Here is a 112830-nt window from a genome sequence, read left to right on the forward strand (position 1 = left end):
CAGCTCGCAAGCGACCGCGCCTTCAAGCTTCGCCAGTTGCAAGAGGCCGCAGCCTGATCGCGCCCGCGCGCTTCGCTTCTCGCCCCACCCATTGGACATGCAATTCCAATTGCGATGCAACCTTTACCCATGCCGTGCATTGTCCCTATAGCGATCCAGATTCCATAAGAGAGGGACCAAAGTGGCTTTCAAACTCATCGATTTACCTTACGCAGACACCGCACTCGCACCCGCCGTTTCGGCCGAGACACTGTCGTTTCACCATGGCAAGCACCATCAGACCTACATCGACAAGATGAACGCTGCGATTGACGGCACTGATCACGCCAATGCCTCGCTTGAGGCGATTGTTGGGGCCGCCCGCGGCAGCAACCAAGGCCTGTTCAACAACGCCGCGCAAACCTGGAACCACGGGTTCTACTGGCACTCCATGGCGGCATCCGAAACCGCTCCATCGGATGAACTCAAGGCCAAGATCGACGCCGCATTCGGCTCTGTCGACGAGCTTAAGGAACAGCTGAAAGCACGCGGCGCGGGTCACTTCGCCAGCGGCTGGGTCTGGCTGGCAGAGAAGGACGGCGCGCTCACCATCGAGGAAACCCACGATGGCGACACACTGGCTGACCAAACCGGCGTGAACCCGCTGCTGGTCGTCGACGTGTGGGAGCATGCCTATTACCTCGACCACCAGAACAAGCGTCCCGCCTATCTCGACGCGGTTGTCGGCTCGAAGCTCAACTGGGCCTTCGCATCTGAGAACCTGGCGCGCGGCACAGCCTGGGTTTACCCGGCCTAAGCCGATCACGATCACAGCAATGTGAGCGAAACAGCCCCTGCTCCGCCCCGCGCGGAGTGGGGGCTTTTCTGGAACGCAGATACGCTTTTCAAAAGTGTGACTTTTCATCGTGACGCTGCCTGCTCGCGGTATTCGGCCAGCGAGACGGGACAGCGCGCAAGATGCGCCAGAACCGCAGAATTGTCCGGCTTTTGGCGCACACCTGCATATTTGCCGCCGCGCAAGATAACCCACCAAATCCCGCTTTCAATGCGCCATTCCAGCTCACGAAGTGTGACTTTTGGCAGCCTACCCAAAACTGCATCGGGCGCCTTACCAATATCGCGCGGCTGCCAGTCCTTCGCGAGCGCCGCATCCCACGCCGCGCAGAAACTCTCCGACCACAAATGCGCGCGCAGCCGGTAAGCACTTTCGCGCGCCATAGAGACCCTGCGCGCCGCCCCCGTCACTGAGCGTGTCTGCGCAAGCCAGCCGATAAACTCCGCCTGCCTCAGCGGCGTCCAACCATCCACACGCTGTTTAACCGGTACGGCATAGAAAGGCGGAATGCGCCTGGGCGGCTTGCGAGGCTTAGAAACGCGCGGCGGATAGAACTTCATGCATGCTGGGATAGGCGCGTGAGTGATGTGTAGGAAAGGCGCTCAGTTAAGGAAGCTTGCAGAAAACAATTCCTGATGTATGCCTAAAGTAATACATGGGGGAATACATGCATAACTTACCTTTTTTCGATGCTTTCGGTGAAAAATCACGCCTATTTCCAGTTTTGTCCGAAAAATCGAAAGAGGGGAGAACTCTGTCAGCCTTCTTGTCAGTTTTCGCACAGGTAAAGGAGCTCTCAAATGAAATTCTTGGAGCGGTTGGAAACCCTGTCGGCACAAGAGCAACAGTTTCGACCTTTACTGAAGTTTCGTTCCCAAAGTCTAAGCAGCCGAAAATTCGCCCAGATGGGCTAATCGTTTTACAAACAGGTAAACGAACTTGGAGCGCCCTTGTCGAAGCCAAAATTGGCAATGATGATCTTAAAGCAGATCAAATCGAGTCATATCTAAGTCTCGCGCGAGAGGTTGGAATTGACGCCGTAATTACACTCTCAAACCAGTTCACTACCACGCGCGACCAGAGCCCTGTTACAGTCAACGGCCATTTACTGAGGACTGTTAGTTTATACCACTATTCTTGGTTCTCAATCCTGACATATCTGAGCGTTCTTAGCGGGAATGATCGAGTTGAAGACCCCGATCATAACTTCTTGCTTGAAGAGTTAGAGCGATTCTTGATCCACCAAAGCGCTGGACTCAAGCGCTTCACCCAAATGACGCCGTCATGGACATCAGTGGTCGACAACGTTCGAAGTGGATTATCACTAAGTAAGTCTGGGGCTGACGAAAGAGCTGTAGTTGAAAGCTGGCAAGCAGAGATAAGAGACCTAGCCCTGTACCTCACACGGAAAACGGGTGAAACGGTTGCGGAGAAAGTCTCCAAAAAGGTAATGAATGATCCGACGGCGATCTTCGATAGACATCTCAAATCGCTGGTAGAGGAACGGCGACTGACTGTTGATTTTGCTATTCCGAATGCAGCAGCCCCATTGTCAATAGAGGTAGATCTGACGACCCGGACCATCCACTTCAGCGCTCAGCTTGCGGCTCCGAAGGATAAAAAACGACAAGCGTCGAGGCTAAACTGGCTTTTAGTGCAATTGCCTGACGACAAAGAACAGACAACCAAAGTCAGGACATTGTGGCCGGGCCGAGCCTCACCAATCGAGACAACAGTATTTGAGGCGAGAAGTGACGACATGCTTCATAGCCATCCCGACAGATCTCTCTTGCCTCACAAATTTGTCTTGATCGACCAAATGACTGACGGAAGGAAATTTGGTGGTCGGTCCACCTTCATCAATGAGTTAGAGTCGGGTGCTATTGGCTTTTATGAAAATGTATTGAGCCACCTCAAAGCATGGACGCCGCCTGCCCCAAAGATACGTAAGGCGATCGAAGAAGAACGTGATAACGAATTGCCTGAAGAGAATACCGATCAGAGCACTCATCACGAAGACACATCATCGAACCACTAACCCCCACATTTGGTCAATCGCCGTTCATACCGTATCCTAATAAAATAGGAGCTCAGCATGATCGAATGGTTTCGCCGGCGCTATCTGGATCTCTTGGGATCGATCTACATCTATAACGAGCATCGCGGGTACACCGCGCTCGACCGCGTGCTGGAGGCTGTCCGGGCGCGCTGCGGGCCGGACGATCCATTGATCGCCAAGATCGAGAAACACCGCGCGGATGAGCGCAAGCATTACCTCATGTTCAAGCGCTGGTTCGAACTCCAAGGCAAGCATCCGATCCACCTCGACCGGACCTTTGGTCATATTGATCGTTTTATCGAGATCATGTTCGGCACCTCGATTGATAAGCTCGACACTCAGGCCGTGATTGAACGTGATGAGCTGTTTGAGCGGCTGTGTCGGGTTATCTCGCTGACGGAGAAGCGCGGATACAAACAAATCGAAATCCTGCTGGCGAACCGCTTTGTGCAATCTGACCCAGCTCTAGTGAAGATTTTTAAGGTGATCGAACGGGACGAGCCAAGCCATTGGGCACCGTATGATGGGTGGTTGCGCGACAATGCCAAGCGCGAGCCGAAGTGGTGGGAGCGCACCGTTGACGGCTTCATTCATTCAGAGCTGCTGTTTCTGAAATTGCCAATCCTGTTTCTCAATCCGTTTGTGACGCGCAAAGATGTGTGGGCGGATCATGCCGAGCAAGACCCGGATCGCTATTCCGACCGGCTGCGCTCTGCGACCTAGCGGATTGCACTCATCATGAGCGCATCGGCAAAGCCCACAAGCGATATGGCTGAGGACCGAACACGCGGTAGCCTGATCACGCGCCTGCTTAAGGTCCGGGTCGGTTGGATGCTGGCGCGCAATACAGTGGTCAGCATCGGAGCGTTCCTGATCGGATTGGGTGTGCTTTGGCTGCTCGTTGAGCGTGCCGGGATGGGAGAGGTGATTGCCTCTGGCATCGGCTTCGCCATCGCCAACACTTTGCATTATATCTTGGGCCGGAGCTGGATTTTCCGCGGGTCGGACCGCGCAATGGCCAGCGGATACGCCCTGTTTCTGATCAACGGTGCGATTGGCCTGGCCGCCACCATGGCGTTGATGGCCGTTATGCTGGCGCTGACACCCATCGACTATATTGTCGCGCGCATTCTGGTATCCGTCATCGCAGGGTTATTGGTGTTCGTGCTCAACGCCGTGTGGAACTTCCGCCGGGTCTAGCATTGGCTGAAGCAGACGCGTTCAAGAGCGATTCTCTCTCAGCGTGCACGCTTGCGAGGTTAACCTTACTAAAGCCATTCCAATCGCAGATCCCACAACGGTTCGTCGCAACGGTTCGTCGCAGCAAGCGGTCAAACGACCCGTACAACTAACGAAACTGACCGATCTGTTCATCTGACAGAAAGGTTTGACTGACACTCAGACCCCACATGCCGCCCAAACACGGCATCCGAACGCACATGTTGTGCAAGAATTTTCGAGGGGGCTTCAGCGGCCAGACACGCCATCACAGGGGGCGGTCTAGCAAATGCCGAGACGACGAACGGTTGGCTGTTGTAGTTTTGAGGAGTAATTTAATGAGTGCCATTTCAAAGAAGCATACCGCTCTTTTCCTGTCGGCTGTGATCGCCCTGCCCATGGCAAGCGGCGCAATCGGCCAGGAGCCTATGCCTGTTCCTGCCCAGCAGGGCGAAGTGCTGACCACGGTCACTGGCTCACCGCCTGCGGATCTGTCCGGCATGGCTGAAGGTCCAGAAATTGATGGCTTTATTTCGGCCCGCCGCGATGGCGAGTTTCAAGTCACGGCGGTTGATGGTTCACGCACAGCGATCAAGCTGAGCGATGGCACCGAGATCCGCGCCAAAGGCGGCTTCCTCGGCCTAAACCGTGACAAGCTGGGTTCTGAGCAATTGCTAAACGGCCTGCCAGTATCGGTTAAGACGGTTGAATGGGCTGGCGGACTTGTCGCCACCCGGGTTAACCTGAAGAATAAGGACCTGCGCACCGCATCGATGATCCGCAACGGCACCGAACAGCAGTTCGGCGAGCAAGGCGCGGCGATTACGAAGAACGCCGCCGCAACTGAGGCGCTGCGCGGCCGCTTTGGTGACATCGATCAATACAACATCAAAGGCACCACCAATGTCTATTTCGACACTGGCCGGTACAACCTTTCCAGCCAGGCCCGTGCCGAGCTGTGCAGCGCGGCTGAGCAAGCCAATGCAACCGAGAACGCTCTGCTTCTGGTCGTCGGCTACACCGACTCCACGGGCAGCTATGAGATCAACCAAGAGCTGAGTGAAAAGCGCGCCAGCCGCGTTGTGAACTATCTGCAACAGCAATGCGGTTGGAAGCCCTATCGCATGCTGACCCCAACCGGAATGGCAGAAGCCGATCCTGCAGCTGACAACTCAACCCCTCAGGGTAAGGCGCAGAACCGCCGTGTTGCGGTGAACGTCTTGGTCAGCAAGAGCGTCGAAGGCCTCTAATCCAGGCCACACTCTCTCCGATTGAAAATGCGGGGCGGGCTTTGCGGCCTGCCCCGTTTTTTATGGGGTGTAGAAGGTGGGCGAGCCCGGTCCCACTGGCAGTCCGAACACGAAGGTCCAGAGGTAGAAAAATACCGACCAGAACGCGATGAAGAAGATCGAATAGGGCAGCATCATCGCGATCATCGTACCCACGCCCAGATCACTCTTATACCGCGTTGCCCAGGCCAGGATTAGCCCGAAATAGCTCATCATTGGAGTGATGATATTGGTGGTGCTGTCACCGATCCGATAGGCTGCCTGGATCGCCTCGGGCGAATAGCCGATTAGCATCAGCATCGGCACAAAAATCGGCGCGGTTACGGCCCATTGCGCAGAGGCAGAGCCGAGCGACAGATTGATCAGCGCGCACAGCAGGATGAACATGAAGAATATGCCTGGCCCGGTCATCCCGGTCTCAACCAGGAAATTCGCGCCCGTCACGGCTGTGATCGCGCCCAGATTGGTCCAACCAAAGAAGGCGACAAACTGCGCCGCGAAGAACACCAGCACGATGTACAGGCCGAGTGAGGCAAGCGCCGCGGCCATCGCGTCGATAATATCACGGTCGGTCTTCATCGTCCCAACCGCGCGGCCATAGGCATAGCCGAGAGCGACGAAGAAGATCAGTATCCACACGACGAAGCCATCGAAAAATGGGCTGTCGATCCGGTCACCATTGTCGGGATTGCGCAGCACACCCCAATCCGGCAGCAGCGTCAACGCCATCAGCCCAAGCACACCGAGCAGCGCCAGGCCAGCCCAGCGCAGGCCCTTGCGCTCATCATCGCTCACCTGTTCCATCATCCGATCATCCAGGATCGTCGGATCAGCTGCTGAGGAATCATATTTGCCGAGCTTTGGCTCCACGATGTAGATCGTGACCAGCGAACCGATCAGCGTGATGAGGAAGGTGGAGGCCATCATGAAGTACCAATTGGCCGTGGCGACCACAGTGTAATCAGGGGCAATCAGGCGGGCGGCCTCTTGCGTGATGCCGGCCAGTAGCGGATCGATCGTACCGATCAGCAGGTTCGCGCTATAGCCGCCAGACACCCCGGCAAAGGCGGCGGCCATGCCCGCCAGCGGATGGCGCCCCAGCGCGTAGAATATCGCGCCCGCGAGCGGGATCAGGACAACATAACCGACCTCGGATGCGGTATTGGAAATAATGCCTGCAAACACGATGGCGACCGTCACCAGCTTCGGCGGCGCGTTTAACACCATGCTGCGCACGGCGGCGGACAGCAGGCCCGATTTCTCCGCCACCCCGACGCCCAGCATCGCGACCAACACCACACCCAGCGGGGCAAAGCCGGTGAAATTGTCGACCAGGCCGGTAAAGATGCGGCGGATACCATCGCCGTCCATCAGGCTGACCGCGCGGATCATCCCGTCCTCGGCGACGCCCTTTGCGCCCAGCGGACGCGGGTCCTCCACCGCGACACCCATCCAGCCGAGCAGGCCGGACAGCAGCACAATCCCGATCGCCAGAACCGCAAACAAAGTGACCGGATGCGGCAGGAGATTGCCTAGCCATTCGACCCCATCAAGAAAACGGGTGAAGGCGTTGCGCTTACCTTGGCTGTATTCGTCGGTGGTCGCGGGAAGCTCGCTCATGGATTGCTCCGGTCAGTTGGGATTACCCGTGATAATCAGGCGAAGATGAACGCAAGATCGATAGGGGCTTGGGTGCACAAGGCAAGGGGGTGATGGAAGGTAATAGAGCTTTACTCGTCATTCCCGCGAAAGTGGGAACCAAAGTTTTTGGTCCGGCTTGATCAGTCCTTGATTGATTCTCGAAGAATGGCATTTGTACCTTGCTTCCAAACAGCGTTTCAAGAATTAGAAGCGAATGAAAAAAATCGAAGCAAAAGACTTTTCTTTGGACAGACTTGTTGATCTCTACAGGCTTATCAGAGGCCTTCCCCACCATAGGATTGCTCTCGCATGCGTTTTAGCTGGGATAATAGTAGTAATTGGGCCGGTATGGGAGCCATATGTACGTGCTATCGCATCAAGACATCTAGAGTTTGACGTCGACGCCCCTACCGATCCGCTCATCGGCTTAGCACTGGTTTCTGTCGGCGTAGCTTATCATCTTGCAATGTCTTACCTTGAAAGAGAAGTTAAATCCGGAGAGGCTCAGACCGAGGTTCAAAAGTCAGAACGAAACCGCCTGCACGATAAGTCCACCTTTGAAAAACTGTTCGAGAAATTCCCAGAAACTCGAATCTTAGACGTACTGCATTTCATAGATTGCAATCACGGTGTTTCAAGGAATCAGATTAGCGTCGTCGATGATTTCCACTTCAGCCTAGTCGAGACCAAAAATGATTTCTTAAATGCTAACGTTTCTCAAACTGTAGTTGAACTCAAGCAGGCGCTTAGAGACTTCCAATCGTTCTTTGGACAGAGATTCTTCATACATGGCCCCACTGGCGATGACCCATTTTTTGCGATGCAGCCCAACTGGAATATTGATCGTGGAGGCGATTACGATCCAGACACCTCGCGAAAGTACGCAGATCTTAGTGATGAATTGGGAGAAAAGATTGATGCTGCCAAAACTGCGTTGAGGGGCTTCATAATGACAGCAAAACGAGAATTGCTGTAACTACCGCTAGGCACTGGTTTGCCCACCACGCGAGGCCCCCCTCAACCCCCAGCATGGTAGAAATCATAGATCGTCTGCGCCACCGCATCGCTGACGCCGGGTGCGCGCTGGAGGTCTTGCAGCGAAGCCGCCCTCACCTTGCTGGCCGTGCCAAAATGTAGCAGCAGCGCGCGCTTTCGCGCTGGCCCAATGCCGGGGATTTCATCCAGCGGAGAGGCTGTGATCGCCTTTGACCGCTTCGCCCGATGCGCGCCGATGGCATAGCGGTGAACCTCGTCCCGTAGGTTTTGCAAATGATACAGCACCGGCGAATTGGTCGGCAGCATCTTCTCGCGCCCGTCGGGGAAGTGGAACACCTCGCGCCCTTCGCGGCCGTGATGCGGCCCCTTGGCAATCGCGATCACCGCCAGGTCTTCAATGCCAAGCTCGCCCAGCACCTCCTGCACACTCGACATCTGTCCCTTACCGCCATCAAGCAGGACGAGGTCAGGCCACACGCCTTCGCGCTCCCGATCCGGATCGTCCTTCATTGCGCGGGTGAAGCGTCGCTCCATCACCTCACGCATCATCGCATAGTCATCATTGGTCTGCGCAGACTTGATGTTAAACTTGCGATATTGCGACTTTTCAAAGCCTTCCGGCCCGGCAACCACCATTGCGCCGACAGCCTTCGCGCCTTGAATATGACTGTTGTCGTAAATTTCCACCCGCTTGGGCGGAGCGTCCAGTTCCAGGAATTCGGCCATTTCGCGATTGGTCTTGGCGCGCGTGCCGGTCTCCGCTAGCCGCCGCTCCAGCGCCTCCACTGCATTGCGGCTAGCCTGCTCCATCAGCTTGCGCCGGTCGCCGCGCTGCGGGACGGAGAGTGCAACCCTCTTGTCCGCCACTTCAGACAACGCCGCTTCGATCAGCTCGCTTTCCGGCAGCTCCCGGTCGACCAGGATCATCGGCGGCGGCGGCACTTCCTCATAGAATTGCAGGATGACGTTGGAGAGGATCTGGTCCTCCTCCACGCCCTTGGTATGGGTCGGGAAGAATGCGCGGTGCCCCCAATTCTGCCCGCCGCGAATGAAGAAGGCCTGGATGCCGACCTGCCCGCCCTTGGCATGCAGCGCGAAGACATCCGCATCGCCCACGCCGCTGGCGTTGATCGCCTGTGACCCTTGAATGAAGGTCGCCGCGCGCAATCGGTCGCGCAGGATCGCGGCAGTCTCAAAATCGAGCTCTTCGGCGGCCTTCGCCATTTGCTTTTCCAGGTCTTGCTGAACCTGCCCAGATTTACCCGCTAGGAAGTTCTTCGCCTGATCAACCAGTCTGTCATAATCCGGTTCGCTGATCCGCCCAACGCACGGCGCAGAGCACCGCTTGATCTGGTACAGCAAGCATGGCCGATCACGGTTCTTGAAAAAGCTGTCGGTGCAAGACCGCAGCAAGAACAGCTTTTGCAGCGCATTGAGCGTCGTGTTCACACTGCCCGCGCTGGCGAACGGCCCGTAATAATTGCCCTTCGCCTTGCGCGCGCCGCGATGCTTGTGAATGCGCGGAAACTCATGATCGCTGCGCAGCAGGATAAAGGGAAAGCTCTTATCATCGCGCAGCAGCACGTTGAACGGCGGGCGAAACCGTTTGATTAGCTGCGCCTCGAGCAGCAGCGCCTCAGCCTCTGAATTGGTGGTGATAATCTCCATCGCGCGGCACTGGCTGACCATGCGTTGCAGGCGGCCGGAGAGGCCGTTGACCTGAGTGTAGTTCGCCACCCGCGCCTTTAGGCTGCGCGCTTTGCCTACATACAGCACATCACCGCGCGTATCGAGCATACGGTATACGCCGGGCACCGGCTTCAGCGTCTTCACCGTCTCGCGGATCGCCGTGATGCCAGCCTCCAGATTCGGTTGCGCACTCGCAACCGTATAGGCCGCCCGTTCCTCGTTAAAGCGGTCCGCCCCATGGGGATTGTCAGAGGTGCCAGCAGGTGTCCGGGCCATGCCCATCAGATAGGGACCGTGCGCCGTGCTTGGCAATGTGTGATTGGCATTGCGTGCACACCCGCCTATCGATGCGGCCATGCAAAAATATGATGTGATCGTTCTGGGCGCGGGCGCCGCTGGGCTGATGTGCGCGGCAGAGGCTGGCAAGCGCGGCAAGCGTGTGGCTGTGCTGGAAAAGGCGAATGCGCCGGGCAAGAAGATCCTGATTAGCGGCGGCGGGCGCTGCAATTTTACCAATTCATGCACGACAGCGGCGAATTACCTCTCCGCCAATCCGCATTTCGCGAAATCCGCGCTCAGCCGCTACTCGCCGCAGGACTTCATCGATCTGGTGAACAGCTATGGCATTGCCTGGCACGAGAAGACGCTGGGGCAATTGTTCTGCGATGGCTCCGCCAAGCAGATCGTCGAAATGCTGCTCGATGAATGCGGCAAGGCAGCGGCGCACGGCGGACAGGTTGATGTCCTGTGCGATGCGCATGTTAGCGATGTGGTGGAAGATGGCGGCGAATTCGCAGTCAAGGCGAACGGTCAGGCGATGCGCGCAAAGTCGCTGGTTGTCGCGACCGGCGGGCCATCGATCCCGAAAATGGGGGCGACGGATTACGCTTATGAGCTGGCGCGACAATTTGGCTTAAAAGTGGTGGAGCCGCGCCCTGCCCTCGTCCCGCTGACACTCGGCGGCGAAGACGTGTTGTTCCGCGAATTGTCGGGTGTTTCAGCGCCAGTGACCGCGCGCACTGGCGTCAAGAAGTCGAAGGTTGAATTCGAAGAAGCCGCGCTGTTCACCCACCGCGGCCTGTCCGGCCCGGCGATCCTGCAAATCTCATCCTATTGGAAGCATGGCGAGGAAATCGGGATCGAATTCCTGCCAGAGATAGCGGAGAATTGGCTGGTCGATCTGAAGGCCAAGAACCCGCGCGCAACCATCCGTAGCGCCCTGCGCGAGCACTTACCCGCGCGTCTAGCCGATGCTTTGGCTGAGCGACTTAAGATTGAGCGCGAATTTGGCAATGTACCCGACAAGGCACTGCAAGAGGCTCAGCGCAAACTCGCCGATTGGCGCTTTACCCCCAATGGCACCGAAGGTTTCGCCAAGGCGGAGGTGACGATTGGCGGCGTCGCCACCGGTGATCTATCCTCCAAGACGCTGGAGGCAAAAAACGTGCCCGGATTGTATTTCATCGGCGAGGCGGTGGACGTCACCGGCTGGCTCGGTGGGTACAATTTCCAATGGGCCTGGGCCAGCGGGGTTGCTGCGGCAGAAGCAATCGCAGAGTTATAATATTACAAAACCACCTTACCTAGGGGCAAGACCTACCGCGCGCGTTAGCTTGTCTCACATCGGAAATGTCTATAGCGCTTGTTCCCAGAGCCTAAAAATGGGTCGAAGCCGCCCGGTTTTGGGTTGGCTGTCCTCAAGCAGCGAAGCGATGGGACAAATAGAAGCGGGAGAACACCTTGCGCCAATTGCAAGGCATGGATTCATCGTTCGTGGCGCTGGAATCGCCGAACTCACCGATGCACATCGGCAGCGTGTTGATCTACAATCCGGCAACCGCGCCGGGCGGGTTCGTCCGCTTTAAAGATATCCTTGGTTTCATCGAAGGCCGGATGCAGCTCTCCAAAACCATGCGCCAGCGGCTCGTGCGCGTGCCGTTTGACCTCGATTATCCTTACTGGATCGAGGATCCCGATTTCGATCTGGAATATCATGTGCGCCACGTCGCCCTGCCCAAGCCCGGCGATTGGCGCCAACTGTGCATTCAGGCGGCGCGGATTCACGCTCGTCCGCTCGACCTCAATCGCCCGTCATGGGAATTCACCGTGGTCGAGGGGCTAGATAATGTTCGCGGCTATCCGCCCGGCTGCTTCGCCTTTGTGACGAAGGTGCATCACGCCGCGATTGACGGGATGAGCGGAATCGATCTGATGGAGGCGCTCCATACGATGACGCCTGATGTCGAGCCGCTGAAAAAGCCCGATACGTGGAAACCGGAAAAGGTGCCAGGCCCGGCTGAGCTACTCGGCAAATCCTATATCAATGCGCTGCTCAACCCGCTGAAACAGGCGCAGGTCGCCGCGCAGTCGCTTCCCGGCGTGGCCAGCGCGATTAAGGGACTGATCGCCCGCGACTTCAAGCTCAGCACCGACATAGTGCCCCCGCGAACGCGCTTTAACCGCTCAATATCGCCACACCGCGTCGTTGAAGGTTGCGCATTCCCTCTCGACAAATTTAAGTCGATCCGCTCGCTGGTGCCCGATGCGAAAGTCAATGATGTGGCGATCGCGGTAATCGGCGGCGCGCTCCACAAATATCTCACATCCAAAGGCGACCTGCCCAAATCGACGATGACGGCGATGGCGCCGATCTCTGTCCGCTCCAAAGATGAAAAGGGCGACATGGGCAATCAGGTGGCAGCCATGGTTGCCCCGCTGGGCACGCACATCGCCGACCCGAAGGAACGGCTGGAATATGTCTATGGCCAGACCAGCAATTCCAAGGCCATGACGAACGCGCTGGGCGCGCGTACCATGACCGAGGTGAGCAAGGTCAATCCGGCGCTTTACATGGCGCTGGGCGCGCAATTGTTCAGCCGGGTCAGCATCGCGCATAAGCTCGCCATGCCGTTCAACACGGTGGTGACCAATGTGCCGGGGCCGCCGGTGCATATCTACTCATCAGGCGCGCGGATGGAGAGCATGGCGCTCTCCCTCATTTGCCTGACAGACGGATTGGGCCTGGCCCATGTCGTGCAAAGCTATGTCGATGAAGCCTATATCAGCTTCACCGCATGCCGCGACATCATGCCGGATCCAGAGTTTTACTCGCAGTGCCTGCAAGACAGCTATGACGAACTGCTGGCGGCGGCATCTGCGGCCAGCAAACCGGCACCAAAGAAGAAGGCGACGAAACGAGCGCCAGCAAAGAAGGCGCCTGCCAAAAAGACGGCGGCGAAACGAGCGCCAGCCAAGAAAACGGCAACAAAAACAAAACGCAAAACACCACAAAAACGGGTTGGGAAGAAAACATAATGGCGAGCATCGCACCAAATTCAGCCATGGAGGCTGATCGATTTCTTGAGGAAACGAAGGCGAAGCCCCCACACCGCTTCTGGACGCTGACCGAAGGCCGCGCCTTCTTTGAGCTTGGCGCGTTTTACGCCTCGCGTCCGATGCTGTCACAGTTACCCAAAGGCGATGGTCATGCTGTCATGGTCCTGCCCGGGTTCATGGCGACCAACAGCTCAACCGTACCGATGCGCCGCCTGCTGAGAGATTTGGGTTATGATGCGCATGGCTGGGATGCGGGCCGCAATGTCCGCGTCAATGAAGAGCTGCTGCAAGTAATCGAAGCGCAGTTGAGTGAGCTGTATGAAAACACCGGCCGCAAGGTTTCCCTGATCGGCTGGAGCCTTGGCGGTGTACTCGCGCGTGAGCTTGCGAAGCTGCATCCGAAAAAGGTGCGCCTGGTGATCAGCCTGGGCAGCCCGATCTCTGATGATCGAGGCCACACCAGCGCGGCGCGCCTGTTCAAGTTCTTCAACGGAGATGAGCCCGAGCAATTGCGGGACGGCCAGTTCCAGGGGTTGGACGTCGCCCCGCCTGTGCCGACGACTTCAATCCTGACCAAGACCGACGGTGTGGTCCACTGGCGCGGCTCTGTGCAGAAGAAGGGCGAATACCCGAGCGAAAATATCGAGGTCTACGCCAGCCATCTAGGGCTGGGCGTGAACCCATCGGTAATGATAGCCATAGCTGACCGGCTGGCTCAGAAGGAGGGCACTTGGAAGCCCTTCAAACCGAGCGCGATGCGTCGCTGGATGTTTCCCAAGCTCGACGTTTAGAACACTTTCCTAAGGTCGATCCCAAGGAACCTGCCTGTGGGGTCGATTAGCTGCGGCTGGAAATTAATCGGTGTATTGCCGTCGCCGTCGGTGACCCTGCGGCGCGCATCAAAGATATTGTCTGCGCGCAGGGCGATGCGGAAGCCTTTAAGAAAGCCCTTATCCTTGCCAAGCATCCGGCCAAGATCGCCGAACACCCGCAAATCGACGGTCGCAAGATCATCGAAGAACAGGTCTGGTGATCCGAGCAGAGCCGAGCCATCAATCCGCGCGCTGCCGGTGTAGCGGCCCGAAATGCGCATCCCCATACCATTGCGAAAAATGCCCGCCTCCAGCCGGGTCGCATTGCGCGCCTGGCCAAAGGAGCCGGTGGCATCGCCGTCTAGCAGATCAAGCGGTTCCAACCCCGGTGCGATCAGGATCTCATTCGCCAGCTCAAGCGTGTGAGTGAGGTTCACAAAATAGCGCCCGCGCCCATCACGGCCAAAGCCGCTGGCGAGCGGATTGCCGGGAGGTCGGCCACCCTGCCCCGCGCCTGCTTGTTCACCGCCGCCACCGCGCCCACGCATCATCGCCGGGTCCATGCTGCAAAAGCGCGTGCGGAACTGAGTAATCCGCTCTGGTGTGATCTCGCCATTTTCATCGCGAGCGCGGGACAGCATCCGGCCAAAACGCTCTGGATTGAAGCTGGGTAAAATGCCCGAAGTATCCTCGCCAGCCTCCACCGCCGCGACCAGGCGGGTCAGCACATCCAAGCCGTCATCGGCGCAGATCCGAGTTCGGAACGCCATGAATTGCTGGCGCTGCTCAGCAGTCGGTGGGCCGCCCGCGCGCGCGCCTCTGCGTCCTGCACCATCGGGCCTTCCGCCACCTGGAGGCACACCCGCTCCTGGAGGTCCGCCGCGACCGCCTCGACCAGCGCCCGGACGGGCACCGCCCCAACTGCCTCGAGTCGATAACGAGAATTGCAGCCGCTCTGCACGGGTCTCAGCAAAGGTTACCGCGCGGCGATCCAGCGCCACCAGAGTGCCGCCTGCATCGCGCGTGACGCGGTCAGCAAATGCGTTCTCAATCTCCTCGGTCAGCACCGGAAAATTGCTTGTCACATCATCGGAGCGATTGCGGATGTATTCCACGCCCAGCCGTGTGCCGCGCCAAAATGGCAGCGACCAATTGGCCGCAAAGCGCCAGTCGCGCTGCGTCTCAGCCAGCAGATCGGGATTGCCACCCGTGGTAACACTCGCCAGCACGGTCTCACCGTTCACAAAGTCGAATACGGGCGTGTTGAGCGTGATTATCTCAGGATTGCCCAGATTGCCCAGCGACGGGGCAACCTCGCGCTCAATATAGGTGGCTGTGAGGTCGAGCCTGCTGGTCGGTGCCCACGTGATGCCCGCGGTCCAATCGGTCAAAGTGCCGAAGTCTGACAGGTAATCCGCACCAATTTGAGCATTGAGGGTAAAGCTTCCGAGATCATCAGCGAAGCCTGTTCGGGTGCTGGTGAGCGGGATGACGAGATTGATTCCGCCCTCCAGATCACTACGCGTCAGGCGGCTATCCACTAGCGAACGAGTGTCACTGCTTTCAATGCGGTTCCAGCTGTATCCGGCGTCGAAGGTCGCGAGCAATTCGCCGCCGGGCAAATCGGCCAACGGACCGCGCGCGGTCACTTTCGATGTCGCGGCCCAATTGCGTGACCTGGCCGTTTCAAAGCCCGCCTCTGCCGAGGTCGGCAAGGCTCGATCGAGCGCCAGCGTACCTGCCAAAGCAGCGTCCTGAAGCGCCTGTGTGTCAAAGCGCTGGTCGATCTCCGTCTCGTTATCAGTGCGGCTGCCATCGAATGTCGCGGTCAGGCGGAATGCGCCGAGCGGGCGGGTCAAGGAGCCAGAGGCCGAATAGGTATCAGTCGAGTTTCGCTGTTCCAGCGGATCATCTTCACCAAAGGTTCGCAGCAAGCTGCCTCCGGCCCCATCATCCAGATCTACAATGTTGAGACCAAACAGGCTGCGGTTCTGATTGCGGGTGTAGTTGATATTGGCGCTGAGCGACGTGCCGCTCCCCACGATGGCTTTGGCCCAGCTGAGGCTGCCCTCCAGTTGCAGACTGTCTGCTATCAAAGAGCGAAATTCGGCCTGATCAGGATCGCTCGCCAGCTCTGAGATAGAGCCCGGCGTTTGGATAATATCGCGCTCACTTTCTGTAAGTAGCGACAGATCGCGCGCTTCAAAATTGGCATTGAACCGCCCGCCATCGGCAATCTTCAGATAGCCAAACTCTTGCTCCAGAGCGATATATCCGCCGCTAGAAGGCCCTTCAAATTCCAGCTCAATCTCGCGGCTAGAGTAGTTCTCTTTCAGGATCAGATTGATGACCCGGCGATCTGGAGAAAAGCCAAATCGCTGCGCCACTTCCTCTGGGAATACCTCGACCTTTTCCAGCGCCTCTGGCGGATAGGATCGCAACTCGCGGAAGCTGCCGATACGGATCCCATTCACCAGGATGATCGGACGCCCGCCCCCACCGCGCCCGCGCGCGGAACCAGTCTGATTGCTAACCTGCGTCACCAGATCGGCGATTGAGGTCACACCTTCGCTAGCGATGTCCTCCGTGTTCAGTTCCAACAGTGGGGCTTGTTCGACATCCAATTGACCGCGCAGCCTCCGCCCTTGGACCAGGATTTCACCACCAGCGGGCGTGCCACTGGTCGTGCCAAGCTCAATATCGGACTGTTCGCTCTCAGGAACATCACGCTGCTGTTGAGCCAATGCGGGAGAGGCCGCCAAACTGGCCAATCCGGCGAGGCTAGCCCCGGACGAAAGGAATTGGGAGAATTTCACAAGGACCTCTTCAGGCATAAGGCGCCATTGAACAAGCACCTGAATTGTATCGATTTGCATCACAATGTGTCGCGTAAAAGACGCACACAGCGCGCATCCTCTTGCCGCACCTAACGCACGAGACTTCCATTTTGTTCTCGGCGGGGTTAAAGCGCGCGCCTGAATGAGTGATTTTACTCAGAAAAGCTGTTTGCATAAGGATATACATGGCCAAAGAAGAACTCCTCGAAATGCGCGGGAAGGTCGTCGAACTGCTTCCCAATGCGATGTTCCGGGTCGAGCTTGAAAACGGTCACGAAGTGCTGGGCCACACCGCTGGCAAAATGCGCAAGAACCGTATCCGCGTGCTGGTGGGCGATGAAGTGTTGTGCGAGCTTACGCCGTATGACCTCACCAAGGCCCGCATCACCTATCGCTTTATGCCAGGACGCGGCGGCCCCGGCCAAGGCCCCGGCCCAGCATAACGCCTAGCGGGTCCCTCGCATGAGCGCGCCCAAACTCATTTTAGCTTCGGCCAGTCCGCGCAGGCGCGATCTGCTCGCGCGTCTCGGTATTGCGCCCGATGATGTGGCCCCGGCTGACATCGATGAAACACCGCATAAAGGCGAGCTTCCGCGCGACTATGCCGCGCGCATGGCCCTTGAAAAGGCACAGGCAGTCAGCGCCGATGGCGATGCTCACATTCTCGCTGGCGACACCGTGGTGGCCGTTGGTCGCCGCATCCTGCCCAAGACCGAAACCGAAGACGAAGCGCGTTCCTGCCTCAAGCTGATGAGCGGGCGGCGGCATGTCGTCCTTTCCGCGATTGCCCTGCGCTCGCCCGATGGCAACATCCGCACGCGGTTAAGCGAGAATGTTGTGCGTTTCAAAGTCCTGTCTGAAGAGGAAATCGCCAGCTATCTGGCCGGCGGCGAATGGCGCGGCAAAGCAGGCGGATACGCGATCCAAGGCGCAGCCGAGGGGCTGATCCAATGGATCAAGGGCAGCCATTCCAGCGTGATGGGCCTGCCGCTTTATGAGACACGGGCGCTGCTGAAATCGGCAGGGTTTGCCATTGGCTGAGTGGCTTGTCGAAGAAGGTATTGGCGAGACCCGCGCGCTCTTGGTCGAGAACGATCAAACTCTTGCGGCTAAGCTGTTTTGGCTGAGCAAAGACTGCGCACGCACGGTTTTGATGGCCAAAATTGTCTCTCGCAAGGCCGGATCCTCGCGCGCCTTGTGCGTCAGCCCGCGCGGGGTTGAAATCAACGCAGACGGCCTTCCGCGCGATGTAAGCGAGGGCAGCGAGGTCCGCTTGATCATAACCCGCGAGGCGATGGCGGAACGAGGCCGCCTGAAACGGGCTCAGGCGCGATATTTCGCCGATGACAATCCGCATATCCCGCCACCTTCCGTGTTTGCCACGGGCAAGCATGTGCGCTGTTTCCCCTCAGGCCTTTGGGACGAGGTCTGGGATACGGCCAGTTCTGGCCAAATCGATTTTGCGGGCGGCTCGCTGATCATCAGTGTTACGCCTGCTATGACCCTGATCGACATTGACGGTGAAGGCAGCCCTCTGGAGCTGTCATTGGCCGCTGTTCCTGCCATCGCGCAGGCGCTGCGCTGGTTCGATCTGGCAGGGAATATCGGGATCGATTTCCCGACCATTCAGGACAAAGCAGGCCGTAAGGCAGTGGATGCAGCCTTGGAAGAAGCACTCGACGATTGGCCCCATGAGCGTACGGCGATGAATGGCTTTGGCTTTGTGCAGATCGTTGCGCGGCTCGAAGGGCCATCGCTGCTCCACCGATTTTCGACCTCGCGGGTCGGGGCATGTGCTCGGATGGCCTTGCGCAAGGCGGAAAATGCTGAGGGATCGGGCGCTATATTGCTGCTTACCGTCCACCCGGCGCTCAAATCAAAGCTCAAGGAAGAATGGTTGGTGGAACTCGCAAGGCGCACAGGCAAGGAAGTGCGGATTGAGACCGGTCCCAAGCTTGCACTTGAAGCCCCGCACGCCCAAATTATAAGCGCTTAACACTGGCATCAATCGGCCACCGTGTGGCCGCAAGCCCGACCGGGCGTCCGCAGCAGTGCGGGCTTGCCCGCAAACTGCGAGGATATCGCACACCGGATGGTGTGCGGAAAACTAAATGACCAAAACCAAAGCTTGCCCCATTTGTAAGAATACCCGCGCTGAGGACTTCTCTCCGTTTTGCTCTCAGCGCTGCAAGGATCTCGACCTCGCTAAGTGGTTTGGCGATGGCTACGCCCTGCCCAGCCGCCCCGCGTCCCCAGAAGAGATTGCGCGCGAAGATTGGGAACAACACAGCTAAGCCCAAAAGAACCTGTGCCTGACGCTATTTCCCTCTTGCCAAACATCGCCGCCCGCGCCATAGGCCCGCTCTCATTTGCTCGCCGGGCAAAGCGTATTGAACGCAAACCCGCCGCCGCAGCGAATGCCCGGGTAGCTCAGGGGTAGAGCAGCGGATTGAAAATCCGCGTGTCGGTGGTTCAAATCCGCCCCCGGGCACCATTCGCTTAAGCAGCGGTTTATCCCCGCGAGCCAGGAGGCCCAGCATGACCCGTCGCCGCCAAATCTATGAAGGCAAGGCCAAGATCCTTTATGAGGGTCCAGAACCGGGCACAATTATCCAATATTTCAAGGATGATGCGACCGCATTCAATGCGGAGAAAAAGGGCAGCATCAACGGCAAAGGCGTGATCAACAATCGCATCAGCGAGCATGTTTTCACCCGCCTTGCCCATATCGGCATTCCAACGCATTTCATCCGCCGCCTGAACATGCGCGAGCAATTGGTGCGTCAGGTCGAAATCATCCCAATCGAAGTTGTGGTGCGCAATGTCGCCGCCGGTTCGATTTGCAAGCGTTTGGGCCTGGAAGAAGGCGAACCACTGCCGCACACCTTGATCGAGTATTATTACAAGGATGATGCGCTGGGCGATCCGCTGATCTCAGAGGAGCACATTGCGTGCTTCAACTGGGCCAGCATCGAAGAGATGCACGACATGTCGTCCATGGCGATCCGTGTGAATGATTTCCTATGCGGGATGTTCGCGGGGATCGACATTCGCCTGGTCGATTTCAAACTGGAATTTGGCCGCCTGTTCGATGGTGATTTCAGCCGCGTCATTCTGGCCGATGAAGTCAGCCCGGATGGCTGCCGCCTTTGGGACATGAAGACCGGTGAGAAGCTGGATAAGGACCGCTTCCGCCGCGATCTGGGCGGCGAAGAGGACGCTTACCGCGAGGTTGCCCGGCGTCTGGGTCTGTTGCAGGACGAAGACAATGGCCCTGGCGAAGTTCTGGACCTGTCGAGCCATCGCAACCGGCTGCGCGGCAAAACCTCACCAAAGAAGTAAGCGTTCGGCTTTCCGCGCGCCAATCCGGGCATGCGATTTCCTCGCGGTTTACGGGCAAGCCCGAACCGGTGCGGGCGGGCACTAGGCCTTTGCGGCGCCTGCGGCGCCGATTAAAATGCCACGTTCAGTTTCAATGCGCTAAGAAGCCATCATTAAATGATTACAGGGCACACCTTCAGCATATGAATCTCACCTCACGCGCGCTCATCGCAGGAGCGCTGCTTGCGCTTCCCAACCTTGTTCTGGTTCAAGCGCTTGCTGCGCAAGACACTGCATCGCAAGCAGAAATAACAGCTGACACAGCTGAGGCCCAAGACACTCATTGGGCGTTCGAAACCAGCGACGTTCCCGTCGACCCTGGATTTGTATTCGGCGTGCTGGACAACGGCATGCGCTATATCATCCGACAAAACTCCACGCCCGAAGGCACCGCTTTGGTGCGGATGCAGATCGGCTCTGGCTCGCTCGACGAGACTGACAGCGAGCGCGGCCTTGCGCACTTCATTGAGCATATGGCCTTCAACGGATCTACCAATATTCCCGAAGGCGAGATGATCAAATTGCTGGAGCGCAAGGGCCTAGCCTTTGGCGCGGACACCAATGCCTCGACCGGGTTTGAGACCACCACCTACATGCTCAACCTGCCCAAGAACGAGGAAGACCTGCTCGACACAGCATTGATGCTGATGCGCGAAACCGCGAGCGAGTTGACCATTGCGCAGGATGCCGTGGACCGCGAGCGCGGTGTTATCTTGGCGGAACGGCGCGACCGGCGCGGCTTCCAGCAAAAGGCAACAGAAGATCAGTTGGCGTTCTTTGCTCCCGGCGCGCGATTTGTGGACCGCTTACCGATTGGGACGCTCGATGTGCTTGAGAATGCCAGCGCGGATGATCTGCGCGCCTTTTATGAGCGCACTTATGTGCCCGCCAACACCGTCGTCGTGATCGTAGGCGATTTTCCCGCGGCAATGATGGAGGCCAAGGTGCGCGAGGTGTTCGCCAATTGGCAAGGCGGGCCAGCCCCGACCGAACCCGTCACCGGTCCGGTCGCAATTGAACGACCATCAGAAGTCGACATCTACACCGACCCCGCTCTGTCAGAGAGCGTGACCCTGACCAATTTTTCTGAGTGGGAAGATCGGCCTGATAACGCCGAAAACCGCGATATCGCTCTGCTACGGAGCATCGGCTACCAGATTATCGGGCGCCGATTGTCCCGCCTCGCGCGCGGTGAAAATGCGCCGTTTCGCGGTGCGGGGTTCAACAGCAGCGATTTGTTTGAAGACGCGCGCTCTACCAGCCTTTCCATCAGCAGCGCCGATGGGGAATGGCGCAAAGGCATGATTGCGGCCTTGCGCGAAGTGCGTCAGGCTATTGAATTTGGCTTCACCCAGGCCGAGATTAATGAACAGATCGCAAATATACGCACCGCACTGGAGAATGGCGTGGCATCCGCTGATACGCGCGGCAATGGTGCCTTCGCCAGCGCTGCCTTGCGACTGGTAGGCTCTGAACGCATTCCCACCGATCCCCAATACCGGCTGGAGCGGTTTGAAGCGCTTTTGCCGCATATAACGCAAGAGCGAGTGGGCGTTGCACTGTTCCTAGACACGCTCGGCTTTAAGGATCTGCTGATCCGGTTCCAAGGGCGCAGCGCGCCTGAGGGCGGCGAAGAGGCCCTTCGCGCAGCCCTTGCCGAAGGTATGGCGGCACCAATTGCCGCGCCCGAAGACGCTGGCGAGCTCAGCTTTGCCTACAGTGATTTTGGCGCCCCAGGAGAGATCGTCTCCGACACAGTCGATGATCGGTTCGATTTCCGCCTGGTCCAGTTTGCCAATGGCGTGCGGCTGAACCTGAAAACAACCGATATTCGCAAGGATCGGGTGAGTTACCGCGTCAGCCTGGATGGCGGCACCTTGCTCGACACGGCAGACGATCCGCTGCGCACCGCAATGGTCAGCGTGCTGGCAACCGGCGGCCTTGGCCAGCACAGCCAAGACGAATTGCAAAGCGTGCTCGCCGGACGAAGCGTCGGCTTCAACATCGGATCAAGCGTGGACGCATTCCGCATGTCGGGCAGCACCACGCCGCGCGATCTGCAATTACAGATGCAATTGCTCGCCGCTGCGCTGACCGATCCGGGTTACCGACGCGAAGGCGAAGAGCGCTATGCCAAGAATATCGAGAATTACTTTGCCAATCTGGATGCGACACCGGGGCGTTCGCTGAGCAATCGGCTGGGCGGAATTTTGTCTGATGGCGATCCGCGTTTCAGCCTGCAGCCGCAAGAGGCGTTTCTCTCACGCAGTTTCGCGCAGTTGAAAGCGGATATTGGCGACCGCCTGGAAAGCGGCGCGATTGAGATTGCGCTGGTGGGCGATTTTGATCCGGACGCAGCAATCGCAGCGGTGGCCAGCACCCTGGGCGCTTTGCCGCCGCGTGAGGCTGAATTCCAGTCACGCGCTGAAGCTCGTAAGCGCAGCTTCACGCAAATACGTGGTCTGCATACGCTTACTCATACTGGTGAAACCGACCAAGCGCTGGTCCGTATGGTCTGGCCGACAACCGATGACAGCGACCTGTCCGAGGCGCTGCGGCTGTCTCTTCTGAGCCGCGTGGTGCGCATCCAATTGCAGGAACGGCTGCGCGAAGAATTGGGCAAGGCCTATTCCCCGTCTGCTGGCAGTTCAACCAGTCGCATTTACGAAGGTTATGGCACTTTCAGTGTGACGGCGTCGGTCGATTTTGCTGAGCTGGAGCCAACCCGCGCGGCGATCCGCACCATGCTAAGCGAACTCGCCGCAGCACCACTGGAGTTGGATTTCATCGACCGTGCGCGTCAGCCGATGCTGGAAGGCTATGACAATGCACTGAAATCGCTCGGCGGTTGGATGGGGCTGGCGGACAACGCGCAAAGTCAGTCTGGCCGCTTACAACGTTTCCTCGATGCGCCCGATGCTCTGAAAGCCATCACACCGGCTGATATTCAGGCAGCGGCTGCAAAGTACCTCAGGTCTGATGAGGCGGTCGAGGTGCTGGTCGTACATGAGGACGCCGAACTACCCGGTAGAATCGCGCCGTAACGGTGCCTTCAACCTGCCAACAAAGGCACTCACGATAGTGGGCAAGCCGCCCTGCAATGATTGCACCTGCATGCGGCTGCGCTATAGGCTGCGGTCACATCGCCCATCCACGCGCGTAATCAGGTGAGCCGCCCATGAAAGTCCGTATTCTCGTCCGCCTCAAACCCGGAGTGCTCGACCCACAGGGCCGCGCCGTGCACCATTCATTGGATGGCATGGGCTTTGAAGGTGTCGAAGATGTCCGCATTGGCCGGATGATCGAAATGGATGTGGCCGACGGCACCAGCGACGAAGCACTCAATTCGATGTGTGAAAAACTGCTCGCCAATATGGTGATCGAGAACTTCACGATTGAGAAGCTGGAAACAGCAGGAGCGGCCTGATGGGTTTCCGCGCTGCTGTGATCACTTTCCCCGGTTCCAACTGCGACCGGGATATGGCCTGCGCTTTGGAACTCGTATCGGGCACCGCACCGATCCGGGTGTGGCACGGCGATGCAGAGCTGCCTGACAATCTCGACTTTATCGCCCTGCCCGGCGGGTTTTCCTATGGCGACTATCTGCGCTCTGGCGCGATGGCCGCGAACAGCCCGATCATGCGCAGTGTGATTGCCGCGGCGACGCGCGGCGTGCCCGTACTGGGCGTGTGCAACGGCTTTCAGGTGCTGACCGAGAGCGGCCTCTTGCCCGGCGCATTGATGCGCAACGCCAGCCAGAATTTCATCTGTCGCACCGTGCCGCTGATCGCGGAGAACACGCAGTCCACTTTTACCCGCGCCTATGCTGGCAAAGGCACTGTCCACATTCCCGTGGCGCATCACGATGGCAATTACTTCGCTGATGAAGAAACGCTCGACCGGATCGAAGGCGATGGCCGGGTCGCGTTTCGCTATACAGAACCCTGCAATGGCTCACGCCGCGATATCGCTGGTGTCCTCAGCGCAGGCGGCAATGTACTGGGCATGATGCCGCACCCAGAGCGCGCGGTTGAAGACGCCCAAGGCGGCACCGATGGTCGTTTTCTTTTTGAAAGCGCTATCGCCGCGCTCATTTAGAGTCAGGCACCTAAAACCGCTTAGGCGATCTGGCGCTCGCCGCTGCCACCGCTTGCATCGAACAGGCGCAGCGCCTCGTGCTTCGGCATTGGGCGGCCAAAGTAAAACCCTTGGATCTTGTCACAGCCCATCTCGCGGATGAGCTTCGCTTCCTCAATGGTCTCAACGCCTTCCGCCGTCGTCGTCATATCAAGGCTTTTCGCCATCGCCACCACGGCATTGATGATCGCCAGGCTTTCGGAGCTGTTTTGCGCCGCACCTTGCACAAAGGTGCGGTCGACCTTGATGGTGGAGAAGCTGAGCTTGCGGATGTATCCCAGCGATGAGTAGCCCGTGCCAAAGTCATCGAGCGCAACGCTGCAGCCCAACGCCATGATTTGCTCCAGAGCCTTGCGAGCAATCGAGGCATCACGCAGGAAGATGCTCTCGGTCACCTCGACCTCGAGCCGGTCTGCGTGCAGCCCCGTCTCGGCAAGAACCGCGACAACATCCTCATAGAAGTCCGGCTCCAGCAATTGCTCAGGCGATACGTTCACATTGACCCGCACATGCTTGGGCCAATTGCACGCCTCACGGCATGCCTCGCGCAGGACCCATTTGCCTATCGGCACGATCAGGCGTGTTTCCTCAGCCAGTGGGATGAACTTACCCGGGCTGACAAACCCATGATCGGCGCTGTCCCAGCGAACCAGAGCCTCAAAACTGACGATGTTCTCGCTGTTGGCATCGACGACCGGCTGATAGTGCAGCACCATCTCATCACGGTCGAGCGCTTTGCGCAGGCTTACCTCAAGCTGGCGGCGTTCTTCGGCAGAGGCATGGAGCACAGGCTCAAAGTCAAAGTGCTCGCCGCCGCCGGCGTCTTTCGCGCGGTAGAGCGCAAGGTCGGCGTTGCGCATCAATTCTTCGACCGACTTTCCGTCGCGCGGGCCCACTGCTGACCCAACGCTGGCGCCGACATAGAGCGTGTGCTGATCGACCTGATACGGTTCTGTCAGCGCCTCAATCACGCGGTTGGCTGTTGTGCGAATAATTTCACGATCGCTGACATCGCGCAGCACAATCGCAAATTCATCGCCGCCCAAACGGCCGCACATCTGATCTTGACCCATTAGGGCCTGCAGACGCGCGGACACCTGGGCCAGCAGCTTGTCACCAACCATATGGCCGAGCGAATCGTTCACCGACTTAAACCGGTCGAGATCCACCATCAGCAGCGCGCAGCGTGTGCGCCATTGTTCAGCAAAGACCAGCGCATCGCCCAGCGCCTCGGTCAACTGTAAGCGGTTGGGCAAAGAGGTGAGCGTGTCATAGCGCGCCAGGTAAGCAATTTTCTCAGACGAAGCGCGCGCCTCAGTCACATCGGAGCCAACCCCGCGGAAACCAACGAAGCGGTTCTGATCGTCGCGCATTGGCGTGCCAGACAGCTCCCACCAGCGCTTCTCACCCCGGATCGTGACATGAACCAGAAGGTTGGAGAAGTTCTCGCAATGCTTCAGCCGCTCTGCCAAATCATGCAGGCTGGTAGGAAACTTGCCGCTTTCCCAACTGTCACCAGCGATCAATTCGAGCAATGGGCGGCGCTCCGCCTCCGACTGCGGACAGCCAAGTGCATAGGCGAAACGCGGGCTAACACCGCGCAGACGCCGTGCGGTATCGACCTCCCACAACCAATCGGCCTCGTTTTCCTCAAACTCGCGCAGCAACAAGGAGACGACCTGCTCTTTTTCAGCAACGCTGCTTTCCGCGATCCGTGCAGTCAGATAGGTGCGCGCCACCTCGATCGTGCCAAACAGGCAGCTAATGCCGTAAAACGCGCCTGCCAGCGCAACCGTCCACAGCTCTTGCAGCGCCAGATGCGTGACCGCTGCCACGCCGACCGTCAGTGTAAAGACGAAGATCCCGAGCGGAGCTGCAGCGTAAAAATAGATTGAGGCCGCCGCCAATGTCGCCAGCACCACGAGTAGCGTCATCAGGTCTGGCAGCGAACCATATGGCGCAAACACCAGGACCGGCACCGCCCACAGCACCCCAGAGAGCAGCGGCGTCAGAGCCTGTCCGTAAAATTCCTTGCGCGACAGCTTGCGGTGTTCAGCATCGGCCAGCGTGCGGTCAAACCGCACACCGCGGATCTGGAGCAGCACCAATGCGACCAGCCAAAACGCCAGCCACACAAGGCTGATGCTGCTCGAGTAAATATGGACCGTGAACAGACCCATAATCGCATGAATGTAAGTTCTGAAGAAGGTTAGCGCCGACAATCCCGAATATTGCAGGCCGCGAAGCCGCGCCCAATCATTATCGCCTGCACCGGTTAATCCCAGCACAGCGAGCATAGACAACCGGCGATTGGCAGGCTGCGGAGGGACATCATCTTCAATCACACCCCCGCGGCTATCCAGCAAAGGTTAGTATGACGTAAATTACTCGCCAGCTCAGGGAGAATTGCGGCCTGACGAGCCGGATGCGCTATGAACTGCAAACGCTTGTTACAGCTTACTTCGGTCCCAATTTCGGCCATCAAAATCACGAATTTCGGGTGTTAATTCGCTGCTATCGTCAAGGCAGGCAAGATGCACGCTCCACGCCTCGGGATGAGAGCGAGGTTGATAGAAGCTCTTCGTACCGCAAATCTTGCAAAACAAATGCTCTGCTTCACCGGAACCAAAGCGGTATGAGGTGAGCGCTTCTTTGCCTGATAAAAGAGTGAACCGGCCATGTGGGATGAACAGGTGGAGATAGCCGGACACCGCGCAGATCGAGCAATTGCAGCGCAGCATTTTGGGCGCGCGCTCGGATTGCACCCGGAAGCGGACGGCACGGCAATGACAGCCGCCCTCGACGGTTACGAGGTCTTGGCCATCACCAGCGCCCGCCGCCATCACTCAACCGTCACGGATTTGGCCAAATTGCGAGGTTGATCAACGTCAGTCCCCTTCACCACGGCGACGTGATAGGCCAGCAATTGCACCGGAATGGCGTACACCAACGGCGCGATCAGCGGGTGAACAACCGGCATTTCGATCGTGGCGATGCAGCCCTCGCCCGCCTGCGCCAGGCCCTCCGCATCAGAGATCAGCACCACTTGCCCGCCGCGTGCGCGCACTTCCTCCATATTGGAGACCGTCTTTTCAAACAGCGGGCCGGATGGGGCAATCACCACCACCGGAACGTCTTTGTCGATGAGCGCGATTGGGCCGTGCTTCATCTCGCCCGAGGCATAGCCTTCAGCATGAATATAGCTGATTTCTTTGAGTTTTAGCGCACCCTCTAGAGCAAGCGGATAATCCTGCCCGCGCCCCAGATAAAGCACATCGCGTGCTGGCGCGATCAAATGCGCCATGCTGGCAATGTCTTGGTCATGATCCAGCGCCTCATTGAGCGCTGCGGGAGCCTCCAGCAGATGGGTTACCACCTCGGCCTCTTCCTCGCGGCTCATCAGGCCCTTCTTCACCGCCATATGCGCGGCCAGCGCGGCCAATACAGCGAGCTGACAGGTGAAGGCCTTGGTCGAGGCAACCCCGATTTCCGGCCCGGCATGACTGGGCAGCAGCAGGTCCGCCTCACGCGCCATTGAGCTGGTCGGTACGTTGACGACGACGCCAATAGTCTGTCCCTCGGCCTTGCAATGGCGCAGAGCCGCGAGCGTATCGGCGGTCTCCCCGCTTTGCGAGATAAACAGCGCCAGGCCACCTTCCTCCAGCACCGGATTGCGATAGCGAAATTCGCTGGCCACATCGATATCGACCGGCACGCGGGCAAATTGCTCAAACCAATATTTCGCGACCATACCGGCGTAAAAAGAGGTGCCGCAGGCGACGATGGTCAGGCGCTTAATCTTCGAAATGTCGAAATCAAGCTGAGGCAGAGCCACGGTGTTGTCCGCCTGGCGCAGGTAAGAGCTGAGCGTTTGCGCCACCACGGTTGGCTGCTCAAAAATCTCTTTCTGCATGAAGTGGTGGAAATTGCCCTTTTCAACCGCCGCCGCCGTCGCGCCGGACGCTTGAATATCGCGGGTAACGGGCTTATTCTCTACGTTATAGACCTGCGCACTGTCGCGCTTAATCACCACCCAGTCGCCCTCTTCGAGATAGGCGATCCGCTGCGTCAGCGGGGCCAGCGCAAGCGCATCTGACCCCAGATACATTTCTGCATCATCACCCTCTGGCCCGTAACCGACCACCAGCGGAGAACCGAGGCGTGCGCCGATCAACATGTCTGGGTGCTGGCGGAATGTCATCGCCAGTGCAAAGGCTCCGCGCAGACGCGGTAAGGCATCTTTGACGGCGTCCTCTGGCGAAAGGCCCGCTTCAATCCGCGAGGAAACCAGATGCGCGACGACTTCACTGTCAGTTTCGCTTTCGAACACACGGCCTTCACCTGCAAGTTCAGCGCGCAATTCCTTGAAATTCTCGATGATGCCATTGTGCACGATTGCCACCTCGGCGGTGGCATGGGGGTGTGCATTGCTGGCGGTTGGGGCACCATGTGTGGCCCAGCGAGTGTGTGCAATGCCGACATTGCCGGGTGCGGGATCGCCGTTCAAAACTCCTACGAGATTGGCGAGCTTGCCTTCGGCGCGGCGGCGCACCAACTGGCCATCATCGATGGTGCAGACACCGGAGCTGTCATAGCCGCGATATTCCATGCGTTTGAGGCCATCGACCAACCGGTCAGCGACCGGCTCATTCCCAACAATTCCGATGATTCCGCACATAATCTTGTCTCTTACCCCTGCTGGCGCGCCCGGCCCACATCGCGCGCTCTACCGGGCGCAGGAACTAGGCGGCAGTGGATGAATATCGTCTTGCCAAAAGCATTGATGCATCTGGCCGGTATCTGCTGCTTGCCTCGCTCCTGTAACGGGTCATGGCTCAGCTTCAAGAGCCTGTCTGCTCAGTGCGGCCGTTTGGCTGGTTGCTCGGGCGCGCTTTGGCTGTCCCGCCACAGGAACAATCCAGCCGCGATTATCATCCCTGCACCGCCCAATGTTAAGAGATCAGGCACATCGCCGAACCACCACCAGCCCAGCACAATGGCGACCAGCATCTGGACATAGATAGCCGGGGCCACTTGCGACGCGCCTGCTTTCGATGTGCCAATATAGGCGAGCCAATGGGCGGCGCTGGCGGTTATGGCCACAATAGTGCAGCGCAAGGCAACATCCCAGCTGGGCCAGCCGAAATCGAACTCTGGAATGCCAGAGAATTTTGCTCCGATCGCCGCCAGGATCAGGATCGGGGATGCAAGGCCAGCCACGAACACTTGCATGGACAAGGCGCTGCCCTGCCCGGCGCTGGCGCGATTAGCGACCATCATCAGGGCAAAGAATGTCGCCGATACCAGAGGCAACAAAGCGCCAAGCCCAAGCTCGGCCAGATTGGGCCGCAAGATCATCACCACACCGGCAAATGCAATCACCGAGACGGCCCATGCAGCAGGACGAATTTTCTCTCCTAGAATCAGACCCCCCAGAACCTGAGTGAGCACCGGCGCGAGAAAACCGATCGCCATCGCCTCGGCCAAGGGCATGATGTAAATCGCCGAAAAGAAACACAGGCTCGCCAAGGCCAGACAGAGCCCGCGCGCCGCCTGAAGCCAGGGTTTTTGCGGCACGAATGCACTCGCCCCCTCGCTGCGCCACAGCAGAACCGACAGGCCCAATGCCCCGATGGAAAAGCGCAAGGCCGCGACCGCAACAGCGGGCCATTCATCCGCCATGCTTTTGATCACAGCATCGCCAATCGACAAAATGACAAAGCCCGTCGCCGCATAGGCCAGTCCAGCTCTTTGATCGTGCTGCATTGCCCAGAGGCCTCACTCATCCAACAAAGCCGCCGCGCTAGGCCCTTATTGCCAGAATGGAAAGGCGATTGTCGTTTGGTAAGGGGCCGCAAAATACAGCCGCACTTGGCGCGCACCATCCCTGCGACAAATACTCAGCTCTTGATCAATCATTAACCATTATTCGCCATGCCCAACCCAAGGAATTATCGGGGGCACCAATGGACCTTACACAGTCCAAATATTCAGCATTTGTCGAAGGCCGCGAGCTTGATCCGGACGTGACGATTGTCATGCCGTGTTTGAACGAGACCGAAAGCCTGGAACATTGCATTGCAAATGCACTGGATGCACTGGCCCGGATGCAGTCCGAACTGGGCCTGTCTGGCGAGATCGTTATTGCCGACAATGGCTCCACCGACGGCAGCCAGAAAATGGCCACAGAATTGGGCGCGCGCGTCGTCGATGTTGAAGACCGCGGTTATGGTGCGGCGCTGATCGGTGGATGCCGGGCGGCGCTTGGTCGCTATATCGTCATGGGCGACTGCGATGGCAGCTATAACTTTACCGAAGGCGTGGCGATGGTTGCCAAGCTCGAGGAAGGCTATGACCTGTGCATGGGCAACCGCTTCAAGGGCGGGATCGAACCCGGCGCGATGCCTTGGAAAAACAAACATATCGGCAATCCCGGCCTCACCGGCGTGCTCAACATCCTGTTCCGTTCAGGGATCGGAGATGCGCATTGCGGGCTGAGGGCCATCCGCAAGGAAACCTTTGAGCAGCTCAAGCTGAGCGGTTCTGGCATGGAATTCGCCAGCGAAATGGTGATCAAGGCGGCGCTGCTAAAAGTGCGCATGACCGAAATCCCCGCGACGCTTTCTGCCGATCTGCGCGACCGTGCGCCGCACCTGCGCCCGCTGCGCGATGGCTGGCGGCATTTGCGCTATCTCTTCATGCTCAGCCCGACTTGGGTGTTTGGCCTGCCAGCGCTCGCTGCATTGATGCTCGCCAGCATCATCTTCGGCTCGGGCCTTGCGCATTATACTGGCCTGATTTCCGGCCCGTCTTTCTTCGGCGTCAGCTGGAGCATCGTTGGCGGTTTCCTCGCCACAACCGGTCACTTTGCTTTGATCATGGCGCTCGCGGCACACTTTCACGGGGTCAGCAAGGGGTATCGCCTGCTGCGTCCTGTGCTCAAGAAAAACGCCAGTTGGTTGACGCTGGAAACCATGCTGATCACCGGCATCGCGCTGGTTCTGCTCGGCATTGGCGGCCTCACGGCGGTCGGTATTGATTGGAGCCAAGGCGGATTTGCCGCGCTCGACAATCCGCTGCCATTGATCCTGTCTGCAACGATTGGCGCGCTAGGCTTGCAAAACATCTTTGGCGGGTTCCTGCTATCAGTGATTGCTGGCAACGACAGCCAGCTCGCGCCTAAGGAAGGGTGATCCCCCGTGGCTAAGCCGTGGCTGACAGTCGTGATGCCTGTGCATCGCGGCGGCGACTGGCTGGACGCGGCCTTGACCAGCATACCGGCGGCTGACGAAGCAGACTCTATTGCCGTTATCATTCGCGATTCTGACCCCAGAGGGGCCGTGCGAGGCGCCGATCGCCCACCACCGTGATCGCTTGGACATAAACTACGAATATTGGCCTGATATGCCGAGCTGGCCCGGCAAGACCAATGCCGGGGTCGAAGCTGCGCAAAGCGAGCACGTGTGCACCTTGCATCAGGATGATATCTGGCTGCCTGGACGAGCTGAGCTCATTAGAAGCATGATCGCCGAGCATCCGGACGCCGCGCTTTACCTGACCGGCGCACAGATCATTGATGGCCGCGGTGAGACGCTCGGCCAATGGCAGCCGCCCTTCCCGCGCGGTGAGCAAGACCGGAGCACCTACCTCGACCGTCTGCTGGTCCAAAACTCCATCGCCATGCCCAGCCCGGTGTGGCGCCGCGATGCCTATCTGGCCGCTGGCGGGATGGACGATAGCTTGTGGTACGCGACCGACTGGGACCTGTGGCTGAAGCTCGCCGACCAGGGGCCAGTCGTCTTTGAACCGCAAGCAAGCGCCGCATTCCGCATTCACGCCAATTCGCTGACCATGACCGGAAACAAGGTCGAGATGGAACGCGAACTGGAGCAAATTCTCACGCGCTATGCCTCGGCAGACCGCGAGCTAGAGCCGCTCAGCCGAGCCTCGGTTAGCATCAACACTGCGCTGGCTCAGGCCTCTACAGGCGAAGGCAGTGCGTTGTGGCCCGCGGCAAAGGCACTGGCCAAGCTAGGCCCACTGGGCGCTGCGCGTTACCTGCACTACTCAAGATTGATCGAGCGCATTTTACCGCGCCTCAGACTGCGCCTGAAAGGAGCGATGTGAGCGTTCAGTTGCCCTTTCTACGGACCATTTCGCGCTACACAATCGTCGGATTGGTGTGTGTTGCGCTGAACAATGTGATTCTGATCGGCGGTGAAGCGATCGGCATTCACTATGCAATCGCGACGGTCATCTGCTTCTTTTTTGTGGGCGGCCTCGCCTATGCAACGCATGCCGATTACACCTTCGAGGCTGGTCGCTCATGGCTTGGCTATGGCCGGTTCCTCGGCACGCAAACCTTAGGCCTGGTGCTGACGCTGGCGATCCTGTTCGTGCTGAGCGATGGATTGGGACTATCGATCTGGATCGCAGCGCCTACCGTTACGATCATCATGTTCATCTATCAGTTTCTGGCGACACGCTGGGCCGTTGGCGCGCGCCAAGGGCAATAAGTACCCGGTCAAGGGTTCTGCTCAATCAGGCTTTCGCGCGATGATCCGAAGCGCCGATGGCTCCCCGGTCAGCACCTCACCAATCCATTGCAGCGGCTGAAGCGCGGCCGATAATCCCACAAAGATCAGGCTGTTGGGCTGGCCCAATAGCCGAGCGACCGAACGCCCCATCACTGGCACGTGATTGGCATGCTCTGATTGCACCGTCATCCCGGCCTGCTCTAACAGTGCGCGCAAAGAGCCGCGCGTGAAATGCAGGCGGTGATAGGGCAAATACCAATTGTCCCAAAAGCGGCCAAACACCTTGCGCCAGCCGCAATTGGCATTTGGCACTTCGATCACCAAAGTGCCTCCAGGTTTCAGCATTTCGAGCAACCTTGCCAGGAATGCCTGCGGATTATCATCATGCTCCACGGCGTGAAAGCACGTCACCAAGTCAGCCGATCCGGCCAGACGCTCTTTTTGCTCAAATGGCACGTAGGTCACATTTTCAAGCAGCTCTGGCGGGTCTTCAAAGAAATCGAGCGCATGCACCTGCGATCCTGCTGGTGCGGCGGCAGCAATAGCGTTTGTATAAAGGCCGCTGCCGCAACCGAAATCGGCGATCACACCGCCGCCAAAACGGGCTTGGGCCATCAATTTCTTGGTCTGGCGTAGGAATGCAGTCTTCTTAATGAATGTCGCAACTGCGCCGTCTTTGCCCTGATAATCCTGGCTCTCGCGTCCCTCATACAAGACGCCGACATTCGGCATTGCGGGCCGCGATACGCCATGCCCACATCGCCCGCAGCGGAAAACGCTGCAATCATTGTAAGGGCCTGGCACATCGGGCTCGGTCACTTCTGGAAAGGCTGAGAAGCGGCATTCCCCCGGCGTGCCGGATGGACACTGCGCATAGGGGCTAAGCCCCGTGTCGTGCGGCGTCATCTCATCCATGGAACAATCAGAACTCAGCGAAGCGCTCATTTGTCGAGCGGCTTTTCCCAGCACGCAACGAAGGTAGAAAACGGCATCTTGCCGGGCAGCATATGGTAGAGCCGCTCCATCACCATCAGTGCCGGGGCGATGAACTTCTTGGCGCCGTTTGGCACCCGCAAAACCCAATTTTGCAGCAACAAGAAGTAAGCCGGACCGCCAACATATCTGAGACTGGTCGGAACCAGTGAACCAGCATGCTCTTTCGCCAATTTTGGATGCGACAAAGCATGTTCATTTTCGGCATCGAAATGGTCAGTGTCGAGCTTGTACCAAAGCTTGCGGATTGGCTCGAGAATGAAGTCCGAATTTGGCTCTGTCATAATCAGCTTACCGCCCGGATTGAGCATGCGCGAAATATTGGCAAAGGCCGTTGGCAAATCCGCAACCAGATGGTGGATCCCGCCCATAACCAATACTGCATCATAGGTCTCTTCCGGCTCAATTGGCTTGGTCAGATCCCAAACATAGCACGGGCGGTCATGGCGCGCGGTGAAATCGCGGGTCGCCGATTCTGAAATATCACAACCGGAAATTTCCAAACCTGAGTGGTGATCCCTCATCCAACCGGATGCTGAACCCACTCCGCTGGCCAGCTCCATCAGCGAACTTGCGCTTTCCAGCTCTGCCAGGATCGGATTGTAGATGAATTCTTCTTTGTACGCCTCAGCGTACTTATCCGTGGTGGCCTCTGAATAACGATCATGGATCGCCTCGAAGAGTTCCTTTTGACGGGCGACTTCGGCCTCGTTCAAATTTGTCGCATTCATTTCGAGGCACCTTCCCTGAAACCCGTAAAACAGCCGCTTAAGAAGGAAATCTCAAGATCGAAGCCGAGTAACGCGCGCTCAATTGAGGTCCTTGGTTGAACCCATTGGCGCGCCCGCCTGCAAAATGACCCTCTGTAGCCCACCCGATGTGACGATTTATGGCTAAGAAAGCGTTAATTTACCTCGCTGCACGGATCTTTTGGTAACAGCTCATTAGTCCGCACTGGCCCACGCAAATTCACGCTCTGTGTTTCCTCAGGCCCAACAACAGACACCGTGCCCCGCTCGCATAGTAATGCGATTTGATCGTCGCTGAGCTTGCTGCGGGCAAACACCAATGGCGTGTTGGACAGATCAGCGCGGTTGCGCGCCTCATCAACCGCCAAGGGCACGCTGACATTATCGACGATAACGAAATCGGTTGCCTGGTCCGTGATGATCGCATGCAGCTCCGCATGCGGTTTTACGAAATTGTATGCCGACCACAGCGAGGCCGGAAGCATTATGAAAGCCGTGATCGCGCCAAGAACTACAACCGCACCATCAGCCCCTTTGCGATCCTGTTTCGCAATCTCTCGGTAGCCATAACCTGCCAGCAAAGCCGCACTGCCCAACAGCCCGTGTAGATAGCGATAGCCCCATCCGTGCCCCTGATATGGCAGCAGCACCGCCATCGCGAGGATGGTAAGGATAATGCCACCAAACAGCGCCAGCACGATGGGCGTCTCAGCGGGGTCTCTGCGCCGCGCCAATACCCACGCACAGCCCATCAGCGGCAGCACAAACACAGCGTTCCAGGTCAGCGTGCGAAGCAGGTTAAACACCATCAACGCGAAGCCATGCGGGTGGCCATTCACTATCAATGGCAGAATTCGCTCCGACACGAAATCAGCCAACCCGCCAGATCCAGCCGGCCCCGCGCCTGGGTCAATCCCAGCCCAACTCATGACAATCGCGCCCCAGCTGATCCACAGCAGTGCGCCCGCCGCATAGACTGCACCGTAGCCGAGGAACATGAGCCATTGCCTACGCCATGCGAGCAACAGAATAAACGGCCCCGCAAACAGAGGATGAAACACAAATTGGTGAAGGCCCATGGCCGCAACGCCTACCAGCATAGCCAGCCCATGGCTCCACCAGCGATCCCTCAGGAACAGCGCCAACCAGACGAGATTGAGCGCCAGATGAGCGGTCATTGCATAGGCTGTCATAGCAGTGACAAACACTTGCGCCGAAAGCAGGTAAGCGGCCAGCACCACCCAGATGGCACTTGGCATCTCTAGCAGCAAATGACGCGCGCAGAAATAGAGTGCGCAGCAGCCAATCGCCGCCAAGATCGGACCCGTGAGCGCTGGATCTGCGATCAAGCTAACCCCGCCCCTGATCGCGGCATTTACAGGCAGATAGCTCGACACCATCAGCGATTGATCAGGGGTTTGGAGCAGAAATGAAGCGGCAAAACTGTCCGCAAATCCCGCCCATTGCTCAGGCAAAGGTTCAGCCAGCAATCCCTTGGCAAAAATCCCGCTGTCGAACACGGCCATATGCTCGTCGCGGGATACGGGATAGTTGAACATCACCGCATAGGTCCCTGCCCACAGCAGCGCCGAAATAAGCCCCGCGATAATGCATACCTTCAGCAGTGAGGGCTGATTATCAGGCAGCGTGAAACGCGGCTTCACAACCAGCACAGCGCCCCAACCGATCAGAATGGCCAGCGCCGCAAAGACATCGTGGCTCACAAAGTAATAACGCGACAGGCTGTAGAAACTTTGGATGGACGCAAAGCCGACCATCACCACCAGGACAATCGCCGATACCAGTAAGGGTTTTCTGAAACTGCCTGAGCCGCTTAGTGTCATGCCTCATGCTTTAGACATTCAGTCAGACAAACCAAACCCCCATTGCCTCGTCTATACCGCCAAAGTGATGGCGTCATGACTAGTCATGCACACTCACATCTTCGAAGCGTATTGGGCCTGGAAAATGATACGAGAAAACCGCTCAAACCTGGGTTTCTTTGGCATCCAAAATCACTCTGAGCAATCGGTAGGGTTGAAGGAAAATTAACCATTATTGGCCATGAACTGTACGCTTCGCGAAGAAGGGCTGATAATGGATCTAAATGAGGGAAAAGGCGGCGCAACTGCGCCCGCTGTTGCGCAGTCAGAACCGCGCAGCGCTGCGCCCGCGATGCCGCCTCATTTAGCCGCTAGGCTTGCTTGCCTTGCGTTGCTGCTCGCTGCGCCTGTCTTCGCGCTGACCACATGGCAGGTAGACTACGGCTTTTTGATCAGACGACATTTTTCAGTTCCGATCATAGTGATCCAGCTGATTGTAATCGGACTGGCAATCTCTTCGGGCAGTCGGCCCTTCTTCAGTCTGAATGAGCTTCCAAAGCTTGCAAAAGTGTCCATTGCAGTCTTTTCCATCACAACGCTGGCGGCGACATCTCTCGCTGAAGCTGTACCTTCGTTTGCTGTTGTCGGCTTTGCCACAACATGCGTGCATCTTATCTTTCTTGCGGCAATCTGCGAGCGGCTTGGGGGCGATTGGTCGGAAGCGCGAGGCACTATTCTTTGGTCAGTGGCGCTTGGCGCAGCGTTGTATTTCATACTTGTTCTCGGCCTAACGCTAGGCCAGCAGAACAATCCGAATTTCAACTGGGTGCAAGTCAGTCCAGGCATTTCCAACATTCGGCAACTCGGATTTTATGGTCTGACGGCGGCAGGACTTGGAGCGGGATTGATAGCAACATCACGCACGCGCGGCGAAGCTGCTATGGCATTTCTTATCACGACTGTTGGCGCATGGTGTGTTTTCACAAGCGGAGGGCGTGCTGCGACCGGTGGGTTGCTCGCAGCTCTATGCATAGCGGTAATCTTTGTAAGAAACCGCAATCGAGTCATCCTACTGGGAAGACTTGTCCTTAGTTTCGCAATGGCAGCAATTGCATCACTGCTGTTCGTTCCTGACTTCCGGTGGGGCATTAGCGCAATTGTGTCACGGCTTGATCCAATAGCGACGTCGCTCTCAGGCTACAGCTCTGGCCGTCTAGAAATGTGGATCGAAACTGCTGAGGCAGTTTGGCAAAGGCCCTTAGTTGGCCATGGCCAAAGTCAATATCGTTACATCATGGAAAGCTCTTTAGGGATCTGGAACCACCCCCACAATTCCGTTCTACAGTCGCTTTTCGACTGGGGCCTAATCGGCACTGGCGCTTTGACTGTGCTGATCGGCCTCGCTTTAAAACAGGTCAGTCCTGCATTGCGATTCGATCAGGCACTAGCGCTGCCAGCGCTATGCACGCTGGCGGGCTTGCTCACTTTGTCGCTGTTCGAGGGCTCTTTGTACCATGTCTATCCGACAATGACAATTATGCTGTGCCTTGCTGTAATTCTCACATCCTCACCAAGAGATATCTCCAATGTCTGAAGCAATTGCCACATCCAGCTATCGCGCTTTCGATCGATTTCTACCAGTATTCTCGCAGGTTGGTCGGACCGAATTTGCCGTTTCTGGCCTTGTTTTTACAATCGTTTCTATTGTTTCGATTGTCATCACTAGCCTTGGACTTGAAACTTACGTGCTTTGGTCAGGGATGTTCAATATTCGATTCCTTTACATGATCATGTTCTTAGCCTTGATCGCTGAAATAGCATGGTTGTTGATCCGCCATCGTCCCGATAGTCCCACTGCGTTCTTAATGCATGGAGAACCAGCCCGCCGCACGTATCGCCGAATTCTACCAACCGCGATCTTGGTTGGTTCCATAGGATTCTTCATGCCAGCTTTCAGCAGGATGAAGAGCTCAATCCCACTGCTTACTGATTACACCTGGGATGATACATTTATTGCTTGGGATAAAGCGATCCATGGGACCGACCCTTGGCGCCTCCTACAACCTTTCTTGGGGTATCCCGAGGTTTCTGCAGCGCTGGGTCACTTGTATCATCTTTGGTTTGGGCTGATTTATGTCGGGCCGCTGTGCTTTGCGCTTTACGTCACTGATAAACAGCTGCGGCTGCGCTTTTTCCTCGGCTATTTCCTCACCTGGACGATCGTCGGCATGATCGGCGCGATTTCGCTTGCTTCGGTCGGTCCGGTATTCCTGGAGCCGCTGCTCGGTGATGATCACTTTGCGGAACAAATGGCCTATCTGCATGCCGCCAATGCCGTGCAGACAATCCCGGTTATCGAGGTCCAGCAATTGTTGCTCGATTGGTATAAGAGCGGCGATTACGGACTTGGCCGCGGGATCACCGCCATGCCATCCATGCACGTTGCACTAACGTCTCTATACGTATTCGCCACCTGGAAGATCGATAAGCGCCTGTGGGCTGCCTTCGGCATTTTCTGGCTTTTGATTATGCTCGGCTCCGTCCATCTTGCCTATCACTATGCGGTCGATGGCTATGTTGCCTTGGTCATGGTCGCCGTGATTTGGGCCGCGACAAAGCCGGTGGCCAACTTCATTTTGAATATCGGGAAATCCCCTGAGGCCAGCGCTGCAACATAGATCATTTTTTGCATCGCCAACCTTAGGGAAAAAATAAGGTTTCCAGACTATTCACCATTTTGAGAGAGGCAGTCTTCGTTATCTTACGTTGATCTGCAGTGTATGTTTTTGAGCCTAGGGGGCTTGCGATGAGCGCATTCGGTAAAAAAGGTGGCGCAGGCGGAGGGGGAGCCGGTGGGCGTCCCGCGTTTGGAGTTGCCCGGCCGATGAAAACGGGCGGAAGCGCGGATCAAGGTGGTGAGCAATTCCCACCTCTGCCCGACGAAGAGCCTGAGAAAAAGGAAGAGCCAAAGGCTGCTCCTGTAAGTTCTGGCAATGCCACCGAAGATGCAATGAACCGGCTCGCAGAGCGGGCCGCAAGCATCAACGATGGTCCAGGCGAAGCTGGCGGTTTTGAAGCCAGCGTTCACAAAATCAAAGAACAAGTGCTTCCGCGCCTGCTGGAACGTGTCGACCCAGAAGCGGCCGCGACGCTTTCCAAAGAAGAGCTGTCGGAAGAATTCCGCCCTATTATCATGGAAGTGTTGGCCGAACTTAAGGTCACACTGAACCGCCGCGAGCAATTCGCGCTGGAAAAAGTTCTGATCGACGAGCTGCTCGGCTTCGGCCCGCTCGAAGAGCTGCTGAACGATCCAGACGTGTCTGATATCATGGTCAACGGCCCTGATCAGACCTATATTGAAAAAGGCGGTAAGCTGACCATTGCACCGATCCGGTTCCGCGATGAACAGCACCTATTCCAGATTGCTCAGCGCATCGTGAACCAGGTTGGCCGCCGCGTCGACCAAACCACGCCGCTGGCCGATGCTCGCTTGAAAGATGGCTCACGTGTTAACGTGATCGTGCCGCCTTTGAGCCTCAAAGGCACCGCAATCTCCATTCGTAAGTTCTCCGAGAAGCCAATCACCTTGGACATGCTCAAGGACTTCGGTTCGATGGATGAGAAGATGTGTACGGCGTTGAAAATCGCTGGTGCATGCCGGATGAACATCGTGATCTCTGGCGGTACGGGTTCGGGTAAAACCACCATGCTCAACGCCCTGTCGAAAATGATCGATCCGGGCGAACGCGTGCTGACCATCGAGGATGCCGCCGAGCTTCGCTTGCAGCAGCCGCACTGGCTCCCGCTGGAAACACGTCCGCCTAACCTTGAAGGTCAAGGCGCGATTACCATCGGTGACCTTGTTAAGAACGCCCTGCGTATGCGTCCAGACCGCATTATCCTGGGTGAGATTCGTGGCGCGGAATGTTTCGACCTTCTCGCCGCCATGAACACCGGCCACGATGGCTCTATGTGTACGCTTCACGCCAACTCACCGCGTGAGTGCCTGGGCCGTATGGAAAACATGATCCTGATGGGCGACATCAAGATCCCGAAACAAGCGATCTCCACCCAGATCGCCGAATCGGTCGACCTTATCGTTCAGGTAAAACGTCTGCGTGATGGTTCACGCCGCACCACCGACATCACGGAGGTTATCGGGATGGAAGGCGATGTGATCGTGACCCAGAACCTGTTCAAGTTCGAGTATCTCGACGAGAGCGAAGACGGTAAGATCCTGGGCGAATTCCGCGCCTCTGGCCTGCGTCCTTATACTCTGGAGAAGGCTCGCCAATACGGGTTTGACCAGGCCTATTTGGAAGCGTGTCTTTAGGTTTCTGGAGTAGTGAAACGCACTACGATAAGAACCACAAATGCACTCAAAACCAATGCAGCGATGACTTGAAGAATGGACATCAAGTCAGTTTTATGAATTGCGGAGTTTGAACGATCTTGCGGAAATAGGTCCAGTTTTGAAATATCCATTGGCTCTCCAGAAAGCCAAGAATTAACCAAATCGACGTTTCGCTTGGTGCCCATCAACACGTATGGGTGCCCACATATCTCCTCCGGCACATAGTAAATTGCGTGTGATGAGCCTTCTGCTCTGCCTTCGAATTCCTCAAGGATCATGATCAATGAGTGATTTAGCCAGGCTCCATCTCCGCGATCGTCGTAACCAAATCCAGGCCCTTCCGCATCCGCCCTTATGACGCCATCGACGCTACCCGATAGCATCTCATCTACAGCTATCAGCAAATGTCGAGTGCTATGGAAACGCTGCTTCCCACTGTATTTCAATTCCAAAACCCGTCCGACGATCATCGTGTCGGCATTTTTGAAAGCAGAGTGGTCTAGATCTGAGGGCACGGCACAAGCCTGAGCGGATACAGCTAGGGCAAAGAAACCAGCATAAAGGGCAAACAACTTCTTGAGTAATTGGATCATCATTCCGCCAATCTAGAATCACTAATTTCCCAACACAACCGGCAGCGACAGCGTCAGCAGTCCCATGCCCATAATCGCAGACAGCACAAACACGGTCGTCCACGGCACCCAGCCCACTCTTTCGAGCTGATCGATTGGACGCTCCTTGCTGCGCCGCCGGTCCATCCACGATGCGAAGCCGGCAAACACCATCAATGCCCCGCCGATAAGCGCGAGGATCAGCGCATCGCTGGCAAACAGCAGATCGTGTACAAACTCCATCATAGCGGGCGCGGCTATAGCCGCGGTGCGCTTCATGGCAATGCTACGCTTGTGAAACGCGGCGATCCGCTTACACGCGAGACCTATGGATGGTTCGATTGCCCGCCCTCGCCCGATGCTTGCTCTTGGAGTGCGCTTGCTAGCAGCAGCAGCGCTGGCAACCATGGCGATGCTGGTGAAGCTGGCCAGTGAAAAAGGCGTGCATCTGGCGGAGCTGATATTTTGGCGTCAGGCGCTGACCTTTATCGCGGTGGCCGCCATTCTATGGGCGACTAGGCGACTTACACAGACCAAGACCAAACGAATGGGCGCCCATATCCGCCGCGCTATTGCCGGGCTTACTGGCATGTTCTGCGTTTATGGCGCGGTAACATTATTGCCGCTGGCAGAAGCGACCGCGATCAGCTTCACCACACCGTTTTTCGCGGTGATGATGTCCGTGATCCTGTTTGGTGAGACAGTGGGCAAATATCGCTGGGGCGCGGTGATCCTGGGCTTTGCCGGAGTGCTGGTGATCGTTCAGCCCGGCGCATCGGGCATGATCGACCCGATTGGTGCGGCTGTGGGTTTGGTCGCGGCCTTGCTCGTCGCCTTGATTTCGTTCCAGATTCAAGACCTCAACAAGAGTGAAAACCCCTGGACGATTGTGTTCTGGTTCACCGCCATCACAGCCCCATTCATGGCGCTGTTTATGCCATTTGTCATCGCACCGCATGACGGCGAAACCTGGGCCATCATCTTTGCCATGGCGGCGGCGGGAGCGCTCGGACAGATCCTGCTCACCACATCGCTGCGCTTCGGCTCTGCGGCGGTGATCATAGTGATGGACTACACCTCGCTCCTGTGGGCGACGCTATATGGCACGCTGATCTTTGCGAGTGCGCCCTCAGCCAATTTGTGGCTCGGCGCTCCGCTTATCATTACTGCGGGGCTGCTCATCGCATATCGCGAACGAAAGCTGGCAAGTGGCAAGACAGGTTCATCTGCCGCGAGCTAGTGAGACGACGAAACCACACGAAAGGCAGACATAATGGTCCGCAAAACTTTGATTGCCGCTGCGATGGCCGCGCTCACACTCACCTCCGCCGCCTGCAACACCGTGAAAGGCTTGGGTGAGGACATCCAATCCGTCGGCCAGGCAGGCGAAGACGCCATCGATTGATTGGGTGATTGATGGTACGAGGCTGAGCCTCAACCTCTTCGATAAATCAACATCAGATTGTTCGCGGGCATTTCATAACGGCCTGACCGCGCAAATCCGTTATCGCTGGCGGCCTTATCAACATTAGAGACTTCGCGAATCCCCCACTCCGGATTGCGCTCGCGAAGGCTCGCATCAAACGCCAGATTTGACGGGGATGGCTCCCTATCCGATTCGAAATACGGTCCGTAGAGGATCAGTGGTGCGCCCTCGCCCAGAATGTGCGCAGCGCCTGCAAACAGCCCAAGTGTGGCCGCCCAAGGGCTGATGTGGACCATATTGATGCACAGCATCGCATCCGCAATCTCAACCGGCCAATCCGCAGGCGCGCTGGCATCGAGATGCATCGGCATGCGCAGGTTTTCGCCCTCATATTCCGATCCATAGGCGGCGATCGATTCCAAAGCCTCTGGCGAAGGATCGCTGGGTTGCCAGATCAGCTGCGGAAACGCCTCGGCGAAATGGACCGCATGTTCGCCGCTGCCACTGGCCACCTCCACCACCGTTCCTGCCGAGGGCAGTTCGCGAGCAAGCACATCGGCAATCGCCTCTCGATTGCGCAAGGTCGCGGGCGCATGCTTCTTCACCGGTCAGTTGACCTGCCGGTCTTGCCCCTCCCAATAAGGCGCGCGCAAATGACGGCGCAGGATCTTGCCAGTCGGATTGCGCGGCATCACCTCAATTACATCAATGCTCTTGGGCACTTTGAAACCGGCCAACTGCTCGCGCGCATAGGCGATCACATCATCGGGATCGACTGTCTGTCCCGGCTTGGGAACGATGCAGGCCTTCACCGCCTCGCCCCATTTGTCATCCGGCACGCCGATCACTGCGACCTCGCCAACGGCAGGGTGGCCGTAAATCGCGCTTTCAACCTGCGCAGGATAGACATTTTCCCCGCCAGAGATGATCATGTCTTTGATGCGGTCCTGAATGTAGATGTAGCCATCATCATCCATAATCGCGGCATCGCCGGTATAGAGCCAGCCATCGCGGATCGTCTTTTCAGTCGCATCTGGCAGGTTCCAATAACCGAGCATGTTTGACGGCGATTTGACGACGATCTCGCCAATTGTGCCACGCGGCACTTCATTGCTGTTCTCGTCAAAAATGCGAATTTCCGTGCCAGGCATGGCGCACCCGACGGAGCGCATACGGTCGTTGCCTTCAATCGAGTGATCCTCTGGCCTCAGCATGGTCACCGTGCCGGATGTTTCCGTCATGCCGAACACTTGCAGGAAACCAGCCTGCGGCATGGTGCGCACCGCCTCTTTTAGCAGCTCGAGCGGCATCGGCGCGGCACCATACATAATGTATTTGACGCCGCTGAAATCGGTGTCTTTCGCATGCGGATGCTGGATCACCATTTGCAGGGCGGCAGGCACAATAAAAGCCTGCGTGGCACCCGCAGAAATCCCTTTCAAGAACTCGCCGGGGTCAAATTCCTCTTGGATGATCGCCCGGATACCATTGGCGATTGACGCGATCACGATACCTGTGCCGCCGATATGAGCGCATGGCATTGCAACCAGCATGCAATCACTCGGACCAGGGCTGTTCCATGGGTCGCCCGCTTCTTTGGAGGCGTTGCGCAAGGCAACCAGCGCGGCATTGCTCAGCTCGGCTCCCTTGGGATTGCCGGTCGTGCCACTGGTGTACAGCTGAAGCACCGCATCATCGGGCCCAGATGGTGTGAAATTGGCAGGAGCGGCCGCCTCAATCGCGGCGTACATCTCAGGCTCTTCGATAATTTTCACTGTCGCAGCGATTTCTGGCGCGAGCTTCGCAACAACGTCGGAAAAGCCAGTGCCTGTGATCATCAGCTTCGCGCCGGTGTCTTTCAGAATATAGGCGACCTCTGGCGGGGCAAGCCGCCAGCCAATCGGCGCCATCACTGCGCCCATGCGCGCCGCAGCCAGAAACATCGCGTAATAGATCGTACGGTTTTTACCCAGCCACGCGATCCGATCTCCCTTCCTGATGCCGTTCGCTTCAAAGACGGTTATCATCTGGCGGGTCAGGTCATCCAACTCTGCAAATGTTACCGTTTCGCCGTCCTGTTCAAAGGCAATTCTGTCTGGGCGTTCGCCGGCCCAATGGGATAAGAATGCATCAAAGGTGCAATGCGCCTGTGCGGTCACCAATCTCTCTCCGATTTATCTGTTTTGTTTATCGTGCAGTTTAGGCACGGCTGCACAGATTTGCCAAGCAGATTGCGAATGGGTGGGGATCAGCTCCAACGGCCATTGGCGCGCGCTGTCGGCTCTCGCACGATCAGCCAGATCAGCAGACCCAGCGGCCCCGCCATCAAAGTCGCGAATAGGATCGGCACTTGGACAATGCGGGAAATGCTCTTTGCATCGGCATCGCGGGCAATCCAAAGGCCGACAAACAGGTCAAAGGCGAGATAATGCGTCCAGCCAATCGTCACGCCCGCATCGCTGGCAAAGATCGCGCGCACGCCCTCAATGGTGTTGAAATTCGCGCCCGCACCGCTTTCATTCGGCACCAATCCGGTCAGCACCCCGATCAGCGACGCGCCGTAGACGAGGCACAATATCCCAACGCCAACATACATCACAGCGGCCAGGATTGCTGGGCTACGCGGCAGGAAAGCGAGCGCGATCCAAGCGACAATGGCCAGCAGGTTCACCGCACCAAAAACTGCATTCCAATCCATCGCCAATGCTCCCTTAAACCCGCGCGGGCCAGATCAGTCTTGCTCGGCCTACTGCTCCAGCCGCTCCAGACGCTGGCGCCATTCGCGCGCAGCCCGTTTCATCGCGTCATTATCATGAATGAACCGCCCGGCGGCCTTGCGCATCGCCAGACCAAGGGCCGCCTCTGACACCACTCGCGCATCAATGGAGCGATAGGACGCCCATTTCCCGCCCAGCATCGGATCGAGCACGGGACTGGCGATCATCGCCAGCTTCTCCCCGACCCTCAGATCATTGGTGCGCGGTCCGCGCAGCAGACCGGGACGCAGAATATCGAGCCGCTTAAAGCCAACTTTGGATAGCGCCGCCTCAGTCTCGCCTTTGACTTTGAGATAGAAGGTTTTGGAGCGCCAATCGGCCCCTGCTGAGCTGACCATCACCATATTGGGAATGCCAGCCTCAACCGCCGCCTCTGCGGTGGCGAGCACCAAGTCATGATCGACCTTGCGAAACGCCTCTTCATCGCGGCCTGACTTCTTCCAGGTGGTACCCAAGGAACAGATCAGAGTTCGCGGCTTGATCGTTTCAAACACCTCGCCCCATTTGTCCGGCGTGGCGACATACATTTCCATGCGGGCGCCATCGGGCAAAGGAGCCTCGCGCCGCGAGACGCCAATGATGCGAACGTCATCGACATCATTGCTGGTCTCAATCACGCGCCGACCAATCAGGCCGGTCGCACCGACAAGGGCAATGCGGCACAGGTCAGACATTGGCCACCTCAAACATTAGAAAGCCCCTGCGGCGCTTCGCCATAGATTTTGGTGCAGGCCTCCATCGCAAAGCGGTCGCTCATCCCGGCGATGAAATCTGCTATAGTGCGGGCGCGCTGCGGATCGTCTTTGGGCAGCCGCGCCTGCCATTCTGCTGGCATCAGGCGGTGATCCTGAGAATAGGCCGCGAACAAGCGCGCCACCACATCGCGCGCGCGGCCTGCGGCGGCAACTTGTTCCGGGTGGTAATAGAGCTTGTCGTACATGAAGGTCTTTAGCGATCGTTCCTGAGCAGCGAAACCGGGAGAGAATCCAGCCAGCTGAGTTCCAGCAGTACGCACCTCGTTCACCGAGGCCATGCCGGCGATATTGGCGCGCGTGTGCTCTAACACATCATTGACCATCAGGCCGATTTGATCGCGCACCAGTTCGCGCAATTGCCGCTCTCGCGGGGCATTGGGAAAGCGTTTTTCGACCGCACGCCACTGATGTTCGAGGAAATCCAATTCCAGCAGGTCATCAAGGCCCAAAAACCCGGCGCGCAGGCCATCATCAATGTCGTGATTGTCATAGGCGATGTCGTCGGCAACCGCCGCAATCTGCGCCTCCAATGATGGCCACGCGCCCAGATCAAATGGGAATGCCGCGTCGAGCTCTGCCAAGGCCCAATTGGGCGCCTCGACCGGGCCGTTGTGCTTAGCCAGCCCCTCCAGCAGATCCCATGTCAGATTGAGCCCATCATAATCGGGATAGGGCGATTCCAGTGCGCATCAGTGTGCGCATCGATTGCGCATTGTGGCAAAACCCGCCGTGCCGCTGCATCGCCTCTGACAGCGCCGCCTCACCGGCATGGCCAAAGGGCGGATGACCCATATCATGCGCCAGACACAGCGCCTCGGTCAGATCCTCGTCCAAGCCAAGCGCGCGAGCCAAAACGCGGCCAATCTGCGCCACTTCAAGGCTGTGGGTGAGCCGCGTGCGATAATGATCGCCCTCTGGCGCGATAAAGACCTGAGTTTTGGATTTAAGCCTGCGAAAGCTCATCGAATGGATGATCCGGTCGCGGTCGCGCTGAAACTCGCTGCGCGGCCCCCTCACCTCAGCGCGCACCGAGCCAGAGCGATTGTCAAATTCGCGGCCGCGCGGTGCGGCGGGGTCAGCGGCGTAAGGGGCGCGTGTCATATCGATCCCCGTGCGCTTAAGTCAGCGCACCGTTCACCACAACCTGAACAGAGAGCGAACGCATTCATAAAGATAGATATTCGCCAGACATATTAGGGTCAGGACCCACTAAGCTCGTGGGGCCGCTCGTTGTTTCAACTGAGCAGCCCCTCAGCCTGTCGGTTAGCGACCCGATGGCTCGGACGGCAGCGCGTCATCGACAGTGGTAAGAACTTACATCGATGTGAATAGTGCGCGACTTGTAAGAACGCGACAAATCGTGGGTGAGGCGGGGTCGGCTGCCGCTTATCCCGGTAAATCCGCGCCAAGCAGCCAGTTCGCCGCCGCTTCGCAGTGAATTCGCGTCGAGATCGAACACTGGCAAGATGTTAGCGTCGGCATCCACGACCAGGTTCATCTCAGTGCAGGCCAAAACAATCGCTTTAGCGCCCTCTTGCTCTTTATTCGTGATGATGGTGCGGATGGAACGCTCGGCATCGCGGGTCGCCTTGCCGACCATCAATTGTTCATAAATGATCCGGTCGAGCAACTCTACATTGTCCATATTCGGCGGAAGCAGATCGACCCCATGCGCGACCAGCCGTTTGCGATAAAAGCTCTCGGTCATCACATTGCGCGTGCCGATCAGCGCCGCATTCTTGCAACCAGCCGCTTGCATCGCCGCACCAACCGTCTCTGCAATATGCAGGATCGGAATGCCCACCGTGCTCGCAACATCTTCATATAGCTTATGCATGGAATTCGCGCAGATGATCAGCGCCCCGGCACCCGCGCCCTCCAATCGCTTTGCACTTTCAGACAGCACGCCTGCTGCGCGTTTCCAATCGGCCTCTTCGCGCAGGCCATATAGCTCGCAAAAGTCGAGGCTTTCGATCAGCAGCGGCGCGCTCGCCATAGGGCGGCCATGCTTTTGCCCGTCCTTTTGGATGATGCGATTGATGCGGTCATAATACATGGCGGTCGAAACCCAGCTCATGCCGCCAATCAGGCCCAATTTACGCAATCAATATCTCCGAATCCGAATAGAGCCCCGTTGCCGCCGTTCTTAGCGAGCGGCATCGCGGGGCGTCTACAGACTTTACAACAATTGATGGTTTAAGGTTGGGGCCGGATAGATGGCAGGTTGAGTAGCCAGCTTTGGAGGTCGGACAGGGTTGGCTGCGCGGCTTCTTCATGCGGCAAATGGCCGATCTCTTCATATTCGACCAGCGTGGAATTGGGCAGCTGCTCATCATACCAGCGCCCTGCTTCCGGCGGAATCAGCGCATCTTCGGTGCCCCAGATAATCAGAGCTGGCACTTCAATGCCGCTTACGCTTTGCGCATCGAAACCGGCCCAACCTCGCGAGAAACGCGCGATGGTTGCTCTGCGATTTCCGGGGTAACGCAGCATCTCCCAATACCGATCAACCGCTTCTTCCGTCACGATGGATTGGTTGAAGACGCTTTGCTCAAACGACTGTTTGACCAAAGATCGCGGGGTGATGTGCTCCATGAGCAAGTTAAGCACGGGCGTGCGCGCAATCGAGAACCCGATATTGCCGCCGCCTTCTTTCTTGATGTCCGCCCCGCCCGCATCGACCAGGATAATCCCATCGAGCCGTGCGGCATGTTTCATCGCATAGGCAACCGTGTGCGATCCGCCCATTGAATTGCCGCCGAGAATGAACCGATCAAGGCCCAAAGCATCGGCTACCTCATCAATGTCGGCCACAAACGCATCGGTGGAATAGTCGCCATCGGGTGCCGCCCCGGTCAGGCCATGCCCAATCTGGTCAAAGCGGATGACGCGGTAGGTCTCTTTAAGACCATCCACCCATGGCCCCCAAGTGTGCAGATCGGCATTGGAGCCATGCAGCAGGATGATCGCAGGCGCGTCCCGCGGTCCCTCGTCGCGCAAATGCACATTTACCCCATCGCCAATCTCGACAAATTGCGAGGGTTCACCGGCATATTTGGCGCGCATCTCCGTCGGATCGGTATCCGGCGTGCGAAACACCACAAATGCCAGCATCAGCAGCGCGATCAGCACGGCCAGAACTTTAAACAGGCGCTTCATTGTCGAATTCCTATGTTTTGAGCGGCTTATTGCGCGGACGGCGGCGCGGGCATCTCTTCGATCCATTGGCGGATCACGGCAAGACCTTCGGCATCAATGGTCGATTTGCCCAGCTCCGGCATGGCAACGCCGGGATCGACCGAGTTCATCCGGTGGACGAGGATCGATTTATCCGGTGCGCCCGGCTCAATCGAAACCAGTAGGCCCCCTGCGCCGCGTCCCGCCGCGACCGGTGGCTTGCGGATACCCAGAGCATGAGGATCGTCTTGTTCCCAGCGCAAATCGAGCCCGGAATTTGACGCCATGCCGCCAGGCTGATGGCAATGCGCACAGTTCACATCGAGATAGGCGCGGGCACGCGCATCGACACTCGAATGTTCGATGTCATTCCAGTCGGGCATACGCGGGCCGCCGGCAACAGCCGGACCGAACGGCAAATCTGCTGTATCAAGGCCAAGATCACCGGTGCGTATGGCGATAGCTAGCCAACTTAGCGGAAGGTTTCGCACCTTCGGACCGATCGGCGTGACCTCGCCATCTTTCACATGACATTGCTTGCATTGGTTCTTGTTGGGCACACGGTATGAGATATTCTCGCCAGCGGGCGTCGTCATCGGGATACGCGCACCCGCCACCGCCAACCGCGCATCGGTTTGGTCCTCGTTCCAAACATAAGGCAGCGCGACCCAGCCCTCTGCCCGGTGCAGCAACACGCGCGTTTCAATAAGACGGCGGTCCCCGCCCTCACCAAAGGCGAAGGTTTTGATCAGCGCGCTGCCCACGGGAAATTCGAGCAGCCCATCGCCGTTCGCCTGAATCGTTTCGCCGTGGGGGACATAGGCAAAGCGCAGCTTATGCGCGCCGTCAGAATAGAGCGGAGTGTTGAGTTCATAACCGACTGCGCTCAACGATTCCTGCGACCGCGGCCGGTAGAAAAAGCCAAACTCGGAGAGCTTCTTTGGCATCCCTTCCATGATCGCCAGATCATTGACTGACACCGGCGTGCGTGCCTCCGAATGAGAGACCGCGCCCGCCAGCGCAAGTGAAGCCAGACCTAAAAGGATGCCCCCGCGGATCACTTAAGCCGGGCCTCCATGCCTTCAGGCAGAGCAACCGGATCATTCGTCCATGTGGAGGTGATTGGAACGGGAGGTAGCAAACTCGGTTGAGCTTCACTGAAGGGTTGACCAACTTCGGTAAGGCCCAGGGTCAGGATCGGCACATTATCGCCTCGTCCCAGGCCCTGGTGCAGGCCATCAGTGAGTATCGGAGGTAACGTGCCTCCCATGGCGGCAGCTATCAAATCACCCCCGGCGAAATCTGGTGCATTGCCGCCCGATCCATAGATGTTACCTCGTACCTCCACCTGCACAGGGCGCGGTTGGTAACGGTCGTCATCAAATTCTTGCGTATAAGCGACCAACATCACATGGCTGGTCGAATTGTTGACGAGTGCATTGTCGAGCACTTGCACCTTGGTATTTGCCATCACCATCACTCCCGTGCCCGCAGGGACGTTCGCGACGATATTGCCTTCGGGCGCAAAATTATCAGTGTTGTTGTCGATCACCGCATTGCGCGCGACCAGCACATTGCCGCCGCCGACCTTAGGTAGGCCAGGCAGATCAAACACCAGAATGCCGCCGGTGTTCCTGGTCGCGAGGTTCTCAGTCACCTCAGCGAAATTGCTGTTCTCGATCTCGATCCCGGCGACATTTTCCACCACGCGGTTGCGGCGCACGATGATGTTTTCAGATTGCCCGACATAAATGCCCGCATCCGATGCCCCGCGAATATAGCTGTCTTGCACCAGCACATTGCTCGCCTCGACCGGGTAAATGCCATAGGCTCCATTGCTGGCGTCCGGGCCATTCGTCCATTCCACCCGGATCGCGTGGTAGATGATCTGATCCGCGCCCTTGGATTTGATCCCGTCTCCCTTGGCGTTCTCGATCCCGAAATCGCGCAAGGTGACATCGTCAGACGTCACCAGCAGGCCTTCACCCGCGCCCTCTTGCGTCGTGAAATCGAGCACGCTCGCGTCCATCCCTGCGCCGCGCAAAGTTACCCCATCGACATCCAGACTGAGGCCATCGGTCAGCGCATAGCGGCCTGCGGCAAGCACAATCTCATCGCCCGGTTCAGCTAGGATCAGCGCCTCTTGCAAGCGCTCCTGAGCGCCCTCGCCCGGCTCAATAGTGTGCGTCTCTGCCCAAGCTGGCGCAGCTGATGCAAGCAGCAATGCCGCAGCGGTCAATCTGATCATATGTGGTCTCCCTATATTGCGCAGTGTGGCGCAAGAGGGGGCGTTATTGCAAGCGGGAGAATTGTGCGAAGCTAAAGGCCCAGCTCTGCACCAATCGTATCACGCAGGGAGCTGAGACCGCATGTCGTGCCGGTTTCAACCAGCACCCGCACAGCTTCACCATCGTCAACCCGGCGCAGCCGCGCCAACGCCTCGGTCGGACTGGTGGGCAAACTCCCTCACCCTCTTCAGGTGCCAGACGTTCCAGCTTTCTCAGCTGACTTATGCTCAGCCGGTCTGTCATTTTCGGAGCCATGCATGAGGCAAGGCTTGCAGGAACGCGATTATCGAGCAGCGCTTGCTCCACCCGCTCCTCGGTCACCTGTTCAAGCAAGCCGTCTTCGCGCAGCACGAAATAGGTGCCAACGCCACTAGCGAGCACAAGCAAGAGAACAATGATCCGTTTCATCGCGGCCTAGTCCAGCGCCTTCACGATCTCTTCGACCATCTTCTTCGCGTCCGACAGCAGCATCATCGTCTGATCCATATAGAACACATCATTGTCGACCCCGGCATAGCCGACCCCGCCCATGCTGCGCTTGATGAAGAACACCTGCTTCGCCTTGTCGACATCGAACACAGGCATGCCATAGATCGGGGAGCTCTTGTCGGTCTTCGCCGCCGGATTCACCACATCATTCGCCCCGATGATGAAGGCGACATCGGCCTGCGCAAATTCGCTGTTGATGTCTTCCAGCTCGAACACTTCATCATAGGGGACGTTCGCCTCGGCCAGGAGCACATTCATGTGCCCCGGCATCCGCCCGGCAACCGGGTGGATCGCATATTTCACCTCTACGCCCTTTTCCTTCAGCGTATCGGCCATTTCGCGCAGCACGTGCTGTGCCTGAGCCACCGCCATGCCGTAACCGGGAATGATGATGACCTTTTCCGCCTGCTCCAGCATGAAGGCCGCATCGTCTGCGCTGCCCTGCTTGTAAGGGCGCTGCTCGCGCGCCTCACCATCGCCGCCGCCTGAGCTGTCCGCGCCAAAGCCGCCCGCGATCACGCTGATAAAGCTGCGGTTCATGGCCTTGCACATGATGTAGCTAAGGATTGCGCCGGAGGAGCCGACGAGAGCGCCGGTGATGATCATCGCGCTGTTGCCCAGCGTGAAGCCCATCGCCGCCGCCGCCCAGCCGGAATAGCTGTTCAGCATGGAAACGACGACCGGCATATCCGCGCCGCCGATGGGGATGATCAGCAGGAAGCCGATGATAAAGGCGAGGATCGTGACGGCGATGATCAGCTGCCCCTCGCCCGCGCCTGCCTCGGTCGACATCGCGTAATAGGCAATCAGGCCAAGGATCGCGGCCAAAGTGCCGAGATTGATCACGTGCCGCCCAGGCAGCATGATCGGCGATCCGCTCATCCGGCCGGAGAGTTTGAGGAAGGCAATGACCGAGCCGGAGAAGGTGATCGCACCAATCGCGATGCCGAGGCCCAGCTCAATCCGGCTGACGACCAGGATTTGTCCGGCAGCGTCGGTGATCCCGAAACTTGCCGGGTCTAGCCATGCGGCGAGGCCCACGACAACGGCGGCCAAACCGACCAGCGAGTGAAAGCCCGCGACCAGTTCTGGCATTGCCGTCATGGCGATTTTGCGAGCGACGGTGACGCCGATAATCCCGCCCAGGAACATCGCAATGCCGATCTCTGGCAGGGTCGCGATGCTGTGCGTCACAAGAGTTGTGATCACCGCAATTAGCATGCCGAGCATTCCAAAGCGGTTGCCCGTGCGACTGGTTGCTGGCGAGGATAGCCCGCGCAAGGCGAGGATGAAGAACACGCCGGAAATCAGATAGGCGAGCATCGCCCAGGCTGGGGTGCTACTTCCATGCGCTGCCATCTCACTTGCGGGTCCGACAGAATTTACCGCAGCCTCATTCCACCAATCACAGCCACCTGGAGTTTCAGGTTCACACATCCTTACTTCTCCTTCTTCTTGTACATGGCGAGCATTCGCTCCGTCACGGCAAAGCCGCCGAAGATGTTGATGCTGGCCAGAACCACGCCGAACAGGCCGAGATATTTCGCCGTAGGACTGCCCGCCTCAGCCGCCGCGATTAGCGCGCCGACGATAATCACCGAGGAGATCGCATTGGTCACCGCCATCAGCGGCGTGTGCAACGCCGGGGTAACCGACCAGACAACGTAATAGCCTACGAAACAGGCCAATACGAAGATCGATAGGATTGAGATAAAGTCCATTGGCTATGTAACCTCCCCGGCACGGGGAGGGGGACCAGCCGCAGGCTGGTGGAGGGGACCCGCCGCACGCGCGACAATTGCCTCTGCAGTCGCATCGGCATCCGCCAACACGCGGCGCGCAGCCACCCGCAAAACCCTGAACCCGTTTTCTTTCATGAATGCGATACGCCTGTCGTCAAACTTGGCGCGATCAAGTGAATCGTGTGTGCTGCCATCGACTTCGACGACCAGCTTTTCGGACATGCAGCAGAAATCAGCGACATATGGGCCTATCGGATGCTGTCTGCGGAATTTGAAGCCCTGTGGACGAGCACGAAGGCGCTGCCACAGCATACGTTCGGGCATCGTCATCTTTTTCGGAGTTCACGGGCGCGCATTACTTCCGGTCTGGCGACGAACCGCGCGTCCCCTCCACCGCGCTGCGCGCGGTCCCCCTCCCCGTAGCGGGGAGGATTTGGGATGCTCAAACTCACCCCAACAGCCTCTCGTTCACCACCTTGCCGCCCCGCGTCAGGCGGATCGCATCGCCGATCTCTTCGTCGAGCTCCGGCTTGCCCGCTTCCTTGTCCCAGAACGCGCTGAGGAAATTGAAGTGGTTGCGCGCAAACAGCGCCGAGGCATCGGCGGGCAATTGCGCGGGCGTGTTGGCATAACCGATGATTTTGACGCCGTGCTTCTCGACAGTCTCGTCGGGCTTGGAGCCCTCAACATTGCCGCCTTGCGCCACTGCGAGGTCGAAGATCACACTACCCGGCTTCATCGTCGCGATTTGCGCATCGGTGATCAGTATGGGCGCAGCGCGTCCGGGGATCAGCGCGGTGGTGACCACAATGTCCTGTTTCGCGATGTGCTCTGAGACGAGCTTGGCCTGAGCCGCCTTGTACTCATCGCTCATTTCCGTGGCGTATCCGCCCGAGCCTTCACCTTCGATGCCTGCCACGTCTTCGACAAAAATCGCTTTTGCACCAAGACTTTCGATCTGTTCCTTGGTAGCGGATCTGACGTCGGTCGCGGAAACTTGGGCGCCCAGCCTCCGGGCGGTTGCAATCGCTTGCAGGCCAGCAACACCAACGCCCATGACAAACGCCTTTGCCGCCTGCACCGTGCCCGCCGCCGTCATCATCATCGGAAAGGCGCGGCCATAGGTATCCGCCGCCGCCAGCACCGCCTTATAGCCGGACAGGTTCGATTGGCTGGAGAGCACATCCATGCTCTGTGCGCGGGTGATGCGCGGCATGAACTCCATGCTCAGCGCCTCTAGCCCCGCGCTCGCATAGGCCTCTACCCGCGCTTTATCGCTGAACGGATCAAACAGGGCCGCGACCCATGCGCCGACTTTCGCGCCTTTTAGCGCTTTTGCATCGGGCGCTTGAATGCCCAGAACGATGTCCGCATCTTTTATGGTAGCAGCCGCACTGCCGACACTGGCGCCGGCTTCTGCAAACGCCTCGTCCGTGATGGACGCGTGCAGTCCCGCCCCGCTTTCGATCGCCACTTCGTTGCCTAAGCCAATGAACTTTTTGACTGTTTCCGGTGTCGCGGCAACACGCGTTTCACCGGCGGCTTGCTCTTTAAGAACAGCGATCTTCATGCAGGCGTCCTATTCAGCGATCATCAAGATGACGAACAGAGTAATCACGCAAATCAGGGGAACGGTCCATTTCAGCGAAGCAATGAAGCTGTCATAGGTTGATTTAGCATGGTCCATATCGTTGGTTGCCATCGCGCATATTCCTTCAAATCTTTGTCTAATCTCACAAAAACCCACTGCGTGAGACATTCTGAATATGCCCTATCGAAGCGTGGGGGCAAGCTCAAGCCCGCGCAATTGCGGGGGCGGGAAAAGCACGATTGAACGCTATGGTTAGGGAATTTGCGAAAGGAACATCGAACAGCCTTAATCGGGTCTTTACCCCTGCTCGCTATGGCGGTTGCTCAATTGACCTTGGGGGAAGGCTCTCAAGGCGTTTTGGGATGGTAAACGTCGATGTCCGAACTGGAAACGCGCCTGGTAATGCTGATAGATGACGAGCCGGCGCAAAGCCGCTTGATCTCAGCTATTGCGGCGCGTGAAGGCTGGCGGATTATCGTTGCGAGCGACGCAGAAGAAGCGATCGCCATTCTGGGCACGCGTGAGGGCATGCAATTGTCCGCAATTCTGCTGGATCAGTGGGTACCCGGCGATGATGCCTGCGCTCTTATCCAAGAGTTGAAGTCGCGCCGCCCCGCCCTGCCGATCCTGATGTTAACAACCAGCGCCTCGCCGCTGCTGGCCGTGGAGGCCATGCGTGCAGGCGCAAGCGATTACCTGGTCAAACCGGTTTCACCTGACCGCCTGATGGAGGCGCTGCGCAGCGTCACCACCCGCGAAACTCCGAAAAAAGAACTCGCCCCGCTTACCGAGAAAATGTCGGCAACGCTCGATTTCGATGCGATGATCGGCACAGCGCCAAAATTCCGCACCGCTTTGGCTCAGGCCGCCAAGGCCGCGCGCGGCCATGGCCATGTCCTGATCGAAGGCGAAAGCGGCACCGGCAAGGAAATGCTGATGCGCGCGATGCACGCCGCCAGCCCGCGCAGCAAAGCGCCACTGCGCGTGATCAACATCGGCAGTGTGCCGCCCAATTCGGTCGAATCTGTCCTGTTCGGGCATGAGCCAGACGCCTTTCCCGGCGCGTTTGATCGCCAGATCGGCGCGATGCAGCATTGCGACGGGGGCACGCTGCTGCTCGATGAGGTCGACCGCCTGCCCAATGAAATGCAGGCCCGCTTGGCTGAAACGCTGGAGAGTGGGATCGTCCGCCCGGTTGGCGCAGCCCACGGTTTCCACGTCGATGTCCGCCTGCTGTCAGCAAGTAATTACTCGCTCGAGCGGTTGACCAAGACCAAGCATTTTGACCAGAAACTGGCCAATAAGTTGGGCGGGACCAAGATCGAACTGCCGCCGCTGCGCGAGCGGACAGGTGATATTTCAGCCCTGACCCGGCATTTCCTGACCCGCATTGGCGAACAGCCCGGCCTCAACCACCTCTCGATTAGTGACAGCGCGCTAACTTTGCTCGCAGCGTTCGATTGGCCTGGTAATGTCCGGCAATTGCAATCTGTCCTATTCCGCGCGGCGGTCTATTGCGAAGATCAAACACTCACCGCTGACAGCTTCCCTCAGCTGTCCGAAATGCTGGGCGAGCTGGAACAACTCACCTCGCCTCAGCATGAAGGCGTAGGCGTGATGCTCTACACCGAGGACGGCAATCTGCGGCCACTCGAAGAGATTGAGGCTGACGTTATTCGCCTCGCCATCGGCCATTATCGCGGCCGCATGACCGAGGTTGCGCGCCGGCTCGGGATTGGCCGCTCTACATTGTATCGCAAGCTGTCCGACCTTGGGATCGACAACGCCGCTTAATCGGCCTACACGTCAGTCACCAATTGGGAGTAAGATACATGGGCAAGCGCAACCGCTAACTAGCGGCAAATATGCGACACGAGACAGGCGGCCAGTGGCTGAGCCTGCGCCCATATATTATCTACCCTGAGGTAACTCATGCAAAAATTGAAGAATATGCGCTGCGTCGTAACTGGCGGAGCTCAAGGTATCGGCTATGCTGTTTGCGCTGCATTCAAAGCTGAAGGTGCAGCGGTGCTGCTAACCGATATTGACGAAGCAAAAGGCAGGGCCGCAGCAACCAAGATTGGCTGTGACTTTGCTGTTCTGGATGTGCGCGAAGAGGGCGATTGGGCGGCGCTCGAACAAAGCTGGCCGCAGATCGATGTGCTGGTCAACAATGCCGGGATCACTGGCTTTGAGGAAAGCGCAAACCCACACGATCCCGAAAACGCCTCACTTGCGGACTGGCGTGCGGTACATGCCGTCAACACTGACGGCACATTCCTTGGCTGCCGCTACGCCTTGCGGGCAATGAAGGCTGCGGCGCGTGGCTCAATCATCAATATGTCATCGCGATCGGGCCTGGTCGGCATTCCCGGCGCATCGGCCTATGCTGCGTCGAAGGCTGCGATCCGTAACCACAGCAAATCAGTGGCGCTCTATGCGGCGCAAAATGACTGGCAGATCCGCTGCAATTCCATCCATCCTGCCGCGATCCTCACTCCGATTTGGGAGCCAATGCTGGGCGATGGACCAGATCGCGATGCGAAGATGGCGGCATTGGTCGCTGACACCCCGCTCAAACGCTTCGGCACGCCAGAGGAAGTCGCGGCCATATGCGTCTTTCTAGCCAGCGATGACAGCGCCTATATGACTGGCGCAGAGCTTACGCTTGACGGCGGATTGCTCGCTGGATCCGCCGCCTCTCCGGGCTAAACAAGAGGCCCCATAGTCGTGATGCAGGCAGTGCGTGACTACCAGCTGACCGTCTGCGTCACGCGGGTCTCACCCTCGCTGCCGCGCATGCTCATGGTGAAGCTCTTCGCGTCCCAGTCGATCTCGACCAGGCCGAAGTTCTCTTCAGAGATGAAGTCCGTGATACGCTTCGCATCGGGTTCACGCGCGGTGTTGCGCTCCGTGCTGGAGAACGAATAGTTCATCGAGGAGCTGGTCAGCTCCCACAATTGCTCGCCCGCTTCCGCCGGAGTGTCGCGGTAAATACCGCCTGCATGTCGATCACCAGACAGCATCACAACGCCGCTTTCTTCGCGGTTCGCCAGCATGGAATAGAGCTTGGCTCGCTCCAGCGGCAGCGCCTCCCAGCTTTCGTAATTGTGCGCATCGGTGATCACTTGGATCGAAGATACCACCACCCGCAGGTCGGCTGGCTTGGCCAGCTCTGCGGCGAGCCATTGCCACTGCGAGATCGCCAAGCATGGTCTTGCTGGCATCATTACTAGGCACATAGGGGCCAAGTGGCGGGCGCTCTGGCGAATAGGCCATCGCGTCAAAGTCTGACCGGAAAAAGCGCGTATCGAGCATGATGATCTGCACGCGCTTGCCATCTGCGCCAAACATGCGGCTTTCATAGATCCCTGGGCGCGATTTCACTTCATCGGAGGATCCCCAAAAGGTTTCGAAAATCGTCTCTGACCAACCGCGGAACGCAAAGTTTGCGCCGCCATCGTTAAAGCCAAAATCATGATCATCCCAGGTGATCATCATCGGCACCTTGGTGCGAAATTCAGTCAGCTCAGGCGTCTCTGCCTGTAATTGATAGGCAGCGCGCAGAGTGCTGAGCGAAGCGTCACCTTTCCAAAATTGATCGCCGTAATTGTTGTCGCCAATAAACAGAAACAGATCGGGGTTCGCCGCCGCAATTTGCGCCCACATATGTTGACTGCGCGATTGGTGATTGCAGCTACCAAAGGCGATCCGCGTAATCACGCTGTCCGGCAAGAGCGACACATTCGCGGGCGCCACGGGCAGATCGATCTTCGACTGGAGTTTCGCGTAATATGGCGCAAGCAGCTCATCCGCGCTCAGAGCGACTTCGGTCTCTCCGTCAGCGTGGCCATTTCCGTCAGCCAGCGCGGGCGTGGCCACTGAAACAAGCAATCCGGCGATAAAGGGCGAGAATACGCGCATAGGTAAGCTCCACAATGGCAATCTGAATCGTCAAATGGGCGCTTGCCATGACCTTTCTATGACACGCAAACAAAATCCCCCTCCAGCCAGGGCCAGAGAGGGATTTCATGGTGTTTGGTTCGCCAACAAATGGCGAAGGGGTCAACGCTCAGAAACGGTAGCGGATACCAGCGAGCAGGCTGACCGTTTCAAAACGGCCACTCACATCAGAGTTAAAATCGTTCGCGCCGCCAGCAACAAAGGTCCGCTCAAAATCGAGGCCGGATACGCGCTGATAACGCAGGCGTGTCTGAAGTTCGATATTGTCAGTGAGGACAAACTGAACGCCCAAATTGCTTTGCAATGAGAGGCCTGTGTCTGAACCTGTCACCGCGAATGTTGGCGCGGTCGCAACGCCATTGTTCGGGAAGTAGGTGGCATTGGAGTCCACTTCGGCAACGCCGATGCCGCCGCCCCAGAACGGGATAACCTTCTGGTTATCTGACCACCGAACATCTGACTGGTAATTGATCGAGAAGGTGTTGACCTCGGTCTCGCCTCCGAAGGTCTGGCTGCCACCGTTGAAGCTGCCGCCGCTCACATCGGCTTCGGCATAGGAATATTCAACTTCAACGCTTGGTTGGAAAAGGCCGAAAATACGTTTTGGAATGCGGTAGCCAACAGCAACCGTGCCAACAAAGCCTTCGTCGGATTCCACCTCTACACTGGCGGGCGCCCCAGCAACACCCGGCGAGGCGCCTTGCGGGTCTTGGATACCGGTGAACGTTTCATCACTCGGCGAGGTCACGCCAGCTTGAAGTGACACATATGGCCCCCCTTCTGGATCGAAATCATTCGACTGAGCAGCAGCGGGTGCAGCAAGCACAAAAACGGGAAGAGCCAGAGCGATGGCAAGCGTGCGGGGGGCGGTTAAGAGCGTCATTTTCGGGGGCATCCATTTATCAAAGGGGGTACCGGCCCTTTCGCGCCCCTTCCTTAAGTGGTTACACAAACCCAGGAATATTATTCCGTAGCTGGCAAATTTTCATGCCTGCAACGGGCCGTTACAACGGCGGTAAATGCGCAAAATCCGTCAGCGCGGCATCGCGCATCCCGCGCCAGGCGTTGCGCGCTTGAACCGTCTCAGCAACATCATGAACGCGTAGGATATGCACACCCGCATTCATGCCCAGCGTCGCCAGCGCAATCGATCCGCCAAGCCGTTCATGAGCGGCTGCCTCATTAGACAATGCGCCGATCATCCGCTTGCGGCTGACCCCCAGCAAGATTGGCGAACCCAGCGCATGGAACAGTGGTAACGCATTCAGCAAAGCGAGATTTTCAGCCAGGCTTTTGCCAAACCCGATGCCGGGATCGAGGATGATCTTATCCTCCGCAATACCAGCTGCAATGGCGTTTGAGCGCACTTCGTTCAGGAAATCGAACACATCAAAGACGACATCCGTGTAAATGCCGCCTTCGTGCAAATCCTCTCCGCTGCCGGGTGCATGCATCAAGATCACCGGACAGCGAGCGCCCGCCACCAATTCGGCGGTGCGCGGGTCATAGCGCATGGCCGAGACGTCGTTCGCAGCATGGGCGCCAGCGGCCAGCGCCGCCTCCAGCACGCCCGCTCTGCGTGTATCAACGGTGATCGCCGCACCCATGCTGGCGCAATATTCCACCGCGGGCAGGACTCGGTCTTTCTCGTCCCCCTCCCACGTCGCGGCGGCGCCTGGGCGGGTGCTTTCCCCGCCAATATCGATGATGCTCGCACCCGCTTCGAGCATAGCGGAGGCATGGGCGCGGCCTACATCCGGCTTTTCCAGAAACTCGCCGCCGTCTGAAAAACTGTCAGGCGTAACATTGAGAATGCCCAAAACCTGCGGCTGATCGAGACGGATTGTACGCTCGCCCAGCTCCAAGGGCGCATGAACCTTTTGCAGGTTTGCCCATTGCCCGCGCGCCGCAACCTCCAGCTCACCGCCGAGCTGCGTAAAGGCTTCCTCCGCCTCTCGCATACCGAACAGATGCCGTGCCGTGACCTTGCCGTCCTTGCGAACCACACAGGCAAAGCGGCTGGCATAGACCATCGAACCGGCAAGCTGGATCGCGGCCCCATCGTTGTGCTGAGGACCCGGCGCAAAGCCGATCGGGCAGATATAAACGCTCTCACTCATAACCAGCAGGACTAGGCGGCAAATCGCTTAGCGGGAAGCCTTTGCGCGTCCCCAGCACACAAAAAAGGGGCCATGCCTGCTGGCACGGCCCCTCTCCCGAGAATGATTGGCGATTATTCGCCGCCGAACTTAAACCTCACGCCGGCCGAGACAATGGATTGCTCTGACTCGATACCCAGGGTTGCTGGAACCAGGTTCAGCTCCACATCGCTGTCCTCTGTGGTGGCGCGGTAGGTGTATTGGCCGAACATCTCGGCACGCGGTGAGAGCGCAAAGCTCGCGCCAGCCATTAGCTGATAAGCAAAGCCGCCATCGTCATCATTGGCAACATCTACGCCCGAGGGTGAGAATTCTGCATCGACCCATTGGTAGCCAAGGCCTGCGCCAATATAGGGCTTGAACGACCCGCCGGTGCTGATGTCGTAAAAGACATTACCGAACACACCGAAATTGCTGACATCGCCCTGGCCATCGGCGATCACTGCGCCAACGGTTGGGTTTGCCGGATCGGCGGCGGCGCGGGTCAGAACAGCAACGTCAACGCCGTCAATGTCTGTGCCGTCCACCGTCAGGCCAGAATGGCCCGATACGTCATATTCGGAATAGGCCCCTTCGAGCTCTACGCGGAAGCCATTTTCAAAGGCGTATCCAACCTGCCCGCTCAGCGCGAGGCCATTGTCGAACTGCGTGTTCCATTCCAGCGGCGTTTCAGCAGCAATCGCGTCAAAATCAGCGGTGGCCGCGACATCGGCATCAAATTCTCCGGAGTTTTGGCTGTCACTGGGCAGGCTGATCCCGCCGCTGACGCCAACATAAGGCCCCTCGGCCAAAGCCGTAGAGGGAACCGCAAGTACGCCAAGTGCCGCACCGGTAAAAGCGATATATTTAAAGGACTTTGTCATGATTTCCTCGAATTAGGTTGCGCCCCCGAACACGCAAAATCGCGCTGGAAACATGAACCTAAGCTGCGGAAATCTGATGCCTTGCGGCGAGCTGCCTCTAGTCTTCGTTGGCCAGCAAGAAGCGTTGCCTGGCTGCGTCGATTGGATTCACATCGGCGCCATCGTCAAAGTACCAGAAGGTCCAGCCGTTGCAGCTGGGGGCCTCTTGCAGGTCTTTGCCCAGCCCGTGGATCGAACCGATCTGTTTGCCCTTTGCACCGTCCAGCTCCAGCGAGCCATCGGCGCGCACGGTCGCGATCCAGCGGCGTTTCTTGTCGAACACCTTCGTGCCCGGTTTGATGTAGCCATTTTCCACCAAAGTGCCGAAAGCGACGCGCGGTGCGGCCTTCTTGCTTTGCATGGTCTCAATCACGCTTTCGTCCAGCGGCAGTTCTTTTTCGATCCGCTTCATCGCAACACCGCGATAGAAATCCTCGCGCTCGCACCCGATCCACTGGCGACCGAGGCGCTTTGCCACCGCGCCGGTGGTGCCCGTGCCAAAGAACGGGTCGAGCACAACATCGCCCTTTTCAGTGGTCGCCAGCAGCACGCGGTAAAGCAGCGCTTCCGGCTTTTGCGTTGGGTGCGCTTTCTTGCCGTTTTCCTTCAGCCGTTCCTGCCCGGCGCAGATCGGCATCACCCAATCGCTGCGCATTTGCAGTTCGTCATTGAGCGTTTTCATCGCGCGGTAATTGAACTGATAGCGGGCCTTTTCGCCCATGCTCGCCCAGATCAAGGTCTCATGCGCATTGGTGAAACGCGTGCCCTTGAAGTTCGGCATCGGATTGGTCTTGCGCCAGACGATATCGTTGAGGATCCAAAAGCCGAGATCCTGAAGAATTGAGCCGACGCGGAAGATATTGTGATAGCTGCCGATGACCCACAGGGCGCCGTCCGGCTTCAGCACGCGGCGCGCCTCGGTCAGCCAGTCGCGGGTGAATTTGTCGTATAGCTGAAAGCTGTCGAACTGGTCCCAGTGATCGGTGACGGCATCGACCTGACTGCCATCGGGGCGGTTGAGATCGCCACCCAATTGCAAATTGTAAGGCGGGTCGGCGAACACGCAATCAACGCTGTTGTCGGGCAGCGAGCGCATGGCCTCTACACAGTCGCCAGACAGTATCTGGCCAACCGGCACATCAGCAGCAGACGCGGCTTTCGATTTGCCCGCCTGCCTCGGCGTTTTCGCAATTACTGTCCCTGCCCGCAATTTTGCGGTTTCCATCACACCCATCATTGTTCCCCGAACCGCGTCCCAGCGCGCAAAGTTATCCACAGGGTGAGTCCAAGCGGACTCCACGTCAAGACAAACTTGATCGGCTTTTATGGTTAACAAGTAGTTAGCAGGGCAAGTTCACACGCGGAACGAAACAAGGCCCCACAAGATATGGAGTCTCGCGCGGCGGCGGGGGGCCGAAATAGAGGGGGTGTGGCGCGAAAGACTCAAAACCTGTCTTTGCGGCCAAACTAACTCACATAAACACGAACACGACGTTGCCGAGGAACGCGGCGACATGATCAGTATCCCACGCTTGGCCGCCTAGGATTATCATGTGGAAGGGGAGTGGCGGGCTGTTTTTTGCATGCAGCATTACCGTATTGTTTCTGGCACTCGGCATGGCTGGAGAACGAGTGGACACCAACAAACGAGAATAGGCTGACAAGTGTAAGGAGGAATGCGAAGATGAGCCTTAACAACAGCCCATTGTCGGCTCCGATTATCCACCAGCCTAATACTAGAGAGAGAGTCCAGACTGCTCCCATTGCCACGAGGGAGGCGTAATCCTGATCCGCCGTGGCAAGCACCAGAGCGATTGTCATAACCAGATGACCTAGCAACACGACAACCGGCATAAAAAGTCGGTAGTCGTCGCTGATTCCCACGTCATCCATTTCTCAAAAATAGCCAGTTCTTGCTGAAACTCAATCTAAGCTCAGCCCCCGCACGATTGTCACATAAACACAAACACGACATTGCCGAGGAACGCGGCGAGCAGGATCAGGCCCATGGCCCGCCCGATCGATTTTGCGAACCACAGCAGGCCGAGCAATGCGACCGCACTGGCGATCAGCAGGCCCATTTGAACGCCCAGCAAATTCTCTGGCAGCGCAAATGGGGCGATACTCATCGTGACGCCGCCGATCAGCAGAATGTTGTAGATGTTTGAGCCAACGACATTGCCAATCGCCAGGCCCGGCTTTCCGCGCAGAGCCGCCGCAACAGATGCCGCAAGTTCGGGCAGCGACGTGCCAAAGGCCACCACGGTGAGGCCAATCGCGGTCTCGCTGACCCCGAACAGGGTCGCCAAATCAATCGCGCCGGTCACCAAGATCTGGCCGCTGAACACCAAGACCGCGAGGCCAACGGCGAACAAAGCAGAGGCGACATAGCCGTTCTCTGGCGCGTCATCGTCATCATCGTCTTCCTGCGCCGCGCCGGGATAGCGATAGCGCCAGACAATGTAGCTGACGATGCCGACCAGCAACGCGCCGCCAATCCAGCGCGCGCCCAATTGCGAATAGGCCAGGGCCGCGAGGCCAATTGTGGCGATCAGGGCGACCACGGCATCGCGCCGTCCGCCCCCGGTCAGCGCAATCGGCATGACCAGCGCGGTCGCGCCCAGAATCAACAGGGTGTTTGCAAGGTTGGAGCCAACGATATTGCCCCAGGCAATGCCCGGCGATCCTTCAAGCGCGGCCTGAACGCTGGCGACCATTTCCGGCATACTGGTAGCAAAACCAACGATCACCAGCCCGGTGACCAGAGTGGAGATGCCGAGCTTTTGCGCAATGCCCACTGCACCGCGCACCAAGAGTTCACCGCCAATCGCCAGGCCAACCAGGCCCGCAAGGCTCAAAAGAATCGCGTTCAACATCCGCGGCGCTTAAGCGAACGGCAGGAAACTTAAAAGCGAATAGAGATTTTGGAGGGCGCGGGTGGGTATATCTCAACAGCTACCTAGCCACCCGCTCCCTCCACCCTTCCACCCGGATTATCACGCCGGGTTACGATCCGGGTGGAAGGGTGGAGGGCGCGGGTGGCTACGGCTTGAGCGTCACAAAAGATTTGCCTGAGCAACAGGTGCAAAACTGTAGCGGTGCAGCGGCGTAGGCCCGTATTTGCGCAGCGCCTCCATATGCGCAGCCGAGCCGTAGCCCTTGTTCCGCTCCCAGCCATATTCCGGGTATTTCTGCGCAGCCTCAATCATAATCCGGTCGCGCCATTCCTTCGCCACGATGGACGCAGCCGAAATCGCGGGCTCTATCCCGTCGCCGCCTACGATGGAGCGCGCGGGCCAGCGCCAGCCATCGCGCCGGCCCGCTGGCGTCATATTGCCATCAACAATCACCTCGGTGATGGTCTCAATCCCGCGCTCAGCCAGCGCCGCGCACAGCCGCGCGGTCGCATCCGTCATCGCCTGAAAGGTCGCTTGAAGGATATTGATCTCGTCAATCTGGGGCGGCTCAATCACGCCCACGGCCCAGGCGCAGCTCTCGCGGATTTCCAGATCAAGCCGAGCGCGTTTTTTCGGCGAAAGTGCCTTGGAATCCGCCAAACCTTCAGGTGGTGACTTGCACAACACGACGGCTCCCGCCACTACCGGCCCAGCCAGCGGGCCCCGCCCCGCCTCATCAACACCAATTATGACCCCTGATTCCAAAAAATCCGGGGCACCAAATTCTGTTTTGGGAGTTCCAGAGACCATGATGAAATTTTCCAAGCTCGCTTTCGCCCTATCCCTCCCCGCATTCACGCTCGCAAGTTGCGGCAATGCAAATTCCGTGGACGAGACCGCCGCTGATGGCGCGGCCGATCCCACGAACGTCAGCTACACCGTGGAGCCGATGGGTGAATTCAGCGAACCCTGGGCAGTCGCCTTTGCACCCGGCACAGACACTATCTTTCTGACCGAGAAGCCCGGCACCATGCGCGCGGTAGATACGGCCAGCGGCAAAGTGATGGAAGTTACCGGGATGCCAGAGGTTGCCTATGCTGGCCAAGGCGGCCTTGGCGACATTGCGTTCCTGCCATCGGAATCAGGCCTGAACAGCCGCACAATCTATCTGAGCTGGGCCGAAGCGGGCAATGGTGGAAACACTGGCGCGGCGGTGGGACGCGGCACATTGTCTTGCGAGGCGGAGGCCTGCGCAGTTTCAGACCTTGAAGTGATCTGGCGACAGTCCCTTAAAACAGGCAAACGTGGCCACTATTCGCACCGCATTGCTGTTTCACCTGACGAACAATTCCTGTTTATTTCCAGCGGCGACCGCCAAGAGCTGGAACCTGCGCAGGACAACACCAACAATTTGGGCACAGTCGTGCGCCTCAATCTCGATGGCACGTCAGCAGAGGGTAATCCTTTTGCCGATGAGGGCGAAGTGCAATCACAGATTTGGTCCTATGGCCACCGCAACGTCTTGGGTCTGGCGTTCGATCCTGATGGCCAATTGTGGGATCTGGAACACGGGCCAGCGGGCGGCGATGAATTTAACAAGGTCACACGCGGCACCAATTATGGCTGGCCGACGGTTTCGGACGGCGAGCATTACAATGGCAACCCGATCCCGGACCACTCGACCCGCCCGGAATTTCAAACCGCAGCGATTGGTTGGACCCCGGTGATCGCACCGGGTGACTTCCTATTTTATACTGGCGACGCCTTCCCAGCGTGGAAAGGTGATCCGCTGATGGTGGGCCTCGCCGCGCAAGGCATCGTGCATGTTGAAATTGATGGGGAAACCGCGAATGAAGTTGCGCGCCACAATTTCGACGCACGCATTCGCGGGATTGAGCAAGGCCCGGACGGTGCGATCTGGCTGATCGAAGACGGCGAAGGCGGCAAACTGCTTAAGGTTTCGCCTAATTGAGTGGGCTTAGATCAGGACATCGGTCCTGATCTTGCTTAACCAGCACGCGCCCTTGCGGTCGGCTATCGCCGACCGCAAGGGCGCGTTATCTGCTTGCTTGGCTTTGACAACCAAAACCCCTAAGCGCCCGGCGAGATGGCAACACTGATCCCCCTTGCCGCGGTAGAGGCCGCGATGATCGAGCAATTGCTCGACCGCGCATTTGGCCCGGATCGCCATTCGCGTACCGCCTATCGTATTCGCGAAGGTGTTGAATGGCTGGATGGTCTAAGCTTCGCCGCGCTTGACGAAAGTGAGCTGCTGGTCGGCACGATCCAGGTCTGGCCGGTGGCGCTAACGGATCCCGACGGGCGCAACTATCCGCTACTGATGATCGGCCCGGTTGCCGTGCTGCCAGAGCATCAGCGCGAGGGGTATGGCAAGGCTCTGATGCTCGCCAGCCTGGAGGCGATTGCCAAGATGGGCGGGAGTGCTCCGGCGCTGCCGCAAGTGATGATCGGCGATCCGGAATATTATGGCCGCTTCTTTGACTTTAGCGCTGAGCCAACGGCTCACTGGCGCGCGCCCGGCCCCAATGATCCGGCGCGGCTGTTGGTGCGCTGTGACAATCCGGCCGTGCTTCCGGCCAAGGGCAATCTTGGCCCGTGGGGTTCTTTTGAGACGGCAAGTAACAGCTCAGACTTGGCGAAGTGATCGACATCTGGCATCGCTGATCGCGTAAATGCCTTACGAGCCACCCCCTTATCTCGCCGACCTGACGCTGGCCCAGATCGCTGAGCAGGTTGCACTGCGCAAATTGCCCCCGGTTGAAGGCTGGGCACCCACAAAAATGGGCGATAGCCGAATGCGCATTGCGGCCGATGGCACGTGGTATCACGATGGCGATCCGATCCGGCGCGAGGCGATGGTGAGAGCTTTCTCCGGCCTGCTAACCCGCGATGCATCGGGCGAACACTTCCTGGTCAGCCCGTTCGAAAAACTCAGCATCGAGGTCGAGGACGCAGCCTTTGTCGCGACCGATTGCGCCCAGCGTGAGGGCGGTCTCGCCTTTCTCCTGAACACCGATGAGCTGGTGATTGCTGGGTCAGACCATCGCCTGCGCGCCACGGGCAGCGAGGAAACCCCGGCGATTTATCTGCACGTGCGGCGCGGCTGCGAGGCGCGGCTCAACCGCTCCACCTACGCGCAACTCGCTGAAATCGCGATTGCAAACAGCGATGATTGGACCGTTTCGAGCGGGGGCGAGACCTTCTCGCTCCTACCTTGAGGTGCCCGTCAAGATGAGCTCGCTCTTCGCTCACCTCAGCCGCCTTTACGAAGACGGGCACAGGCACGAAATAACTGATCTGTTGAGCGATAAGAGCTTTCTGGAGGGAGGGCGCACAGCAGAGGCCGCGGTGCTAATTGCGGTCACGGACCGAGCGGAACCGGGCGTGATCCTGACCCAGCGCCCACAGGATATGCGCGATCACCCGGGGCAAGTCGCCTTTCCCGGCGGCAAGTTGGACGCCGGCGAAGACGCGATTACGGCCGCCCTGCGAGAGGCGCAGGAAGAACTCGCGATTGATCCAGCCGATGTGCAAGTGATCGGGGAGACCGATTGCTATCAAACTGGCACCGGCTTCAATGTGACCCCAGTCCTGGCTGTGGTGCCGCCGGACCTTGATCTGAACCCCAGTCCAGCAGAGGTTGAAGCATGGTTTGAAGTGCCGCTGGCAATTTTGCTGGAACAGGACAATTGGAAAAGCCATGAGGTTTTCTGGCGCGGGCAAATGCGGCACTATCTTGAAATGCATTACGAGGGCTTTCGCATCTGGGGCGTGACGGCGGCAATCATCGCCAATCTGTCGCGGCGTATTACGCCAGAAAGGCTGGCGAGCGGTGTCTGATCTCGCTGCAGCAGACTGGCCCAAGCGCACCGATTTGCGCGCGCTGACAGAGGCCCTGGGCGCGGACAATATTCGCTGGGTTGGCGGGGCGGTGCGCGACACGTTGCTCAGCATGCCGGTCCACGATGTCGATTGCGCGACTAAGTTGACGCCCGACATGGTGATCGATCGCTGCCGCGAGGCCGGCATTCGCACGGTCCCCACCGGGCTAGACCATGGCACGATCACCGCAGTGCTGGAGGGCGGCCCGGTTGAGGTCACGACCCTGCGCCGCGATGTCGCAACCGACGGCAGGCGCGCGACCATCGCCTTTGCGCAGGATTGGCGCGAGGATGCGGCGAGGCGCGATTTTACAATCAATGCGCTCTTCGCTCACCCGGAAACGCTCGAAATCTCCGACTATTTCGGCGGGCTGGATGATCTCGCCGCGCGCCGCGTGCGTTTTATCGGCGATGCCCGCACCCGCATTCGCGAGGATCACTTGCGGATCCTGCGTTATTACCGTTTTCAGGCGCGCTTTGGTGCGAACCTGGATGCGGAGGCGGAGGAAGCCTGTGAAGAGCTGGCCGGGACGCTCAAGGGCCTGAGCCGGGAGCGGGTTTCGGGCGAATTGCTCAGCATTCTTGCCCTGCCCGATCCGCATCCCACCGCCGCGCGCATGCATGCAAAGGGCGTGCTGGGTGTGATCCTGCCAGAGGCGTGCAAAGCCCACCTTGCTGCGCTTCGAAACCTGATCGCAGCAGAGATCACGCAAGGCTTTGCGCCCGATCCGCTGAGACGTTTGGCCGCTCTACTGCCGCCCATTCGCGAGGTTTCGGAGGCTGTGGCGGCGCGGCTGCGATTGTCGCGGGCCCAGCGCGCGCGCCTGATCTGCGCCGCAGAGCGGACCGAAGGTGATGGCGCGGACCCGCTGGCGCTTGCCTATTATGAGGGAACACAAGGCGCAGCTGACCGCCTGCTGCTGCTGGGCCAGGATGCAACCGCGGTGAAAGATTGGGAGCGGCCGCAATTCCCGCTCAAAGGCGGAGAGATTGTCGCGCGTGGCGTGCAGGCTGGTCCAAAGGTTGCGCGCTTGTTGCAAACGGTGGAGGCGCGCTGGGTTTCAGAAGGCTTCCCGGACGAGGCCCGCGTTCAAGAGCTGCTTAGCAATGCGCTGGATAATTTGAACTAATACCCGCCTGCCCTGAGCTTGTCGAAGGGCTGCACTTCTTACTTCAACGCAGCAATCAAAAGAGCAGTGCTTCGGAGTCGAAGACGGCGCCTAGCGCCACCAGCTCAGCACGAACGGAGTTGAGGTGAGTTGTTTTTGTCTAACGGCCATTGCCACCCGCACCCTCCACCCTTCCACCCGGATTTTCACACCGGGCTAGGATCCGGGTGGAAGGGTGGAGGGTGCGGGTGGCTAGGAACCGAGCATCAGCGAGCCCGAAACGCCCCTAACCTCCGAAACTGTTATCCTTAGGGAAGCCTTGCGGCGGCATCCGCCCGGCCCCGCCGCGCGCGACCTTCCACAGATGGATCTCCGTCTCGGTCCGGGTCCGCTCGCCCGATCCGCCCATCTGCCAGCTTAGCCCTTCGCCCAGCACAAAGGTGATCGCGTCCGACAGCCCGCCATCGCGGTACCGCTGCAGCATCACTCCCTGCCCACGTGCCATCACCGGCATTTCTTCCAGGTTGAAGACGACCAGCTTGCGATTGTCACCGACACAGGCAACGTGATCGTGCTCTGGCGAAATCTCCCGCATCACTTGCAGCTGCGCATTGCCCTTCAAGTTGACGACCTGCTTGCCCTTCTTGGTCTCGGCCAGCAGTTCAGAGGTTTCAGCGACAAAACCCTTACCAATGCTGGATGCGAGCAGCAGACGGCCGCCTTCCTTATGCACCAGCATTTTCGCGATATTGGTGTCGGCTTCCAGGTCGATCATGGTCCGCACCGGCTCGCCAAAGCCGCGCGCGCCAGGCAATTTGTCACAGCCCAGAGTGTAAAACCGGCCATTCTCTGCCGCGATCAGCAATTTGTCGGTCGTCTGCGCGTGCAAGATATAGGCGAGCGCATCGCCCTCTTTATATTTGAACTCTTGCGCCAGATCGACGTGGCCCTTCGCCGCGCGGATCCAGCCCTTTTGCGACAGGATGATCGTCACCGGCTCTTTCTCGATCATCGCATCCATCGAAAACTCGACCGCCGGGGCCGCTTCTTCGATCCGGGTGCGACGTTTGCCGAGCGGTGTATCCTCGCCATATTCCTTGCGCAGCGCGCGCAGGTCTTTCTTCAGCAGGGTTCGCTGCCGCGCTGGCGAAGCGAGCAATTTCTCAAGCCCGTCTTGTTCTTCGAGCAGCGCGGTCTTCTCATCGCGCAGCTGCATCTCCTCCAGCTTGCGCAGGCTCCGCAGACGCATGTTGAGGATCGCCTCGGCCTGACGATCAGTAAGCTTGAACTCGGCGATCATCACCGGCTTGGGCTCGTCCTCTGTACGGATGATCTCAATCACACGGTCGAGATTGAGGAAGGCAGTGATATAGCCTTCGACCAGTTCCAATCGGGCGGCGATCTTATCCAGCCGGTGTTGAGCGCGGCGCTGCAAGATATCGATCTGCGCCCGCGTCCAATTTTCGAGCAGCTCTTTAAGGCCCATCACCATCGGGGTGCGGGTGCTATCCAACACGTTCAGATTTAGGCCAAAACGGGTCTCAAGATCGGTCAGCTTAAACAGTGATTCCTTGAGCAGTTCCGGGTCCACATTGCGGCTACGCGGGACCAGAACGATGCGGATTTTTTCGTCGCTTTCGTCGCGCACATCCTCAAGGATCGGCAGCTTCTTATCGGCAATCGCCTGAGCGATCTGTTCGATCAGCTTGCCCTTGGCGACCTGATACGGAATTTCCGAAATGACCAGCTGCCATTGCCCGCCGCCCAGCCGCTCGATCCCGGCATCGCGGTCGTCAACCTTTTCTGCTTCTTCAGCATGAAACCGCCCGCGCAGGCGGAAGCTGCCGCGTCCAGTGGCATAGGCCTCGCTGATCGCCTCGCGGCTGTCGACCACCTGCCCGCCGGTGGCAAAATCGGGGCCATGGAACAGTTCCATAAGCCGCTCGTGCTCGACATGTGGATTGTCGATCAGCTCCAGCGTGGCATCGATCACTTCGGCGACATTGTGCGATGGGATATTGGTCGCCATGCCTACTGCAATCCCGCTCGCCCCATTGGCCAGCAGATTGGGGAACAGGCCGGGCATCAGCTCGGGCTCTTCTTCCTCACCGTTGTAGGTCGGAATGAAATCAACCGTGCCCTCGTCCAGACCCTGCATCAATTGCATCGCGGTCTTGGTTAGGCGCGCCTCAGTGTAACGATATGCGGCGGCATTATCGCCATCGACATTGCCGAAATTGCCCTGCCCCTCGACCAGCGGATAGCGCAGCGAGAAATCCTGAGCGAGCCGGACCATCGCATCATAAGCGGCGGTGTCGCCATGCGGGTGATATTTACCGATCACCTCGCCCACAACGCGGGCGGATTTCTTGAACGTATTGCTTGGGTCCAGCTTCAGCTGACGCATGGTCCACAGCAGGCGGCGATGAACCGGTTTCAAGCCATCGCGCAGATCCGGCAAAGACCGTGCCGTAATCGTCGACAGTGCATATACGAGATAACGTTCTTCGAGCGCGCTATCGAACGGCGCATCGACGATTGCATCAAACGGATCGGGTTCGTCGGTTAGAGTCGTGTCTTTGGTGTCAGCCATACACGAATCGTCTAGCAACGCATGACCTCGTGGGGGAGGGGCATTTCCACAGGAATGGTGCGATTTGCGGGATAGCGAAAGCTGATAACTCTCGACGAAGTGCAGCTTTGCTTTCAGCCGCAAAAATGTAGGCTATCGCATCAACTTGCACTAGAAACCAAAAGGCTCGCCATGGAACAATACATGCTTGAGATCGAAGATGACGATAATCCAGATCGTCTCGAAGATGCGATTCGCTTACGCAAGCGCTCGATAGACCGAGCAATGAGCGAACTCGAATATTTGGCACAAAACGACTCGAAGATCGCGCTCACCGTATTGGGAGACCTTTTCTTACGTGGCTGGTTTGACGCGCCAATAAACTTGGAGAAAGGCGAAGCGTACCTAAAGCGAGCAATAGAACTTGGCTCTATTGAAGGCGGGTATCATCTGGCCTGCTATTATCAGGTAAAAGAGAGGCATCAGGAAGCTTTGGAGCTATTTCAATCCCTCGCTGCTTCAGGCTTTTCACCAGCTTTGTATCGGATGGGTGCACTTCACAATGATGGAGCGATGGTCCCCAAAGATCTCAAAAAGGCAAGACATTTCTTCAGCTTAGCAGCACAAAAGGGCCATATTCTAGCCCTAAAAGCACTTGCCAAAACTAATATTACTAGTGGCGGTTTTCGTTCATTCGCGCTTGGCTGCGTGCAGTACTCACAATCTGTAATTCCACACTATCGGCAATTGAGGAAGCAGCGTTTGAGCGATAGATTGAGAGTGTAGTCGGAGCCACGCCAGATGAGCGCTTTATCCGCCGTTTTGATAGCCATTGCTGGCCTGCGCGCTCCTCAGTGCCGCCATGTCCTCTCGCAAAGCGCGCAATTGGATCAGTATTTCTTCACGTTCGCTATGCGCGTCATCTTCCGTCGCCTCTGACATTGCATTGACGATCACACCGATGAACAGGTTGAGGACGATAAAGCTCGTCATCAAAATGAACGGCACGAAGAACGCCCAGGCGTAGGGGTATTCCTCCATCACCGGACGCACGATCCCCATCGACCAGCTTTCCAGCGTCATGATCTGGAACAACGAATAGAGCGAGGCGCCAAGCGTTCCGAACCATTCGGGGAAGCTCTCGCCAAACAGCTTCGTCGCCATCACCGCGCTGATGTAAAACAGCAGCAACAGCATGACGATCACGGTCCCGATGCTGGGGATCGCCTTAAACAGGCCGACGATGACCCGCCGCATGCTGGGCACGACCGAAATCAGGCGCAGCGCCCGCAGGATACGCAGCGCGCGAAGCACGGAGAATTGCTGACTCGCCGGGACGAGAGCAACGCTGACGATCACCAAGTCAAAGATATTCCAGCCGTTTTTGAAAAAGGCAAAGCGGTAAGCGAAGAGCTTGATCAACAATTCGATCACGAAAATCGTCAGAGCGATCGTGTCGAGCATGTGCACGACCCCGCCCACTTTCGACATGACCCAGGGTGATGTCTCCATGCCCAAACCGATCGCATTGATCACGATCACGGCAATGATGACGCGCTCAAAAGAGGCGGATTCGACCAAGTTTTGGGCGCGCGCTCGCAGCGTCATTAGCGTTACTCCAACGGTAATTAAGGCAATGATATTGTGACTTTGAGCGCGGCCTTAACACCGCATTTCCCGCCTCGCCAGAAGGCAGCGCGGGCCATGCTCAGAAAAGAAGGGGCTTGCAACGAAATTAAAATGTGGCACAATTATGGCGAAAATTAGGCGCAAATGAGGCAATCCGCCACAATTCGCCTCTTTTTCAGGAGAGTGATCATGAAAGTGACAATGCGATCTCGATAAAAGACTTGGAGTGATTTTGAGCCTTGGCGCAGCCAGTATGGCGCTGGCCGCATGCAGCGAAACATATGATGGTGAGGCGGCAAGCGTGGATTATGCCGAGGCAGAAGCCTCCGCAGATGCCATCGCACCAACCAGCATCATAGCCGCTGAGGAAGTGGCCGCAGATCAAGCGGCGAGCGACACCGCCACTGGCGATGACGCAGTCCCAGTCCCGGCATTGGAGACCCCCGGCCTACTCCCCAAGATCGCCTACACTTACAACTATGGTTTCAGCCTACCGGGTGAGAAAATCGTGCCTCTGCAACAGCGCCACGCCGATATGTGCGAGGCGAAAGGCGCGGGCACCTGCCGCATTTTATCCATGCAAGGCGCAAATGTGGCCGACGGCATTGGCAGCGGCCGCCTGGAACTCGCGATCCGGTCTGACATCGCGCGCGGCTTTGGCTCTGAGCTGAGCGGCGCCGCGACCGAAAGCGAGGCCGAGGCAACCAAGGTCGCCATCAATGGCGAAGATCTGTCGAAACAGATGGTCGACACCGAGGCGCGCCTCAAAGCACGCACTGTCCTGCGTGACCGTTTGCTAGAGACCTTGCGCACCCGGCGCGGCACCGTTGCGGAATTGGTCGAGGCAGAGCGCAGTGTTGCGCAGGTCAACGAAGAGATCGATCAGGCACGCAGCTGGCTCACCGAAATGCGCGGGCGCGTCGCCTTCAGCAGGATGACGTTGGATTATGAATCCTCCACCCCTGTGGGCGGCAATTTTTCCAAGCCGATTGGCGATGCGTTCGGCAATGTTGGCGGGATCATGGGCACGGTCATTGCCTGGCTGATGATGCTGGGCGCAGTGGTGCTGCCCATCGGTATGCTCGTATGGCTCGCCATGCGGATCAACAGCTGGGCGACCGGCCGCCGCGAAGTGCCAGCCGCCAGCGAGGGTTAAGCCGACATATCATGCGCGTCGGACGGGATGGTTACGGCCAGCCCGTCCAGCGCTTCGGTCAGCTCGATCTGGCAGGACAGGCGACTGGTACGGCGCACACTGGCGGCAAAGTCGAGCATATCCTCTTCTTCTTCGCTCGCCTGTTCCAGCCGGTCAAACCATTCAGCGGCGACAATCACATGGCAGGTTGAGCACGCCATCTGCCCCTCGCAGGTTCCCTCCAGCGGCAGGCCATGCGCTTGTCCGACCTTCAGCAGGCTGTCACCCTCCTCGCCCTCGGCCTCAACAGATGCGCCTTTAGCATCGGTAAAGTGGATTTTCACACCCATCAAAGCTGCTCCTTGGCGGCCGCATTGATGGCCTCTGCCGCCGCTTCTATCTGTTCCATCGTTGTATAGCGCCCGAAGCCGAGCCGGATCGAGGATTTCGCCTGTTTATCGCTCAGGCCAATGGCTTTCAGCACATGGCTGGGCCGTCCCGACCCGCTGGCGCAGGCGGACCCCGCGCTGAACATGATCGTGCGACAATCGGACATCAGCCGCGCGACATCTAAGCGTTCTCTCCGGATATTAAGATTGCCGTGCCAGCGCGCCTCTTCGCTGCCGTTCACGGTCCAATCGGAAAACAGCTCCCGCGCCTTATTCCACAGCGTTTCGACATGCTGCGCATCCTCTGCCATCCGCTCCGCTGCCAGCTGCGCGGCGGCGCCCATACCGGCGATCAAGGCCGGGGCCAAAGTGCCAGAGCGGATGCCGTGCTCCTGCCCGCCGCCGGTCTGCACTTCGTTTAGGTCAATGCCGTCACGCACCCACAAGGCGCCCACACCCTTCGGCCCGTGAAACTTATGCGCGCTGATCGCGATCATATCCGCACTGGTTACCTGGGTCTTTCCGTAAGCCTGCACGGCATCGACCAGAAACAGCGCGTCCGCTTCCTTCGCACGGGCGTGCCATTCCGATGCCGGTTGCACTGTGCCGATTTCATTATTGACCTGCATCACCGCGACCATGCGCGTGTCCTTGGGCAGATCTTGCATGGGATCGCACAGTCCCTGATCATCCACGCTTAGCAAGTGATGCGCGCCCGCCGCCTTGGCCGTATCGCCAACCGCGGAATGCTCAATCGCGGAGAACGCCACCGCGCCGTCGCCCTTCGTGCCCCGGATCGCGAGGTTGAGCGCCTCGGTCGCACCGCTGGTCAAGATCACTTTGCCGCCGGCGGGAAACAAGGCCGCCACCCGGTCTCGCGCCAGCTCAATAGCTGCCGCCGCCTGACGGCCCATCCGATGCGGCGAATGCGGATTGCCAAAGCCGGTGCCATCCGGCCCATCGAGCCAGCGCAGCATGGCATCGCGCGCCTCAGGCGCGAGCGGGGTCGTGGCTTGATAGTCGAGGTAGATCATTGGTTGGTCTTATGGCGCACTCTACTTGGCTCGTCATCCTGAACTTGTTTCAGGATAACCCTCTCAACTCGCTCCAATTGTTATCCTGAAATGAATTCGGGATGACGGTTGTGATTAGGCGAGGCTGCTCCAAGCCTCGGCAAACGCATCAAGCTCTTCCGGTTTCGTGCTCCAGCCCAGGCTAACCCGAATAGTGCGCGCGGCGACTTCATCGGAAACACCAAACGCATCCAGCACGCGGCTTTTCTTCAACGTGCCAGAGGAACACGCGCTGCCCGCAGACACCGCAAAGCCCATAGCATCGAGCCGGATGAGTAGTGCCTGCGCGCTCATGCTCGGATGGGTCACGGCAAAGATGTAATCCGCCTGGTCGCCAATCGTCAGAACCCCCTCGCCCAGCCGCTCTGCAAAGCTCCGCCGTTGCGCCGTAGTGGTTTGCCAATCGCCCGCTTCCAAGGCTGAGGCCATGCCCAGTACGCCGGGTACGTTTTCCGTACCTTGGCGATAGCCGCGCTCATGCCCGCCAATGGGATTGAGCAGATTGAATTCACGAAGCAACAGCGCGCCAATCCCAATGGGGCCGCCAAATTTATGCGCAGAGACCACCAGCATATCCGCATCGGGCAGCGCCATTTTGCCCGCGCTTTGGGAGCAGTCCGACAGCACCACTGTGCCGCCAGATTTCACTGTCTCGACCATCTGAGCAACCGGATTGATGACCCCGGTTTCTGAGTTCACATGTTGGACGGCCAATATCGCATCATCGCCAAAGACGGTTTCGTCAGAGATCACTTCTGCATCCGGCGCCGCGCGAAACACCGCATCATGTTCCACCGCGCTGACGATCCGGCGGGCCTTTTTTGACTGCTGCAATCCGATGGCCAGCGCCTCGCTCGCGCCGCTGGTGAAGATCAGTTCTCCATCCCAGTTTAGCGCACGCTTGATCCGCGCCCGCGCATCCTCCAGCGCGGCCTTGGCCTTGCGGCCTTCGCCATGCGGAGAGGACGGATTTGCCCAGATCGCAAACCCTTCTTCCATCGCCGCACGCGCCTCTGGCCTCAGCGGTGTAGTGGCCGCATGGTCGAGATAAATGCGTGTCTTAATGAGAACCCCTCACAAAAAATTGCGATTCTTGCATCTTTTCCTATATAGGCCCCGTCTTCGCATGCACCAGCCGGTGATACGCGCACATATTATTTCACAAGGTTTCCGATGCCATCAGTCATCTTTCCCGGTCCAGAAGGCCGTCTCGAAGGTCGTTTTTCCCCGCCACCGCGTCCGCGCGCTCCTGTTGCAATGATCCTTCATCCGCACCCAGAGGGCGGCGGCACCATGAACGACCGGATTGTGCAGCGGATGTACAAGACCTTCGTTGATCGCGGCTTTGCGGTTTTGCGGTTCAACTTTCGCGGCGTTGGCCGCAGCCAGGGCAGCTTTGACAGCGGCATTGGTGAATTGTCCGATGCGGCGAGCGCGCTGGATTGGGTGCAATCGATCCACCCAGAGGCGCAGACCACCTGGGTTGCTGGCTATTCCTTTGGCGCGCTGATCGGCATGCAATTGCTGATGCGCCGCCCAGAGGTTCGCGGGTTCATCTCTGTTGCGCCGCCAGCTAATATGTATGACTTTTCGTTCCTGGCCCCGTGCCCAGCCAGCGGCATTTTTGTTCAAGGCGCCTCTGATACGGTGGTTCAGCCAAGCGCGGTGCAGAAGCTGGTTGATAAGCTGCGCACGCAAAAGCACATCACGATCCATCACGAAGAGATCCCGCGCGCGAACCACTTCTTCGAGAACGAGACCGACGATCTGATGGCCTCAGTCGACAATTATCTCGATTTCCGCCTGTCGCCGGATTGCCCGATTAAGTAATCCTTCGGATCACTTGATCGTTTGCTGATTTCCCGCAGCACATCCGTGCTGCGATATCCTCGGCCCATGCGGGCCTGCGGGCGGCCAGTCGGCCTCGCGGTCGCTGGCGCGACCGTGCTCCGCGACCAAGCCAGTAGCAGAGGGTTAAACGCCAAATCGCTCGATCGTTGGCTTGGAATGGTTCGAGGCTGTAGGCCTCGCAAGGGCGACCGCCCGTCGCGCCTTATGGCGCGGAAGCCAAGCGAACGGATGTGAGCGCCCGGCGTTTGAGGCCCCAAACATAAAGTCCTGAAACGCAACTCGAAAGTTCTTGCCACATGAATGTAATGTTGTAACATGACTCAAGAGCGGCGCCTATGTGCGAGCAAACGCTCAGGGTTGCCGCTCCTTGAAGAGAGGAGCCTTGCAATGAGTTACATCACGCAAAAACAGACAGGCCAACCGGTCGCAATAATCGGAGCAATCGGCATTCCTGCCGCCTTCGCCGGTTTGCTAATTATCGGATTGGCAGTGAAAGCCGTCATCCCGGCGGAGCCTGACAATTTCGGTGCCGTCACGATAACACCAACCGTCCCGCCTCCGCCGCCTGAGCCAACCGCCGAACCCGACACCTCACCGAAAACGAGTCCAACTCTGCCGGAGGTCTATATCCCGCCAACACCCACCAACTTTCCGACCGAGCCGACGTTCACAAACACCACGGATAAGCTGCCGCCGGTTGGCGGTGACATTAACCTCGGCCCGATTCCGGGAACAGAGCTGGGTAACGGCCTAGGCGATGTAACGCCCAGCGTGCCGACCTTCGATCCGATCGGGGCCAAACCTGCCAATGATGCCTCGCGCTGGGTCATAGACAGTGACTACCGCTCGGCTTGGATTCGCCGCGGCTATTCCGGCAAAGCGAGCTTCAGCCTGGAGGTCAGCGCCTCTGGCCTGGTCACCAATTGCTCGATCACACGCTCCACCGGGCACAGCGCGCTCGACACGGCGACCTGTTCGCTGATCACCGAACGCGCGCGGTTTGATCCTGCGATGGATTCAAGCGGTGCACCGACAGCAGGGATCTATACCAGCGCAATCAACTGGCAATTGCCGAATTGAGGCCTGCTCACCAAGGCTAGGCCCTCTCGCGTCTCCGCCTTTCCACCCGGATTGCATCCGACAATACTCCGGGTGGAAGGGTGGAGGGCGCGGGGTGGCAAAGGTCGTTCAGTTACCAGCACCCTCTGCTCCGGCAGCCTCCACCTGATCCAGTGGTGAATTGCCGCTCGCATCCGGCAATGTCCAGATCATCACATTGCCAATCGCAATTACCGCCAGCAGCACCATCAGCGCTGGCTGCTTGATCGCGCCTGTGCGCCGCCACAGGAACACCGCCCCGATGATCAGAGCAAAGGCGGCCAGCATTACAATTGAAAGCACAAGGTTCATGTTCGAATTGCCTCTGGTTGGGGATCGCGCCATAATGCAATTGTCGCAGAGTTGGAATATTCCACGTCCAACCCCGCATAAACATAATAGGAGGATAAAATGGGTATTTTCAGTTCAATCAAAGGCGCGATCTTCGGCAAGGACGAAGACGAGAAGAAATCACCAGGTGCCGCCGCAGGAGCCGCCGCAGGTGCAGCGGTCGCCGCAGCAGCCGCAGCGAAGCCCGCTGCGATCAGCGATGTTGACGTCGCCGCCCGACTCGACGCAATGGACGGCGCAGACACGCTCAACTGGCGCACATCGATTGTCGATCTGATGAAGCTGATCGGGGTCGATCCCAGCTTTGGTAACCGCAAGGAATTGGCCGGGGAGCTAGGCGATACCGATTATTCCGGCACGGCTGAGGAAAACATCTGGCTGCATAAGAAAACCATGCAGGAACTCGCCAAAAACGGCGGAACCGTGCCAGCCGAGTTTCTCGACTGATTGACCCATTGTTCAGATTGACAGCGGCTTGCCGCGCGGTAACACCACCTGCATGACCAATTCAAACATGAACATCACGCGCCGTCAGGCCCTTAGCGGGCTTGGCGGCGTTTCTGCATTGGCGCTGCTGCCGGCGTGTAAACAGCTGGGCATTGGTGGGGCAAGCGGCGGCGAATTTGACGCGCTGGAGCCTGACGCGGCGCTGGAGAAGATCGGCTATGAAATGCTTAGCCATGAGCCTGGCCGCGCAACCGGACTGGGTGTGGACACCGGCGATTATGCCGCATGGCGCGGCACCTTTGGCACACCGGGCCTGCAAGGCCGCGCCGATTATGCCGCCACTTTGGAGCGCCTGCGCGAGGGCGCGAGGGACTATCCCAAGGACGGGCTGACACCCGATCAGCTCACCAGTTTTGAAGTTGTCGAAAGCGCATTTGCCAAGGCGCTCGAAGGATTCGCCCTCCCCTACGGCGATGTCGCCGTCGGCAGCTGGCGCAACGCGCCGTACGTGGTGATCCAGAACGTCGGCGCCTATATCGATATGCCGCGTGCGATGGGCTCCAGCCAGCCGCTGAGCAACGAGCAAGACATCGAATATTACCTCAGCCGCCTAGGCGAAATTCCGGCGGTTCTGGATGGCGAAATTGAGCGCATGCAAGAGGCCCGCGCCATGGGCGTGGTGCCACCGGACTTCCTGCTCGACAAAGCCATTGGGCAGATGGAATCGAGCCTCGCGGCGGCTGCCGATGGCACCGCATACACCGGCGATCTGGCCGCCAATCTTGAGAAAGCGGCCCTGCCCGCCGATGCGGTGGACGGCGCCAAAGCCATTGTCACCGGCGATATCGCCGCCGCGCTCGAACGCCAATTGGAAGAGCTCAAGACCCAGCGCGCCGAAGCCGATAGCGACCCCGGCATATGGAGCCAGCCGCAGGGCGAGGAATATTACGCCTGGGCCACCAGCGCCTCGACCACGACCTCGCTCTCGCCCGATGAAATCCATGAGCAGGGGCTGGAAGAACTCGCCGAACTCCACGGCCAGATGGACCCGATCCTCAAAGAAATCGGCTTTACCCAAGGCACCGTCGGCAAGCGCATGCAGGCACTCAGCCAGGATCCACGCTACAAATTTGCCGAAGGCGATCCGGGCCGCGAAGAAATCTTCGCCTTCATCGATGAACGGATCGAATGGATCAAAGCGCAAATGCCGCGCGCCTTTAACGAGCTGGTCGATCCCAATATGGAGGTCCGCCGGATCCCCATTAATGAAGAGCCTGGCGCCCCCGGTGCCTATGGCGGCGCGGGCAGCAAGGATGGCAGCATCCCAGGCCGGTTCTGGATCAATTTGCGCACCACCGATCTGCACCGCAAGTATGATCTCGCGGACCTCACATTCCACGAGGCGGTCCCAGGCCACGTTTGGGAAGGTGAATATTCCAATCGTCTGCCGCTTATCCGCTCCATCCTGGCCTTTGGCGCATTCAGCGAAGGTTGGGCGCTCTACGGCGAACAGCTCGCCGATGAACTTGGCGCCTATGACGACTTTAAGGTCGGGCGGCTCGGCTATTTGCAAAGCCTCGCCTTCCGCGCCTGCCGCCTGGTGGTCGACACTGGTCTGCACTCCAAACGCTGGAGCCGCGATCAGGCCCGCCAGTTCTTTGTGGAACGCAATGGCAGCAAGTTTGAAGAGGTCGTTGGCGAAGTGGACCGCTATTGTAGCTGGCCGGGCCAGGCCTGCAGCTACAAGATCGGGCACAGCGAAATCGTGCGCCAACGCGCGCGGGCAGAGGCTGAGCTGGGCGAAGCCTATGACTTTAAGGCGTTCAACACCGCTGTGATCCTGGGCGGCAATTCACCGCTCGATGTGGTGGCCAAAAATGTCGACCGTTATATCGCGGGAACGAAGGCCTAAGGGGATACCGAGTGGGGATTTCCTGGAAAGTGCTGTTGGTTGTAATCGGGGTCTCGACCCTGACCTTGCGCTTTCTGCTGGACAGCCAGTTTGGCACCACGACCTTGGTCTACATTCTGATCCCGTTCGTCATCTCGGTTGCGCTCGCATTCCTAACCAAGTCGAGCGAGAGCACTCGATATCGCTACCGCTATCTCAACCACATGCGGATTATGACGATCGTCTTTCTGGCGACCTCAGTGTTGCTGTTTGAAGGCTTCATCTGCGTGCTGATGTTCATGCCGATCTATTATGGCTTTGCAACGATTGGCTTTTTCTTCTCATGGCTGGCGAGAGACAAGAGCCTGGATGACAAAGGCGGCAGCGATCTGACCAATACGTTCAAGGTCGCCGCTATTCCTGTTTTTGTGCTGATGCTGGTGAGCGAAGGTCTGTTTTCGGCAACAACGGTGCCGCGTCCCGCGACCGCCACTTTGGTTGCGGACACCCCGCTTAGCGTCGCCGAACTGCAAGCCAATATGGCTCAGCCAATCAGTTTTGAAAGCGACCGGCACTGGTTCCTGGAGCTGTTCCCCATGCCCGACAGCATTCAGGCGGGCAGCCTGGCACCGGGCGATAAGCACACTCTGCATTTCACCTACAAACGCTGGCTGTTCACCAACACCCATCAGGGCGAGATGCATGTCCGCATCGATAAAGTCAGCGCCGATCATATTCGCACGAAGATCACCCGCAATGACAGCTATCTTGGCAATTACATGGATATCGATGGCACCGATATTCGCTTCACGCCAAAGGCCAATGGCGGCACCCGTGTGGCTCTGACCATTCGCTACGACCGGCTGCTCGACCCGGCGTGGTATTTCGGCCCGATGCAACAGCTCGCCGCCAAAGAAAGCGCGCGGTTGTTCCTGTCCGACATCATCATGAGGCACCCGGTGGAGGAAGTCGCTAATGGGCAGTGATCTGCAAAGCGGCAGCGCCGCGTTCAAAGTCAATTCATTGACCAATTTGGAGCAGGCCGATCCGGGCAAAGGCCATGTGGTCTGGGACCCGGCCCGATCCATCTGGAACACCGGCTTTATCCTAGGCGCATTGGTGCTCGGCCCGCTGTTTTTCTCATGGAGCGGCTTTGCCGTCTTCCTGGTGCTGTCGGCGGTGACACTATGCGCAGGCCACTCGGTCGGCTTTCATCGCCGGCTGATCCACCGCAGCTTTGAATGCCCCAAATGGCTGGAGCGCGTGATGGTCTATTTCGGCACGCTGGTGGGCATGGGCGGGCCGGTTTGGACCATTGGCCTGCACGATATGCGCGATTGGGCTCAACGCGAGGAGGACTGCCACTGGTTTCTACGTCACGGCAAACCGATGGCGATAGAGGGGTTCTACTACCTCAATTTCAAATTGATCCTCGACAATCCACCTGGCTTTGATCCTGGCCCAGAGATTGCGGGCGACCGGTTTTACGCATTCCTTCAGCGCACTTGGATGCTGCACCAAATCCCGCTCGCCATCGCGCTCTATGCCATGGGCGGATGGTCTTGGGTGGTGTGGGGCGTGGTCGTCAGAGTGGCAGCCTGCGTTTCCATGCATTGGTACATTTCCTATTTGGCCCACACACGCGGGCCGCAAGATTGGCATTTGGACGATGCCGCGTTGCAAGCGCACAATGTGCCGATCCTGGCGATTCCAACCATGGGTGAAAGCTGGCATTGCAATCACCATGCCTTTCCCAGGTCGGCGGCGCATGGGCTTTATCCGGGGCAGATTGATCTTGGTTTCCAGTTTATCCTGCTGCTCAAGAATTTGGGCCTGGCGTGGGACATAAAGCTGCCCGCGAACCTTCCGCCTCGGCCCGGTATTTCGCCGGTATCAGAGCGCGCGCTGTCGATTGCTTCGCCGGGGCAGGCGGAATTGGCGAGCGAAGCCAAGCAGGCGCAAGTCGATGGTTGATCATCGCTCTAGTGAAATCGCTGATTTTCGCCGCAGCAATGGATTTGCCGCGCATGACGAAAATGCGCTCGTCTGGATGGCAACGCTTGGGCCATTTGAACTTCCACTTCCCAATTTCCGCTGGCGCCGCGAGATATTGGCACAGCACGATGCACATCATTTGCACACCGGCTACGACACCAGCGCTCGCGGTGAATTGCTCGTCGCCGCATGGGAAGTCGGCGCTCGCTGCTATTCAGACTGGCGCGCACGCTCACTATGTCGTGGACTGATGTTGCTCGGCCTCTTCCGATACCCGGCGCAAACATACCAAGCCTACTGGCGCGGGAAGATGGCATACGACGGCTGCTGACCTGATTTTCCTACCCGGCGGGATTGCGGTATCTCCGCAGAATGCTCCAGTCCGGTCTTTCAGCATTGCGCCCAACCACTTGCTTAGCGCGCGCAACGCTGGCCAAATCGCGTCCGGAATATGATCGAAAAAAGCGATCAATCAACAGCTCTGTGATCGATTGGTTTTTCGCCCCTGAACACTGTTCCAGCTGTTCCAAGCGTGCATGGCGCGCGGCGAACCGACGGGGCGCGACGAGGCTTCGCAGGATTGCAGCAACACCCCGGCGACCCCATGTTGTAGCATTACCGGTTCAGGAGAGGCACGCATGGAACAGCTAGGACAAGACCTTGAGACCCTGCGACGTGTGCCGCTGGCCGATGCGCATGTTGAGGAGCTCTGCAAAATCGGGGCCGAGCGCACCTATCCCAAGGGGCACATCTTCGCCGAGGTTGGCCAGCCGATGGACACCTTCACCTACGTGCTTGATGGCGAGATTGAGGTAATCGATCCCTACTCGCGTGAGCGGATGTTCGAGCACAGCCTCGGTCCGACGCAGTTCATGGGCGAGATTGCCTTCATGAATGGTGGGAACTGGTTCCTACCGATGCGAGCAGCGAAAGACACTCGGGTGATTGAGGCCCCGCGCGAGGCGATGCTGGAACTGATGAGCCGGGTGCCGGAGCTGTCCGACCATATCATCACCGTGTTCGCAGCGCGCAGACAGCGACAGTTTGAGCTGAAGAACAGCTCTGTCAAAGTGATCGGCGCAGACCGCGATCCGGCGGTGCAAAAGGTAGAGGGCTTCCTCTCCCGCAATCGGATCCCCTTCCAAAGCTTCGACATGGATGCCTCTGACGAGGAAACCGCGCAGGTCTGCGACCTCAGCGGGCATCAGCCATCCGTGATCGTTGGCAGAGCCGAAAAGATGGATAATCCAACCCCGCGCAAGGTCGCCCAGCACCTCGGATTGGACCTCAGCATCTGTTCAAAGCGCACCTTCGACTTGCTGATCGTCGGAGGCGGACCAGCCGGCGTCGCCGCAGCGGTCTATGCTGGAGCAGAGGGGATTGAGGCTCTGCTGATCGAGGACATGGCGATTGGCGGGCAGGCGGGCACATCGAGCCGGATTGAGAATTACATGGGCTTTCCCACCGGCATCAGCGGTACAGACCTCACCTATCGCGGGCAGATCCAGGCGCTGAAGTTCGGCACGCGGTTCGCGATGCCCCGCCGGGTGGAGAAGCTGATGCGGCGCAGCGACGGCTCGTTCTGCGCGATACTGGATGACGGCGACGAGATATGCGCGCGTGCTGTGCTCGTCAGCACTGGCGTGCAATACAACCGCTTGCCGTTGGACCGGCTTCAGGAGCTGGAGGGCGCGGGCGTGTTCTACGCAGCAACCGAGATGGAAGCACGCTTTTGCAGGAAAACCGAAGCGGTTGTGATCGGTGGCGGCAATTCCGCTGGGCAAGCGGCCATGTACCTCTCGCGCAGCGCAGCGCACGTACATCTGGTCGTGCGTTCTGGCAGCCTCGCTGCAAGCATGTCGAGCTATCTCTCTAGCCGGTTGGAAGCCGATCCGCGCATCACGATCCACTACAACACCAGCGTCACAGAACTTCATGGAGAGGAGCACCTAGAGGCGGTGACCTTCAACACGCCTGAGGGCGACACCCGTCAGGACACGCGCGCGCTCTTCATCATGATCGGTGCTGCACCGAACACCAAATGGCTCTCTGGCCATGTCGACACCGACGAACGCGGGTTTGTGCTAACCGGCGCAGAGGTGGGCAGCCCCTCCCCCTTTGAGACAGGGACGGACGGTGTCTTTGCGGTGGGTGATGTGCGCTCTGGATCGGTGAAACGCGTGGCCAGCGCAGTGGGCGAAGGATCAGTCGTCGTCTCGCAAATCTGGAGCTACCTTGACGGCCTTGAAAGCCAAACAAAGCACTAGAAACCCAAATAAACGGCGTTATGCTTGCGATATGAGCAATTCTGAAGTGCTCGATCGCACTAACGGGGCAATCACAATGGTATTCGCGCGTCTATTCGCATCTCTTTTACTGACATTCGCATTTCTAGGCGCTGTGCCGGCAAGGGCTGATTGGTACGAAGCATCGAGCGATCATTTCGTGATTTACGCTGACGACAGCGAGAAAGACATTCGCCGCTATGCGCAAAACCTTGAGCGGTTCCACGCAGCGATGGAATTGCTCACAAAGCGGAAAGTCGAAAAACCCAGTCCTTCAAACCGAGTGGTGATCTTTGCCGTTGGCAGTCAAAGAGACATTCGCAAGCTTTCGACCAGCAAGAGCCGCTATGTCGCGGGCTTCTATCTTCCAAGAGCAGGTGCAAGCCGGGCATTTGTGCAGGATATTCGTCATAAGAGCGGCTATCCGGATTTCTCGACTATCGTCCTGCTTCACGAATACGCACACCATTACCTGATCTCTGGATCACGCTTCGGCATGCCGCGCTGGCTCAATGAAGGTGCGGCTGAATTTTTCGCGTCAGCATCGTTCCCAAGCAACGGTGGCATTCAAATTGGGCTCCCGGCGCAACACCGTGCCAATGAGTTGTTCAATTCCGCTGATGTCAGCATTTATGAGCTGCTTGATCATGAACTGTATGAACGCAATCGCGGTAAACGCCATGATGCGTTTTATGGGCGCAGCTGGCTGCTCTACCACTACCTGACCTTCAATCAGGATCGGATGGGACAGCTCGACAAATACCAAGCAGAGATGTTCTCTGGCCTATCCTCACTTGAAGCAGGCAAGAAGGCGTTTGGTGATCTGGATCAACTGGAAAAAGAACTAAGATCCTATCTGCGGAAACGCATGTCTGGATTCAGTCTGACGCCTGAAATGCTCCCAATTGGCGAAGTGACCCTGCGCAAGCTGCCCAAGGGCGAGGCAGAGATGATGCCGGTCCGCATCCGCTCACAACGCGGAGTTGACGAAGAGACAGCTGCCGAGTTGCTCGAGGACGCACGAAAAATTGCTGTAAAGCACCCCGGTGATGCCGGAGTACTTTCAGCTCTTTCAGAAGCGGAATATGACGCAGGCAATGATGCCGAAGCCATCGCCGCTGCCGATGCAGCCATTGCGATCGAGCCAGCTCGAACCAACCCCTATGTGCAAAAGGGCTATGCCCTGTTCCGCATGGCGCGCGATGCGGAGGACAAGAAGGCTGCGATCGATCTGGCGATGAAGCCATTTTCGCAACTCAACCAAATCGAGAACAATCATCCACTGCCACTGATTTACTACTATCGCAGCTTCGTTCAGCGCGGCATCAAGCCGCCCGAAAACGCCAAGCATGCGCTGGAACGCGCCGCACAGCTCGCGCCATTCGATAAAGGTCTGTGGATGCGAGCTGCGATGATGCAGCTACAGGAAGGCAAGATTGCCATCGCAAGAGACTCGTTACAGCCTATCGCCAATGATCCGCACGGCGGAAAACGAGCAGAGCGGGTGAAGAACATCATCGCGCTGCTCGACAAAACCGAAGAAGGCACCGTGATAACCAGCCGCGATTTGGCAGCAACCGCTCCGGTTGCTCAGGTCAGCGTTCCAGCGGTACCTGGTGAGGATGACGATGAGGGTGGGGCGGAGGAGTAGACTTCCTCCGCCCATTCATGCGTCTTAAGTCAGCGGCTCATCATCCCGGTCACGATCGAGCCCAGGATGCCTCCCAGCGCTCCGCCACCTGTTGATCCACTAGGTGAGGTAGTGCCGCCGCCAGTAGCCTGTTTCGCCATATAACCGGCAGCGGCCATCGCGAGGATCGGCAGCATCTTTTTCAAAATGCCTTCGTCAATCCCGGTCATAGAGGCAACTTCCCCGGCGACCGAGCGACTCACATCCTTGCTGCCAAAGATGTTGCCAAGGATATCATTACCTTGATTGATAGGCGTCGCCTGAGTGCCCAGCACCACATCGAGCAAGCCTCCGCCCAGACCGCCACCGCCTGAACCGCCGCCCAGGATAGCGCCAGCAAGTCCGCCCAGCCCGCCCATTGGATCAGGGGTCGACGTGCCGCCGGTTGCGCTGCGCCCCATCCCGGCGACAATCGCCGGGAGCAAAGCGCCAGCGGCCGTCTTGGCCGTGCTCTCATCGATACCAAGCTCGCGCGCCATCGATGAAATCGCGCCGGTTTGCTGTAAAATTTGGCCTAAGCTCATGGCTATTCCCTTCGATCAAATATCGCGATCACTTCTTCCCGAAGAGGCCCTTGGCCATGCCCATCACGTCGTTAATCGGGTTTCCGTCGCCATCACGGTCAAGCATCGAGGCTAGACCTGCGAGGCCGCCTTCGCCGCCCTGCAATTTGGAGGAAAGATCGCCCAATGCGCCTTCTCCGCCCATTTGTTCCATGATTGAGCCAAGCATGCCGGTGTCGATGCCCGTTTTCTCTGCAGCGAGTTCTACTGTGTCGCCATCTTCTGCGTGCGATTGGCCCAGTGCGGCAACGGCTTTTTCAGCCATTGCAGGATCAATTCCAACCTTTTCTGCAAGGTTCGCAACCGTGTCTGGTGAGCCTGAAACTTGCTGCATGATGCTGTCGAGAATGCTCATATTGGTGATCCTTCTTTAGTGATTCTTGATTGCGGCAGTCTGCGCGCAAAGGCCGCAAATGAAAAGGCCCCGCTCGGCTGTCTCGCCGGGCGGGGCCATCCTCTCCAATTGTAAAATTGTGTTATGCGGCGACCGGTGCATCCGGTGCGGCCTGCCTCACGCCTTCGTCAACATGGGCTTCGAATTCTGAGAAATTGTCGATGAACAGTTGCACGAGTTTGTGAGCAGTCGCATCATATTCGCGTTTGTCAGCCCATGTCTCGCGCGGGTTGAGGATCGTTTGATCGATCCCAGCTTCGGCCAACACTGGCACGTGGACGGGCACATCAAAGCCAAAATTGTCGTCACGGCGATATTCGACATTATCGAGATCACCGTTCAGCGCCGCGTTAAGCAGCGCACGCGTCGCCTTGATCGGCATGCGGTTGCCAATGCCATATTTGCCGCCGGTCCAACCTGTGTTGAGAAGCCAGCATTGCACGCCCCCTTTGGCAATGCGCTCTTTCAGCAGATTGCCATAGACGCTCGGGTGACGCGGCATGAACGGTGCGCCAAAACAGGTGCTGAAGGTGGCCTCTGGCTCGGTCACGCCAATCTCTGTGCCAGCAACCTTAGCCGTGTAGCCAGACAGGAAGTGATACATCGCCTGTTCCGGTGTCAGCCGCGCAATCGGAGGCAGCACACCGAATGCATCCGCTGTCAGCATCACGACATTGCTGGGCACTGGCCCAAGATTGTCCGCACTGGTATTGGGTATGTAATCAATTGGATAGGCACCGCGCGTATTCTCAGCCAGTGAGTTATCGTCAAAGTCGAGTGTGCGAGTTTGCTCGTCCATCACAACGTTTTCGAGCACGGTCCCAAAGCGTTTGGTGGTCGCGTAAATTTCCGGCTCAGCCTCTTCGGACAGGCGGATCATCTTAGCATAGCAACCGCCCTCAAAATTGAAGACTGCAGTATCGGACCAGCCATGCTCATCATCACCGATCAGGGTGCGAGAAGCATCCGCGCTGAGCGTTGTTTTGCCGGTGCCGGACAGGCCAAAGAATACCGCCGTTTTGTTCTCCTGTCCGATATTGGCCGAGCAATGCATCGGCATCACACCTTTGGTCGGCAGCAGATAGTTGAGAATACCAAAGACGCTCTTCTTCATCTCGCCTGCGTATTTCGTCCCACCAATCAGGATCAACTTTTCAGAGAGATTGACCGCAATCACCGTCTCACCGCGCGTGCCATGGCGCGCCGGATCGGCCCGGAAGCTGGGCAGATCAATGATCGTGTATTCAGGCGCGAAACCTTCAAGTTCATCGGCGTTTGGACGGACCAGCAGAGTGCGGATGAACAGATTGTGCCACGCAAGCTCGTTGATCACACGCACATTGACGCGGTGTTCCGCTTGCGATCCGCCAAATAGATCCGCGACATAGAGAGTCTCTTTCTCTCCGAGCGCCGTGAGGAAATCTTGCTTCAAAGCAGCAAAGTGCTCTGGCGTCATAGAGGCATTGACCTTGCCCCACCACACCGTGTCCTCAGTAACAGAATCGCGCACGATGAACTTGTCTTTGGCGCTGCGGCCAGTGTGTGCACCAGTTTTCACAACCAATGCACCATCTTTGGACAGAGCACCTTCGCCGCTGGAAATCGAGGCTTCTAAAAGCTCCGGAGTGCCAAAGTTAGGGCGGATTTCAGCTGAGGTTTCAATACCCTGTGATGACAGAGGGTGGGCAAGCGGGGTCAACGCATTTCTCCTGAACCAATCTGGTTGTGCAATTTATGAAACCGGAAACATTGCTTCCCCGGCAACCGCATTTGAATGTCTTGCGGTGCGCCAGTGGCTCGCGCTGGTCCGTTATGCATACGTGTGCATAGATGCGTGTGGCAGCATCGTCAAACGCAGGACGCGCAATATCTACTGCCATCTATGCAAGCTGCGCTTGCGCTCAAAACGCCCGCGTTGTTTATGGCGCTTGATGCGGCTATTCATAGCGTGACGCCCGCCCTGCAAAGGCAGTATGACCAAGCACGGGCTAAACAGACTAAGTGGCTGGGAGACATGACGAATGAGCGATAGCACCAGCGATATGATGACCAAAGCAGAGCCTACCAAAGGCGATGAAGTGACCATCGCTCTGGTCGATGATGATCGCAATATCCTCACCACTGTCTCGATTGCGCTGCAGGCAGAAGGGTTCGTGACCCGGCTCTATTCAGATGGCGAAACTGCGCTGAAGGCGCTGCTCGATAACCCCCTGATTTGGCCGTGTTCGACATTAAGATGCCGAAAATGGACGGCCTGGAATTGCTCAGCAAGGTGCGCGAGCACACTGCTCTGCCGGTTATCTTCCTCACCTCCAAAGACGATGAGCTCGATGAGGAAGTGGGGCTTGAGCTGGGGGCAGATGACTACATCGCCAAGCCGTTCAGCCTGCGTCTGCTGATCGCCCGTATTCGCGCGATTCTGCGCCGCGCCGACCCCAGCAAAGCGATCGGGATAGAGACGCAGGAAATTGAACCGGTCAATCCCAGCATTTCAACCGGGCGGCTGTATATGGACCCCGCGCGCCACCACGTCACTTGGGATGAGAAGCCGGTCAGCCTGACGGTCACAGAGTTCCTGATCCTCGAAGCGCTGGCTGCGCGCCCCGGCGTGATCAAGAGCCGCAACCAATTGATGGACGCGGCCTATCCCGATGATATCTTCGTGGATGACCGAACGGTCGACAGCCATATCAAGCGCATGCGGCGTAAATTCCGCGTCGTCGATACGCAATTTGGCGCGATCGATACTCTCTATGGGGCGGGCTACAGCTTCACCGATGGTTGAAGATGATGCTCCAACTTTGGATCAAGGAGTGGAACGTCTCAGTCTAACGGGCCGTTTCTCACTCACCGCCCGCATATTGATCGTGAACCTGTTGCCATTGTTGTTCCTGGGCGGCGGACTGTTTTACATCGATAGCTACCGCACTCAGCTGCTCGATGAACGCTTTAAGCTGGCCCGGATCGAAGCTCAGATTGCCGCCGAAGCGCTAGCTGGCGTCACTCGCGAACGACAAGAGGCATTGCTGGTGCAAATCGGCAAAGAGCAGCGGATGCGGATGCGCATGTTTGATTCAGAAGGGTTGCTTTGGGCGGACAGCTTCGCGCTTGACGAAGATGGCCCTGCATTTGAATTTGATGACATCAGCGACGACGATTGGAACCTGCGCTTTGCCCGCTGGCTAGACCGTGCGGTCGATACCGTCGTCAGCGCCAAGCCAGTCACTGATTATGTAGAGAAGGAATCGGACCAGGCCGACGACTGGCCAGAATTGGTCGCTGCACGCGAAGAAGGGATCAGCCAGATTACTCTGTATGATTGGCGCGATGGCACGCCTGTTATCACGGCGGCCGCTCCGGTTGGGTTGAATGGTGCAACCCTGCTCACCACGCGCAACGCGGTCGACATTACAGAGGCAGTACGCGCGGCTCGCTCGACCCTGGTCGTGGCGGTCCTGTTCGTATTGTTTGCATCTTTCCTTTTGTCGTTGTTCCTCGCTCGCACAATCGTCACCCCGCTGCGTCTGTTATCCAAAGCAGCCGTGAGAGTACGCCAAGGCCGAGAGCGCGAAGTCGAAGTCCCTCGACTGCCAGAGCGCGGGGATGAGATCGGCCTGCTCGCCCGCGCCGTTTCCGACATGACCGGGGCGCTGCGCCACAGGATCGATGCGGTCGACAGCTTTGCCGCCGATGTCGCGCATGAGATCAAGAACCCGCTTGCCAGCCTGCGCAGCGCAATCGAAGCGCTACCGCGCGTTGAGGACGCGGAAACGCGCGGGAAACTCACTGACATTGCGACCCATGATGTGCGCCGGATCGACCGCCTGGTCAGCGAAATTTCCGACGCGAGTCGGATCGATTCTGAGATGTCGCGCGCCACATTGGAGCGGATCGATCTATCTGATCTGGTGCAAGCCATCATCGGCAGCCGCGAAGACCGCGCTGAAAACCGCAATCGCGAAATCATCCTGAGAACACGCGGATTTTCTGCCAATGTGATCGGTGTTGGCCCGCGCCTGGAACGGGTGGTCGAGAACTTGCTGGACAATGCCGTGTCATTCTCACCGCCTAAGGCCCCGATATTGGTCGAGATTGAGAATGACGGCGAATGCGTCGCCCTGACCGTTTGCGACGAAGGCCCGGGCATTCCAGAAGACGCCCGTGAAAAGGTGTTCACGCGGTTCCATTCCATCCGTCCAGACAACGAGGATTTCGGCAATCATTCCGGCCTAGGGCTCGCGATCGCAAGAGCCATCGCCGAAGCGCACGACGGCTCCCTAGTAGCGGAAAGCCGCTCTGATGGACAAAGCGGTGCTTGCCTACGTCTCCATCTGCCAGCGGCGGTTTGACGAAAATGAAGCCGCTGCTTGTCCAGGCCAGCGCTGTCGCCATTGATGGGCAGGCATTGCTGATTGAAGGCGAGCCAGGCAGCGGCAAATCCTCTCTTACACTCGCTCTGATCGAACGTGGAGCGAAGCTGATCGGTGATGATGGCGTCACGCTTACTCGGGAGGGCGAACAGGTGCTTGCTACGCCCCCGCACAACATTGTCGGAAAGCTAGAGATCAGAGGCGTGGGAATCGTCGATCTGCCTACGGCTAGCGCACCGCTCGCGCTTATCCTGACCTTAACTGATGACGCACCGCGCTATCGCGAAGTCGCCGGCACCCGTGATCTGCTTGGTTACGCCATACCAATCCTACCGTTCGTGCCTGGTACAATCGCTCCAGCAGAACGGGCGCTATGGGCGCTCAAACTCCATGGACGACAGAGCGAGCTTGCAATCCGATGAGACGGGCGCGAAGAACGCACCTGAGGGTCGCAAACGCAAAGGCAATTATTCGCGCATGAACCAGCCGCACCCACAAAGCGATCAACGCCAGCAAATCCTGCTCGTCACAGGCCTTTCAGGCGCGGGCAAGTCGACCACGCTCGACGTGCTGGAGGATATGGGCTGGGAAACGATTGATAACTTCCCGGTTCGTCTGCTGAAACGTCTCATTTCCAACCCAGATCAACAAGGCGCGCCACTGGCAATCGGGTTCGATTCGCGGACGCGCGGATTTGTGCCAGGCAACATCATTGAGCTCGTCAAAGAGCTGGCGAAACGCCAGGACATCTCGATCACCTTCATGTTCCTCGATTGCGCCAGCGGAGAGCTGGAGCGGCGTTACAATGAAACCCGGCGCCGCCACCCAATGGCGCAAGGCCGCCCGCTGCAAGAAGGCATCAAGGCAGAGCGTGAATTGCTCGACCCGCTGCGGCGCTGGGCCGATATCGTGATCGACACCAGCGAACTCGCCAGCAATCAATTGCAAAACCATGTGCGCGACCTGTTCAGCAAAGAGACTGGCAAACCGACAACGCTCACCATCTCAAGCTTTGGCTTTGCGCGCGGAATGCCGCCGCTCGCCGATCTGGTGTTTGATATGCGTTTTCTCGACAATCCGCATTGGGTTGACGGGCTACGCGAGCTAACCGGCCAAGACGAACCCGTCGCCAAACATGTCGCCAGCGATCCCGCATTTGCTCAGGCTTTTGCGCAGATCCGCGACCTCCTGCTGACCTTGCTGCCGCGCTATGAGGCGCAAGGCAAAGCCTATGTTCACGTCGCCTTTGGTTGCACCGGAGGGAGACACCGCTCAGTTTTCACCGCTGAAGAGATGGCCAAAGGCTTGCGCGAGGCAGGGTTTTCGCCCACTGTCCGGCACCGCAATTTGGGCTCTCGCGCCGCCGACGAAATCGAACGTGGGTGACGCATTTGAACCTTCTCGCAACGATTGGGCCTCGGCATTGCTGTCTCAATGCCCCGCGCCGCAGGTAACGAACGGACCCGGACTTCACACATGATTGGTTTGATTCTGGTCACCCATGGCCGCCTTGCGGAGCAATTTGTCGATGCGATGGAGCACGTCGTTGGTCCTCAGGAAAACATCGCGACAGTCTGCATTGGCCCCAATGATGATATGGAGCAGCGGCGTCAGGATATTGCCGAGGCGATCACGGCAGTTGAAAGCGGAAGCGGCGTAATCATTCTAACGGATTTGTTCGGCGGAACACCTTCCAATCTCGCCATCTCTTTGCTTGATAGCGGCAAGGTTGAAGTGATTGCAGGGATCAATCTACCGATGCTAATCCGTCTGGCCGGTGCACGCAGCAAGATGGGCGTGCGGGAAGCGGTGGATGCGGCGCAGCACGCCGGCAAAAACTACATCACCGTTGCCAGCGAGCTTCTCGGAGATGATGCCAAACCCAGCAAGGCCCAGGCATGACGGAAACGCGCCGGACCATGGAAATCGTTAATCAGCGGGGCCTGCACGCGCGGGCGAGCGCCAAGTTTGTCGGAGCGGTTGCTGCCCTTCCTGAGAGTGTCAAAGTGCGCGTTGCGAAGGACGGCAATGAAGCCGCCGGCGGCTCTATCCTCGGCCTAATGATGCTGGGCGCAGCGAAAGGCGACAGCGTCGATCTGATCGTTGAAGGCGATGGGGCGGAAACTGTGCTTGAAGAATTGTGTGCACTCGTCGGAGATGGCTTTGGCGAGGAGTGAGCGGGCCGATGCCTGACACCTCAAATGACACGTTCGAGCCCGGACGCAAGAATATCACCGGGTTCTCCAACGCCACGGTCAAATATCTGCGCTCACTGCGCGATAAGAAACATCGCAAGCGCGCAGGGCAATTCCTGGCCGAGGGTCTGCGCCTGCTGACCGATGCGCGCGAATGCGGCCATATCCCCCGAACATTGGTGATGGCGGCGGTGCGTGATCAACACAGCCTGCTCGATGCGCTGGAGAATGAGGTGTTGACCGCTGGCGGCGAGGTTATCACCACCACGCCCGACATCCTGACCAAAATCACTGGCAAGTCGAACGCGCAAAGCGTCGTCGGTGTGTTTGACGAATTTAACACCTCACTCGGCGCTCTGGACCGGACGGCTGCGCCGATCTGGATGGTGGCGCAGGACCTTCGTGACCCCGGCAATTTGGGCACTATGCTGAGAACCTGTGACGCCGTTGGTGCAGGTGGCTTGATCCTGATTGACGATTGCGCCGACCCTTTCAGCGCAGAGGCCGTACGCGCGAGTATGGGCGCGGTGTTCACACAAGGTATTGCCCAAGCGCGTTGGGAGGAGTTTCTGCCCTGGTTGAGAGACGGGGATGGCCAATTGGTCGCGGCGTCCCTTAGAGATGCCGTGCCTTATCGCGGTGCCGATTATAGTGCACCATGCTTCATCCTGGTGGGCAATGAATCCCAAGGCCTGCCCGAGGCTTACGAGGCGGAGTGCGATTTGCGTGTGACGATGCCTATGCGGGGCCGCGCGGATTCGCTCAACGCGGCGGTGGCGGGGGCGGTGCTCGCCTATGAAGTGCTGGCCGGGTTAGAGGGTTAGATCCGAACTAAGTAAGCGCCTCTCCGAACGCGCACCCTCCTCCAAAGCAAATCGGCGAGACAGAGCCTAGCACTGCCTCGCCGATCGGATATTCAATGTGATGAGCGCTTAGCCTTCAGCAAGCATCTCGTCGTAAACTGCGCATGCAGCAGCTACATCGTAGCCTTCTTCCTGAGCTTGCGCCTGAACTTCTTGAAGCTTGGCAGCCATGGCTTGCATTGCTTCTGGATCGTTAGCGAGCTCTTTCATTTTCTCGCCAACTTCGGTTGCCTTGGCGACCAGGGTCTCTTCGTTGCAATCTTCAACCGCTGCGGTTTCGGTGGTTTCTTCCGCTGCGCCTTCTGCGGCCGCGTCGGTTGCTTCGCCGCCACACGCTGAAAGCGTCAGAGCTGCTGCAGTTGCTACTGCAAAAAGATTTGTCTTTTTCATTATTTAGTCCCCTTCAGTACCCATCTTTGGGCGTGCAGAGGCCTAGGCAGGTCTTGAAAAAATGGCAACACGCTCTGTTGTTTTTCAAGCAAGTGTCCATGAACAAGACGGTGGCGTTGGGCAGGAAGGCTCAGCTACTCCGCCGCATCGCGTTTGTCATCGAGCGCGCCAAGATCATCCGGCACCTCGGCAGCATCCTGTGCGTTGTAGCGCGGCGCGCTTTCGACCAGCGGCACTTCTTCAATCTCGCGCTTGCCGATCTCAATACCCTTGTCGGCCAAGCGCTTGCCCGATGTCAGCACGTTGCGCTCAAAACTACCGACAAATTTGTTGTAATTCGCAACCGCCGTTTCGAGGCCTCCACCAACACGCTTCATATGCTCAGCCGCAACCCGCAATCGGTCATACAATTCTGCGCCGAGCTTGCCGATTTCCTGCGCTTCGCCGGCCATTTTGTCCTGCCGCCAGACCTGCGCGACCGTGCGTGCGATCGCCACCAAATTGGTCGGGGTGGCCAGCAGCACCTTATTGCTGAAGGCAAAATCCCACAGCTCTGGATCGTGCTCCAGTGCGGCGGCAACAAAGTGCTCGCCCGGCACGAACATCACGACATAATCGGGCGCGTCCTCAAACTGGCTCTGATAGCTTTTCGAACCGAGCGTCTGCACGTGATTGCGCATACTCTTGGTGTGCAGATCGAGGTGACGCGCGCGTTCGCCGTCGTCCTCCGCCTCGAACGCCGCCTGATAAGCATTGAGCGACACTTTCGCATCGATCACCAGCTTCTTTTGCCCTGGTACATTGATGATCGCATCGGGACGCAGGCGCCCGCTGTCGGTCTCCATCGATTGCTCAAGATGAAAGTCCGTATGTTCCGCTAGCCCGCATTGTTCGAGGACATTCTGCAACGCCCGCTCACCCCAGCGACCGCGCGCCTTAGGCGCATTGGTCAGCGAATTGCCGAGACGCTGAGCCTCGCGCCGAACCTCTTCCTGCCCCTCCCGCATGGATTGGATCAGGCCGTTTAACTGCCCAAAGGCGTCGACCCGTTGCTTCTCCAGCGTTTCCACCTGCCGTTCGTATTTTTCCAGCCGCTCACCAACCGGTTGCAAGAGGGATTTGATCTTGGCCTCACCGGTTTCTTCCGATTGTTTGAAGCGCTCCTCTGCGCGGCGCAGAAATGCCTCCTGCGCCTTGCCCAGCACAGCGGCGCCGGTGTTCTCAAACTCTTTCAGCAGCGCCCCGCGCGATTCCTCTAGCAAACGTTTCTGCTCGGCGAAGGTCGCGGCCTGCGCTTTTAACCCCGAGTTTTCCTCGCGTGCTTTCTCCAGATCGCTGGCGAGACTGTCTGCTCGCGTGGCCCTCTCGCCAAGCGCCGAAACTTCGATGCGCGCCTCGCCCAGTTCCGCGATTGCCTGCTTAAACTCGCCCTCTTTCTCGCTCAGCCGCTCACGCAGTTCCGCAGCAGGACGCGAGGCAAAAAACCACGCCGCTCCGCCGCCGACGAGCAGCCCGAGAATGAGAGTGATGATCGCGAGAAGTGTCGTATCCATCAAGCAACCTTATGCGGAACGGACGGGGAACGCCAGTCTCGAAATAGGAAAGCTGTGACTTAAGCCGCCTGCCTAATCTTCTTCAGCTTCTTAAGCGCCATACTGCGTTTGAGACGCGAGAGGTGGTCGATAAACAAAATGCCTTCGAGGTGGTCCATCTCGTGCTGGATGCAGGTCGCCATCATGCCTTCGAGCGATTCCTCGTGCGTGTTGCCTTCAACATCCTGATAGCGCACGCGGCACGTCGCCGGACGGTCTACATCGGCGTAAATCTCTGGAACGGAAAGGCAGCCTTCCTGATAAGTGGCCAGCTCCTCTGCCGGATCGAGAATTTCGGGATTTACGAAAACGCGCGGCTCTTTCTTCACCGGATAGTGCTTATGCGCGCCCTGGCCATCGCCGTGATCGTGGCCGCATTCCTCTGGCTCTGCGTCCATATCCGGCTCTTGCAGATCGATCACCAGCAAGCGTTTGGGCACGCCGACTTGGATTGCTGCGAGGCCAATGCCCGGCGCATCATACATCGTTTCGAACATGTCAGCGACGAGGGTTTTCAACTCGTCATCGAACTCTGTGACAGGTTCAGACACGATTTTGAGCCGGAGATCCGGCACTTCTAAGATTTCACGAATAGCCATGGGAGTGATTTAGTGCGTGATGCCTGCGCCCGCAAGCAGAAGGGTCCGATCAGTGTGATTGGATGTTCATTGGTCGCGTTGCCGGAGCCAGCCCGCGCCCTCCACCCTTCCACCCGGATGGTATCCGAAACTGCTCCGGGTGGAAGGGTGGAGGGCGCGGGCTGGCTAGGCCTTAAACAAGAACGATCAATCCACCGGCCTTCTCGCCCTGAGCGCCTGAGCCAGCGTCCCTTCGTCTAGATAATCCAACTCTCCGCCCACGGGCAGGCCATGCGCGAGCTGTGTGATGCGCAGGCCAAAGGGCTCCAACCGCTCCGCAATATAGTGCGCGGTGGTTTGCCCCTCCAGCGTGGCGTTCATCGCCAGCACAACCTCGTCAACTTCACCGCCTTCCACACGGGTGAGCAGATCGGTGATATTGAGGTCTTCTGGGCCGATGCCGTCGAGCGCGGATAAACGACCGCCGAGCACGTGATAGCGCCCTGAAAACAGGCGCGCCCGATCCAGTGCCCAGACATCGGCGACGTCCTCTACCACGCAAAGCGATTTTGCATCGCGCCGGTGATCCGCGCAAATGCCACATGGATCACTCGTATCGACGTTGCCGCAGGTCGCGCATTCAACCAATGTCTCGCTGACCGCGCCAAGCGCATCGAGCAGAGCAGGCAACGCCTGTTCGCGGTTCTTCACCAGCCACAGCACAGCGCGCCGGGCAGAGCGCGGCCCAAGCCCGGGAAGTCGGGCCAATGTGCTGGAGAGCGCTTCGATCTCTTGCGATGCCATGGGCAGAGAGATAGGGGCTTGGCGAAGTTTGAGAAAGGCCGGGGTCAGGCGTTATGCGCCCAAAACTGAAAATTGCTTTTATGGGAACGCCTGATTTTGCAGTGCCGGCCTTGGTCGCTCTGCATGAAGCGGGTCACGAAGTGGCGTGTGTTTACACTCAGCCGCCCCGTCCGGCGGGCCGGGGTAAAAAGCTGCGTCCATCACCTGTGCAACAGAAGGCGGAAGCTTTGGGCCTACCCGTACGTCATCCCAAATCGCTGAAGTCGGACGAAGCACGCGCGGAGTTTGCGGCAATCGGAGCAGATGTAGCCGTGGTGGCGGCTTACGGTCTGATCCTGCCGCAAATTGTGCTGGATGCGCCGACGCATGGCTGCCTCAATATTCATGCTTCGCTGCTGCCACGTTGGCGCGGGGCTGCGCCGATCCACCGCGCGGTGATGGCTGGCGATGAGCAAACCGGCGTAACAATCATGCAGATGGAGGCTGGGCTCGACACCGGCCCGATGCTTTCCAAAGTGGCCACGCCTGTCTTGGACAAGACGACCGGCGAATTGACCCGGGAGCTGGCCGAGCTTGGCGCCAATGCGATGATCGAAGTGCTCGCTGACTTGCCGAACATCACGCCCCAAGTGCAGGATGATGATGCGGCAATTTATGCACCAAAGATCGACAAGGCTGAGGCGCGGATCGACTGGTCGAGGCATGCCACCGAATTGGTAAACCATGTTCACGGGCTTGCCCCCTTCCCCGGCGCCTGGTTTGAGCTGAATGGGGAGCGTGTGAAATTGCTGCGAGCAGAGGCATGCGAAGGCTCAGGAGCAGCAGGCGAAGTTCTGGACGATAACCTCACGGTCGCCTGCGGAAACGGAGCATTGCGCCCGATCCGCCTCCAGCGAGCCGGCAAGCCAGCGATGGACCGCGCGGATTTTCTGCGTGGTCACGCGGTGGCAAAGGGCACAATCCTGACGTGACCCGCTTTGCGCTTACTCTGGAATTTGATGGTTCGCCCTACCAAGGCCTTCAGCGGCAAAAACATGGGCCGAGCGTACAGCAGGCCGTCGAAGAGGCCGCGCACAGGATCACGGGCGAGGACGCGCAATTGCTCAGCGCAGGACGGACCGATACCGGCGTCCACGCGCTCGCCATGCGCAGCCACATGGATATCGAGAAAGATTTCACTCCGTTCCGATTTATGGAGGCGCTGAACGGGCAATTGCGGCCTAACCCGATTGCCGTCACCGCCTGCGAGAAAGTGAACGAGGATTGGCATGCACGCTTTTCCTGCACCGGACGGCGCTATCTTTACCGCATCATCAATCGCCGAGCGCCTTTGACCTTTGGCCGGAACCGCGCTTGGCAGGTTGGCCCAAAGCTCGATGTGGAGGCGATGCAGCGAGCTGCCCAGGCTCTGATCGGCAAGCATGATTTCACCACGTTTCGCTCGGTTAGGTGCCAAGCGAAGGACCCGGTGAAGACGCTCGATCTGCTCGAAGTGAAGCAAGCCACGACCGAGTTAGGCACAGAGATTCATGTACATGCGGCGGCGCGCAGCTTCCTCCATCATCAAGTCCGCTCCATGGTCGGCTGTCTGAAACTGGTCGGCATGGGCACCTGGGCAGAGCGCGAAGTCGCCGAAGCGCTTGCCGCGCGGGACCGCCAGAGATTGGGCTACAACGCGCCGCCGCACGGCCTGTATTTCGTAGAGGCGATCTATCCCAGCGACGCTTGAGGCCTTTACGTTGCCTTACGCAACGTCACCCTAGCCAAGCGTGGATCGCTGGCCTAGCCAAGGCATCAAAGCAATCTAGGAGAGACCCCCATGACGACTACTGGTAAACAGCTTTTCACCACGCTTGATGCTGGCGGTGCACTGACCGTTGAAATCGCCGATGCAACCTTCCCAGAGCCAACCGGCAATCAAGTGCTGGTTAAAATGGAAGCAGCCCCGATCAATCCATCGGACCTCGCGATCCTGACCAGTGCAGCTGATTTTGAGAATGCGGAGTATTCCCCTGGCAAGGTCGTGGCGCAAATGCCGGAGCCTTTCCTGTCGGGTCAGCGCGGCCGCCATGGTCAACGTCTGCCAGCGGGCAATGAAGGCGCAGGCACCGTGATCGCGACCGGCGACAGCGATATGGCAAAGGCCCTTATGGGCCAGCGCGTGTCTTGCGTACCCGGAAATGCCTTCGGCCAATATGCGATTGCCGATGCGATGATGTGCCTGCCGCTTGGCGATCACAGCGCAGAGGCCGGCGCATCCAGTTTCGTCAATCCTATGACTGCGCTTGCCTTCGTTGAGACCGCCAGAATGGAAGGCCACGAGGCGATTATCCATTTGGCCGCTGCGTCAAACTTGGGTCAAATGTTGAACAAGATCTGCATTGAAGACGACATGAAACTGGTCAATATCGTGCGTAAGCAAGAGCATGTAGACCTGCTGAAGGGCCTCGGCGCAAAGTACGTCGTCAACTCTTCCGACGACGATTACATGAAGCAATTGCGCGCAGCGATTGATGAAACAGACGCCTATCTGGGCTTTGACCCGATCGGCGGCGGCCAGGCCAGCGACGGCGTGCTGAAAGCCATGGAGCAGGTTGCATCCTCGAAGATGGACGAGTTCTCTCGCTACGGCTCTAACCAAGACAAGAAGATGTATATGTATGGGCGGCTTGATCTGGGCCCAACCATCCTGACCCCTTCATACGGTCTGCAATGGACAGTCTCTGGCTTCTTGCTCACGCCGTTCCTCGCGAAAACCGGAATGGAGACCGTCGTTAAGATGCGCACCCGCGTTCAGCAGAACCTGACCACCACATTCGCCAGCCACTACAAGGCGAAGGTCAATCTGGAAGAGATGCTGACCAAAGAAGCGATCCTTGATTATCGCCAGATGAAAACTGGCGAGAAGTATCTGGTCACGCCGCATTCTTGATTCGAGTGGACCGCACCCCATCCGGGGTGCGGTTTCCTCGCTCATGCGACCTAAAGGTCGCGGCGCTGCGGGCGAACAGGTTCGCTACCGACCATCATACTCAGCTTGGATCGCGGCGGGATCAGTCATCCCTGCCGCGACTAGCATTTGCAGCAGTATCCGCGCTTTTTGCGGATTGAGCGCGCGCGCAGCGATAAATTTGTTCGCATTATCCTCAGGCTCGCGGTCGACCAAGCCTTCGTCCAGACGACTCGCACGGACAATCGGCATGCCCTTCGCCGCAAGCTGCGCCAAGGCGCTGCGCACGGCGTCCGGCATATTGCCTTCACCCAACCCGGCGACGACTACGCCGCGTGTCTTGTCGCTGACCAATCGCTCGACATAGTCAGCCGTCATGGCGGCATGCACAAACAGGATTGGCACATCTGGCAAATCGGTGGTGAAGGTAAAACGGGCGTCTGCGCCCACACGCCAGGGCGCACCAAACCAATCAAGCGCGCTCGGGGTAACCAGCGCAATTGATCCGCGCGGGAAACCCTGAAATGCGTCGGTGCCTCGCGTGCGGTTCTTGCGGATATCGCGCGCGGCAAACACCCTGTCACCCATCACCACCAGAACCCCGCGTCCAGCCGCGTCAGGATCGGCCGCCACGCGCATGGCATTGGCGAAATTGCGCAGACCGTCATAACCGACCGCATTGGCAGGCCGCATCGCGCCGACCAGAACCACTGGCTTATGCGTTGGCAATGTCAGATCGAGCAGGAAGGCGGTTTCCTCAACCGTGTCGGTGCCATGGGTGATGATCACCCCGGTGCAATCTGGATCACGCATCGCGGCCAAACAAGCGGTGTGCAGCTGAGTCCAGATCGCGGGACTCATATCCTCAGAGCCGATATTGGCGATCTGCTTGCCCATCAGCTGCGCATCAATGCCCAAGGTTTCGACTCGGGCCAGAAAATCGCCGATCCCGATCTGACCAGGGCGATAATCATGCCGAGTCGCGCTATCTGCCTCTCCAGCGATCGTACCGCCGGTGGCCAAAACAGTGATATTTGGGGTGCTCATACCGGGGGCAAATAGCGCTAGATGCATTTTCACGCCACATAGCAATTGATTTTCAAGAAATGCCCGCTAGAAGCGCCTCTTCCGTTCAACGGAACGGGCGATTAGCTCAGTTGGTAGAGCATCTCGTTTACACCGAGAGGGTCGGCAGTTCGAGCCTGTCATCGCCCACCATCATTTTGCAGCCCAAAATGATGCGGACCCATCCAAAATTTCCCCACCTAAAACCCTCGACCTGAACGCCAATTGGCGGCAAGGCGTGTTCCCATGATGGGGCACACAATTGCGATCGCGGGATGCGGGCCAGCGGGCCTGGCCGCCGCGCTAATGCTGCACCGCGATGGACACCGCGTTTGCCTGTTTGATCAATTCAATGAGCCCGGCCCAGTTGGCTCTGGTCTGATGATCCAACCCACGGGGCTGGCGGTGCTGGCGCAGCTTGGACTGGCCGACGAAGTCGCAGCCCGCGGATCGCGTGTTCATGCACTGAAAGGCCTGGAAGAGCATGGCCGCACCGCGCTGGATGCGCATTATGATCAATTGGGCCTGCCAGGCGCATTTGGCATCGGCATCCACCGCGCCAGCCTGTTCGATGTGCTTTACCGCGCCGTTCAGAACGATCGCATTGAAATCAAAACTGGGCGCGCAATTACCGGCAGCACACTCAGCAATAAAGGGCGGCGCCTGCGGTTTGAAGATGGCAGCGAATCGGAAGAATTCGATCTTGTCGTCGATGCCAGCGGTTGGTCGAGCGTGTTTGATCCGAAGCCCAAGAACATCTTGGAATTTGGTGCATTGTGGGCGAGCCTGCCGTTACAACCGGACGATCCATTCAATACAGGCCTGTTGGAGCAGCGTTATCGCCGAGCAGCGCAAATGGTCGGCGTGCTCCCGATCGGCTCGCGCCGCGCCGACACCTCGCCTGAAGCTGCCTTTTTCTGGTCGCTCAAGGTCTCAGACTATCAAAGATGGCGCGACACTCCGCTGGAAGAATGGAAGGCCGACGTTATCGCGCTCTGGCCGGAGACCGAGGCTTTGCTGGCGCGCATCACATCGCGCGATCAGCTGACCTTTGCGCGCTATGCCCATCGCACAGCCAAGCGCCCGGTTCATGAGCGAATGATCTTGATTGGCGATGCATGGCATTCCGCCAGCCCACAATTGGGCCAGGGTGCGAATATGGCATTGCTAGATGCGTGGTCGCTTAAACGCGGGCTGGCCGAAGGGCGCACGCTTGGCGAAAAACTGCGGCTCGCCGCGTCATGGCGCCGCGATCATGTTGATCTATATCAGTGGATCACAGCGTTCTTCACGCCGCTGTATCAATCGGATGGTGTGTATAAACCGCTGCTGCGTGACAGAGTGCTCGCGCCAATTTCTCAAATCTGGCCGATTTCGCGCATCCAGTCGCTCTTGATGTCGGGGCTATTTGGCTGGCCGCTCGCATCGCTGGGTCTCTCCGCTCCTGATTATTCGGCAATTTCCTCAGAGATCAGCGCCAACGCATCTTCGCTGTCCCAGTGATAGCCACCTTTAACGCGCAATATCTCGCGCCCCTCCCCATCGAACAGGATTGTCAGGGGCAAGACCCCGCCATTATCGAGCGCGCGGTCGAGAGTGCCCTGCGGATCAAGCCAGGGTTCGAGCATCTCAAAGCCTTGCTCTGAAAAAAATGGCTTCACAACCTCGGCAGCACGAATATCCTGACTCACTGTAATTACACGCAAATCACTGCCCATTTCTTGAGCAAGCCGGTCCAGAGAAGGCATCTCAACCTTGCACGGCGCGCACCACGTCGCCCAAAGATTGAGCAATACGGGCTGTCCCTTAAGTGCTGAAAATTCGATCACTTCTCCATCAGGATCGATGAACGTCAAATCGGGTAGCAGAGTGCCCGCTTGCGCGCGGTCAATCTCGCCCACTTCGGCTTCGGTTGAGTTCTGCTTTTCGCCCGCCAATTCACCCTGTTGTTGCGCGCCATCGCCCTGCGCCCTATCGCAGGCTGCAAGAGGCAGCATCAATGGCATCAATGCGGCCAAAGCAAAGAACGGCGAACGAAGCGACATGAGCAAATCCAACACGATGTGGGGCGGCAGGTTCTCAGATGGACCTAGTGCGATCATGCGCGAAATCAATGCCTCGATCCCGTTCGACAAGGCACTGTGGCGGCAAGACATCGCCGGCAGCCGCGCCCATATCGCCATGCTGGCGGCGCAAGGCATCGTCAGCGCCGAAGACGCCGAGGCGATTGACAGCGGCCTCCAAACCATCGCGGCAGAATATGAGCGCGACGGGGTTCCAGAGGACTGGAGCCTGGAAGACATCCACATGACGGTGGAAGCGCGCCTGACCGAGCTGATCGGACCAGTCGCTGGCCGCCTGCACACCGCGCGCAGCCGCAATGATCAGGTCGCAACCGATTTTAAGCTATGGGTGCGCGAGGCGTTTGACCAAATGGACGCAGGGCTGGCGGAATTGCAGCGCGCCTTGGTGACCCGCGCCGATGAGCATTCTAGCAGTGTGATGCCCGGCTTCACCCATTTGCAAACCGCGCAGCCCGTGACGCTGGGTCATCATCTGATGGCCTATTACGAGATGCTGCGGCGGGATCGCTCGCGCCTCGCGGACGCCCGCGTTCGCCTGAATGAGAGCCCGCTTGGCTCCGCCGCTCTGGCTGGCACAGGCTTCCCGCTCGACCGCGATATGACCGCCAAGGCGTTAGGCTTTGACCGGCCCACAGCCAATTCTCTCGATGCCGTCTCTGACCGCGATTTTGCGATGGATTTCCTGTTTGCCGCATCAACCTGCGCCGTGCATCTCTCACGCCTTGCAGAGGAATTCATCCTATGGGCGAGCCAACCTTTTGGCTTTGTCACCATGGCGGATGCGCTCTCCACAGGCAGCTCAATCATGCCGCAAAAGAAGAACCCCGATGCCGCAGAGCTGGTGCGCGGCCATGCGGGCCGGGTGATCGGTTGTACTACGGCCTTAATGGTCACGATGAAGGGTCTTCCGCTCGCCTATTCCAAGGATATGCAGGATGACAAACCGCCCGTATTCGAGGCCGCCAGCCTGATGGGCTTAAGCATTGCGGCGATGACCGGTATGGTCGCAGGCAGCACGTTCAAGACCGAGCGGATGCGCCAGGCCGCCGAGCTCGGTTATGCCACGGCGACCGATCTGGCCGATTGGCTAGTGACGGAGGCCGACATTCCATTTCGCGAGGCGCATCATATCACCGGTGCGGCGGTCAAGCTGGCGGAGACGCGTGGCTGCGCGCTAGATGAGCTGCCACTTGAGGACCTTCGTGAAATTGACGCACGGATCGATGAACGAGTGTTTGCGGCCCTTTCCGTCGACGCTTCGGTCGCCGCGCGCGCTTCCTATGGCGGGACCGCGCCGGAGCAGGTAAAGGCTCAGGTGAAACGCGCCCGCGCCGAGCTAGGGATGGATGGATAATGCGAAAATTGATCATGATCCCACTACTGGTTGCAATCAGCGCATGCGGTGCCCGCGGGGACCTGAATCCCCCACAAGGTGCGAGCCTGCCGGTGGCCCCGCGCGGCGCTGAGACTCCGCCGAACGCAGAAGAATTGCTGGAACGCGATGCCCTCGCCGCGCCAGAACGCAGCGTGGAGCTGCGCCGCCGCTCTGAAGAGCGCGAAGACGACCCGTTTGATCTCCCCCTGAATAAAGCACACGAAATATGGACCATTTTGCCCTCAAAGACGGCGTCATGCATGCCGAAGACGTACCCTTGCCGCGTATCGCGGATGAGGTTGGTACGCCCGTATATGTCTATTCACGCGCCACGTTGGAGCGCCACGCACGCGTCTTTCGCGAGGCATTGGACGGCGTACCGGACAAACTGATTGCCTTCGCGGTCAAAGCCAATCCCAACCTCGCTGTGCTCAAAGTGTTGCAACGCCAGGGGTACGGCGCGGATGTCGTATCCGGCGGGGAAATGCGCCGGGCCATTGCAGCCGGAATTGCGCCCGAGAAGATCGTCTTTTCCGGCGTTGGCAAAACCCGTGCAGAACTGGCCGCCGCGCTCGAGGCGAACATTGGACAGTTCAATATTGAAAGCGAAGAAGAGGGCCTGGAGCTCGCCGAAGTCGCTGAAAGTATGGGGATGACGGCGGACTGCGCGCTGCGCATCAATCCGGATGTCGATGCCGGAACACATGACAAGATCTCCACCGGCAAGGCGGATAACAAATTTGGCGTACCGATTGATCAAGCCGGCCAAATCTTTGGCAAACTCGCCCATTCGCCCGGCGTGAACATGCGCGGTGTCGCGGTGCACATCGGCAGCCAATTGGCAGATATAGCTCCGCTGGAGCGCGCTTTTGAAAAATTGGGTCGGCTGGTCACATCGCTGCGCGGTGCGGGCCATAATATCACCCATGTCGACCTAGGCGGTGGCCTGGGCGTTCCATACAGAAAAGGCGAGAAACTGCCCCCACCGTCTGAATATGGTGCGATGGTTGCGCGAGTGACGAAGGATTGGGGCGTAAAGCTGATCTTTGAGCCGGGCCGAGTGATTGCAGGCAATGCAGGCGTTTTGCTGACCCGTGTGGTGCGCGTGAAACGCGGGCTCAACAATCCGTTCGTGATCGTCGATGCGGCGATGAATGACCTCGCGCGGCCTGCGCTGTACGGCGCCTATCATCACTTCGAAGCAGTTGAGCCAGGCGGATCTCAAATGACCGCAAACATCGTCGGGCCGATCTGCGAAACCGGCGATACATTCGCGATGGGCCGCGAATGCGACGAACTGGCAAGCGGCGAACTCGCCGTGTTCCGCACCGCAGGTGCCTATGGCGCGACAATGGCCTCCAGCTACAATTCGCGCGGATTTGTGGCCGAAGTTTTGGTGGACGGCGACAAGTTCGCGGTGGTCGCGGACCGGATCGATGCGGGCGCGATTATGGATGCCGAGCGCGTGCCCGACTGGCTTGCTTGAGTAGCTAAAGCCCGATGAGCGAACTTCAGAGCCTTCCACTATTTCACCGGATTGCCGGGCAAAAGGTATTGGTTCTGGGCGAAGGCGAAGCGGCAGAACCCAAACGCCGGCTGGTCGAGCGAGCGGGTGGAGTCATCGTGGATGATATGGCCCAGGCGGTGGATGAAGGGGTGCGCATTGCCTTTGTCGCTTACGATGACGCGAAGGCGTGCGAAGTGGCAGCGATCAACCTGCGATGCGCCGGGATGATCGTGAATGTGGTCGACAAGCCTGACCTGTGCGATTTCACAACGCCGAGCATACTTGACCGCAACCCTGTCTTAATTGCGGTTGGAACGGGCGGCGCATCAGCGGGCCTAGCGAAACACATCAGGCTGAGGCTGGAGCGGATCTTGCCGCAGAGCCTTGGAAAGTTAGCGGAGGCCTTATTCGCGGCGCGAGCAAAACTGCGGGCCCGCTTTCCCGATGGCGGCGACAGACGACGGGCCTTGGACGAGGCCCTGAGAGAAGGCGGTGCATTGGACGCCTTGGTCGCGGAATCACCCGGCGGTGTGACCGACTGGCTCGATGGTGCATTGGAGGCGCAAAGCAGCGAAACAGCAGAGTTCATCATATCCAGTGCAGACCCGGAAGACCTGACTGTTCGACAATCACGCATGCTGGGCGAAGCGGATGCGGTCTGCGCAATCGGCAATATTCCCGCCGCCATCCTGGCCCGCGCACGGGCCGATGCCATTCGCATTGACTGCGATGTCAGCACTTGCCCCAACGCGCGGCAAGTTAGTGCTAGTAACGGCGACGACAGCTCACCACCGCTCTGTCCCAGCGCCGCTGAGCAATTTGCGCTCAGCGAGAGCCGCAATACACTCACCGTGATCCTACGCTGGCAAAACGACGCTAACCAGCAGGCTTAAGTCGCCAACTCAGGCCGCCAGGTTCAGCGGGGCGTCTATCGCCGCAAAATAGCTCGCCATGCCATCTGCACTCGCCTCGCTAAGGGCGACGAATGCCCGGCGTTTATCCGTGGAGTCAGCGATCCGCACGAAAATGCCGCTATCAACCATCTGCCGGACCCAGCGCAGCGCCGTCGTCGCCGGAACTCCCGCCGCAATACACAGCGAGGTAACCGAGACACGGCGATGCTCAGCGTGAGCCGCAGTCAGATCCAGCAGCATATCCCAGGCCGGATCGGCGAACAGTTCCGCATCAAAGAATCGAGCACGAGTCTGACGATTGGCGATAATCTGACGCACCAACCGAGGATCAGGCAACGATGGACGGGCACAATCTTGTCTACCCCAACCATTCTCATTGCTCTCAACCCCGTGAAAATCTCTCTTCACGTCACTCAAGCTCTGAGACTGTTTTTCACCGGACTCCCAAGATTCATGCGATAACCCTTCTAGTTTGTTCGCAATCACATCAACCTGCTCCGAAAGGCGCAGCAGGGTAAGTCGATCCTCCTCACTCATCTCTCGCACGCGAGCATTCGGCACATGCGAAAGTATACGGCCTATCGCCACGATACGATCAGCCCGAGATGGGTTCACCAGCAATTGAGCATCTGACTGATCAAGAGCCGCAAACACATCATCAAGCGCCTCAAGCGAGGTAGAAACGATCAATTGTGATCCACATTCCGCTGCCCGCATATCCAATCGCGCCAGCACGGCCAAAGTACGCGCATCGACCTCCGGGCAATCGATCATTACTACGTCGCTGAGCAACCGAATTTGCCCCTCCAGCAGATCAGCGATCGGACCACCGTCGGCCACCCGAAACCCTGCACCAACCAAATCCTCGGCGATCTGACCGCGCATCGCGGGCCGATCAGCAAACACCGCGATACTGGCGGGTTCTGCAGTCGGGTCAGGTGCCACATCATACGAAAAATCTGCTTGAGCCATCGAGTCGCCTCCTTGATTAGATGAAACACAAGTAGAACAAAACATGTCCAAGTCAAGAATTCTTGCAGATGTGAAGCAATTTGATCGAAGTCATTGAACCTTTCGCGCCTATTGAGCGACTACTCCAGTAATGACCAAACAAACTCGCCCTGCCCCGCCGAAACCCGGCATTTTGTTCGACCAACTGCTCGTCGTGATGGTGCAGCAAGGCGATCCAAAAGCGCTAAAGCGGTTGCATAAACGCTGGAATACTCGGTTGATCCGAGCGGCCTATCGTTACACCGACGACCGCGAATTGGCGTGCGATCTGGCACAAGAATGCTGGATCGGGATTTGGAAAGGCATTGATGGTCTGCGCGATCCGGCGCGGTTTCGCAGTTATGCCTTTGCGATCCTGCACCGGCGCGGAGCGACCCATCTGAGCAAGCGCATTCGCGAACGGGGTAAGACAGCGCAAGCTGAACCAGAAGAAGCGCAAGGGGCTACTCAGGACGACGCGCTCGCGCTGCGGCAGGCCTTTGCCAGTCTGCCGCCGGATCAAAGGCTTGCGGCGCATCTGCACTTTGCGGAGGGGCTGACGCTCAATGAAATCGCCGCGGTGCAATCGATCCCGATGGGCACCGCCAAAAGCCGCCTGTTTCACGCGCGCCGCAAATTGAAGGCGGCGCTATCCGAACCGACTGAAGGAGACATATGATGACCAGCACTGATAACCGCATCAAAGACGCGCTTGACGATGACGATCAAGCCTTTCTCGGCCAGCTTGAAGAAGATCGCGGCCTGTTCGAAATGATCGGCGACAGCATGAGCGGCAATTTAGGAGGCTGGGCCAAGTTGGTTTTTGCAGTCGCAGTCGTAGTCGGCATTGCGATACTCTATGCAGTCTATCGTGCAGTCACGGCCGATGGCTTCGAACCCATGGTTGGATGGGGTCTGCTTTCGATAGGACTCGTTGTGATGCAAGGCTTCGTCAAAGAATGGATGTTTGCCCGCATGAACATGCTGACGATCCTGCGCGAGGTGAAGAAGCTGCAAGTGCAAGTCGCGCTGCTTTCCGAAGAGCGCGATAGCTAACCGCGTTTAGGGCCGGATCTCGATCGGAGTGCCATCGGGCACGAGGCGCCACAGCTCCTCAATCTCTGCGTTAGAGAGCGCGATGCACCCATCGGTCCAATCCCCGCGCATCCGCCGGCCCGCGCCATTCGGTTGGCCATGGATGAAGATGTCACCGCCCGCCGAACGGCCATATTGAGCGGCAAAGTTGCGGTCATTTGCGTTGGGGTAGTTGATCCGCAGGCTGAGGTGATAGCTGCTACGCGGGTTGCGTGTGTCGA

The 112830-nt window shown here is 58.3% G+C and carries 110 protein-coding genes, 2 tRNA genes and 4 pseudogenes (2 of these 116 cut by a window edge); 62 read left to right on the forward strand and 54 right to left on the reverse strand.

Annotated features, from left to right (window positions below):
• Positions 1-57, forward strand: partial view of a carotenoid oxygenase family protein gene (locus AC0V6O_RS10940; protein WP_486143955.1) — the 3' portion only. Its footprint begins 1635 nt before the window's first position; the window shows 57 of its 1692 coding nt (coding positions 1636-1692); its start codon lies off the left edge, out of view; its stop codon occupies positions 55-57.
• Positions 58-181: 124 nt separating this feature from the next.
• Positions 182-796 (forward strand): superoxide dismutase, encoded by a 615-nt coding sequence (locus AC0V6O_RS10945; RefSeq protein ID WP_486143957.1) that lies wholly within the window; start codon positions 182-184, stop codon positions 794-796.
• Positions 797-900: 104 nt separating this feature from the next.
• On the opposite strand, the gene AC0V6O_RS10950 is transcribed toward AC0V6O_RS10945, so the two are convergent.
• Positions 901-1395, reverse strand: coding sequence for a hypothetical protein (locus AC0V6O_RS10950; RefSeq protein WP_486143959.1), 495 nt, complete (start codon positions 1393-1395; stop codon positions 901-903).
• 107 nt (positions 1396-1502) lie between these two features.
• Between AC0V6O_RS10950 and AC0V6O_RS10955 the strand changes: the two genes are divergently transcribed.
• The 4 genes from AC0V6O_RS10955 to AC0V6O_RS10970 all read left to right on the forward strand — a co-directional run bounded on the left by AC0V6O_RS10955 (position 1503) and on the right by AC0V6O_RS10970 (position 5362).
• On the forward strand, positions 1503-2873 hold the full coding sequence (locus AC0V6O_RS10955; RefSeq protein WP_486143961.1) for a hypothetical protein: 1371 nt from the start codon (positions 1503-1505) through the stop codon (positions 2871-2873).
• Between the two features lie 57 nt (positions 2874-2930).
• Positions 2931-3617, forward strand: a complete 687-nt coding sequence (locus AC0V6O_RS10960; RefSeq protein WP_486143963.1) for a ferritin-like domain-containing protein — start codon at positions 2931-2933, stop codon at positions 3615-3617.
• A gap of 15 nt (positions 3618-3632) precedes the next feature.
• The gene (locus AC0V6O_RS10965; protein ID WP_486143965.1) at positions 3633-4094 is read left to right on the forward strand and encodes a GtrA family protein; all 462 of its coding nucleotides are present in this window, start codon (positions 3633-3635) and stop codon (positions 4092-4094) included.
• 356 nt (positions 4095-4450) lie between these two features.
• Positions 4451-5362 (forward strand): OmpA family protein, encoded by a 912-nt coding sequence (locus AC0V6O_RS10970; RefSeq protein WP_472639313.1) that lies wholly within the window; start codon positions 4451-4453, stop codon positions 5360-5362.
• Positions 5363-5422: 60 nt separating this feature from the next.
• Here the strand turns inward: AC0V6O_RS10970 and AC0V6O_RS10975 are convergent, their stop codons facing one another.
• Positions 5423-7021, reverse strand: a complete 1599-nt coding sequence (locus tag AC0V6O_RS10975) for an AbgT family transporter (RefSeq protein WP_486143967.1) — start codon at positions 7019-7021, stop codon at positions 5423-5425.
• 235 nt (positions 7022-7256) lie between these two features.
• On the opposite strand from AC0V6O_RS10975, the gene AC0V6O_RS10980 reads away from it, so the two are divergent.
• Positions 7257-8018, forward strand: coding sequence for a hypothetical protein (locus tag AC0V6O_RS10980; RefSeq protein ID WP_486143969.1), 762 nt, complete (start codon positions 7257-7259; stop codon positions 8016-8018).
• 41 nt (positions 8019-8059) lie between these two features.
• On the opposite strand, the gene uvrC is transcribed toward AC0V6O_RS10980, so the two are convergent.
• A complete protein-coding gene (gene uvrC, locus AC0V6O_RS10985) occupies positions 8060-10003 on the reverse strand; it encodes an excinuclease ABC subunit UvrC (protein WP_486143971.1) in 1944 nt (647 codons plus the stop codon).
• A gap of 79 nt (positions 10004-10082) precedes the next feature.
• On the opposite strand from uvrC, the gene AC0V6O_RS10990 reads away from it, so the two are divergent.
• The 3 genes from AC0V6O_RS10990 to AC0V6O_RS11000 all read left to right on the forward strand — a co-directional run bounded on the left by AC0V6O_RS10990 (position 10083) and on the right by AC0V6O_RS11000 (position 13854).
• Positions 10083-11291 (forward strand): BaiN/RdsA family NAD(P)/FAD-dependent oxidoreductase, encoded by a 1209-nt coding sequence (locus AC0V6O_RS10990; RefSeq protein ID WP_486143973.1) that lies wholly within the window; start codon positions 10083-10085, stop codon positions 11289-11291.
• 194 nt (positions 11292-11485) lie between these two features.
• Complete coding sequence (locus AC0V6O_RS10995) at positions 11486-13042, forward strand: WS/DGAT/MGAT family O-acyltransferase (RefSeq protein ID WP_486143975.1); 1557 nt, start codon at positions 11486-11488, stop codon at positions 13040-13042.
• Positions 13042-13854, forward strand: coding sequence for an esterase/lipase family protein (locus AC0V6O_RS11000; protein ID WP_486143977.1), 813 nt, complete (start codon positions 13042-13044; stop codon positions 13852-13854). Before AC0V6O_RS10995 ends, AC0V6O_RS11000 begins: the two co-directional genes overlap by 1 nt.
• Here AC0V6O_RS11000 and AC0V6O_RS11005 read toward each other — a convergent pair.
• A complete protein-coding gene (locus tag AC0V6O_RS11005; RefSeq protein WP_486143979.1) occupies positions 13851-16709 on the reverse strand; it encodes a porin family protein in 2859 nt (952 codons plus the stop codon). The genes AC0V6O_RS11000 and AC0V6O_RS11005 overlap by 4 nt on opposite strands.
• Positions 16710-16897: 188 nt before the next feature.
• Here AC0V6O_RS11005 and infA point away from each other — a divergent pair, with 188 nt between their 5' ends.
• The 9 genes from infA (at position 16898) to purQ (ending at position 24191) form a co-directional block, all read left to right on the forward strand.
• Positions 16898-17155, forward strand: a complete 258-nt coding sequence (gene infA / locus AC0V6O_RS11010; protein ID WP_067600927.1) for a translation initiation factor IF-1 — start codon at positions 16898-16900, stop codon at positions 17153-17155.
• Between the two features lie 19 nt (positions 17156-17174).
• Entirely contained in the window at positions 17175-17753 is a 579-nt protein-coding gene (locus tag AC0V6O_RS11015) for a Maf family protein (protein ID WP_486143982.1), read from the forward strand.
• A complete protein-coding gene (locus AC0V6O_RS11020) occupies positions 17746-18708 on the forward strand; it encodes a ribonuclease E/G (RefSeq protein ID WP_486143984.1) in 963 nt (320 codons plus the stop codon). Before AC0V6O_RS11015 ends, AC0V6O_RS11020 begins: the two co-directional genes overlap by 8 nt.
• A gap of 115 nt (positions 18709-18823) precedes the next feature.
• The gene (locus AC0V6O_RS11025; protein WP_486143986.1) at positions 18824-19006 is read left to right on the forward strand and encodes a DNA gyrase inhibitor YacG; all 183 of its coding nucleotides are present in this window, start codon (positions 18824-18826) and stop codon (positions 19004-19006) included.
• 125 nt (positions 19007-19131) lie between these two features.
• Positions 19132-19206, forward strand: a tRNA-Phe gene (locus AC0V6O_RS11030).
• A gap of 44 nt (positions 19207-19250) precedes the next feature.
• Positions 19251-20054 carry a phosphoribosylaminoimidazolesuccinocarboxamide synthase gene (gene purC / locus AC0V6O_RS11035; protein WP_472639321.1) on the forward strand — a complete coding sequence of 268 codons (804 nt, stop codon included), beginning with the start codon at positions 19251-19253 and terminating at the stop codon, positions 20052-20054.
• Between the two features lie 182 nt (positions 20055-20236).
• Entirely contained in the window at positions 20237-23137 is a 2901-nt protein-coding gene (locus tag AC0V6O_RS11040; protein ID WP_486143989.1) for a M16 family metallopeptidase, read from the forward strand.
• A gap of 134 nt (positions 23138-23271) precedes the next feature.
• Positions 23272-23520, forward strand: a complete 249-nt coding sequence (gene purS / locus AC0V6O_RS11045; protein WP_472639323.1) for a phosphoribosylformylglycinamidine synthase subunit PurS — start codon at positions 23272-23274, stop codon at positions 23518-23520.
• Positions 23520-24191, forward strand: a complete 672-nt coding sequence (gene purQ, locus AC0V6O_RS11050) for a phosphoribosylformylglycinamidine synthase subunit PurQ (protein ID WP_486143991.1) — start codon at positions 23520-23522, stop codon at positions 24189-24191. The genes purS and purQ overlap by 1 nt, the downstream gene beginning before the upstream one ends.
• A gap of 20 nt (positions 24192-24211) precedes the next feature.
• On the opposite strand, the gene AC0V6O_RS11055 is transcribed toward purQ, so the two are convergent.
• The 4 genes from AC0V6O_RS11055 to AC0V6O_RS11070 form a co-directional block, all read right to left on the reverse strand.
• A complete protein-coding gene (locus tag AC0V6O_RS11055) occupies positions 24212-26575 on the reverse strand; it encodes a putative bifunctional diguanylate cyclase/phosphodiesterase (protein ID WP_472639325.1) in 2364 nt (787 codons plus the stop codon).
• A gap of 105 nt (positions 26576-26680) precedes the next feature.
• Entirely contained in the window at positions 26681-27073 is a 393-nt protein-coding gene (locus tag AC0V6O_RS11060) for a GFA family protein (RefSeq protein WP_486143994.1), read from the reverse strand.
• Positions 27073-28908 carry a glutamine--fructose-6-phosphate transaminase (isomerizing) gene (gene glmS / locus AC0V6O_RS11065; RefSeq protein WP_486143996.1) on the reverse strand — a complete coding sequence of 612 codons (1836 nt, stop codon included), beginning with the start codon at positions 28906-28908 and terminating at the stop codon, positions 27073-27075. Before glmS ends, AC0V6O_RS11060 begins: the two co-directional genes overlap by 1 nt.
• A 179-nt stretch (positions 28909-29087) precedes the next feature.
• Positions 29088-29996 carry a DMT family transporter gene (locus tag AC0V6O_RS11070; protein ID WP_486143998.1) on the reverse strand — a complete coding sequence of 303 codons (909 nt, stop codon included), beginning with the start codon at positions 29994-29996 and terminating at the stop codon, positions 29088-29090.
• A gap of 200 nt (positions 29997-30196) precedes the next feature.
• On the opposite strand from AC0V6O_RS11070, the gene AC0V6O_RS11075 reads away from it, so the two are divergent.
• From AC0V6O_RS11075 to AC0V6O_RS11085, 3 genes are all read left to right on the forward strand, one after another.
• The gene (locus AC0V6O_RS11075) at positions 30197-31423 is read left to right on the forward strand and encodes a glycosyltransferase family 2 protein (protein ID WP_486144000.1); all 1227 of its coding nucleotides are present in this window, start codon (positions 30197-30199) and stop codon (positions 31421-31423) included.
• Between the two features lie 109 nt (positions 31424-31532).
• Entirely contained in the window at positions 31533-32357 is an 825-nt protein-coding gene (locus AC0V6O_RS11080; RefSeq protein ID WP_486144002.1) for a glycosyltransferase family protein, read from the forward strand.
• Positions 32354-32746: a GtrA family protein gene (locus AC0V6O_RS11085; protein ID WP_486144004.1), complete on the forward strand. Its 393-nt coding sequence runs from the start codon at positions 32354-32356 to the stop codon at positions 32744-32746. Before AC0V6O_RS11080 ends, AC0V6O_RS11085 begins: the two co-directional genes overlap by 4 nt.
• Before the next feature lie 21 nt (positions 32747-32767).
• On the opposite strand, the gene AC0V6O_RS11090 is transcribed toward AC0V6O_RS11085, so the two are convergent.
• The 3 genes from AC0V6O_RS11090 to AC0V6O_RS11100 form a co-directional block, all read right to left on the reverse strand.
• Entirely contained in the window at positions 32768-33712 is a 945-nt protein-coding gene (locus AC0V6O_RS11090; protein WP_486144006.1) for a class I SAM-dependent methyltransferase, read from the reverse strand.
• Positions 33709-34491 carry a class I SAM-dependent methyltransferase gene (locus AC0V6O_RS11095; protein ID WP_486144008.1) on the reverse strand — a complete coding sequence of 261 codons (783 nt, stop codon included), beginning with the start codon at positions 34489-34491 and terminating at the stop codon, positions 33709-33711. The genes AC0V6O_RS11090 and AC0V6O_RS11095 overlap by 4 nt, the downstream gene beginning before the upstream one ends.
• Before the next feature lie 173 nt (positions 34492-34664).
• Positions 34665-36353, reverse strand: coding sequence for a hypothetical protein (locus AC0V6O_RS11100; RefSeq protein WP_486144010.1), 1689 nt, complete (start codon positions 36351-36353; stop codon positions 34665-34667).
• A gap of 253 nt (positions 36354-36606) precedes the next feature.
• Here AC0V6O_RS11100 and AC0V6O_RS11105 point away from each other — a divergent pair, with 253 nt between their 5' ends.
• From AC0V6O_RS11105 to AC0V6O_RS11115, 3 genes are all read left to right on the forward strand, one after another.
• Positions 36607-37926, forward strand: a complete 1320-nt coding sequence (locus tag AC0V6O_RS11105; protein WP_486144012.1) for an O-antigen ligase family protein — start codon at positions 36607-36609, stop codon at positions 37924-37926.
• Positions 37919-39010, forward strand: a complete 1092-nt coding sequence (locus AC0V6O_RS11110; RefSeq protein ID WP_486144014.1) for a phosphatase PAP2 family protein — start codon at positions 37919-37921, stop codon at positions 39008-39010. The genes AC0V6O_RS11105 and AC0V6O_RS11110 overlap by 8 nt, the downstream gene beginning before the upstream one ends.
• 128 nt (positions 39011-39138) lie before the next feature.
• On the forward strand, positions 39139-40665 hold the full coding sequence (locus AC0V6O_RS11115) for a TadA family conjugal transfer-associated ATPase (protein WP_472639337.1): 1527 nt from the start codon (positions 39139-39141) through the stop codon (positions 40663-40665).
• Here AC0V6O_RS11115 and AC0V6O_RS11120 read toward each other — a convergent pair.
• Both AC0V6O_RS11120 and AC0V6O_RS11125 read right to left on the reverse strand, forming a co-directional pair.
• Positions 40662-41282, reverse strand: a complete 621-nt coding sequence (locus AC0V6O_RS11120) for a hypothetical protein (protein WP_486144016.1) — start codon at positions 41280-41282, stop codon at positions 40662-40664. The genes AC0V6O_RS11115 and AC0V6O_RS11120 overlap by 4 nt on opposite strands.
• 18 nt (positions 41283-41300) lie before the next feature.
• Positions 41301-41543, reverse strand: coding sequence for a hypothetical protein (locus AC0V6O_RS11125; protein ID WP_486144018.1), 243 nt, complete (start codon positions 41541-41543; stop codon positions 41301-41303).
• Between the two features lie 112 nt (positions 41544-41655).
• On the opposite strand from AC0V6O_RS11125, the gene AC0V6O_RS11130 reads away from it, so the two are divergent.
• The gene (locus tag AC0V6O_RS11130; protein ID WP_486144020.1) at positions 41656-42537 is read left to right on the forward strand and encodes a DMT family transporter; all 882 of its coding nucleotides are present in this window, start codon (positions 41656-41658) and stop codon (positions 42535-42537) included.
• A 33-nt stretch (positions 42538-42570) separates the two neighbouring features.
• Positions 42571-42702, forward strand: coding sequence for an entericidin A/B family lipoprotein (locus AC0V6O_RS11135; protein WP_472639339.1), 132 nt, complete (start codon positions 42571-42573; stop codon positions 42700-42702).
• Positions 42703-42731: 29 nt separating this feature from the next.
• Here AC0V6O_RS11135 and AC0V6O_RS11140 read toward each other — a convergent pair whose 3' ends face one another.
• From AC0V6O_RS11140 to AC0V6O_RS11210, 15 genes and pseudogenes are all read right to left on the reverse strand, one after another.
• A complete protein-coding gene (locus AC0V6O_RS11140; protein ID WP_486144022.1) occupies positions 42732-43328 on the reverse strand; it encodes a DUF938 domain-containing protein in 597 nt (198 codons plus the stop codon).
• A gap of 3 nt (positions 43329-43331) precedes the next feature.
• A complete protein-coding gene (locus AC0V6O_RS11145) occupies positions 43332-44882 on the reverse strand; it encodes a long-chain-fatty-acid--CoA ligase (protein ID WP_486144024.1) in 1551 nt (516 codons plus the stop codon).
• 89 nt (positions 44883-44971) lie between these two features.
• Positions 44972-45421, reverse strand: a complete 450-nt coding sequence (locus AC0V6O_RS11150; RefSeq protein ID WP_486144026.1) for an ABA4-like family protein — start codon at positions 45419-45421, stop codon at positions 44972-44974.
• Positions 45422-45469: 48 nt separating this feature from the next.
• A complete protein-coding gene (locus AC0V6O_RS11155) occupies positions 45470-46174 on the reverse strand; it encodes an NAD(P)H-binding protein (protein WP_486144028.1) in 705 nt (234 codons plus the stop codon).
• An 8-nt stretch (positions 46175-46182) separates the two neighbouring features.
• A pseudogene (locus AC0V6O_RS11160) lies at positions 46183-47356 on the reverse strand (deoxyguanosinetriphosphate triphosphohydrolase).
• Positions 47357-47641: 285 nt separating this feature from the next.
• A pseudogene (locus tag AC0V6O_RS11165) lies at positions 47642-48359 on the reverse strand (aspartate/glutamate racemase family protein).
• Between the two features lie 92 nt (positions 48360-48451).
• A complete protein-coding gene (locus AC0V6O_RS11170) occupies positions 48452-49414 on the reverse strand; it encodes an alpha/beta fold hydrolase (protein ID WP_486144030.1) in 963 nt (320 codons plus the stop codon).
• Between the two features lie 26 nt (positions 49415-49440).
• Entirely contained in the window at positions 49441-50493 is a 1053-nt protein-coding gene (locus AC0V6O_RS11175) for an SO2930 family diheme c-type cytochrome (protein ID WP_486144032.1), read from the reverse strand.
• Entirely contained in the window at positions 50490-51680 is a 1191-nt protein-coding gene (locus tag AC0V6O_RS11180; RefSeq protein WP_486144034.1) for a parallel beta-helix domain-containing protein, read from the reverse strand. Before AC0V6O_RS11180 ends, AC0V6O_RS11175 begins: the two co-directional genes overlap by 4 nt.
• Before the next feature lie 71 nt (positions 51681-51751).
• Positions 51752-51892, reverse strand: a complete 141-nt coding sequence (locus tag AC0V6O_RS11185) for a hypothetical protein (protein WP_486144036.1) — start codon at positions 51890-51892, stop codon at positions 51752-51754.
• A gap of 242 nt (positions 51893-52134) precedes the next feature.
• Positions 52135-53568, reverse strand: a complete 1434-nt coding sequence (locus tag AC0V6O_RS11190) for an NAD(P)(+) transhydrogenase (Re/Si-specific) subunit beta (RefSeq protein ID WP_486145599.1) — start codon at positions 53566-53568, stop codon at positions 52135-52137.
• Positions 53569-53648: 80 nt separating this feature from the next.
• A complete protein-coding gene (locus tag AC0V6O_RS11195) occupies positions 53649-53930 on the reverse strand; it encodes an NAD(P) transhydrogenase subunit alpha part 2 (protein WP_472640940.1) in 282 nt (93 codons plus the stop codon).
• A gap of 3 nt (positions 53931-53933) precedes the next feature.
• Complete coding sequence (locus tag AC0V6O_RS11200; RefSeq protein ID WP_486144038.1) at positions 53934-54281, reverse strand: endonuclease domain-containing protein; 348 nt, start codon at positions 54279-54281, stop codon at positions 53934-53936.
• A gap of 118 nt (positions 54282-54399) precedes the next feature.
• Positions 54400-55521 carry an NAD(P) transhydrogenase subunit alpha gene (locus tag AC0V6O_RS11205; RefSeq protein ID WP_486144040.1) on the reverse strand — a complete coding sequence of 374 codons (1122 nt, stop codon included), beginning with the start codon at positions 55519-55521 and terminating at the stop codon, positions 54400-54402.
• 9 nt (positions 55522-55530) lie between these two features.
• On the reverse strand, positions 55531-55653 hold the full coding sequence (locus tag AC0V6O_RS11210) for an aa3-type cytochrome c oxidase subunit IV (protein WP_472639351.1): 123 nt from the start codon (positions 55651-55653) through the stop codon (positions 55531-55533).
• A gap of 264 nt (positions 55654-55917) precedes the next feature.
• Here AC0V6O_RS11210 and AC0V6O_RS11215 point away from each other — a divergent pair, with 264 nt between their 5' ends.
• Together AC0V6O_RS11215 and AC0V6O_RS11220 are read left to right on the forward strand one after the other, a co-directional pair.
• The gene (locus AC0V6O_RS11215; RefSeq protein WP_486144042.1) at positions 55918-57336 is read left to right on the forward strand and encodes a sigma-54-dependent transcriptional regulator; all 1419 of its coding nucleotides are present in this window, start codon (positions 55918-55920) and stop codon (positions 57334-57336) included.
• A gap of 138 nt (positions 57337-57474) precedes the next feature.
• Positions 57475-58254, forward strand: coding sequence for an SDR family NAD(P)-dependent oxidoreductase (locus tag AC0V6O_RS11220; protein ID WP_486144044.1), 780 nt, complete (start codon positions 57475-57477; stop codon positions 58252-58254).
• A gap of 38 nt (positions 58255-58292) precedes the next feature.
• On the opposite strand, the gene AC0V6O_RS11225 is transcribed toward AC0V6O_RS11220, so the two are convergent.
• The 9 genes and pseudogenes from AC0V6O_RS11225 to AC0V6O_RS11265 all read right to left on the reverse strand — a co-directional run bounded on the left by AC0V6O_RS11225 (position 58293) and on the right by AC0V6O_RS11265 (position 66273).
• On the reverse strand, positions 58293-58907 hold the full coding sequence (locus AC0V6O_RS11225) for an alkaline phosphatase D family protein (RefSeq protein ID WP_486144046.1): 615 nt from the start codon (positions 58905-58907) through the stop codon (positions 58293-58295).
• A 169-nt stretch (positions 58908-59076) separates the two neighbouring features.
• Positions 59077-59466: pseudogene (locus AC0V6O_RS11230) on the reverse strand (hypothetical protein); the annotation flags it as partial.
• 148 nt (positions 59467-59614) lie between these two features.
• A complete protein-coding gene (locus AC0V6O_RS11235; protein WP_486144048.1) occupies positions 59615-60388 on the reverse strand; it encodes an outer membrane protein in 774 nt (257 codons plus the stop codon).
• Positions 60389-60509: 121 nt separating this feature from the next.
• Complete coding sequence (gene folP, locus AC0V6O_RS11240; RefSeq protein WP_486144050.1) at positions 60510-61625, reverse strand: dihydropteroate synthase; 1116 nt, start codon at positions 61623-61625, stop codon at positions 60510-60512.
• Positions 61626-61738: 113 nt separating this feature from the next.
• A complete protein-coding gene (locus tag AC0V6O_RS11245; RefSeq protein ID WP_486144052.1) occupies positions 61739-62527 on the reverse strand; it encodes an outer membrane protein in 789 nt (262 codons plus the stop codon).
• A 97-nt stretch (positions 62528-62624) separates the two neighbouring features.
• Positions 62625-63800, reverse strand: a complete 1176-nt coding sequence (locus AC0V6O_RS11250; protein WP_486145601.1) for a DNA methyltransferase — start codon at positions 63798-63800, stop codon at positions 62625-62627.
• A 284-nt stretch (positions 63801-64084) separates the two neighbouring features.
• The gene (locus tag AC0V6O_RS11255) at positions 64085-64459 is read right to left on the reverse strand and encodes a hypothetical protein (protein WP_486144054.1); all 375 of its coding nucleotides are present in this window, start codon (positions 64457-64459) and stop codon (positions 64085-64087) included.
• 59 nt (positions 64460-64518) lie between these two features.
• Positions 64519-65442: a calcium/sodium antiporter gene (locus tag AC0V6O_RS11260; protein ID WP_486144056.1), complete on the reverse strand. Its 924-nt coding sequence runs from the start codon at positions 65440-65442 to the stop codon at positions 64519-64521.
• Between the two features lie 180 nt (positions 65443-65622).
• Positions 65623-66273: a ribonuclease HII gene (locus tag AC0V6O_RS11265; protein ID WP_486144058.1), complete on the reverse strand. Its 651-nt coding sequence runs from the start codon at positions 66271-66273 to the stop codon at positions 65623-65625.
• Here AC0V6O_RS11265 and AC0V6O_RS11270 point away from each other — a divergent pair.
• The 5 genes from AC0V6O_RS11270 to AC0V6O_RS11290 all read left to right on the forward strand — a co-directional run bounded on the left by AC0V6O_RS11270 (position 66272) and on the right by AC0V6O_RS11290 (position 70495).
• Complete coding sequence (locus tag AC0V6O_RS11270) at positions 66272-67435, forward strand: PQQ-dependent sugar dehydrogenase (protein ID WP_486144060.1); 1164 nt, start codon at positions 66272-66274, stop codon at positions 67433-67435. The two genes, AC0V6O_RS11265 and AC0V6O_RS11270, sit on opposite strands and share 2 nt — an antisense overlap.
• A 135-nt stretch (positions 67436-67570) precedes the next feature.
• The gene (locus AC0V6O_RS11275; RefSeq protein ID WP_486144062.1) at positions 67571-68128 is read left to right on the forward strand and encodes a GNAT family N-acetyltransferase; all 558 of its coding nucleotides are present in this window, start codon (positions 67571-67573) and stop codon (positions 68126-68128) included.
• Between the two features lie 28 nt (positions 68129-68156).
• A complete protein-coding gene (locus AC0V6O_RS11280) occupies positions 68157-68702 on the forward strand; it encodes a DUF1285 domain-containing protein (RefSeq protein WP_486144064.1) in 546 nt (181 codons plus the stop codon).
• A gap of 13 nt (positions 68703-68715) precedes the next feature.
• Positions 68716-69324: a CoA pyrophosphatase gene (locus AC0V6O_RS11285; protein WP_486144066.1), complete on the forward strand. Its 609-nt coding sequence runs from the start codon at positions 68716-68718 to the stop codon at positions 69322-69324.
• The gene (locus AC0V6O_RS11290; RefSeq protein ID WP_486144068.1) at positions 69317-70495 is read left to right on the forward strand and encodes a CCA tRNA nucleotidyltransferase; all 1179 of its coding nucleotides are present in this window, start codon (positions 69317-69319) and stop codon (positions 70493-70495) included. The genes AC0V6O_RS11285 and AC0V6O_RS11290 overlap by 8 nt, the downstream gene beginning before the upstream one ends.
• A gap of 265 nt (positions 70496-70760) precedes the next feature.
• Here the strand turns inward: AC0V6O_RS11290 and parC are convergent, their stop codons facing one another.
• Entirely contained in the window at positions 70761-73067 is a 2307-nt protein-coding gene (gene parC / locus AC0V6O_RS11295) for a DNA topoisomerase IV subunit A (protein ID WP_486144070.1), read from the reverse strand.
• A gap of 183 nt (positions 73068-73250) precedes the next feature.
• Between parC and AC0V6O_RS11300 the strand changes: the two genes are divergently transcribed.
• The gene (locus AC0V6O_RS11300; RefSeq protein ID WP_486144072.1) at positions 73251-73832 is read left to right on the forward strand and encodes a tetratricopeptide repeat protein; all 582 of its coding nucleotides are present in this window, start codon (positions 73251-73253) and stop codon (positions 73830-73832) included.
• A 24-nt stretch (positions 73833-73856) separates the two neighbouring features.
• Here AC0V6O_RS11300 and AC0V6O_RS11305 read toward each other — a convergent pair whose 3' ends face one another.
• Positions 73857-74654 carry an ion transporter gene (locus AC0V6O_RS11305; RefSeq protein WP_486144074.1) on the reverse strand — a complete coding sequence of 266 codons (798 nt, stop codon included), beginning with the start codon at positions 74652-74654 and terminating at the stop codon, positions 73857-73859.
• A 247-nt stretch (positions 74655-74901) separates the two neighbouring features.
• On the opposite strand from AC0V6O_RS11305, the gene AC0V6O_RS11310 reads away from it, so the two are divergent.
• Positions 74902-75831, forward strand: a complete 930-nt coding sequence (locus AC0V6O_RS11310) for a DUF4349 domain-containing protein (RefSeq protein WP_486144076.1) — start codon at positions 74902-74904, stop codon at positions 75829-75831.
• Here AC0V6O_RS11310 and AC0V6O_RS11315 read toward each other — a convergent pair.
• The 3 genes from AC0V6O_RS11315 to AC0V6O_RS11325 all read right to left on the reverse strand — a co-directional run bounded on the left by AC0V6O_RS11315 (position 75828) and on the right by AC0V6O_RS11325 (position 78325).
• A complete protein-coding gene (locus AC0V6O_RS11315) occupies positions 75828-76160 on the reverse strand; it encodes a 2Fe-2S iron-sulfur cluster-binding protein (protein ID WP_486144078.1) in 333 nt (110 codons plus the stop codon). The two genes, AC0V6O_RS11310 and AC0V6O_RS11315, sit on opposite strands and share 4 nt — an antisense overlap.
• Positions 76160-77233, reverse strand: a complete 1074-nt coding sequence (locus AC0V6O_RS11320; RefSeq protein ID WP_486144080.1) for a cysteine desulfurase family protein — start codon at positions 77231-77233, stop codon at positions 76160-76162. Before AC0V6O_RS11320 ends, AC0V6O_RS11315 begins: the two co-directional genes overlap by 1 nt.
• A 114-nt stretch (positions 77234-77347) precedes the next feature.
• Positions 77348-78325, reverse strand: coding sequence for a cysteine desulfurase family protein (locus AC0V6O_RS11325; RefSeq protein WP_486145603.1), 978 nt, complete (start codon positions 78323-78325; stop codon positions 77348-77350).
• Between the two features lie 120 nt (positions 78326-78445).
• Between AC0V6O_RS11325 and AC0V6O_RS11330 the strand changes: the two genes are divergently transcribed.
• Together AC0V6O_RS11330 and AC0V6O_RS11335 are read left to right on the forward strand one after the other, a co-directional pair.
• Positions 78446-79102 carry an alpha/beta hydrolase gene (locus AC0V6O_RS11330; RefSeq protein ID WP_472639368.1) on the forward strand — a complete coding sequence of 219 codons (657 nt, stop codon included), beginning with the start codon at positions 78446-78448 and terminating at the stop codon, positions 79100-79102.
• Positions 79103-79510: 408 nt separating this feature from the next.
• A complete protein-coding gene (locus AC0V6O_RS11335) occupies positions 79511-80203 on the forward strand; it encodes a TonB family protein (RefSeq protein WP_486144083.1) in 693 nt (230 codons plus the stop codon).
• 108 nt (positions 80204-80311) lie between these two features.
• Here the strand turns inward: AC0V6O_RS11335 and AC0V6O_RS11340 are convergent, their stop codons facing one another.
• A complete protein-coding gene (locus tag AC0V6O_RS11340) occupies positions 80312-80533 on the reverse strand; it encodes a hypothetical protein (protein ID WP_472639370.1) in 222 nt (73 codons plus the stop codon).
• Positions 80534-80632: 99 nt separating this feature from the next.
• On the opposite strand from AC0V6O_RS11340, the gene AC0V6O_RS11345 reads away from it, so the two are divergent.
• The 7 genes from AC0V6O_RS11345 (at position 80633) to AC0V6O_RS11375 (ending at position 88841) form a co-directional block, all read left to right on the forward strand.
• Complete coding sequence (locus AC0V6O_RS11345; protein WP_486144085.1) at positions 80633-81019, forward strand: DUF3597 domain-containing protein; 387 nt, start codon at positions 80633-80635, stop codon at positions 81017-81019.
• A gap of 52 nt (positions 81020-81071) precedes the next feature.
• Positions 81072-82931, forward strand: a complete 1860-nt coding sequence (locus AC0V6O_RS11350) for a DUF885 domain-containing protein (RefSeq protein WP_486144087.1) — start codon at positions 81072-81074, stop codon at positions 82929-82931.
• Positions 82932-82942: 11 nt separating this feature from the next.
• Entirely contained in the window at positions 82943-83896 is a 954-nt protein-coding gene (locus AC0V6O_RS11355) for a hypothetical protein (RefSeq protein ID WP_486144089.1), read from the forward strand.
• Positions 83886-84884: an acyl-CoA desaturase gene (locus tag AC0V6O_RS11360; protein ID WP_486144091.1), complete on the forward strand. Its 999-nt coding sequence runs from the start codon at positions 83886-83888 to the stop codon at positions 84882-84884. The genes AC0V6O_RS11355 and AC0V6O_RS11360 overlap by 11 nt, the downstream gene beginning before the upstream one ends.
• A complete protein-coding gene (locus AC0V6O_RS11365; RefSeq protein ID WP_486144093.1) occupies positions 84877-85236 on the forward strand; it encodes a hypothetical protein in 360 nt (119 codons plus the stop codon). Before AC0V6O_RS11360 ends, AC0V6O_RS11365 begins: the two co-directional genes overlap by 8 nt.
• A 307-nt stretch (positions 85237-85543) precedes the next feature.
• On the forward strand, positions 85544-87172 hold the full coding sequence (locus AC0V6O_RS11370) for an FAD-dependent oxidoreductase (protein WP_486144095.1): 1629 nt from the start codon (positions 85544-85546) through the stop codon (positions 87170-87172).
• Between the two features lie 31 nt (positions 87173-87203).
• The gene (locus tag AC0V6O_RS11375) at positions 87204-88841 is read left to right on the forward strand and encodes a DUF1570 domain-containing protein (RefSeq protein WP_486144097.1); all 1638 of its coding nucleotides are present in this window, start codon (positions 87204-87206) and stop codon (positions 88839-88841) included.
• Positions 88842-88870: 29 nt separating this feature from the next.
• On the opposite strand, the gene AC0V6O_RS11380 is transcribed toward AC0V6O_RS11375, so the two are convergent.
• From AC0V6O_RS11380 to AC0V6O_RS11390, 3 genes are all read right to left on the reverse strand, one after another.
• Complete coding sequence (locus tag AC0V6O_RS11380; RefSeq protein ID WP_472639378.1) at positions 88871-89404, reverse strand: DUF937 domain-containing protein; 534 nt, start codon at positions 89402-89404, stop codon at positions 88871-88873.
• 28 nt (positions 89405-89432) lie between these two features.
• Positions 89433-89798, reverse strand: a complete 366-nt coding sequence (locus AC0V6O_RS11385) for a hypothetical protein (RefSeq protein WP_472639379.1) — start codon at positions 89796-89798, stop codon at positions 89433-89435.
• Positions 89799-89919: 121 nt separating this feature from the next.
• Positions 89920-91536 (reverse strand): phosphoenolpyruvate carboxykinase, encoded by a 1617-nt coding sequence (locus tag AC0V6O_RS11390; protein ID WP_486144099.1) that lies wholly within the window; start codon positions 91534-91536, stop codon positions 89920-89922.
• 343 nt (positions 91537-91879) lie between these two features.
• Between AC0V6O_RS11390 and AC0V6O_RS11395 the strand changes: the two are divergent.
• From AC0V6O_RS11395 to AC0V6O_RS11425, 7 genes and pseudogenes are all read left to right on the forward strand, one after another.
• Positions 91880-92622 (forward strand): annotated as a pseudogene (locus tag AC0V6O_RS11395) (response regulator).
• On the forward strand, positions 92615-94186 hold the full coding sequence (locus tag AC0V6O_RS11400) for a sensor histidine kinase (RefSeq protein ID WP_486145605.1): 1572 nt from the start codon (positions 92615-92617) through the stop codon (positions 94184-94186). The pseudogene AC0V6O_RS11395 and the gene AC0V6O_RS11400 overlap by 8 nt, the downstream one beginning before the upstream one ends.
• A 5-nt stretch (positions 94187-94191) precedes the next feature.
• Positions 94192-94629, forward strand: a complete 438-nt coding sequence (locus tag AC0V6O_RS11405; RefSeq protein ID WP_486144100.1) for an HPr kinase/phosphorylase — start codon at positions 94192-94194, stop codon at positions 94627-94629.
• A gap of 55 nt (positions 94630-94684) precedes the next feature.
• Positions 94685-95593 carry an RNase adapter RapZ gene (rapZ, locus tag AC0V6O_RS11410; protein ID WP_486145607.1) on the forward strand — a complete coding sequence of 303 codons (909 nt, stop codon included), beginning with the start codon at positions 94685-94687 and terminating at the stop codon, positions 95591-95593.
• A 90-nt stretch (positions 95594-95683) separates the two neighbouring features.
• Positions 95684-96109, forward strand: coding sequence for a PTS sugar transporter subunit IIA (locus AC0V6O_RS11415; protein WP_472639383.1), 426 nt, complete (start codon positions 95684-95686; stop codon positions 96107-96109).
• On the forward strand, positions 96106-96384 hold the full coding sequence (locus tag AC0V6O_RS11420) for an HPr family phosphocarrier protein (RefSeq protein WP_472639384.1): 279 nt from the start codon (positions 96106-96108) through the stop codon (positions 96382-96384). The genes AC0V6O_RS11415 and AC0V6O_RS11420 overlap by 4 nt, the downstream gene beginning before the upstream one ends.
• 8 nt (positions 96385-96392) lie before the next feature.
• On the forward strand, positions 96393-97226 hold the full coding sequence (locus AC0V6O_RS11425; RefSeq protein ID WP_486144102.1) for a TrmH family RNA methyltransferase: 834 nt from the start codon (positions 96393-96395) through the stop codon (positions 97224-97226).
• Between the two features lie 108 nt (positions 97227-97334).
• Here AC0V6O_RS11425 and AC0V6O_RS11430 read toward each other — a convergent pair whose 3' ends face one another.
• From AC0V6O_RS11430 to recR, 4 genes are all read right to left on the reverse strand, one after another.
• Positions 97335-97655, reverse strand: coding sequence for a hypothetical protein (locus tag AC0V6O_RS11430; RefSeq protein WP_472639385.1), 321 nt, complete (start codon positions 97653-97655; stop codon positions 97335-97337).
• 134 nt (positions 97656-97789) lie between these two features.
• The gene (locus AC0V6O_RS11435) at positions 97790-99208 is read right to left on the reverse strand and encodes a DNA recombination protein RmuC (protein WP_486144104.1); all 1419 of its coding nucleotides are present in this window, start codon (positions 99206-99208) and stop codon (positions 97790-97792) included.
• 59 nt (positions 99209-99267) lie between these two features.
• Positions 99268-99846, reverse strand: a complete 579-nt coding sequence (locus AC0V6O_RS11440) for a peptide deformylase (RefSeq protein ID WP_486144106.1) — start codon at positions 99844-99846, stop codon at positions 99268-99270.
• A 186-nt stretch (positions 99847-100032) separates the two neighbouring features.
• Positions 100033-100629 (reverse strand): recombination mediator RecR, encoded by a 597-nt coding sequence (gene recR / locus AC0V6O_RS11445; RefSeq protein ID WP_472639389.1) that lies wholly within the window; start codon positions 100627-100629, stop codon positions 100033-100035.
• 65 nt (positions 100630-100694) lie between these two features.
• Here recR and fmt point away from each other — a divergent pair, with 65 nt between their 5' ends.
• The 3 genes from fmt to AC0V6O_RS11460 all read left to right on the forward strand — a co-directional run bounded on the left by fmt (position 100695) and on the right by AC0V6O_RS11460 (position 103561).
• On the forward strand, positions 100695-101600 hold the full coding sequence (gene fmt, locus AC0V6O_RS11450; protein ID WP_486145609.1) for a methionyl-tRNA formyltransferase: 906 nt from the start codon (positions 100695-100697) through the stop codon (positions 101598-101600).
• Positions 101597-102358: a tRNA pseudouridine(38-40) synthase TruA gene (gene truA / locus AC0V6O_RS11455; protein ID WP_486144108.1), complete on the forward strand. Its 762-nt coding sequence runs from the start codon at positions 101597-101599 to the stop codon at positions 102356-102358. Before fmt ends, truA begins: the two co-directional genes overlap by 4 nt.
• 90 nt (positions 102359-102448) lie before the next feature.
• Positions 102449-103561, forward strand: coding sequence for a zinc-binding dehydrogenase (locus tag AC0V6O_RS11460; protein ID WP_486144110.1), 1113 nt, complete (start codon positions 102449-102451; stop codon positions 103559-103561).
• An 84-nt stretch (positions 103562-103645) separates the two neighbouring features.
• Here AC0V6O_RS11460 and AC0V6O_RS11465 read toward each other — a convergent pair whose 3' ends face one another.
• Entirely contained in the window at positions 103646-104626 is a 981-nt protein-coding gene (locus AC0V6O_RS11465) for an asparaginase (protein WP_486144112.1), read from the reverse strand.
• A 95-nt stretch (positions 104627-104721) separates the two neighbouring features.
• Here AC0V6O_RS11465 and AC0V6O_RS11470 point away from each other — a divergent pair.
• Positions 104722-104797: transfer RNA gene (locus tag AC0V6O_RS11470), tRNA-Val, on the forward strand.
• A 93-nt stretch (positions 104798-104890) separates the two neighbouring features.
• The gene (locus tag AC0V6O_RS11475; protein WP_486144114.1) at positions 104891-106147 is read left to right on the forward strand and encodes an FAD-dependent oxidoreductase; all 1257 of its coding nucleotides are present in this window, start codon (positions 104891-104893) and stop codon (positions 106145-106147) included.
• On the opposite strand, the gene AC0V6O_RS11480 is transcribed toward AC0V6O_RS11475, so the two are convergent.
• A complete protein-coding gene (locus AC0V6O_RS11480; RefSeq protein ID WP_486144116.1) occupies positions 106093-106689 on the reverse strand; it encodes a TlpA family protein disulfide reductase in 597 nt (198 codons plus the stop codon). The genes AC0V6O_RS11475 and AC0V6O_RS11480 overlap by 55 nt on opposite strands.
• Positions 106690-106705: 16 nt before the next feature.
• On the opposite strand from AC0V6O_RS11480, the gene argH reads away from it, so the two are divergent.
• The 3 genes from argH (at position 106706) to AC0V6O_RS11495 (ending at position 110503) form a co-directional block, all read left to right on the forward strand.
• Positions 106706-108082, forward strand: coding sequence for an argininosuccinate lyase (gene argH, locus AC0V6O_RS11485; protein ID WP_486145611.1), 1377 nt, complete (start codon positions 106706-106708; stop codon positions 108080-108082).
• Between the two features lie 247 nt (positions 108083-108329).
• Positions 108330-109589 (forward strand): diaminopimelate decarboxylase, encoded by a 1260-nt coding sequence (gene lysA, locus AC0V6O_RS11490; protein WP_486144118.1) that lies wholly within the window; start codon positions 108330-108332, stop codon positions 109587-109589.
• 14 nt (positions 109590-109603) lie between these two features.
• Entirely contained in the window at positions 109604-110503 is a 900-nt protein-coding gene (locus AC0V6O_RS11495) for a precorrin-2 dehydrogenase/sirohydrochlorin ferrochelatase family protein (protein WP_486144120.1), read from the forward strand.
• A 9-nt stretch (positions 110504-110512) separates the two neighbouring features.
• Here AC0V6O_RS11495 and AC0V6O_RS11500 read toward each other — a convergent pair whose 3' ends face one another.
• Positions 110513-111496 (reverse strand): MarR family transcriptional regulator, encoded by a 984-nt coding sequence (locus AC0V6O_RS11500; RefSeq protein WP_486144122.1) that lies wholly within the window; start codon positions 111494-111496, stop codon positions 110513-110515.
• 130 nt (positions 111497-111626) lie between these two features.
• Here AC0V6O_RS11500 and AC0V6O_RS11505 point away from each other — a divergent pair, with 130 nt between their 5' ends.
• Both AC0V6O_RS11505 and AC0V6O_RS11510 read left to right on the forward strand, forming a co-directional pair.
• Complete coding sequence (locus tag AC0V6O_RS11505; RefSeq protein WP_486144124.1) at positions 111627-112193, forward strand: RNA polymerase sigma factor; 567 nt, start codon at positions 111627-111629, stop codon at positions 112191-112193.
• Positions 112190-112570 carry a DUF6768 family protein gene (locus AC0V6O_RS11510; RefSeq protein WP_472639402.1) on the forward strand — a complete coding sequence of 127 codons (381 nt, stop codon included), beginning with the start codon at positions 112190-112192 and terminating at the stop codon, positions 112568-112570. Before AC0V6O_RS11505 ends, AC0V6O_RS11510 begins: the two co-directional genes overlap by 4 nt.
• 6 nt (positions 112571-112576) lie before the next feature.
• Here AC0V6O_RS11510 and AC0V6O_RS11515 read toward each other — a convergent pair whose 3' ends face one another.
• On the reverse strand, positions 112577-112830 hold the 3' portion of the coding sequence (locus AC0V6O_RS11515) for a L,D-transpeptidase family protein (RefSeq protein ID WP_486144126.1). Its footprint extends 325 nt past the window's final position; 254 of the gene's 579 nt are visible here — the last part of the coding sequence; its start codon lies beyond the right edge, outside the window; it ends in the stop codon at positions 112577-112579.

The organism is Erythrobacter sp. JB2-19 (genome assembly GCF_057365005.1).

Excerpts from the sequence above, each read along its gene's own strand:
- rapZ (WP_486145607.1), top strand. The coding sequence starts at position 94,685 with ATGAACCAGCCGCACCCACAAAGCGATCAACGCCAGCAAATCCTGCTC.
- AC0V6O_RS11435 (WP_486144104.1), bottom strand. The coding sequence starts at position 99,208 with ATGGATACGACACTTCTCGCGATCATCACTCTCATTCTCGGGCTGCTC.
- AC0V6O_RS11425 (WP_486144102.1), top strand. The coding sequence starts at position 96,393 with ATGCCTGACACCTCAAATGACACGTTCGAGCCCGGACGCAAGAATATC.
- AC0V6O_RS10950 (WP_486143959.1), bottom strand. The coding sequence starts at position 1,395 with ATGAAGTTCTATCCGCCGCGCGTTTCTAAGCCTCGCAAGCCGCCCAGG.
- AC0V6O_RS11210 (WP_472639351.1), bottom strand. The coding sequence starts at position 55,653 with ATGGCAACCAACGATATGGACCATGCTAAATCAACCTATGACAGCTTC.
- purS (WP_472639323.1), top strand. The coding sequence starts at position 23,272 with ATGAAAGTCCGTATTCTCGTCCGCCTCAAACCCGGAGTGCTCGACCCA.
- AC0V6O_RS11005 (WP_486143979.1), bottom strand. The coding sequence starts at position 16,709 with ATGCCTGAAGAGGTCCTTGTGAAATTCTCCCAATTCCTTTCGTCCGGG.
- AC0V6O_RS11075 (WP_486144000.1), top strand. The coding sequence starts at position 30,197 with ATGGACCTTACACAGTCCAAATATTCAGCATTTGTCGAAGGCCGCGAG.
- AC0V6O_RS11130 (WP_486144020.1), top strand. The coding sequence starts at position 41,656 with ATGCTTGCTCTTGGAGTGCGCTTGCTAGCAGCAGCAGCGCTGGCAACC.
- AC0V6O_RS11250 (WP_486145601.1), bottom strand. The coding sequence starts at position 63,800 with ATGGGTGTGATGGAAACCGCAAAATTGCGGGCAGGGACAGTAATTGCG.
- AC0V6O_RS11505 (WP_486144124.1), top strand. The coding sequence starts at position 111,627 with ATGACCAAACAAACTCGCCCTGCCCCGCCGAAACCCGGCATTTTGTTC.
- AC0V6O_RS10990 (WP_486143973.1), top strand. The coding sequence starts at position 10,083 with ATGCAAAAATATGATGTGATCGTTCTGGGCGCGGGCGCCGCTGGGCTG.
- AC0V6O_RS11095 (WP_486144008.1), bottom strand. The coding sequence starts at position 34,491 with ATGAATGCGACAAATTTGAACGAGGCCGAAGTCGCCCGTCAAAAGGAA.
- AC0V6O_RS11270 (WP_486144060.1), top strand. The coding sequence starts at position 66,272 with ATGATGAAATTTTCCAAGCTCGCTTTCGCCCTATCCCTCCCCGCATTC.
- AC0V6O_RS11330 (WP_472639368.1), top strand. The coding sequence starts at position 78,446 with ATGCCATCAGTCATCTTTCCCGGTCCAGAAGGCCGTCTCGAAGGTCGT.
- AC0V6O_RS11155 (WP_486144028.1), bottom strand. The coding sequence starts at position 46,174 with ATGTCTGACCTGTGCCGCATTGCCCTTGTCGGTGCGACCGGCCTGATT.
- AC0V6O_RS11275 (WP_486144062.1), top strand. The coding sequence starts at position 67,571 with ATGGCAACACTGATCCCCCTTGCCGCGGTAGAGGCCGCGATGATCGAG.
- AC0V6O_RS11205 (WP_486144040.1), bottom strand. The coding sequence starts at position 55,521 with ATGAAGATCGCTGTTCTTAAAGAGCAAGCCGCCGGTGAAACGCGTGTT.
- AC0V6O_RS11265 (WP_486144058.1), bottom strand. The coding sequence starts at position 66,273 with ATGGTCTCTGGAACTCCCAAAACAGAATTTGGTGCCCCGGATTTTTTG.
- AC0V6O_RS11510 (WP_472639402.1), top strand. The coding sequence starts at position 112,190 with ATGATGACCAGCACTGATAACCGCATCAAAGACGCGCTTGACGATGAC.
- AC0V6O_RS11465 (WP_486144112.1), bottom strand. The coding sequence starts at position 104,626 with ATGAGCACCCCAAATATCACTGTTTTGGCCACCGGCGGTACGATCGCT.
- AC0V6O_RS11495 (WP_486144120.1), top strand. The coding sequence starts at position 109,604 with ATGAGCGAACTTCAGAGCCTTCCACTATTTCACCGGATTGCCGGGCAA.
- AC0V6O_RS11235 (WP_486144048.1), bottom strand. The coding sequence starts at position 60,388 with ATGACGCTCTTAACCGCCCCCCGCACGCTTGCCATCGCTCTGGCTCTT.
- AC0V6O_RS11135 (WP_472639339.1), top strand. The coding sequence starts at position 42,571 with ATGGTCCGCAAAACTTTGATTGCCGCTGCGATGGCCGCGCTCACACTC.
- AC0V6O_RS11280 (WP_486144064.1), top strand. The coding sequence starts at position 68,157 with ATGCCTTACGAGCCACCCCCTTATCTCGCCGACCTGACGCTGGCCCAG.
- purC (WP_472639321.1), top strand. The coding sequence starts at position 19,251 with ATGACCCGTCGCCGCCAAATCTATGAAGGCAAGGCCAAGATCCTTTAT.
- argH (WP_486145611.1), top strand. The coding sequence starts at position 106,706 with ATGTGGGGCGGCAGGTTCTCAGATGGACCTAGTGCGATCATGCGCGAA.
- folP (WP_486144050.1), bottom strand. The coding sequence starts at position 61,625 with ATGAGTGAGAGCGTTTATATCTGCCCGATCGGCTTTGCGCCGGGTCCT.
- AC0V6O_RS10955 (WP_486143961.1), top strand. The coding sequence starts at position 1,503 with ATGCATAACTTACCTTTTTTCGATGCTTTCGGTGAAAAATCACGCCTA.
- AC0V6O_RS11305 (WP_486144074.1), bottom strand. The coding sequence starts at position 74,654 with ATGACGCTGCGAGCGCGCGCCCAAAACTTGGTCGAATCCGCCTCTTTT.
- AC0V6O_RS11365 (WP_486144093.1), top strand. The coding sequence starts at position 84,877 with ATGGTTGATCATCGCTCTAGTGAAATCGCTGATTTTCGCCGCAGCAAT.
- AC0V6O_RS11060 (WP_486143994.1), bottom strand. The coding sequence starts at position 27,073 with ATGGCGGCGGGCGCTGGTGATGGCCAAGACCTCGTAACCGTCGAGGGC.
- AC0V6O_RS11300 (WP_486144072.1), top strand. The coding sequence starts at position 73,251 with ATGCTTGAGATCGAAGATGACGATAATCCAGATCGTCTCGAAGATGCG.
- AC0V6O_RS11255 (WP_486144054.1), bottom strand. The coding sequence starts at position 64,459 with ATGGATGACGTGGGAATCAGCGACGACTACCGACTTTTTATGCCGGTT.
- AC0V6O_RS11500 (WP_486144122.1), bottom strand. The coding sequence starts at position 111,496 with ATGGCTCAAGCAGATTTTTCGTATGATGTGGCACCTGACCCGACTGCA.
- AC0V6O_RS11460 (WP_486144110.1), top strand. The coding sequence starts at position 102,449 with ATGACGACTACTGGTAAACAGCTTTTCACCACGCTTGATGCTGGCGGT.
- AC0V6O_RS11480 (WP_486144116.1), bottom strand. The coding sequence starts at position 106,689 with ATGTCGCTTCGTTCGCCGTTCTTTGCTTTGGCCGCATTGATGCCATTG.
- AC0V6O_RS11415 (WP_472639383.1), top strand. The coding sequence starts at position 95,684 with ATGATTGGTTTGATTCTGGTCACCCATGGCCGCCTTGCGGAGCAATTT.
- lysA (WP_486144118.1), top strand. The coding sequence starts at position 108,330 with ATGGACCATTTTGCCCTCAAAGACGGCGTCATGCATGCCGAAGACGTA.
- AC0V6O_RS11120 (WP_486144016.1), bottom strand. The coding sequence starts at position 41,282 with ATGATGATCCAATTACTCAAGAAGTTGTTTGCCCTTTATGCTGGTTTC.
- AC0V6O_RS11225 (WP_486144046.1), bottom strand. The coding sequence starts at position 58,907 with ATGAAAGCCGCATGTTTGGCGCAGATGGCAAGCGCGTGCAGATCATCA.
- AC0V6O_RS11385 (WP_472639379.1), bottom strand. The coding sequence starts at position 89,798 with ATGAGCATTCTCGACAGCATCATGCAGCAAGTTTCAGGCTCACCAGAC.
- AC0V6O_RS10960 (WP_486143963.1), top strand. The coding sequence starts at position 2,931 with ATGATCGAATGGTTTCGCCGGCGCTATCTGGATCTCTTGGGATCGATC.
- AC0V6O_RS11000 (WP_486143977.1), top strand. The coding sequence starts at position 13,042 with ATGGCGAGCATCGCACCAAATTCAGCCATGGAGGCTGATCGATTTCTT.
- AC0V6O_RS11360 (WP_486144091.1), top strand. The coding sequence starts at position 83,886 with ATGGGCAGTGATCTGCAAAGCGGCAGCGCCGCGTTCAAAGTCAATTCA.
- AC0V6O_RS10995 (WP_486143975.1), top strand. The coding sequence starts at position 11,486 with ATGGATTCATCGTTCGTGGCGCTGGAATCGCCGAACTCACCGATGCAC.
- AC0V6O_RS11195 (WP_472640940.1), bottom strand. The coding sequence starts at position 53,930 with ATGGACTTTATCTCAATCCTATCGATCTTCGTATTGGCCTGTTTCGTA.
- parC (WP_486144070.1), bottom strand. The coding sequence starts at position 73,067 with ATGGCTGACACCAAAGACACGACTCTAACCGACGAACCCGATCCGTTT.
- AC0V6O_RS11405 (WP_486144100.1), top strand. The coding sequence starts at position 94,192 with ATGAAGCCGCTGCTTGTCCAGGCCAGCGCTGTCGCCATTGATGGGCAG.
- AC0V6O_RS11015 (WP_486143982.1), top strand. The coding sequence starts at position 17,175 with ATGAGCGCGCCCAAACTCATTTTAGCTTCGGCCAGTCCGCGCAGGCGC.
- AC0V6O_RS11125 (WP_486144018.1), bottom strand. The coding sequence starts at position 41,543 with ATGATGGAGTTTGTACACGATCTGCTGTTTGCCAGCGATGCGCTGATC.
- AC0V6O_RS11040 (WP_486143989.1), top strand. The coding sequence starts at position 20,237 with ATGAATCTCACCTCACGCGCGCTCATCGCAGGAGCGCTGCTTGCGCTT.
- AC0V6O_RS11345 (WP_486144085.1), top strand. The coding sequence starts at position 80,633 with ATGGGTATTTTCAGTTCAATCAAAGGCGCGATCTTCGGCAAGGACGAA.
- AC0V6O_RS11400 (WP_486145605.1), top strand. The coding sequence starts at position 92,615 with ATGGTTGAAGATGATGCTCCAACTTTGGATCAAGGAGTGGAACGTCTC.
- AC0V6O_RS11440 (WP_486144106.1), bottom strand. The coding sequence starts at position 99,846 with ATGGCTATTCGTGAAATCTTAGAAGTGCCGGATCTCCGGCTCAAAATC.
- AC0V6O_RS11370 (WP_486144095.1), top strand. The coding sequence starts at position 85,544 with ATGGAACAGCTAGGACAAGACCTTGAGACCCTGCGACGTGTGCCGCTG.
- AC0V6O_RS11260 (WP_486144056.1), bottom strand. The coding sequence starts at position 65,442 with ATGTTGAACGCGATTCTTTTGAGCCTTGCGGGCCTGGTTGGCCTGGCG.
- AC0V6O_RS11245 (WP_486144052.1), bottom strand. The coding sequence starts at position 62,527 with ATGACAAAGTCCTTTAAATATATCGCTTTTACCGGTGCGGCACTTGGC.
- AC0V6O_RS11180 (WP_486144034.1), bottom strand. The coding sequence starts at position 51,680 with ATGATCAGATTGACCGCTGCGGCATTGCTGCTTGCATCAGCTGCGCCA.
- AC0V6O_RS11375 (WP_486144097.1), top strand. The coding sequence starts at position 87,204 with ATGAGCAATTCTGAAGTGCTCGATCGCACTAACGGGGCAATCACAATG.
- AC0V6O_RS11200 (WP_486144038.1), bottom strand. The coding sequence starts at position 54,281 with ATGACGATGCCCGAACGTATGCTGTGGCAGCGCCTTCGTGCTCGTCCA.
- AC0V6O_RS11170 (WP_486144030.1), bottom strand. The coding sequence starts at position 49,414 with ATGAAGCGCCTGTTTAAAGTTCTGGCCGTGCTGATCGCGCTGCTGATG.
- uvrC (WP_486143971.1), bottom strand. The coding sequence starts at position 10,003 with ATGGCCCGGACACCTGCTGGCACCTCTGACAATCCCCATGGGGCGGAC.
- AC0V6O_RS11335 (WP_486144083.1), top strand. The coding sequence starts at position 79,511 with ATGAGTTACATCACGCAAAAACAGACAGGCCAACCGGTCGCAATAATC.
- AC0V6O_RS11315 (WP_486144078.1), bottom strand. The coding sequence starts at position 76,160 with ATGGGTGTGAAAATCCACTTTACCGATGCTAAAGGCGCATCTGTTGAG.
- AC0V6O_RS11350 (WP_486144087.1), top strand. The coding sequence starts at position 81,072 with ATGACCAATTCAAACATGAACATCACGCGCCGTCAGGCCCTTAGCGGG.
- AC0V6O_RS11320 (WP_486144080.1), bottom strand. The coding sequence starts at position 77,233 with ATGATCTACCTCGACTATCAAGCCACGACCCCGCTCGCGCCTGAGGCG.
- AC0V6O_RS11110 (WP_486144014.1), top strand. The coding sequence starts at position 37,919 with ATGTCTGAAGCAATTGCCACATCCAGCTATCGCGCTTTCGATCGATTT.
- AC0V6O_RS11105 (WP_486144012.1), top strand. The coding sequence starts at position 36,607 with ATGGATCTAAATGAGGGAAAAGGCGGCGCAACTGCGCCCGCTGTTGCG.
- AC0V6O_RS11025 (WP_486143986.1), top strand. The coding sequence starts at position 18,824 with ATGACCAAAACCAAAGCTTGCCCCATTTGTAAGAATACCCGCGCTGAG.
- recR (WP_472639389.1), bottom strand. The coding sequence starts at position 100,629 with ATGGCATCGCAAGAGATCGAAGCGCTCTCCAGCACATTGGCCCGACTT.
- AC0V6O_RS11475 (WP_486144114.1), top strand. The coding sequence starts at position 104,891 with ATGATGGGGCACACAATTGCGATCGCGGGATGCGGGCCAGCGGGCCTG.
- AC0V6O_RS11150 (WP_486144026.1), bottom strand. The coding sequence starts at position 45,421 with ATGGATTGGAATGCAGTTTTTGGTGCGGTGAACCTGCTGGCCATTGTC.
- AC0V6O_RS11090 (WP_486144006.1), bottom strand. The coding sequence starts at position 33,712 with ATGAGCGCTTCGCTGAGTTCTGATTGTTCCATGGATGAGATGACGCCG.
- AC0V6O_RS11115 (WP_472639337.1), top strand. The coding sequence starts at position 39,139 with ATGAGCGCATTCGGTAAAAAAGGTGGCGCAGGCGGAGGGGGAGCCGGT.
- AC0V6O_RS10975 (WP_486143967.1), bottom strand. The coding sequence starts at position 7,021 with ATGAGCGAGCTTCCCGCGACCACCGACGAATACAGCCAAGGTAAGCGC.
- AC0V6O_RS11380 (WP_472639378.1), bottom strand. The coding sequence starts at position 89,404 with ATGAGCTTAGGCCAAATTTTACAGCAAACCGGCGCGATTTCATCGATG.
- AC0V6O_RS11215 (WP_486144042.1), top strand. The coding sequence starts at position 55,918 with ATGTCCGAACTGGAAACGCGCCTGGTAATGCTGATAGATGACGAGCCG.
- infA (WP_067600927.1), top strand. The coding sequence starts at position 16,898 with ATGGCCAAAGAAGAACTCCTCGAAATGCGCGGGAAGGTCGTCGAACTG.
- AC0V6O_RS11340 (WP_472639370.1), bottom strand. The coding sequence starts at position 80,533 with ATGAACCTTGTGCTTTCAATTGTAATGCTGGCCGCCTTTGCTCTGATC.
- AC0V6O_RS11070 (WP_486143998.1), bottom strand. The coding sequence starts at position 29,996 with ATGCAGCACGATCAAAGAGCTGGACTGGCCTATGCGGCGACGGGCTTT.
- glmS (WP_486143996.1), bottom strand. The coding sequence starts at position 28,908 with ATGTGCGGAATCATCGGAATTGTTGGGAATGAGCCGGTCGCTGACCGG.
- AC0V6O_RS10970 (WP_472639313.1), top strand. The coding sequence starts at position 4,451 with ATGAGTGCCATTTCAAAGAAGCATACCGCTCTTTTCCTGTCGGCTGTG.
- AC0V6O_RS11430 (WP_472639385.1), bottom strand. The coding sequence starts at position 97,655 with ATGAAAAAGACAAATCTTTTTGCAGTAGCAACTGCAGCAGCTCTGACG.
- AC0V6O_RS10965 (WP_486143965.1), top strand. The coding sequence starts at position 3,633 with ATGAGCGCATCGGCAAAGCCCACAAGCGATATGGCTGAGGACCGAACA.
- purQ (WP_486143991.1), top strand. The coding sequence starts at position 23,520 with ATGGGTTTCCGCGCTGCTGTGATCACTTTCCCCGGTTCCAACTGCGAC.
- AC0V6O_RS11285 (WP_486144066.1), top strand. The coding sequence starts at position 68,716 with ATGAGCTCGCTCTTCGCTCACCTCAGCCGCCTTTACGAAGACGGGCAC.
- AC0V6O_RS11100 (WP_486144010.1), bottom strand. The coding sequence starts at position 36,353 with ATGACACTAAGCGGCTCAGGCAGTTTCAGAAAACCCTTACTGGTATCG.
- AC0V6O_RS11190 (WP_486145599.1), bottom strand. The coding sequence starts at position 53,568 with ATGGCAGCGCATGGAAGTAGCACCCCAGCCTGGGCGATGCTCGCCTAT.
- AC0V6O_RS10980 (WP_486143969.1), top strand. The coding sequence starts at position 7,257 with ATGAAAAAAATCGAAGCAAAAGACTTTTCTTTGGACAGACTTGTTGAT.
- AC0V6O_RS11420 (WP_472639384.1), top strand. The coding sequence starts at position 96,106 with ATGACGGAAACGCGCCGGACCATGGAAATCGTTAATCAGCGGGGCCTG.
- AC0V6O_RS11220 (WP_486144044.1), top strand. The coding sequence starts at position 57,475 with ATGCAAAAATTGAAGAATATGCGCTGCGTCGTAACTGGCGGAGCTCAA.